General features: G+C 51.7%; 97 protein-coding genes, 3 tRNA genes and 1 other RNA gene (2 of these 101 cut by a window edge). 50 read left to right on the top strand and 51 right to left on the bottom strand.

The window, feature by feature from the left end:
* On the top strand, positions 1–1,026 hold the 3' portion of the coding sequence (locus tag KTH_RS29805) for a sigma-54-dependent transcriptional regulator (protein WP_497622515.1). The gene continues 372 nt to the left of window position 1, outside the view; only the last 1,026 of its 1,398 coding nucleotides appear in the window; its start codon lies off the left edge, out of view; it ends in the stop codon at positions 1,024–1,026.
* Positions 1,027–1,037: 11 nt separating this feature from the next.
* Here the strand turns inward: KTH_RS29805 and KTH_RS29800 are convergent, their stop codons facing one another.
* Positions 1,038–2,015, bottom strand: coding sequence for a GAF domain-containing protein (locus tag KTH_RS29800; RefSeq protein WP_497622513.1), 978 nt, complete (start codon positions 2,013–2,015; stop codon positions 1,038–1,040).
* A gap of 233 nt (positions 2,016–2,248) precedes the next feature.
* Between KTH_RS29800 and KTH_RS29795 the strand changes: the two genes are divergently transcribed.
* From KTH_RS29795 to KTH_RS29775, 5 genes are all read left to right on the top strand, one after another.
* Positions 2,249–2,620: a response regulator gene (locus KTH_RS29795; protein ID WP_497622511.1), complete on the top strand. Its 372-nt coding sequence runs from the start codon at positions 2,249–2,251 to the stop codon at positions 2,618–2,620.
* A 167-nt stretch (positions 2,621–2,787) separates the two neighbouring features.
* Positions 2,788–3,243 (top strand): hypothetical protein, encoded by a 456-nt coding sequence (locus KTH_RS29790; protein WP_497622510.1) that lies wholly within the window; start codon positions 2,788–2,790, stop codon positions 3,241–3,243.
* Positions 3,244–3,317: 74 nt separating this feature from the next.
* Positions 3,318–3,390: transfer RNA gene (locus tag KTH_RS29785), tRNA-Pro, on the top strand.
* Between the two features lie 4 nt (positions 3,391–3,394).
* A tRNA-Gly gene (locus tag KTH_RS29780) sits at positions 3,395–3,467 on the top strand.
* Positions 3,468–3,508: 41 nt separating this feature from the next.
* Positions 3,509–3,581 (top strand) — tRNA-Gly (locus KTH_RS29775).
* A gap of 294 nt (positions 3,582–3,875) precedes the next feature.
* Here KTH_RS29775 and ftsA read toward each other — a convergent pair.
* Positions 3,876–5,111, bottom strand: coding sequence for a cell division protein FtsA (gene ftsA, locus KTH_RS29770; RefSeq protein ID WP_111322248.1), 1,236 nt, complete (start codon positions 5,109–5,111; stop codon positions 3,876–3,878).
* Positions 5,112–6,502: 1,391 nt separating this feature from the next.
* On the opposite strand from ftsA, the gene KTH_RS29765 reads away from it, so the two are divergent.
* Positions 6,503–8,761, top strand: coding sequence for a sodium-translocating pyrophosphatase (locus KTH_RS29765; RefSeq protein ID WP_497622508.1), 2,259 nt, complete (start codon positions 6,503–6,505; stop codon positions 8,759–8,761).
* Between the two features lie 41 nt (positions 8,762–8,802).
* Here the strand turns inward: KTH_RS29765 and KTH_RS29760 are convergent, their stop codons facing one another.
* Positions 8,803–9,585 carry a TIGR01458 family HAD-type hydrolase gene (locus KTH_RS29760; RefSeq protein ID WP_497622506.1) on the bottom strand — a complete coding sequence of 261 codons (783 nt, stop codon included), beginning with the start codon at positions 9,583–9,585 and terminating at the stop codon, positions 8,803–8,805.
* Positions 9,586–9,755: 170 nt separating this feature from the next.
* Here KTH_RS29760 and uvrB point away from each other — a divergent pair, with 170 nt between their 5' ends.
* The 7 genes from uvrB (at position 9,756) to KTH_RS29725 (ending at position 18,132) form a co-directional block, all read left to right on the top strand.
* Positions 9,756–11,744, top strand: coding sequence for an excinuclease ABC subunit UvrB (uvrB, locus tag KTH_RS29755; protein ID WP_111322240.1), 1,989 nt, complete (start codon positions 9,756–9,758; stop codon positions 11,742–11,744).
* Positions 11,745–12,280: 536 nt separating this feature from the next.
* Positions 12,281–12,700 (top strand): S-adenosylmethionine decarboxylase family protein, encoded by a 420-nt coding sequence (locus KTH_RS29750; RefSeq protein WP_497622504.1) that lies wholly within the window; start codon positions 12,281–12,283, stop codon positions 12,698–12,700.
* A 184-nt stretch (positions 12,701–12,884) separates the two neighbouring features.
* Positions 12,885–13,760, top strand: coding sequence for an agmatinase (gene speB, locus KTH_RS29745; protein WP_111322236.1), 876 nt, complete (start codon positions 12,885–12,887; stop codon positions 13,758–13,760).
* Positions 13,761–14,135: 375 nt separating this feature from the next.
* Positions 14,136–15,014: a hypothetical protein gene (locus KTH_RS29740; RefSeq protein ID WP_137686230.1), complete on the top strand. Its 879-nt coding sequence runs from the start codon at positions 14,136–14,138 to the stop codon at positions 15,012–15,014.
* A 213-nt stretch (positions 15,015–15,227) separates the two neighbouring features.
* Positions 15,228–16,055 carry a hypothetical protein gene (locus KTH_RS29735; protein ID WP_111322232.1) on the top strand — a complete coding sequence of 276 codons (828 nt, stop codon included), beginning with the start codon at positions 15,228–15,230 and terminating at the stop codon, positions 16,053–16,055.
* Positions 16,056–16,358: 303 nt separating this feature from the next.
* Positions 16,359–17,351: a polyprenyl synthetase family protein gene (locus tag KTH_RS29730; RefSeq protein ID WP_170142566.1), complete on the top strand. Its 993-nt coding sequence runs from the start codon at positions 16,359–16,361 to the stop codon at positions 17,349–17,351.
* Positions 17,352–17,394: 43 nt separating this feature from the next.
* Positions 17,395–18,132: a ubiquinone/menaquinone biosynthesis methyltransferase gene (locus KTH_RS29725; RefSeq protein WP_246046366.1), complete on the top strand. Its 738-nt coding sequence runs from the start codon at positions 17,395–17,397 to the stop codon at positions 18,130–18,132.
* Between the two features lie 50 nt (positions 18,133–18,182).
* Here KTH_RS29725 and KTH_RS29720 read toward each other — a convergent pair whose 3' ends face one another.
* From KTH_RS29720 to KTH_RS29705, 4 genes are all read right to left on the bottom strand, one after another.
* Positions 18,183–19,619 carry a serine/threonine-protein kinase gene (locus tag KTH_RS29720; RefSeq protein ID WP_137686229.1) on the bottom strand — a complete coding sequence of 479 codons (1,437 nt, stop codon included), beginning with the start codon at positions 19,617–19,619 and terminating at the stop codon, positions 18,183–18,185.
* 255 nt (positions 19,620–19,874) lie between these two features.
* Complete coding sequence (locus KTH_RS29715; protein ID WP_111322226.1) at positions 19,875–20,261, bottom strand: hypothetical protein; 387 nt, start codon at positions 20,259–20,261, stop codon at positions 19,875–19,877.
* A 75-nt stretch (positions 20,262–20,336) separates the two neighbouring features.
* Entirely contained in the window at positions 20,337–20,801 is a 465-nt protein-coding gene (locus KTH_RS29710; RefSeq protein WP_170142565.1) for an NUDIX domain-containing protein, read from the bottom strand.
* A gap of 13 nt (positions 20,802–20,814) precedes the next feature.
* Positions 20,815–21,657, bottom strand: a complete 843-nt coding sequence (locus KTH_RS29705; RefSeq protein WP_111322223.1) for a P-loop NTPase — start codon at positions 21,655–21,657, stop codon at positions 20,815–20,817.
* 190 nt (positions 21,658–21,847) lie between these two features.
* Here KTH_RS29705 and KTH_RS29700 point away from each other — a divergent pair, with 190 nt between their 5' ends.
* The 3 genes from KTH_RS29700 to KTH_RS29690 all read left to right on the top strand — a co-directional run bounded on the left by KTH_RS29700 (position 21,848) and on the right by KTH_RS29690 (position 24,536).
* Positions 21,848–22,660 carry a Cof-type HAD-IIB family hydrolase gene (locus KTH_RS29700; RefSeq protein ID WP_170142564.1) on the top strand — a complete coding sequence of 271 codons (813 nt, stop codon included), beginning with the start codon at positions 21,848–21,850 and terminating at the stop codon, positions 22,658–22,660.
* A 113-nt stretch (positions 22,661–22,773) separates the two neighbouring features.
* On the top strand, positions 22,774–23,259 hold the full coding sequence (locus tag KTH_RS29695) for a redoxin domain-containing protein (protein ID WP_111322219.1): 486 nt from the start codon (positions 22,774–22,776) through the stop codon (positions 23,257–23,259).
* Positions 23,260–23,321: 62 nt separating this feature from the next.
* A complete protein-coding gene (locus tag KTH_RS29690) occupies positions 23,322–24,536 on the top strand; it encodes a trans-sulfuration enzyme family protein (protein WP_111322217.1) in 1,215 nt (404 codons plus the stop codon).
* Between the two features lie 52 nt (positions 24,537–24,588).
* On the opposite strand, the gene KTH_RS29685 is transcribed toward KTH_RS29690, so the two are convergent.
* Positions 24,589–25,590: a BON domain-containing protein gene (locus tag KTH_RS29685; RefSeq protein WP_111322215.1), complete on the bottom strand. Its 1,002-nt coding sequence runs from the start codon at positions 25,588–25,590 to the stop codon at positions 24,589–24,591.
* 272 nt (positions 25,591–25,862) lie between these two features.
* On the opposite strand from KTH_RS29685, the gene KTH_RS29680 reads away from it, so the two are divergent.
* Complete coding sequence (locus KTH_RS29680) at positions 25,863–26,489, top strand: hypothetical protein (RefSeq protein ID WP_111322213.1); 627 nt, start codon at positions 25,863–25,865, stop codon at positions 26,487–26,489.
* Positions 26,490–26,494: 5 nt separating this feature from the next.
* Here the strand turns inward: KTH_RS29680 and KTH_RS29675 are convergent, their stop codons facing one another.
* From KTH_RS29675 to KTH_RS29650, 6 genes are all read right to left on the bottom strand, one after another.
* Positions 26,495–27,076: a DUF4126 domain-containing protein gene (locus KTH_RS29675; protein WP_497622497.1), complete on the bottom strand. Its 582-nt coding sequence runs from the start codon at positions 27,074–27,076 to the stop codon at positions 26,495–26,497.
* A 122-nt stretch (positions 27,077–27,198) separates the two neighbouring features.
* Entirely contained in the window at positions 27,199–28,581 is a 1,383-nt protein-coding gene (locus KTH_RS29670; RefSeq protein ID WP_497622495.1) for a glycoside hydrolase family 1 protein, read from the bottom strand.
* 255 nt (positions 28,582–28,836) lie between these two features.
* A complete protein-coding gene (locus KTH_RS29665) occupies positions 28,837–31,248 on the bottom strand; it encodes an FAD-dependent oxidoreductase (RefSeq protein WP_111322207.1) in 2,412 nt (803 codons plus the stop codon).
* Between the two features lie 35 nt (positions 31,249–31,283).
* On the bottom strand, positions 31,284–32,612 hold the full coding sequence (locus KTH_RS29660) for a complex I 51 kDa subunit family protein (protein WP_497622493.1): 1,329 nt from the start codon (positions 32,610–32,612) through the stop codon (positions 31,284–31,286).
* Positions 32,605–33,345 carry a hypothetical protein gene (locus tag KTH_RS29655; RefSeq protein WP_111322203.1) on the bottom strand — a complete coding sequence of 247 codons (741 nt, stop codon included), beginning with the start codon at positions 33,343–33,345 and terminating at the stop codon, positions 32,605–32,607. Before KTH_RS29655 ends, KTH_RS29660 begins: the two co-directional genes overlap by 8 nt.
* A 3-nt stretch (positions 33,346–33,348) precedes the next feature.
* Positions 33,349–33,951 (bottom strand): NADH-quinone oxidoreductase subunit B, encoded by a 603-nt coding sequence (locus tag KTH_RS29650; RefSeq protein WP_111322201.1) that lies wholly within the window; start codon positions 33,949–33,951, stop codon positions 33,349–33,351.
* Between the two features lie 313 nt (positions 33,952–34,264).
* Between KTH_RS29650 and leuB the strand changes: the two genes are divergently transcribed.
* Positions 34,265–35,392 (top strand): 3-isopropylmalate dehydrogenase, encoded by a 1,128-nt coding sequence (gene leuB, locus KTH_RS29645; RefSeq protein ID WP_111322199.1) that lies wholly within the window; start codon positions 34,265–34,267, stop codon positions 35,390–35,392.
* Here the strand turns inward: leuB and KTH_RS29640 are convergent.
* The 10 genes from KTH_RS29640 to KTH_RS29595 form a co-directional block, all read right to left on the bottom strand.
* Positions 35,389–35,601, bottom strand: coding sequence for a hypothetical protein (locus KTH_RS29640; protein WP_111322197.1), 213 nt, complete (start codon positions 35,599–35,601; stop codon positions 35,389–35,391). The two genes, leuB and KTH_RS29640, sit on opposite strands and share 4 nt — an antisense overlap.
* 50 nt (positions 35,602–35,651) lie before the next feature.
* The gene (locus tag KTH_RS29635) at positions 35,652–40,058 is read right to left on the bottom strand and encodes a hybrid sensor histidine kinase/response regulator (protein WP_497622490.1); all 4,407 of its coding nucleotides are present in this window, start codon (positions 40,056–40,058) and stop codon (positions 35,652–35,654) included.
* Positions 40,059–40,283: 225 nt separating this feature from the next.
* On the bottom strand, positions 40,284–42,326 hold the full coding sequence (locus KTH_RS29630) for a methyl-accepting chemotaxis protein (protein WP_497622488.1): 2,043 nt from the start codon (positions 42,324–42,326) through the stop codon (positions 40,284–40,286).
* 41 nt (positions 42,327–42,367) lie between these two features.
* Positions 42,368–42,958 (bottom strand): chemotaxis protein CheW, encoded by a 591-nt coding sequence (locus KTH_RS29625; RefSeq protein WP_497622486.1) that lies wholly within the window; start codon positions 42,956–42,958, stop codon positions 42,368–42,370.
* A 92-nt stretch (positions 42,959–43,050) separates the two neighbouring features.
* On the bottom strand, positions 43,051–43,392 hold the full coding sequence (locus KTH_RS29620; protein WP_497622484.1) for a response regulator transcription factor: 342 nt from the start codon (positions 43,390–43,392) through the stop codon (positions 43,051–43,053).
* Between the two features lie 138 nt (positions 43,393–43,530).
* The gene (locus tag KTH_RS29615; RefSeq protein ID WP_111322187.1) at positions 43,531–43,965 is read right to left on the bottom strand and encodes a response regulator; all 435 of its coding nucleotides are present in this window, start codon (positions 43,963–43,965) and stop codon (positions 43,531–43,533) included.
* Position 43,966: 1 nt separating this feature from the next.
* Entirely contained in the window at positions 43,967–45,379 is a 1,413-nt protein-coding gene (locus KTH_RS29610) for a DUF4388 domain-containing protein (RefSeq protein WP_111322185.1), read from the bottom strand.
* 75 nt (positions 45,380–45,454) lie between these two features.
* Positions 45,455–46,294 (bottom strand): response regulator, encoded by an 840-nt coding sequence (locus tag KTH_RS29605; protein ID WP_497622481.1) that lies wholly within the window; start codon positions 46,292–46,294, stop codon positions 45,455–45,457.
* Between the two features lie 209 nt (positions 46,295–46,503).
* On the bottom strand, positions 46,504–47,235 hold the full coding sequence (locus KTH_RS29600) for a response regulator transcription factor (protein ID WP_111322181.1): 732 nt from the start codon (positions 47,233–47,235) through the stop codon (positions 46,504–46,506).
* 55 nt (positions 47,236–47,290) lie between these two features.
* A complete protein-coding gene (locus KTH_RS29595) occupies positions 47,291–49,972 on the bottom strand; it encodes a sensor histidine kinase (protein WP_497622479.1) in 2,682 nt (893 codons plus the stop codon).
* Between the two features lie 733 nt (positions 49,973–50,705).
* Between KTH_RS29595 and KTH_RS29590 the strand changes: the two genes are divergently transcribed.
* A complete protein-coding gene (locus KTH_RS29590) occupies positions 50,706–52,355 on the top strand; it encodes an alkaline phosphatase D family protein (RefSeq protein ID WP_111322177.1) in 1,650 nt (549 codons plus the stop codon).
* Here the strand turns inward: KTH_RS29590 and KTH_RS29585 are convergent.
* Positions 52,343–53,251, bottom strand: a complete 909-nt coding sequence (locus tag KTH_RS29585; RefSeq protein WP_170142559.1) for a LysR family transcriptional regulator — start codon at positions 53,249–53,251, stop codon at positions 52,343–52,345. The two genes, KTH_RS29590 and KTH_RS29585, sit on opposite strands and share 13 nt — an antisense overlap.
* A 226-nt stretch (positions 53,252–53,477) precedes the next feature.
* Between KTH_RS29585 and KTH_RS29580 the strand changes: the two genes are divergently transcribed.
* Positions 53,478–54,746 carry a YbfB/YjiJ family MFS transporter gene (locus KTH_RS29580; protein ID WP_111322174.1) on the top strand — a complete coding sequence of 423 codons (1,269 nt, stop codon included), beginning with the start codon at positions 53,478–53,480 and terminating at the stop codon, positions 54,744–54,746.
* Between the two features lie 395 nt (positions 54,747–55,141).
* On the opposite strand, the gene KTH_RS29575 is transcribed toward KTH_RS29580, so the two are convergent.
* The 3 genes from KTH_RS29575 to KTH_RS29565 all read right to left on the bottom strand — a co-directional run bounded on the left by KTH_RS29575 (position 55,142) and on the right by KTH_RS29565 (position 59,857).
* Positions 55,142–56,338, bottom strand: a complete 1,197-nt coding sequence (locus tag KTH_RS29575; protein WP_497622476.1) for an RNA-guided endonuclease InsQ/TnpB family protein — start codon at positions 56,336–56,338, stop codon at positions 55,142–55,144.
* A gap of 113 nt (positions 56,339–56,451) precedes the next feature.
* Entirely contained in the window at positions 56,452–57,585 is a 1,134-nt protein-coding gene (locus KTH_RS29570) for a lipocalin-like domain-containing protein (RefSeq protein ID WP_170142979.1), read from the bottom strand.
* A complete protein-coding gene (locus tag KTH_RS29565; RefSeq protein ID WP_497622474.1) occupies positions 57,578–59,857 on the bottom strand; it encodes an MMPL family transporter in 2,280 nt (759 codons plus the stop codon). Before KTH_RS29565 ends, KTH_RS29570 begins: the two co-directional genes overlap by 8 nt.
* A gap of 310 nt (positions 59,858–60,167) precedes the next feature.
* Here KTH_RS29565 and smpB point away from each other — a divergent pair, with 310 nt between their 5' ends.
* Entirely contained in the window at positions 60,168–60,665 is a 498-nt protein-coding gene (gene smpB / locus KTH_RS29560; protein ID WP_111326020.1) for an SsrA-binding protein SmpB, read from the top strand.
* A 35-nt stretch (positions 60,666–60,700) separates the two neighbouring features.
* Complete coding sequence (locus tag KTH_RS29555; protein ID WP_111326019.1) at positions 60,701–61,069, top strand: VOC family protein; 369 nt, start codon at positions 60,701–60,703, stop codon at positions 61,067–61,069.
* Positions 61,070–61,097: 28 nt separating this feature from the next.
* On the opposite strand, the gene KTH_RS29550 is transcribed toward KTH_RS29555, so the two are convergent.
* The 10 genes from KTH_RS29550 to KTH_RS29505 form a co-directional block, all read right to left on the bottom strand.
* Positions 61,098–61,259 carry a hypothetical protein gene (locus tag KTH_RS29550; protein ID WP_497622471.1) on the bottom strand — a complete coding sequence of 54 codons (162 nt, stop codon included), beginning with the start codon at positions 61,257–61,259 and terminating at the stop codon, positions 61,098–61,100.
* Positions 61,260–61,372: 113 nt separating this feature from the next.
* Complete coding sequence (locus KTH_RS29545; RefSeq protein ID WP_497622470.1) at positions 61,373–62,050, bottom strand: GNAT family N-acetyltransferase; 678 nt, start codon at positions 62,048–62,050, stop codon at positions 61,373–61,375.
* A gap of 374 nt (positions 62,051–62,424) precedes the next feature.
* Entirely contained in the window at positions 62,425–63,417 is a 993-nt protein-coding gene (locus tag KTH_RS29540; protein ID WP_497622468.1) for a GNAT family N-acetyltransferase, read from the bottom strand.
* Between the two features lie 53 nt (positions 63,418–63,470).
* Positions 63,471–64,295, bottom strand: a complete 825-nt coding sequence (locus tag KTH_RS29535) for an ABC transporter permease (protein WP_111326016.1) — start codon at positions 64,293–64,295, stop codon at positions 63,471–63,473.
* A gap of 15 nt (positions 64,296–64,310) precedes the next feature.
* Positions 64,311–65,270 (bottom strand): ABC transporter ATP-binding protein, encoded by a 960-nt coding sequence (locus KTH_RS29530; RefSeq protein ID WP_111326015.1) that lies wholly within the window; start codon positions 65,268–65,270, stop codon positions 64,311–64,313.
* Positions 65,271–65,496: 226 nt separating this feature from the next.
* Positions 65,497–65,700 (bottom strand): hypothetical protein, encoded by a 204-nt coding sequence (locus KTH_RS29525; RefSeq protein WP_111326014.1) that lies wholly within the window; start codon positions 65,698–65,700, stop codon positions 65,497–65,499.
* 232 nt (positions 65,701–65,932) lie between these two features.
* The gene (locus KTH_RS29520) at positions 65,933–66,307 is read right to left on the bottom strand and encodes a hypothetical protein (protein WP_111326013.1); all 375 of its coding nucleotides are present in this window, start codon (positions 66,305–66,307) and stop codon (positions 65,933–65,935) included.
* Between the two features lie 121 nt (positions 66,308–66,428).
* Entirely contained in the window at positions 66,429–68,885 is a 2,457-nt protein-coding gene (locus KTH_RS29515) for a transglutaminase TgpA family protein (protein WP_497622465.1), read from the bottom strand.
* Between the two features lie 6 nt (positions 68,886–68,891).
* Positions 68,892–70,103: a DUF58 domain-containing protein gene (locus tag KTH_RS29510; protein WP_497622463.1), complete on the bottom strand. Its 1,212-nt coding sequence runs from the start codon at positions 70,101–70,103 to the stop codon at positions 68,892–68,894.
* A gap of 4 nt (positions 70,104–70,107) precedes the next feature.
* The gene (locus tag KTH_RS29505) at positions 70,108–71,076 is read right to left on the bottom strand and encodes an AAA family ATPase (protein WP_497622461.1); all 969 of its coding nucleotides are present in this window, start codon (positions 71,074–71,076) and stop codon (positions 70,108–70,110) included.
* A gap of 341 nt (positions 71,077–71,417) precedes the next feature.
* Here KTH_RS29505 and KTH_RS29500 point away from each other — a divergent pair, with 341 nt between their 5' ends.
* The 7 genes from KTH_RS29500 to mfd all read left to right on the top strand — a co-directional run bounded on the left by KTH_RS29500 (position 71,418) and on the right by mfd (position 80,802).
* Entirely contained in the window at positions 71,418–71,729 is a 312-nt protein-coding gene (locus tag KTH_RS29500) for an acylphosphatase (protein WP_211326385.1), read from the top strand.
* A gap of 25 nt (positions 71,730–71,754) precedes the next feature.
* Positions 71,755–72,048: an Asp-tRNA(Asn)/Glu-tRNA(Gln) amidotransferase subunit GatC gene (gatC, locus tag KTH_RS29495; protein ID WP_111326009.1), complete on the top strand. Its 294-nt coding sequence runs from the start codon at positions 71,755–71,757 to the stop codon at positions 72,046–72,048.
* A 3-nt stretch (positions 72,049–72,051) separates the two neighbouring features.
* On the top strand, positions 72,052–73,512 hold the full coding sequence (gatA, locus tag KTH_RS29490) for an Asp-tRNA(Asn)/Glu-tRNA(Gln) amidotransferase subunit GatA (protein WP_111326008.1): 1,461 nt from the start codon (positions 72,052–72,054) through the stop codon (positions 73,510–73,512).
* Between the two features lie 431 nt (positions 73,513–73,943).
* Entirely contained in the window at positions 73,944–74,921 is a 978-nt protein-coding gene (locus KTH_RS29485; RefSeq protein WP_111326007.1) for a serine hydrolase, read from the top strand.
* A gap of 181 nt (positions 74,922–75,102) precedes the next feature.
* Positions 75,103–76,200, top strand: coding sequence for a metallophosphoesterase family protein (locus KTH_RS29480; protein WP_111326006.1), 1,098 nt, complete (start codon positions 75,103–75,105; stop codon positions 76,198–76,200).
* A gap of 9 nt (positions 76,201–76,209) precedes the next feature.
* Positions 76,210–76,884, top strand: coding sequence for an aminoacyl-tRNA hydrolase (gene pth, locus KTH_RS29475; protein WP_111326005.1), 675 nt, complete (start codon positions 76,210–76,212; stop codon positions 76,882–76,884).
* Positions 76,885–77,292: 408 nt separating this feature from the next.
* A complete protein-coding gene (mfd, locus tag KTH_RS29470) occupies positions 77,293–80,802 on the top strand; it encodes a transcription-repair coupling factor (RefSeq protein WP_111326004.1) in 3,510 nt (1,169 codons plus the stop codon).
* 32 nt (positions 80,803–80,834) lie between these two features.
* On the opposite strand, the gene KTH_RS29465 is transcribed toward mfd, so the two are convergent.
* The 4 genes from KTH_RS29465 to KTH_RS29450 all read right to left on the bottom strand — a co-directional run bounded on the left by KTH_RS29465 (position 80,835) and on the right by KTH_RS29450 (position 86,813).
* Positions 80,835–82,235 carry a hypothetical protein gene (locus tag KTH_RS29465; protein WP_211326383.1) on the bottom strand — a complete coding sequence of 467 codons (1,401 nt, stop codon included), beginning with the start codon at positions 82,233–82,235 and terminating at the stop codon, positions 80,835–80,837.
* A gap of 96 nt (positions 82,236–82,331) precedes the next feature.
* Positions 82,332–84,578, bottom strand: coding sequence for a DUF2079 domain-containing protein (locus KTH_RS29460; RefSeq protein ID WP_111326002.1), 2,247 nt, complete (start codon positions 84,576–84,578; stop codon positions 82,332–82,334).
* Positions 84,579–84,823: 245 nt separating this feature from the next.
* Entirely contained in the window at positions 84,824–85,834 is a 1,011-nt protein-coding gene (locus KTH_RS29455; RefSeq protein WP_111326001.1) for a glycosyltransferase family 2 protein, read from the bottom strand.
* A 196-nt stretch (positions 85,835–86,030) separates the two neighbouring features.
* Positions 86,031–86,813, bottom strand: a complete 783-nt coding sequence (locus KTH_RS29450; RefSeq protein WP_497622456.1) for a glycerophosphodiester phosphodiesterase — start codon at positions 86,811–86,813, stop codon at positions 86,031–86,033.
* A 266-nt stretch (positions 86,814–87,079) separates the two neighbouring features.
* On the opposite strand from KTH_RS29450, the gene KTH_RS29445 reads away from it, so the two are divergent.
* The 8 genes from KTH_RS29445 to aroF all read left to right on the top strand — a co-directional run bounded on the left by KTH_RS29445 (position 87,080) and on the right by aroF (position 93,865).
* A complete protein-coding gene (locus KTH_RS29445; RefSeq protein WP_497622454.1) occupies positions 87,080–87,475 on the top strand; it encodes a Fur family transcriptional regulator in 396 nt (131 codons plus the stop codon).
* 116 nt (positions 87,476–87,591) lie between these two features.
* Positions 87,592–88,173: a VIT1/CCC1 transporter family protein gene (locus KTH_RS29440; RefSeq protein ID WP_497622453.1), complete on the top strand. Its 582-nt coding sequence runs from the start codon at positions 87,592–87,594 to the stop codon at positions 88,171–88,173.
* A gap of 215 nt (positions 88,174–88,388) precedes the next feature.
* Entirely contained in the window at positions 88,389–88,769 is a 381-nt protein-coding gene (locus KTH_RS29435) for a thioesterase family protein (RefSeq protein WP_497622451.1), read from the top strand.
* Between the two features lie 104 nt (positions 88,770–88,873).
* Positions 88,874–89,243, top strand: a transfer-messenger RNA (tmRNA) gene (ssrA, locus tag KTH_RS29430).
* Positions 89,244–90,131: 888 nt separating this feature from the next.
* Complete coding sequence (gene nagE / locus KTH_RS29425; protein ID WP_497622449.1) at positions 90,132–91,679, top strand: N-acetylglucosamine-specific PTS transporter subunit IIBC; 1,548 nt, start codon at positions 90,132–90,134, stop codon at positions 91,677–91,679.
* Positions 91,680–91,728: 49 nt separating this feature from the next.
* Positions 91,729–92,181 carry a PTS sugar transporter subunit IIA gene (locus tag KTH_RS29420; protein ID WP_497622447.1) on the top strand — a complete coding sequence of 151 codons (453 nt, stop codon included), beginning with the start codon at positions 91,729–91,731 and terminating at the stop codon, positions 92,179–92,181.
* Positions 92,182–92,357: 176 nt separating this feature from the next.
* Complete coding sequence (locus KTH_RS29415; protein WP_111326644.1) at positions 92,358–92,618, top strand: HPr family phosphocarrier protein; 261 nt, start codon at positions 92,358–92,360, stop codon at positions 92,616–92,618.
* 161 nt (positions 92,619–92,779) lie between these two features.
* Positions 92,780–93,865 carry a 3-deoxy-7-phosphoheptulonate synthase gene (gene aroF / locus KTH_RS29410; RefSeq protein WP_497622445.1) on the top strand — a complete coding sequence of 362 codons (1,086 nt, stop codon included), beginning with the start codon at positions 92,780–92,782 and terminating at the stop codon, positions 93,863–93,865.
* Between the two features lie 45 nt (positions 93,866–93,910).
* On the opposite strand, the gene KTH_RS29405 is transcribed toward aroF, so the two are convergent.
* Complete coding sequence (locus KTH_RS29405; RefSeq protein WP_497622443.1) at positions 93,911–94,411, bottom strand: 6-pyruvoyl trahydropterin synthase family protein; 501 nt, start codon at positions 94,409–94,411, stop codon at positions 93,911–93,913.
* Positions 94,412–94,623: 212 nt separating this feature from the next.
* Here KTH_RS29405 and KTH_RS29400 point away from each other — a divergent pair, with 212 nt between their 5' ends.
* The 5 genes from KTH_RS29400 (at position 94,624) to typA (ending at position 100,514) form a co-directional block, all read left to right on the top strand.
* The gene (locus KTH_RS29400) at positions 94,624–94,944 is read left to right on the top strand and encodes an SCP2 sterol-binding domain-containing protein (protein WP_111326648.1); all 321 of its coding nucleotides are present in this window, start codon (positions 94,624–94,626) and stop codon (positions 94,942–94,944) included.
* A gap of 205 nt (positions 94,945–95,149) precedes the next feature.
* Entirely contained in the window at positions 95,150–95,599 is a 450-nt protein-coding gene (locus KTH_RS29395) for a hypothetical protein (RefSeq protein ID WP_111326650.1), read from the top strand.
* A 347-nt stretch (positions 95,600–95,946) separates the two neighbouring features.
* Complete coding sequence (locus KTH_RS29390) at positions 95,947–96,357, top strand: hypothetical protein (protein WP_497622441.1); 411 nt, start codon at positions 95,947–95,949, stop codon at positions 96,355–96,357.
* An 83-nt stretch (positions 96,358–96,440) separates the two neighbouring features.
* Positions 96,441–98,294, top strand: a complete 1,854-nt coding sequence (locus tag KTH_RS29385) for a glycoside hydrolase family 15 protein (protein WP_497622439.1) — start codon at positions 96,441–96,443, stop codon at positions 98,292–98,294.
* Positions 98,295–98,657: 363 nt separating this feature from the next.
* Positions 98,658–100,514 (top strand): translational GTPase TypA, encoded by a 1,857-nt coding sequence (typA, locus tag KTH_RS29380; RefSeq protein WP_497622437.1) that lies wholly within the window; start codon positions 98,658–98,660, stop codon positions 100,512–100,514.
* Positions 100,515–100,652: 138 nt separating this feature from the next.
* On the opposite strand, the gene KTH_RS29375 is transcribed toward typA, so the two are convergent.
* The 3 genes from KTH_RS29375 to KTH_RS29365 all read right to left on the bottom strand — a co-directional run bounded on the left by KTH_RS29375 (position 100,653) and on the right by KTH_RS29365 (position 103,018).
* Complete coding sequence (locus KTH_RS29375) at positions 100,653–101,009, bottom strand: anti-sigma factor family protein (protein ID WP_497622435.1); 357 nt, start codon at positions 101,007–101,009, stop codon at positions 100,653–100,655.
* 64 nt (positions 101,010–101,073) lie between these two features.
* Positions 101,074–101,853 (bottom strand): RNA polymerase sigma factor, encoded by a 780-nt coding sequence (locus KTH_RS29370; RefSeq protein ID WP_497622433.1) that lies wholly within the window; start codon positions 101,851–101,853, stop codon positions 101,074–101,076.
* Between the two features lie 151 nt (positions 101,854–102,004).
* Positions 102,005–103,018: a tyrosine-type recombinase/integrase gene (locus KTH_RS29365; protein WP_497622431.1), complete on the bottom strand. Its 1,014-nt coding sequence runs from the start codon at positions 103,016–103,018 to the stop codon at positions 102,005–102,007.
* Positions 103,019–103,335: 317 nt separating this feature from the next.
* Here KTH_RS29365 and KTH_RS29360 point away from each other — a divergent pair, with 317 nt between their 5' ends.
* The 6 genes from KTH_RS29360 (at position 103,336) to KTH_RS29335 (ending at position 110,012) form a co-directional block, all read left to right on the top strand.
* Positions 103,336–103,506 carry a hypothetical protein gene (locus tag KTH_RS29360; RefSeq protein WP_497622429.1) on the top strand — a complete coding sequence of 57 codons (171 nt, stop codon included), beginning with the start codon at positions 103,336–103,338 and terminating at the stop codon, positions 103,504–103,506.
* A 462-nt stretch (positions 103,507–103,968) separates the two neighbouring features.
* Positions 103,969–106,323, top strand: a complete 2,355-nt coding sequence (locus KTH_RS29355) for an MMPL family transporter (protein ID WP_497622427.1) — start codon at positions 103,969–103,971, stop codon at positions 106,321–106,323.
* Between the two features lie 110 nt (positions 106,324–106,433).
* Positions 106,434–106,709, top strand: coding sequence for a glutaredoxin family protein (locus tag KTH_RS29350; protein ID WP_497622425.1), 276 nt, complete (start codon positions 106,434–106,436; stop codon positions 106,707–106,709).
* Between the two features lie 42 nt (positions 106,710–106,751).
* On the top strand, positions 106,752–107,336 hold the full coding sequence (locus tag KTH_RS29345) for a DUF2085 domain-containing protein (protein WP_497622423.1): 585 nt from the start codon (positions 106,752–106,754) through the stop codon (positions 107,334–107,336).
* A 129-nt stretch (positions 107,337–107,465) separates the two neighbouring features.
* The gene (gene mtaB / locus KTH_RS29340; RefSeq protein WP_497622422.1) at positions 107,466–108,935 is read left to right on the top strand and encodes a tRNA (N(6)-L-threonylcarbamoyladenosine(37)-C(2))-methylthiotransferase MtaB; all 1,470 of its coding nucleotides are present in this window, start codon (positions 107,466–107,468) and stop codon (positions 108,933–108,935) included.
* Positions 108,936–108,944: 9 nt separating this feature from the next.
* On the top strand, positions 108,945–110,012 hold the full coding sequence (locus KTH_RS29335; protein ID WP_497622420.1) for a virginiamycin B lyase family protein: 1,068 nt from the start codon (positions 108,945–108,947) through the stop codon (positions 110,010–110,012).
* Between the two features lie 136 nt (positions 110,013–110,148).
* On the opposite strand, the gene KTH_RS29330 is transcribed toward KTH_RS29335, so the two are convergent.
* Together KTH_RS29330 and KTH_RS29325 are read right to left on the bottom strand one after the other, a co-directional pair.
* Entirely contained in the window at positions 110,149–110,496 is a 348-nt protein-coding gene (locus KTH_RS29330) for a hypothetical protein (protein ID WP_497622418.1), read from the bottom strand.
* Between the two features lie 636 nt (positions 110,497–111,132).
* Complete coding sequence (locus tag KTH_RS29325) at positions 111,133–111,558, bottom strand: hypothetical protein (protein WP_111325789.1); 426 nt, start codon at positions 111,556–111,558, stop codon at positions 111,133–111,135.
* Positions 111,559–111,730: 172 nt separating this feature from the next.
* Here KTH_RS29325 and KTH_RS29320 point away from each other — a divergent pair, with 172 nt between their 5' ends.
* Entirely contained in the window at positions 111,731–112,945 is a 1,215-nt protein-coding gene (locus tag KTH_RS29320; RefSeq protein WP_497622416.1) for a helix-turn-helix domain-containing protein, read from the top strand.
* Between the two features lie 297 nt (positions 112,946–113,242).
* Here the strand turns inward: KTH_RS29320 and KTH_RS29315 are convergent, their stop codons facing one another.
* The 3 genes from KTH_RS29315 to KTH_RS29305 all read right to left on the bottom strand — a co-directional run.
* Positions 113,243–113,374 carry a hypothetical protein gene (locus KTH_RS29315; RefSeq protein WP_281278976.1) on the bottom strand — a complete coding sequence of 44 codons (132 nt, stop codon included), beginning with the start codon at positions 113,372–113,374 and terminating at the stop codon, positions 113,243–113,245.
* Positions 113,375–113,543: 169 nt separating this feature from the next.
* Positions 113,544–114,341: a hypothetical protein gene (locus KTH_RS29310; protein ID WP_497622414.1), complete on the bottom strand. Its 798-nt coding sequence runs from the start codon at positions 114,339–114,341 to the stop codon at positions 113,544–113,546.
* 460 nt (positions 114,342–114,801) lie between these two features.
* A protein-coding gene (locus KTH_RS29305; RefSeq protein ID WP_497622412.1) for a hypothetical protein crosses the window boundary here: on the bottom strand, positions 114,802–115,343 show its 3' end. The gene runs 577 nt beyond the window's last position; 542 of the gene's 1,119 nt are visible here — the last part of the coding sequence; its start codon lies beyond the right edge, outside the window — the gene reads right to left on this strand; it ends in the stop codon at positions 114,802–114,804.

Here is a 115,343-nt window from a genome sequence, read left to right as displayed (position 1 = left end):
CGCGAATTACGCCAGCTCAGACAGGAAAGAAGCGACAACTACCACTTCAGTCATATCGTGGGGCAGAGTGAACGCATGCGAGCCGTCTTTGCGCTGGTAGACAAGGTCGCTCGCAGTGATGCCTCGGTCCTGATTATGGGAGAAAGTGGCACCGGGAAAGAGGTTGTCGCCCGCGCCATCCATGAGCAGAGTAGCCGTTCCTCTGGCCCATTTCATCCATTGAATTGTGCGGCAATCGCTCAAAATTTGCTGGAAAGTGAACTGTTCGGCTATGAACAATACGCGTTCACTGATGCCAAAAAGCAAAAGCGTGGCCTCCTTGAGCTTGCCGAAGGCGGAACGCTGTTCCTCGACGAAATTGGTGAGATGCCACTTGATATGCAGGCAAAACTGCTGCGTGTGCTGGAAACCCGGTCATTCTTTCGGCTTGGTGGGAACAAAGAGGTGAGGATCAACGTCCGCGTTCTGGCAGCTACCAATCGAGATCTCGAGCAGGCCATGAAAGAGGGGCTCTTTCGCTCTGATCTCTATTATCGGCTTGCTGTGCTGAAAATCATGCTTCCACCGTTGCGCGAGCGCCCGGGTGATATTCTGTTGCTGGCCGCCCGCTTTATCGAGGAGTTTAACCGCTCCCTCGGACGTAATGTGCATAAGATCTCGCCTGAAGCGCAACAACTGCTGCTACGCTATAGCTGGCCCGGGAATGTGCGCGAACTGAAAAATGTGATCGAGCGAGCCATGATTCTCAGTTCCAGTGATGAACTACTCCCCGCTCATCTGCCACAGGAGATTGTTGGCAATGAGAAGCAGCGCCCGGCTTCGTCCCTTGATCCCTGGGATCAATGGTTGAACTCTCATCCATTGGGCGCTGTCTCGCTGGAAAAGATCACGGAACAGATAGAGCAACACTTTATTCGTTGGGCGCTGGAAATGACCAAACATAATCGCACCCGAGCCGCAGAATTGCTAGGCTTTGCCAAAGTCGACCAGTTACGCTATCTGATGCGCAAGCATGGTATCGAATAAGAGAGAAGGTCCTATGGTAATGTCAGCAACTCATATTCAATCTCTTTCCAGGCCTCCATCTCTGCTTCTTCCGCGGTAATAGCCTGATGCTGTGCCGCGGCGCGCTGGTAGATCCGGGTGACACGCTGACGAAACGTACTGATCGGTCCTTCCTGTCTCGCCGGTTCGGGCATCACCTTCAGGGCAATTCGAGAAGGAGGATAAAAATCTTCCCTGCGCGTTAATGCCAGCGAGAGGAGGTCGCCAAAAGTAGCCAGCAAAGCCAGCCGTGTCTCATTGAAATGCTGCGCAACATGGCTTGAGGCCAGCAAACACCCGGCAATATTGCCCTCAAAACGCAGAGGATATGCAGCGGCACTGAACTCATACTTATCCCGGATAGCAGGGAAAAGCCTGTTGCTGACATGCAGGTCATTATCATAGCGGAGCTGCCCGGAATGAATGGCATACCCGGAGAGAGATTCATATCCCAGAAACAGCACCTCATGTTCAAGGTTTGTTTTCCAGGGATGGACACCTCGCCCGAGACACTGGCGCAGGCTCCACACATTGCCATCCTCACGCGGAGGCATACAGAGAATGAGCCTGACAGCCATACCAGCCTTCTGCGGGTCCAGTTGCTCAAGCGCCTGTTCAAGGATCAGCTCGGAAAGCCGCCAGAAAATCAGGCTTTCGGTTGTCATCGTACGTTCACGCAGGACGCGGGCAAAAAAAGCAGAAGGAATAGTGGAGGAAACACCTTCCATCAGCCAGTTCTGAAAATCGGGATATTGAGCTTGTAATGCGGAGAGGAGATCCTGACGGTAGCTAGAACCTGCCACCTGAGCCAGACGAGCCAGATGCTGTCTGTTGGGTTGGGATTCGCCGTTTGCCCAACGTGTCAGCGTCATCGGGGCGACATGCAACGCCTGAGCCAGTCGGCGGCGCTCTGCCGGAGATTTGATACCGCCCTGCAAAACCTTCATCCAGGGTTGAAGCGATGTACCCATATACGATACGCCTTTTTCATGAACTGTAGCAGTTTCAATTATTCAGATATAACTCTTTTGCCTATGATAACAGAGAAAGTATAAAGAGTCAACAGGAAAACGTTCTCTCTTCCTATATAAAATAAAGCAAGCATTGTAGGAAATAGTAATGAAAGTATACCAGTCGTTTCTGTTTGCTTCTATTGGAAAATACAAGCATAAGCGATATGCTGTGGTTGAAGAAAGGATGGAGAATGATGCGGCGAAAAATTCTGGTGGTCGATGACGATAACGAAGTGCGAGAAATTGCCTCTTTTGTCCTTACACTTCACGGCTTTGACGTCAGCACGGCAGCCAATGGAGCGCAATTACAGGAAAAGCTGGCAATCGAACGCCTCCCTGACCTCATCATCCTGGATATCACGATGCCCGGCGAGAACGGCTACCGTCTCTGCCAGGTATTACGACACTCAAAGCGGACCAAACATATACCCATTATGATCATTACAGCGCACGCAGAGAGCATCTACGCTCGGATCAGCAAGGATCTGGGAGCAGTGCAGCATGTGTCCAAACCATTTCATCCCCTGGAGCTTGTCAAGCGGGTACAATGTATCCTGGGTTGAGGCAGAGACTTAGAATCAGTCGTATACTTAAATAGAGGGAAACAGCCGGGTATCCCCGCTGCTTTATTCCCTGAGCCAATTGGAAACAAAAACACTTGTTTCTACGTTCAAAAGTTGGTATCATTACGAACAGAAGGGTCTATAGAGTTCAAGGAAGCAGAGCCGCTATGCCTAACAGATATGAACGCGAGATAGAGGAAATCCTGCGCAATCTGGAACACTCAGATGCAGAAACAGGAGCACAACGCACACCTGCCTACCGTTCGCGCAAACGGTTTGACTCCTATGCCTCAAAGCAATCTCGCCCGCACTTCAACCTGCGCTTATCCAAAACAGATTGGCTGCTCCTCATCGGCATCCTCTGTGCCCTGATTGGAGGAGGCTTCGCCTACGCTCGACCACACGACTACGCCGACCTTTATACCGGTATCTTTGCAACCATTGCCACACTCTGCATATTCCTGGTTGCATTCTCCCACTTTCTCTTTCGGCCTCACCGTCCCCGTTCGTATCGTTATGGAAACGTCACCATCACGCCGCTACGTCGTGGCCCGTTCGACCAGATCAGGACGCAGTGGAATCTGCTCATGCTCAAGTTGCGCTACAGACGAAAAAAGAAGTAGCAGTTCGTGCGAAATTCCCGGCCCCGGGGTACTTGACAAGTCGGCGGAAGCATGCTATATTTCTATCACGCTAACGGGGTGTAGCGCAGTTGGTAGCGCGCCTGCTTTGGGAGCAGGAGGTCCGCGGTTCGAGTCCGCGCATCCCGATATTGCGGGAGTAACTCAGTTGGTAGAGTGCCTGCCTTCCAAGCAGAATGTCGCGGGTTCGAGTCCCGTCTCCCGCTCTTCTCCCCCTACAGGGAAACCCTGAAAGCTCATGCCATCTGCGGGAGTAACTCAGTTGGTAGAGTGCCTGCCTTCCAAGCAGAATGTCGCGGGTTCGAGTCCCGTCTCCCGCTCTCTTCAGTCCCTTTGCTACGGCAAAGGGGCTTTTTTTTGCTCCACTACTACAACTCAGTAGCAGGGCATGCTCTGTACCCCTTCTTATCACAATACAGAGCATGCGTACACCCGGCCCATCCTTCAGCTAGCATGGTATATGCAGATAATATCCTTCATCCACCAGCGTTTTGCTCTCTTTCCAGACACATGATTGATCATACGCTTATCTATACATATCAATACATAGATTTAGAATGCTCAAAAACAGCATACTCTTATGACATACAACACGAAAACGTCGCTGTGCTAATCTATGATATAAGCGCTTTCACGAAACGCTCAAGTGGTGAGATAGCAATTGGCGCGGGATCTTCGGTGATGCGCTCTTCATAAGCCGGGGACGAAGCATATCGCATTCCCCAGAGCAACAGACCAGCAGCCGTTGCATATGCAGGCTGATTGACTGACTCATTAAAACTATAGAGATCGAATGGTGCACCGACCCGCGTGGGCAGATCCACATACTGGTTCATTGTCGTACGAATTCCCGGCAGGTTCGCGCTTCCTCCCGTCAACACAATGCCCGCGGGCAAGAGCCCTTCATATCCTGCCTTCCTGATTTCATTCAGCACCATACCACACAGCTCTTCAACCCGGGCTTCGATAATCTCTGAGAGGAGCTTGCGCGGCACCAGATCACTACAGCCGGTGATAAAAGGCATCAGATCAATCATATCATCATCCCGGATTGCCGCCGGATTGGAATGCCCATACAGAATTTTCAACTGCTCCGCAACAGAAATCGGAAGCCGCAGCCCGATCGCAATATCATTGGTGATCAGGTTGCCGCCAATAGGAAGCACAGCCGTATGGCAGACAGCGCCATCCGCAAAGATCGCCATATCTGTTGTTCCACCGCCGATATCAAGCACCACAATCCCCATCTCGGCTTCACCCTCATTTAACACTGCTTCGCTCGCCGCCAGTGAGCTCACCACCAGTTGCTCAACCTCGATCCCCGCATGCTGGACGCAGCGCGTCAGATTCAGCAAAGAAGAGACCGCTCCGGTCACGATATGGGTATCCACTTCCAGCCGAAAGCCGGACATACCGATCGGGTTCTGAATGCCATAGACGCCATCCACACTATACCCGCGTGGCACCACATGCACAACTTCGCGATTAGCAGGAAGCGCAACCGCCCGCGCAATTTCAAGGGCACGGTCCACATCATCCTCAGCAATATCGCGACCATAAGGAGAAATAGCTACACACCCGCTACTATTCAGAGAGGCAATATGCGTTCCAGATACTCCAATATACGCAGTGGAGATTCGTTTACCCGCTAACCGTTCGGCTCGCTCCAGTGCAGCAGCGATTGAGGATATAGCGTCCTCCATATGGATAATCATTCCCCGCTTCAAGCCGCGAGCCGGACAAGAGCTCGCACCAGTAATTATCAATTCCCCATCCTGGTCAATCTCACCAATTAAAACGCTGACCTTTGTTGTTCCCACATCAACACTAGCAATAACGCGCTCTTTCATTCCAGGTGCTCCTACAAATCACTACAAATCAGGTACCCTTGCAAACAAGCATCTATATACTTATACCGGTTCAGGAGGGAAGAAAGATACCAGATGATTGCGAAAAAGTGAAATTCACGCCATGCCCCAGAGAAAAAATGAGTGGCAAGTGCATCACAGGGAGGGCCTGCACCCATCCCCGCTCAACGCCATCCATGCGCCCGGTACCATTCATCCACCAGTATACTGAGAGGGAAGAAAAGCATCATGCTCCAAAAGTAGAATAACAACCTAGAGAACTCTCCCGCATAATTACGACGAAAGTAGGATATCAGGAAAACTGGAAAGATGACGCCACCTCAGCGACTCTTACCAGACATCAACTTCTTATTTTCCACTTTCTTTATGGAAAAGGCGCTTATCTTTACTCATTATTATCTTCTATAGGTCATCATGAGGGCAAGAGGGACAGGGAGAAAACGCGTATAGTTTGTATTGTCAGAAAAGTGCTTCCCGTCTCTATTACCCTGGGGGGACGACCAATGAGTGTTGTGCCTGTTCCCCATGCAGCGCTGCGTCTCTTCTGCTTTGTGCTCCGGTTTGACTATCGCTGAAACCAGGAGAAACAAAGGGGTTGAACGCGTACCGCAACCGGTAACACTGCCTTTTCCAGGAAAGGAAGAGAATACGAAGTGATGGACGCTTGCTCTTCAATCCGAGTTGCATGGAGAATTGTTCAGGACATTTAAGGCGAATCTGGAGCTGTTTTCACCTCTTCATTTACAGTATACACCAGTTTCTCAAAAATAGTAATCAACCCTGTCGTCTTATCTGGCTGACTCTCCCTTTCAGCATGAAAAACCTATCATCTCTCTATGAACGCTTGCATATACCAAATTTTGTCTATCCATTCTTCCAGACATTCCGACAGGGCAGGGAGTGCACACGGTGTCGCACGCCTTTGCAAGGCTCCTCTGAGAAATGGGTAGCACTCGTCCTTCTTGATGAAAGCAGAGCGGCTTTCACCAAAAAGGGAATATACCGTCATATTCCAGACCGAGAAGCGACATAAAAAAGCACAACCACTGGATAAAACCGACTACCTATTTCATTTTTCATTTATCGAATTCAGCAGAAAAAGAATTACTGAAAAGCATAAGAATCGGCACAGGGTGCGCTTTCATAGAAAGATGAAACGATTTCTATGGAGATTTATCGCAAATATTACAATCTTGACGAAAGACAATCCAGTATGATAAATAATAAAGACGTTCTACTAAAAGCTGTACCAGATCGCTGCTCGATAAGGTACCCATCTTCCAGACATGCTTAGCCACCTTTGAGAGACAGCCTCATCCTGACAAAGCGATGTTGGGAGATGCTTACTGTCTTATGGAGGAAGTTTTTTTACAATGGTTAACTTCATCTGGGTTCCCATTGTCGTGGGCCTACTCGCTGTGCTGTTTGCAGCATACCTTGTCTCCTATGTGCTTCGTAAAGATCGCGGCACACCTGAAATGCAAAAGATTGCAAACGCTATTTTCGCAGGTGCGACAGCCTATCTGAATCGCCAGTATCGTACAATCGCTCTTCTTTCCATTGTGGTTGGGCTGGTAGTTGCCGCAGCGCTTGCCTTTCTTGGACAGGGTTCTCAAGCAGACAAAATTGATCTTGCATGGCATACCGCAGTAGCGTTCCTGGTCGGAGCACTCTGCTCAGGCATCTCGGGATATATTGGAATGTATGTTGCGGTACAGTCAAACAGCCGTACAGCCAGCGCGGCCAGGCGCAGCCTCGGTGAAGCGCTGGTCGTTTCTTTACGCGGCGGCGCTGTTTCAGGCTTTCTGGTTGTGGCGCTTTCGCTCCTCGGGGTTTCCGCCCTCTTTCTCCTTTTTGGGGGATATGTTAATGCAGGACATACACCCTCCTTGCTTGTTGGCTTTGGTTTTGGTGCCAGTTTTGTCGCCCTCTTCGCCCAGCTTGGTGGCGGCATCTACACAAAAGCAGCCGACGTCGGCGCAGACCTTGTGGGAAAGGTTGAGGCCAATATCCCGGAAGATGATCCACGAAACCCCGCCGTTATTGCCGATCTGGTCGGCGATAACGTGGGAGACTGTGCCGGACGCGGTGCCGACCTCTTTGAGTCCACTGCCGCCGAGAATATTGGTACGATGATTCTCGGGGCAACGCTCTATCAGGCAACGGGAAACATCGGCTGGATGCTCTTTCCGCTCGTGGTTGGAGCTTTCGGGATTATCGCCTCTGCCATCGGCGTGCTGTATGTTCGCGCCTCAAATGTCATTGAGCCAGATAAGGCCGCGGGGCGCGACCCAAGCCAGATCGCAATGAATCAGCTCAATATTGGCTACTACATTACCTGTATCATCTCCGTGATAGGTATTTTCCTGGGAAGCTATCTGTTACTTGGCGGAAATGCGGTTCCAGCAAACTACTCTATCCCGGCCTGGGTCTGGTATGGGCTGGCGGGATGTGTTGGTATCTTACTGAGCGTTGCCTTTGTCTTTATCACCCAGTATTACACCGCCGGAACATGGCGACCGGTCCGCGAGATTGCTGAATCCTCGATCACCGGGCCAGCCACAACCATCATTTCCGGGATCACTATTGGCTTTGAATGTGTTGTCATGCCCGCCCTGGCAATTTCGGCGGCCCTCGGACTCTCCTACTTCTTCGGGAGTCAGGTCCAGTTGCCAGTTGAGCTGCAACGGCTGGGTGTCATCAATGTCAGCGGTATCTTCGGGACAGCGATCGCGACAGTGGGCATGCTGATGAGCTGTGCCTACGTGCTGACAATGGATACCTTTGGCCCCATCACTGATAACGCTGGCGGCATCACAGAGATGAGCGGGCAGCCCGAAGCCGTCCGCCAGATTACAGATGCGCTCGATAGCGTTGGCAACACCACCAAAGCACTGACAAAAGGCTATGGGCTCGGTTCCGCCGCGCTGGCTGCCTTCCTGCTGTTCAGTGCATACCTTGATGTCCTGTATGGCTTCAAGCATGATGCCACTGTCTATCGGGTTGATATCGCTAATATCGCTATCTTTATTGCGGCGCTTCTCGGCCTGACCCTGATTTTCTTCTTCTGCTCTCTGGCAATCAGAGCCGTGGGCACAGCATCCAAACGCATGATTGAAGAGGTACGCCGGCAGTTCCGCGAGATGCCAAATATTATGGCTGATGATCCAGCCGATCGCGTCGATCCAGACTATGCGCGCTGTGTGGATATCAGCACCAATGGGGCCCTGCGAGCAATGATTCTGCCGGGTGCGATTGCAGTGCTGACCCCGATTGCAGTTGGGATGATTCTTGGTCCACAGGCAGCAGCAGGCATGCTGATGGTCAGTACAATGGGCGGCATCGTCGTTGCTCTCTTCCTGAACAACGGTGGCGGTGCCTGGGATAACGCCAAGAAATATATTGAGTCGGGCTTCCTGCGTGCCAATGTGAAAGGGCAGGTCGTCAGTCGCACCGACCCTGAAGGCATTGTCCTCGGAAAGAACAGCGAGGCCCATAAAGCCAGTGTTATCGGAGACACCGTCGGCGATCCTTTCAAGGATACTGCCGGGCCCTCACTCCATGTGCTGATTAAGCTGCTCAGCACGATAACATTGGTCCTTGCACCACTTTTCTATCTCCTGCATGGATAGAAGAGAGAAGGGGCTACCGTGCAGTGCTGGTAGTCCCTTTTTTAGGGCTGTAAGAGCGCAGGCAAATCAGCAATTGAGGGCAAAATAGCATCCGGCTGAATATGCTCTGGCAACGCTGTCCCTGCTGAATATTTCCCCGTACAGACCAGTACACCACGAATCCCGGCCTTTTGCGCCCCCGCGACATCGTTGACGACATCATCACCCAGCATAAGCGCCTCCGAGGCCTCAACCCCGAGCGAATGCAAAGCCTGTTCAAAAAAGGCCCGATCTGGCTTGCCAAGCACAACCGCCTGCTTTCCGGTCGCCTGTTCCAACGCGTAAACAAAAGGGCCGCTATCAAGCTGTAGGCCCTCTGTCGTTCGCCAGTAGAGGTTCTTATGCATAGCCAGCAGGGGCGCACCCTTCATCAGCAAGCGAAATGCCTTGTTCATTGTCTCATACGAAAGCAGCTCTTCAGCACCACCGATTACCACAACCTCGGCATCCTCTTCTGTTAACGGGATACCGGCAAAATCGTCAGTAGTGTCGCCTTTCGAGATCACCCAACAGCGTTTGTCTGGATAGGTCGCGCGAATATAGCTGGCAGTCGCCACAGGAGCCGTGATGATCGCGTCTTCCTCCACTGGCAAACCGATTGCCTGTAAGCGCTCGGCCAGAGCGCTCCGCTTCATGGTAGTTGTATTGGTCACAAAGGCAACACGATAGCCATTGCCGGCAAGCCAGGTTAACGCTTCGGTAGCTCCCGCAACAGGCTGCATACCAACATGCAACACCCCATCGATATCAAGCAGCACGCCACGAATTGTATCTGTCCCTTTCATATACTTTCATCCTTCCAAAGAGAAAGAAACTCTTTTTTCGTCGAGAAGAGAGTATGGACGCTCTATGCATTCTATATCATGCATTCTCCCTCTCCGCAAGAGAGCAGAGAAGTGATATAATAGACGGGACTGGAAAAAATATTCTACACAAGGACCGGGGAAACACCTTTATGCCTGAATTTAAAGTTGAAGCACCTTTTCAGCCAACCGGCGATCAGCCAGAAGCCATTGCAAAGCTGGCAGAAGGGATCAAGAAGGGGTATAAATATCAGACGCTTCTGGGAGTCACCGGAAGTGGAAAAACCTACACAGTGGCCAAAGTGGTCGAGCAGGTACAAAAGCCTACACTGGTACTGGCTCCCAATAAGACGCTTGCCGCTCAACTGTATAGCGAATACAAAGAGTTCTTTCCGAATAATGCTGTAGAGTACTTTGTCTCCTACTATGACTACTATCAGCCAGAAGCCTATATCCCGCGTACAGATACCTATGTCGAAAAAGAAAGCATGCTCAATGAGGAGATCGAAAAATTGCGCCTGTCTGCAACGCGCAGCCTCTTTGAGCGTCGCGACGTGCTTATTGTAGCCTCGGTCTCCTGTATCTATGGTCTGGGTAGTCCTGAAGAATATAATCAGGTGGTTCTTACCCTGAAAGTCGGCGAAGAGCGCCGCCGAGATCGCATTCTACGCCATCTGACCTCGATCCAGTATGAGCGCAATGACGCAAACTTTACTCGTGGTCGGTTCCGGGTTCGTGGCGATGTGCTTGAGATCTTCCCGGCCTATGAAGACCTGGCCGTACGGATTGAGTTTTTCGGCGATGAGATCGAGCGCATGACTGAGATTGACCCGCTGACCGGCGAAGTTCTGGGTCAGCGCCAGCGACTCGATATCTACCCGGCAAAACACTGGGTTACCACCCAGGAACGCCTGAACAAAGCCATTGAGTCGATCCAGCAAGAGCAAGAGGAGCGCCTACAGCAGCTCGAAGCCGAAGGCAAGCTCCTTGAGGCCGCACGCCTGAAACAGCGCACCAACTTTGATATTGAGATGCTGCGTGAGACAGGAATCTGTTCCGGCATCGAGAACTATTCACGCCATCTGTCGGGACGTGCCCCCGGAGAACAGCCCTGGACACTGCTCGACTACATGCCGGAAGACTTTCTTCTTGTGGTCGATGAGTCGCATGTGGCCCTCCCGCAGGTTCGCGGCATGTATGCAGGTGACCGATCGCGTAAGCAGGTATTGGTTGATTATGGCTTCCGCCTGCCTTCGGCCCTGGATAACCGCCCACTGACGTTCTCAGAGTTTGAGCGTCAGATCAAGCAGGCACTCTTCGTATCGGCCACACCCGGCCCGTATGAATATGAGCATAGCACCGCCATTGTCGAGCAGCTTATCCGCCCAACCGGTCTGATCGATCCGGCTATCTCAGTGCGACCAACAAAGGGGCAGATCGATGATCTGATCGCGGAGATTCGTGCCCGCGTCGAAAAGGAACAACGTGTTCTGGTCACGACACTGACGAAGAAAATGGCCGAAGATCTTGCTGACTATATGCAGGAGTTGAATATCAAGGTCCATTACCTGCATTCCGAGATCGACACCATTGAGCGAGTTGAGATCTTACGAGACCTGCGTATGGGCGTCTACGATGTCGTGGTCGGTATCAACCTTCTGCGTGAGGGTCTGGACCTACCAGAAGTATCACTGGTCGCGATTCTGGATGCCGATAAAGAGGGCTTCCTGCGCTCTGAAGGCTCCCTGATCCAGACAATCGGACGCGCAGCCCGCCACGTTGAAGGAAGCGTGATTATGTATGCAGATACCATTACAGGCTCAATGCAACGCGCGATCGACGAGACCAATCGCCGCCGCCGTTTGCAAATCGCCTATAATGAGCAGCACCATATCACACCTCGCGGTATCAAGAAAGAAGTAAAGACCCTCTCGGAACGCCTGAAAGCGATGAGCGGAGCGGAGGAAGCTAATGAACAGGCTGCTGCTAAAGTGCTGAACGGTATCCCGAAAGATGAAGCGATCCGCTTGATTAAGGATCTGGAAGCGCAGATGCGCACCGCCGCCAAACAACTCGAATTTGAGAAAGCAGCCCAGTTGCGCGACCAGATTATTGAGGTCAGGCGCTCGATGATTGAATAATGACAACAGGGAGGAGGCCTCTGTTCCCTCCTCCTTCTGTCCCCTCACACTCGACACATACTTGAGCGTCAAGCGACAACATACCCTGCCATGCCTCAGATTGTGCTCGCTTGAGCCCGCCTTCAGCATATCTCGATACAACGATCCAATACCTCCCAATCCCGGAGTTATCTATTCCCGTTTCCGAACAGGAAGAAACGGCAGAAGAGGAAAAAGCGATGCTGTTCAGGCCCTTCTGCGGGCTATTACACCTAATGACAACCTTTTTTTCCTATTTAGTGAAACCATAAACTGAGTATTAGGTGGAGAGAAGGCCTGTTCTCTGGATGCAGTCGAACTGATTATTAGGTGGAAGAGATCTATTGCACCCGGTAAAAAAATTCACACTTTTCTTTTGCCAATTACTTGACAAACTACTATATAATATCAACCGTATGCTTTTTGCATGCGACAGATACCATGATTCAGGCACTTAGCCTATTCATTAACCCACGTAACGAAATCTTGTGGAGGAAGATGCGATGCTCGTACACCTGATGTTGGAACTCTACAACATCGACCGTGGTATCCTGGAGAATGAACCGCTGCTCCGCCGTGTTCTCACTGAGTACCCGGACCGTGTTGGAATGGAGAAGGTCAGCCCGGTCCACCTCTATGATATTGAAACTTCTAATCCATTGGATGCGGGGATGTCTGGTTTTGTCGTTATCGCGCAAAGCCATATCAGTCTGCATGCCTGGCCCGAATATGGCGAAGTAGATATCGATATATGCTCCTGCAAAGAATTCAGTCAGGAAGACGCTATAGCATATGCAAAAGAGATTTTCCAGACTGACGATGTAGAATCCCATTTCGTGGTCAGGGCAACGCGCTCACTCCGCCCTGATGAGCCAGATCCTGCCCGCCTCGAAGCAGCTCTCGCCGCTCGCCGGAAAAAGGCGACGGAGGTACGCTAAGGGCACAAAGGGAAAGGCAGATTTTCTATTTGCCATTCATTCTAGCTATACTGGAGGATGAGGAGTATTTATACAGGCATCGTATCTTCTCCCATCCTCCCTCTCTTGCTCCCCAATTCGATTATTTAGATAGCAACCAGGCATTTATCAACGCCTGCATAAATACAGTAAAGGGTCTTGAGGTATGGTCAATCCTCCTGGCATTCAATTCCTGGCACCTGATGCCCCCTATTGTGAGCCAGATAAAGCAAAGGTTATCATTATTCCTGCTCCCCTCGAATATAGCGTATGCTATATGAAGGGGACCGCCAGAGGGCCAGAAGCGATCCTTGAGGCTTCTGGCCAGATGGAACTGTATGACGAAGAGCTTGACTGTTGCCCAACAGACATAGGCGTGCACACTCGCGCCCCACTGGACTATAGCGGTATGGATCATGCAGCCGCACTCAAAGCCACCGGCGACGCAGTGCGCGAGGTATTGCAACGCGGACAATTCCCGTTCACGCTCGGCGGGGAGCACTCGCTTTCTGCCCCCGTCATTCAAGCAGTCCATGAACACTACCCGGATCTCACCGTAGTCCATATTGACGCACATGGAGACCTGCGCGACACCTACGAAGGTACCCCTCTCTCGCATGCCTGTATCGAGCGGCGCGTGGTTGATATGGGAATTCCCCTACTGGAGATCGGTATTCGCAGTTTCAGCCCGGAAGAAGTTGCGTTTATGAAAACCAGGCCGAACGTCTCCATCGTCTGGGCCTACGAAATCGCACGTGGCACGGCCCAAATTCCCTGGGAGCGTCTGGGCAAACATACCTATATCACGCTTGATCTTGACGCCTTTGACCCTGCCGCAATGCCAGCAGTAGGCACCCCGGAACCCGGAGGCCTCTCATGGTATCAGGTTCTCGATCTGGTGCGGGAAGTATGCCGCCGGTCCACCGTCGTTGGCATGGACGTTGTTGAGCTCTGTCCGATGCCCAATCAGGCTCATGCGGAGTTTCTGGCAGCCCGTCTGGTGCATAAGATGCTCGGGTACCGCTTTTTCGCCAAACAATAACTACTTTCTTTCCCTCTATCGAGACGGAGAGAGGCGTTTCCTCGTTGTAGAAAAAGGGGAGGAATGCGGGAAGAGATCTCACCTCCGATCTTCCCGCATTCTCAGCTTCACCTCACCGGCCCAGGAAGCTCCCGTCTTCAGGCGGGAGAGGAATGGGCCCACCTTTAGCGGGAGGCCATTGACCCTTTTGTATGCTTATTCCCATCGTTGCTATACTGACAAGGGAAGAGTTATACTCTCCTCTTTTTCAAAAAACCGTCTGGTGAATAATTGATGACACGCTTGATAAGACAATTAAAAAGACGCTATAGAGAAACGCAGAAACTCTCTCTTCTGACCTGTTTTTTGCTCTGCCTCCTTACAAGCTGTACCACAGTGCAAAACAATGTCGTGGGCAGCACCCAACCACAACAAAGCGCACCACGCCAGCAGATCATGCTGAACGCAGATGATCCCGCTCAGCCGATTATTCGCACGCTCTACGGCGGCGGCCTGCATGGGACACTTTCCTTCAGCCCACAGATCAGCATTTATAGCGATGGCACATACGTGCTTGGCGTCGAAAAAAAGGGACAGCTTGCCTCAGACAGCCTGCAAACGCTGCTGGATACACTTGCCAACACCTACAACCTGTTTGATTTCTCACGCAAGCAATTCTCTGATATTCAGGATCAAAACTCAACCTATCTACAACTGGCCTTCAATGGCAAGCAAACTCAATTGCAGTATGGGACTTTTGGACACTATCAGGCCAACGCGCAGGATCGTGATGAATACACCCGGCTCGGGAAAGCCCTGACTGCCATCTCGGAGGCGCTCACAGGCCCAACAGAGCCTTATCAAACCAATCACTACGCGCTACTGATCCGCCGCGCCTATGGCGCTGATCCTACGGCCTCTCATCCGGCATGGCCACTCACCGAGTATACTGCGGAACAAGCGGCATATTCCGAGTGCGGCAAAAATCCCGCAAATGAGAACACCCCCAATCTGGAAACAAGCTGCCTGAAATTTACCCTGCCGGCACATGGTCTGCTCCTGACTTCAGAACAGGTTCAGCAATTCAAAGAGGTGATGAAGGGGGCGCAACAGGATTTTGAGGAAAATGGGAACTATTACACCGTCACGTTACGGCCTTTGCTTCCCGATGAACAGGCCAATCATCGGCTTGCCATGTTTGGCAGTGCGCAGAGCGATTTTCGTGCTGTGCCTTTGCTTCAGCAGCCCAAACCAGAGCAAGAAAGTGGCTCCTGAACCGGTCTGGTCAGGGCCAACCGTTTCTATTCTCTTCTTTCAGGGGGATGTGGTATACTGAAGGAGACGTGCTATCTACACAACCGTTGTAGCCACCAACGCGCGTCTCTTATAGTGTGGAAGGATAATGGGAGGCAGCAGGAGGGGCTAGCCGAACTAACCACCCACTTTTAACAACATCCCCCAGCACAAAGTTAAAGCATGAAAGGATTTATGACCAGAGATTTCAGTAAATCAGGGCGAGAAGACAAACGCCCGCCACGCGATATGTCCACCAATCAGTATCGCAATGAGCAGCAAGCGCGTCCCACCCGTGTACGTCTCAGCCGTGAGGTTGTAGATCGGGGTTGGGCCCTGGGCGCTCAAAACAGACATGCTGATTATCAGCCGCGCAATAACGGCTCTATGTATCCTTACCAGAATGGTCGGACACAGTCAGCATCTTCCTCCAATAACGGGTATGGTAGCAGTAGGCGGGGGCAGCGACCACAACATAATCATGCGAATCCGGTATCTCCACACAACAACTACCAGAGTCCCTTTTCCTCAAACCCAAATAGCCGAGGACAGACACCTCGCGACTCCTATCAGAAACCGAGGAAAGGAGGGTATACCCCATATCACGAAAGGAGCAGTCAGCACCAGTCACATGAAACGCGGTACCAACCCCCTTACGGTGGGCAGTACCAGGACAGAAGACCCTCCAAAAATGCTGCGCGCTTCGAGGGAGATTATGAGTCCTTTACTCATACATTTGAAAATCCCGGGCATTCTTCCCAGCATAAACCCACACACCATAAGACACCAACGAACAAACCACCACGACAGGAACGGCATACAACACAGCTCAGTAGTGGTCGTGTTTTAAAGGGTTCGCGGCCCGCTCAACGCAAGCAGGCCCGTTTCTGGCAAGAAATCGAGCAGGATACAGCCGAGCTCTTACAGGGCGTTCGACACAATAAGCCAGAAAATTCCCCTTCTCATGAGCAGAAAAAACGGGCCGAAGGCCGCCAGCATGCTCAGGATGAGGAGAAACAGTAGCCGTTTCACAACGCGTTTCGCACGCTTTTAAAGTTCAGGTTTGTTCATATGGGTGTCCAGTCGTTCTCTGGGCACCCATCCTATTTCATGTGCAGGCACACCACGAAACATCGATACAAAGCCCAACTTGTGATACACTAATGACGGTTGCACATGGCCCTATTCTGTAATAGACAGCACACGCTATAATCTATACAGGATTATATTTTTTATCTGGATAAACAGGGAGCCTCGTACACGCGCTTTGTTCTGCTCCAGGCCAGGTGCACAATGCCAGAAGATAGACGAAATGGAGAATTCCTGATGAATACAACGGCGGCCACTTTGAGCCGACTCTTTTCCAGTATTCAGGCCGATTTAGACCTTGTAGATAAAACATTTCAAGAAAGGGCATCCTCCGGGCTGGACATTCTTAACTCAGCCTCAATGCATGCCCTGGGCTCCCCAGGAAAGCGGCTTCGCACCGCAATAACCCTCCTGGCAGGAAAACTCAAGAACTACAATATCGAAAAGCTCTTACCACTGAGTGTCGCGTATGAAATGCTGCATCTAGCGACACTGATCCATGATGATATTGTTGACGAAGCCAAAACCCGACGCGGACAGCCAACCGTCAATGCTGTCTGGGGAGATAAGATCGCTATACTGCTTGGAGACTACTACTTCGCCAAAACCGCAGGCCTGATCGCTGATATTGAGGATCACCGCATTGATCACCTCTTCTCAGATACGGTCGCAACTGTCTGTGAAGGAACCATTCTGGAAATGATGACCGCCGGGCAAATTGATCTCACGATTGAAACCTACTACGAGAAAATCAAGCATAAAACAGCCTGTCTGATGGCTGCCTGTAGTAAAGGTGGCGCAACCGTATGCGGCGCTTCGCCTGAAGAGATTGAGCAGCTCTACCTGTACGGCCTGCACCTGGGCGTCGCCTTCCAGATTATTGATGATATTCTGGACTATACGCAGGATCAATCAACCATCGGCAAACCAGCCGGAAATGATCTTCGCCAGGGGATGGTAACGCTTCCGCTTATTTACGCACTACAAGAAAACGCGTCCGCTGACCGACGCCAGCAGATACAGCACATTTTAGGCGGTCAGTCACAGGATGAAGACGAGATTCGCTCTGTCGTTGATTGGGTTGTTCAGAGTGACGCGATCAATCGATCTTTTGAAGCAGCAGAGGAGCACGGAGCAAAAGCGCGAGAAGCGCTCTACAGCTTCGCCCCCTCGTCTCACCGCGACATCCTGGATGAGCTGGTCGACTTTGTGATTGTCCGCAACCGCTGATACAACTCCGATAGGATACATGTCAATGAGCATCAAAACGTCTATGAATCTAGAGGAAAAGTTTCGCGAGACCGGGGGAAAGCGCCCTTATGTCCAGCGTCTCTTTGGCCGCATCGCAGGCGTCTATGATCTGATGAATCGGCTGATGAGTTTGGGATTGGATATCTACTGGCGCAAACGGGCGGCTCGCTATCTGGCTCTAGCTACCGGTGAAACGGGGCTGGATCTGGGAACCGGGACCGCTGATCTCGCTATCACTGTAGTTCGTCAGGCCAAACCTGGTACCCGCATGATTGGCATGGATATTGTGCCGGAAATGCTGGAACAGGGCCGTAAGAAAATTAAACGACTCGGACTTGAGGAAAGCATTGAGCTCCGTACCGGCGACGCAGAACATATCGATCTGCCCGACAATAGTGTTGATGGGTGCTGTCATGGCTTTATTGCCCGCAATCTGACCAACCTTCGCCAGGGCTTTAGCGAAATGTTGCGTGTTGTCCGCCCTGGTGGTCGGGTCGTCTGCCTGGAGATCACCCACCCGCCCGGCAAGATCTTCCGCACATTGTTCTATATCTATTTTTATAAGCTGGTCCCACTTCTTGGCCGTCTGGTTGGTAAAGCACCGGAAGAATACAACTACCTGCCTAATTCCCTGACGGTCTTCCCGGATGCTCCGCACCTCAAGGAGCTGATGGAAGAGGTTGGCTGGAGCGACGTTCGCTATTACTACCTGAACAACGGACTGGTCGCTATTCATGTGGGCACCAAGCCAGAACAATAGAGGCGCTTGTACTGTCGGTGTCAGGGGTACCGCAGTACAAGCCTCTTTCATTACAGCATCCCGCGACTGATCCCCACCAGCAACGCCAGACCAAGAAGGATCATCCCAAAACAGGCACTGGCCCAGAGCCATTCATACCCGGTGCGCAACGGTGGCAGCTCCTCCGGCTTCGGTAGCAACGCAACCTTCTCGCGCTCCTCACCATCGAAATCGATCGCAAACATTTCCGGGAGCATACGCGCCACTGTATCTTCAACAGATGGCTTCTCACGCTCCCGCAGCACAACAACTGTTTCCTCTTTAGGCTTAGTAAGCGAGGGAAGCAGCGCCTGTAGGGCCTGTTGAAGCTCCTCAACCTGCTGATAGCGTTGCGAGGCCCGCGCATGGAGCCCCTTCGCCAGAATCTCTTCAAATTCCTCCGAGAGTTGGGGATTCAAGCGCCGAATCTTTGGAACGATTGCGCTGGTAGCAACCCGGGCCGGAACACTTCCTGTTGCGGCAAAATAGGCGGTAGAGAGCAACGAATAAAGGTCGGCACGAATATCGATCAGACCATTGCCAAGTTCAGGCACGGTATACGGAGAGAGGCGCAGACGCTCAAGGCCCGCCAGATATTGCCAACCGCCCCCGGCCATCACAACAGAGAAGCCAATTAACGAGCTCTTGTGATCTGATCCGCTCAGCAGAATATGTTCTGGTCGAATCCAGCCATGCACAACTGGTGCAGGTTGTTGTGACAGGAAAGCAAGAATATCGAGGATCTGCAAACAGAGGTCCACCACTTCTGCCTCAGAGTGCGCACGTTTGCGTTGACGAATAGAGGAGAGCAGTGTCATGCCCTCGGTTGCCTCAAAAACAAACAGATTGCGTCGCCGCTCGCTAAAAGCATCCCACAGAGCTGGAATACGCGCATGCTGCCCGATCGACAGAAAGGTATTGGTCGCGTTGCGTAGAACCGTCGTCGCCGCTGTATCGTAGGCGGGCAGGCCCACATCACTGATAAAGACTTGCACCCCACCACGTTGCACATCCTGCGCCAGCCAGAACGCCTCATAGGCCCGCTTCTGCCAGACCTGCCTGCTAATCAACCGACGCAGGAGATAGCGACCATTACGTAACGAGCCACCTTCGGCAAGCTCTTCACCAATCAGGCCAAACTTCGGCGTTTGAGGAGAGAGCGCCATAGAAGCCGTTGCTTGTGCTGGCTCAAAGAGAGGCATTGCCTCAGTCGTTCGTTTACGCTCTTTTACAGGCTCCACAAGAGGAAGGGGAGCAGGAGTCTTTTCCTGCATGACCTCCGAAAAAGGATCCCTGCCAGTCACTTCGATTGGTGCGGGCGAATTCCGTTGTGAGCGTTCATCTAAGAGAGCCTTCTGTGGCTGAGAGAGCGCTTCTGATGATTCCGGTAATCGAACAAATAAGCCACAGCGCGTACAGGGTCGTCTGGTTACATCCCATTGCATACCACAGCGTGGACAAACCATCACATATTGCGACGTGCTCTTTCACCTCTTCGCAGGTCACGAAGAAGTCACGCCGCCCTCCTTTCTACTTCCTCCCCACCATTTCCGGGGCTGGGCATTGCCACGTTCTCTCATGAGCAAGGTCTGGCAACCTCACAGCTCGAAAGACCTGTATTATACAAGAAATAACAATTTAGCATAAGAAAGCATGCTATACCGCTTCAAGTATAAAGAACAGGGCACAAAATGTCAATGTGCATATCTATCCGTGCTTCCCCTTCACCGCTTCCGACCAATAGCAGAAAGCCCTCCGAAAAACCCTTCCAGCGTTTTCGCCAGGTCATACAACTGAGTTGCTTCCACCACAGAAATCTCATGCCCCGGATGCGCCACACGATACAGAAGCTGTACCACAGGCTGCTTATGCGGGGCCCTCTCCTCCGAAGCAGTTGAACCAAGCAAGGAAGCGCGCAAGGCATCCACGCTCGCATTCACCTGTTCCAGCTCAGTGATATCGATAAAGCTTGCAGGTTTAGATGTGCTTTTTTCGCGCTCTAATTCCCACTGACGCCGCGCCTTTTTGCCAGCAGCACAATAGCAAAACTCGGGCTTTGTCGAGTCTGAATTGAGGAGTCCCGTATCCTCACAAATAGGGCAGATCGACATACGAAATTATTCTCCTTCTCTGCTAGAATGAATAGCCAGATAGCATCCGCCCCACTACTATACCATAACAGACACTCAGGAGAGACGCACCTTGCCACAGCGATAGTCCTGTAACATCATTTCACAATCAAAAGCCATTGCACCGGAAACCTCTTCAGGAGAACGCCAACAGGGAAGACCCTCACCGGAACCATGCTCGGTCCCTCCTACAATAACGCCTTTATACGCAATAGAGACGGCGCGAAACCGGGGATCTCTTTTCAGCGCAGAATAGATACCAACCAGCCCGACGAGCTGCACCTCGTAGCCGGTCTCTTCTTTAGCCTCGCGGAGCACACATTGCTCGATTGTTTCGCCATAACGCACAATGCCGCCAGGAATGGTAAAGCCGAGTCCATCCGAACGATCTATCAGAAGGATCTTTCCATTCTGCTCAACAATGACACAGGCACTCAAAATAGGAGAGATCTGCCCGAGCGTGCAGAAGGCAATCAAACGAAAAATCAAACCTGCGAGCCAGCCTTTGACTTTTTCCTTCATTCCATCCTCATCGTTACTCGTTACTGCTATTACGCGTTTGCTGTCGTGCCAGTACCTCACGGGCAAGCGTGCAAAAAGCCTGCCCAAACGGCGTTTCTGCCATGCTGATGGCAACCGGAACCCCTTCATCACTCCATCGGGCAGCCATCGGGTCCAGAGGCAACGAGCCAAGAACCGGGACCTGGTCCAGTCTTGTGCGCACTTCCTTGCTATGCGGGTAGATCTCAATCCGCTCACCACAATGAGGACACAATAAGCCATCCATGTTCTGCACGACACCAAGCACCGGCACATCAGCGTTCTGAAACATCGCAAGCGCCTTCGCGGTATCAATTCGCGCAATATCCTGAGGCGTTGTGACCAGAATAGCCCCATCGAGCGCCATTTCCCGACAGAGCGTCTGCTGTGGCTCTCCGTTGCCCGGCGGAAGGTCAAGGATCACATAATCAAGCCTGCCCCAATCGACCGAGTACAGCAACTGGCGGATCAACAAGCCAAGCATATCGGACGAAGCCGCCACGGCCTGCTCTTCTCCGATGAAAAACCCGGCAGACATCACCCTGACTCCATATCGCGTCAATGGAGGAATCTTTTTTTCCGGAGCCAGATTTTTCGCCTCAGCCAGAGGCAACATCGCACGAAAGCCACTGCTTGCCGCTCGCTTGCGCACACCGAGCATCATCGGCACACTCGGTCCATAAACATCACAGTCCAGTAACCCGACACTTGCCCCCGCTCGGGCCAGCGCTACAGCCAGATTGACACTCACCGTTGATTTTCCGACACCTCCTTTGCCGCTCCCTACAACCAATAATGAGCCCACATCTGGTAAACGCTCCCTCTGATTTCCCAACATGACATTTCATCCTTTCAGTAGTAGCAAACACTGCTTTTTCTTCTACTCTTGCTGAAAGTATAAGCACTTACTACCCATTTGACAAGCAGAAACAGGCTTGTCTGTTTGCCAAAGTCAAGAACTGGCAGATATACTGAAGAGGTTTTATTGGCATGCGATAAGCACATCTGTTCATAATCAGGAGTATTCTGTGTATCGACTCTTAGCAATTGACCTTGATGGCACGCTTCTTACCCCCGAGCGCAAGATCACGCCGCGCACACGAGCCGCTATTCAGCAGGCCGTGGCATCTGGCATGGAACTTGTGATAACAACCGGGCAGTCCTATCCCGCGCTGCGATCCCTCTGCGCGGGGCTCCCATTAACAAAACCACAAGTAACCTGTAATGGAGCAGTAATCGTTGACCCGAAAGATGATACTATCCTTCACGAGACTCTGGTTCCCCTCTCTCTGGTGCATGATGCACTGGCGGCACTACGAGAAAAGCAGTTCTTCCGTGTCTATCATACCAATACCTACGTCTATGCAGAGCAGGGCACGCCGGGAGCCGAATTCTGGTATCTGCCGCCAGCGCCACCAACGGTGATAATTGAGGATGTCACCACCATTTATCCACAACCCTGCGTCAAACTGATGGGAGTGGGTGAACCGGCCAATGTGCTACGCTCGCTTCCCTATTTTGAAGAGCGCTTCGCAGGCCAGCTCTATGTGACTCGGGCCGCCAGCGATCTCCTGGAATTCCTGCATCCAGATGTCTCAAAAGGTAAAGCCCTAGCTCGCGTCGCCCGGATGCTCGACGTTGCGCCCGAAGAAATCGTCGCATTTGGCGATAATCATAATGATATTGAGATGCTACGCCTTGCCGGTCTGGGCATCGCAATGGGTAATGCCGCTGATGATGTCAAGGCACACGCCGATTATGTCACGCAAACCAACGCCGAGGAAGGGGTTGCTGTGGCTCTTGAAGAAAAAGTACTCCCACTCCTATCCTCTCAAGTGTAGAGATGTAGAAATACACTGTTTTGTAATACAATAAGGAAGAACACCTGACCGGGCGACAGAGAACCGCTTCCTCTGGAACGCTTCAGGGTAGCTTTTACATCAGGAGGTCCTTTATGCCACAAGCCCCAGCGCTGGAACAGGGACAGATTATCCCTATCTTTACGTTGCCAGGCACTGATGGGATGCCCCATAGCCCCTGGGATTATAAGCAGCATGAAAATTTGCTTCTGCTCATCTTGCAGAGCTCGAGGACACCGGAAGAGCAGACAGTGCTCCAGGCATATGCTCAGCACTATGCTGCTATACGTGAGGAACGCTGTGCTATTCTGAGCATTACAGCCGATCCTGTCATCACAAACCTGCATACACAGGAAACCTTGCATCTTCCATTCCCACTGCTTTCTGATCCACAGGGAACGGTCATAGAGCGCTACACTTCCTGGAAAAACGAGACCCATGAGCTGCGCCCCTGCCTTGTACTGGCAGATCGTTACAATGCCCTGGTAACACATACACCTGTGGAGACCGTGGCAGATCTCCCGCCAATCAGCGACTTGCTTGCAACGCTGCAATACATAAACTGTCTCTGTACACCTTAATTGTGGGGAGAAAGCGCCTGCTTTTCTCCCTCATTTTAGCTTATGGCGAGGTACTCACTTCTATGACGAACAAAAAAGACTGGGATCTCGAAACGCTCCTGATCCACAGCGGACGCACAACCCTGTCTGCTCTGCCAACAGGGACCCCAACCGTTCAGCCGATCCATGCCAGTACTACCTATCTGTATGACTCAGTCGAGGCTCTCGATAAGGCATTCGAGGGAACTACTCCCGAAGGTGAACCGGCCTTCGTTTACGCTCGTCACGGGAACCCCAGCACCAATACGTTTGAAGAGGCCATGACTACCGCTGAAGGGGGAGCAGGAGCCGTCTCTTTTGGCTCTGGAATGGCGGCCATTCACGCCGCAATCCTTGCGGCAGGAGTCGCACCGGGAGCTAAAATTCTCGCCTCAAAAGACCTCTATGGGGCGACAATAGGCCTCTTTCAAAAAGTGTTTGCCCCTCAGGGCGTCACCATTGTTCTGAAGGATCTCTGTACTCCCGACGTTGCCGAGGTGATCGAGGAAGAAGAGCCCGACATCATCTTCGTCGAAACCATTTCTAATCCCCTGGTCAAGCTGGTCGATCTGGATGCGATCAGCACCGCATCCAGAGCCATCGGAGCCGTGACCATCGTTGATAGCACCTTTACCACCCCCTATCTTGTCAGGCCTATTGAGCATGGTTTTGACCTGGTTGTCCATAGTACCACCAAGTATATAGGGGGACATGGTGATAGCACGGGTGGAATTGTGGTAAGCGCCACCAATGCCCTGCTCAGTCAGGTACGCAATTACGCAATCATATTGGGAGCCATTCTCAGCCCCTTTGAGACACACCTGATGACGCGAGGACTGCGAACTCTAGCCCTTCGTATGGAGCGTCAGAGCCAGAACGCTGCCCGCATCGCCGAATTCTTACAGCAACATCCAGCAGTGGCCCATGTCTATTATCCGGGTCTGTCAGAGCATCCACACCACGAACTGGCAAACCGCTTGCTTCGGCCTGGCCTCTATGGGGGCCTGCTTTCATTTGACCTGAAAGAGCAAACGCGTGAAGCAGCCTTCCGTTTTATGGACAGCCTGCAACTCTGCCTTCCTGCTACCACCCTGGGTGATGTGTTCACACTGGTGACATATCCGCCTATTTCATCGCATCGCACACAAACGAAGCGTGAGCTTCAAGAACTGGGTATTAGCGAGGGTTGCATTCGACTCTCCGCCGGAATCGAACACTGCGACGACATTCTACAGGATCTTGAACAGGCTCTCGGGTAATCAAAAAAAAGACACAAAAAAGCCCTCTTTCATCTGAGAGAGGGCTTTCGGATTATTTGGTGTGTCTGATATACTTGCCGGGAACAATCTCGGTTCCGTCGCTGCCCACCGAAGCGGTAAGCACATGCAGAGCGCTCGTTTTAGGATCAACGGATAGATCGTTCACCACATCCCGCACGCCAGAGAACGAGCGGGCAATAACCTCAGCCGTATTCTTCTGCTGCTCGTTGCGCACCGCACCACTCAAGCGCACCACACCCAGACGCGGGTACACCCCAATTGGCAGATCAGCCGTCCGCGGATCGTGCGCCAGTACGGCGGCCAGATCACTGGCAAGCTCATCATCAGCCACCAGGCGGTTCTTAATCTCCAGCAGACCTTCAACACCCAGCGCCTGATCTCTCACAATATCCCCCCGCAGCGAGCTGGAGATATTGCCATCCAGGTACAGGACACCATCAAGCACACGAACGTCCATGCCTTTGAAATCCACATGCAGAGGAGTTAAATCGAACAGGATCTGCTCTACTTCCTTCTGTAGTTCAGAGTCAGGGCGATAACGTGGCAGTGCCTTGAAGACCGACTCAGGAACTGCGGTGGCAATATGCTTGTTCTCAAGTTGCTTGATATACTCTTTGCGAATCATCAGGCTCTGGCCCTGGCGGATACCACGAGCGACGATATAGTTCACTTCACCGCTATCCGGCTCGACAGCAAGCAGAGACAGACTTCCTCTTTCGGATGTCCCCTCATTCTGTACGATACTGCCACTATCCATAACGACGCCAGTAGGCTCGTTTGTGGATGCCTGCGCGAATTCCTCGCTGCTCAACTTGAGGTCCACTCTTTCCCCCGAGGCACTTCTGATACCCTCAAAAGGAACATACATCGTTTTGCCGAAAAGAAAGCCTTTTTTCACACCGATAGCAGCGAGACGACGCGAGGAGGGATCAAGAATGACATGAGTCAGTGTTCCCGCCTCACCATCCGAGCAAAATACCTTACACCCAAACACAAACTTGAGCATCTCTGAGATAGACGTTGTTGCTTCCATATTATAAATCCAGCCTCTTTTATTCAAAGATGTCTGAATGTAGTTCGACTAAAATACTACAATCATTCCAAATTGACAGTGTAACACGTTCTATTTGCCGCGACAAGCTACCTGCCGGAGCCTACGGAAGGAGGTCACCTCCTCACTACTCTATACGGTAAAAGCGACAAAAAAGACCTGGCTTCCAGGAGGCTATGCACACCCTTTTTTCTATGGTAAGCTCTCCTTATAGAGATAGTAGCAAAGGTCGAGCATAAAAGGAAGGGTTCCTCATGTTTGAGCACCAGGACTCATTTGCAACCAATATGCAGCGAGCACAGCAAGCGTTTCGCAACTGTCTGCATGGGCACCTCTACGAAGGAGAAGAACTCCTTTCCCGCACACGCACCTCACTCAAGCGCCAGTGCGGCGATCTCCCACTTGTCCAAACAGAGACCGGCCCTTTCCAGACAGCCACGTTCGAGGCGGCACGGGCCTGGGGCTGGCTTGAATTTGTCACTGGCGTGTATCAATTAGGCCGAGAGCATCCCGGTACCGCCCTGATGTATCTCAAGCGTGCATGGCGCATCTGGCGGCCCTGGGAACGATTGGGGACAACAAGTGAGGAGCAGAACGAGGCAACAAGAGAGCGCTTGCGTGCAAGTCTCTGGTTAGGGGAAGCATGGGCCCGCACGATCAGCGACCGCGCCAGCCGAGCCGCGACCACCATTCTTCACACTACACTTCTCGCGGTTGACAGGCTCCAGGAACAGGCCCTTCTGGAAGAGACTATTCAGCAGCAACGCAGTCTTCCCCTCGCTTTACCGGGCTCACCAGCATGGAATCCGGGAAAGCAGAGCATGCCCTTTCTCTGTCTTCTGCTCGGCACTCAGGCACGCTCTGGCTTTTCTCCTGAATAACGTCGTCAGCTTCCAGCGACCGCCCGCTTCATGCGTCGATTGCGCCAGCGTTTGAGCAACCGCGGCACAGTCAGCAGGAAGAATAGGACAAACAATACAATAACGATCACCATGACAATCGGAGCAAGCAGCGATAACGCTGTTCCAATCAACATACCGATATCTTCAAGTACACTGATAATGGGATTCAAAAAGCCTACACTGGTCGCAGTTGAGGTCACGCGGACTGAGGCCTTCGTCACATGAGCCAGGCCCGCCAGACCGGCTCCAAGTACAACCGGAACCACCAGCCCCGCCCCACTGACCTGATGTTGACTGACCGCCGCTACCAGCGCCCCGGCTAGCGGGCGCAAGACCGTATGAATTACGTCCCAGACATGATCAACACCAGGAATCTTATCGGCAAAGAGATCGGCCAATGCTAGAATAGCCAGCACGATCATAAACCAATCGGATGTAACATACTCAAATGGGGGCTGGACGGTATAGAGATGTAACCAGCGAACTGCAATCGCAAAAGACAGAAGAGGAAGGTATGCATTTATACCGGATGATAATGCCAAACCATAGGATGTCCCTATATCCATGCTTATTCCTTTAGCGCTTCAAAAAGACAAAAGCTCGGAGAAGCTGAGCACGCAAACTCAGCCTTTTTAGAAAAACCCCTTTCTATTATAGAAGACGGATCTTTTCGTTAAGATCAAATGATCTAAACAGCCAGTTCGCTTTGTGTTTCCTTCTGCCGGCCGAAGATGGTTTCCAGCGCCTCTGGAGCGTAACGGGCCACGATCTCCTCTGTAATAGCATTGGCGCGGCAGATCTCCCCAAACATGCTGGCGCTGGGCCGTGGCGTTCGGACCTGCGTTTTCGGATCAACATCGATCAAGCCGAAACGTGCATACCAGCCATTGTTCCACTCAAAATTATCAGTCAATGACCAGTAAAAATAGCCACGAACCGGGATCCCTTCCTGAATCGCCCGCCATACCATTGCCAGATGTTCTAAGATCGCGCGAGGACGGCGATCATCTAATGCATCACAGAAACCATTCTCTGTAATGTAGAGCGGCTTATTGCCGCGGGTTCGCCGGTAGACACCCTGCAACACCCGGTACATTCCTTCGGGGTAAATCTCCCCAAAATCCTGATCCAGCCCCTTATCATTGCGAAGTGTATCGGGCTTAACAAAACGACGTCCAAAAAGCTCAAAGGGCACCGTCGGATCAAAGCGCACCAGTTCCCGCGTATAATAATTGATGCCATGATAATCACGAGCCCCAGGAGCTTTATAAACTGGCTCCAGTAGCAGTTTCAAAGGGAAGGGAAAGAAACCTGTTTCCGCCGCTCTGAGCGCAGCCCAATTGAAAAAGGTATCCTGAGCACCCGCAACTGCACGATCCAGCGGCCAGCGAGCATCAGCAGGATCAAAGAGACGATAATGCAGGCAATAGCCAATCATGGCCTGTGGCTGAAGCCGTCGAATCACATAGAACGCATCGACATGCGCCTGCATCAGATGATGGAGGACCTGAAACGTCCGCAGAATACTCCCTTCGCCGGGAGGAAAATTCTTCAGGAGATAGCCTTCTACCGCATAAACATTGGGCTCGTTAATCGTGATCCAGAAGGAACAGAGATCCTGAAGTGCGTCTACCACATGATGAACATAGCGCAGAAACAGGCGAATATTCTCTCTTCGAGCAAAACCACCACGTTCAACAAACCAGAGAGGCTCAGTAAAGTGGTGCAACGTGACCGCGGGAGTAATATTGCGCTGTCGCAAGTCCTGCAACATGGCCCGATAGCGATCAATAGCCGCACGGTCCCAACGGCCCTCAGATGGCTCCACGCGACTCCATTCAATACTCAGCCGCAGGGCATTATTCTCCATCTGTTCTGCCAGCTCAAAATCATGTTCGGCAGCCTCCCACCAGTTCGCCGCATCGCCACAATGCTCACCGCTCAAAATGCGTCCCTGCTCTTCCCAGCGGTACCATTGATTATTTATATTCCCGCCCTCGCATTGATAGGAAGAAGAGGCAGTTCCCCATAGGAACCCATCTGGAAATGGTAATCTCTGTGAGTTTCCCATAAACGCGGTCTCTCCTTTTCCGCTGACCCGGCCCTCTCCTGCGCGGGGAGAGAGGTCAAAGATACATCTATCAGCTATAACACCAGGATACCATTCGTTCTCTGCATTTGCTTTTCGTGTTCATCTCCCAATGCCGATGAAGAGAGAAAAACGGTATGTACAGTATACACTCCTGTTGCAGGAATACAAACAGGAAAAAGAAAAGGCCGAACCCAACAAAAGGGATTCGACCTTTCCTGCTCTACCGAAAACTGCTTATTCGCGGATGCTGCGAGCGGGCAGCGGCCGCACCAGCGGGCTCATGACGGGTAGGCTCTTCTTGCCGCGCGGCAGGCGCTGACGCACCAGATAGTTCGGCGCGTTCGCCAGATCTTCCTTCTCCAGCGTGACATCACTGCCGAAGCGGTTGAAGAACGAGAGCTCGAAGTTCGGCGTCTCGCCCAGCGCACCGTGCGGGCAGACCTCAACACAGTCGCCACAGAAGATACAGCGATCCAGCGCGAAGGAGTAGCGCGTCAGGTGGCGCTCGGCCATCATCAACGAACCGGTCGGACAGACCTGAACACAGGCACCACAGGACACACAATCAGTGTCGTGCAGGCTGACATTGAACGGTGTCGAGACGATCGTGTCAAAACCCTTACCGAACATGCCGTAGCAGTCCGGGCCAATCACATCGTGACAGACGCGCACACACTGTGTACAGTTAATACACTTGTTGGGATCGCGCAGGATGAAGCTGTGCGACAGATCGAAATCGTAATCGTGATAGTCGCTTGGCTCACCATCATGGAAGCGGTTATCAGCCAAACCATGCTCGATACTGTACTTCTGCAAGTCACATTGACCAGCAGAAGGACAGGCGCACTGCAAACAGCGAGCCGCTTCACGCTGTGCCTGCTCACGCAGGTAGCCCATCTCAATAATGCGGAAGTTGCGCTCACGGTCCTCGTACGGAAGCATTGGCATCTTCACCTTAGGCTCAACGGGCTTGTAAGGCACAATGTCGAAGAGATCAGGCTTGCGCTCTTCCAGTTCGAGACGGCGGGCCACCTCATCCATATCCTCACCCATCAGATAGGCATGGATAGCGCGAGCGCCAAGTTTACCCTGAGCCACACATTCGATAACCGTCTTCGCACCCATCTGACAGTCACCACCGGCGAAAACGCCTTCACGGTCAGTCATGAAGTTATGCGGGTTCGTTTGAATGGTGCTCCACTTGGTCCACTTCACACCAGACTTCTCATCAAGCACCGAGGTATCTGGCTTCTGACCGATAGCCGGGATAACAGCATCACATTCCAGAATGAACTCAGAACCGGGGATCGGCACCGGGCGGCGGCGACCACTTGCATCGGGCTCACCAAGCTTGTTACGCAGGAACTCGACCCCTTTCACCTTGCCATTTTCGGTGACAATACGGGTCTGGCTCACATAGAGCTGAAGATGTGTACCCTCGGCCTCACCGTCCTCAACCTCTTCCTCCGTCGCACCCATTTCGCTACGACCGCGGCGATACATCGTATGTACTTTCGCGCCCAGGCGTAGAGAGGTACGAGTACAGTCAAAGGCAGTAAAACCACCACCGATCACAACGACCTCATCGCCTTCGGTGACAGGAACGGACTTACCTTCAACCTTCTCACCGAGGAATGAGATTGCGTTAACGACGCCCTCTGCATCTTCACCCTCAACGCGCAGAGGGTTACTGGTCCAGGCACCAATAGCGAGGTAGACAGCATCAAAGCCCTGAGCAAAGAGATCATCAATGGTGAAGTCCTTGCCAAGCTCAATGTTGCACTGAAGATCAATGCCAAGCTGGTTCCAGAGCTGGTTCAGCTCGCGGTCCATCATATCCTTTTGCAGACGATACTCAGGAATACCATAGCGAAGCATACCACCAGGCTGAGGCTGCTTGTCAAAGACCTTGACATAGTGACCGCGCAGCGAGAGATAGAACGCACAAGCAGCACCAGCGGGGCCAGCGCCCACCACCGCGACCTTCTTGCCTGTCGCTGGGTCTTTCTCGTATGGCACGGGAGGATCAAGCAAGCAGGTTTCAGCCGCGTGGCCATGCATGCGACAGATCGCGATTTCTTCATCAACCAGCGCGCGACGGCACGCCTTCTGACAGGGTGCCGGGCAGACCAGACCCAGAATGTACGGGAAGGGCAGCACTTCTTTCACCAGACGTGCGGCCTCTTTCATCTCGCCCTTAGCGATCAGTTCCAGATAACCAGGGATATCGATGTGTGTCGGACAATCGACCTGACACGGCGGCTGACAGTAGGCATTGTGGTCGGAGAGCATCATTTCCAGGTTCGTGCGCCGAATATGGAAGAGCTCATCTGAATTGGTGGTAATCACCATGCCGGGCTCAGCCGGAGTGTTACAGGAAGGCAAAGGACGGTCATAGCCGTCAATATGTACCAGGCACATGCGACAGGCCGAGGTGGGTTCAAGCTTCTCGTCATTACAGAGATTCGGGATATCAGTGATCCCATTATCGATCGCCACACTCAGGATCGTCTGACCCTCGTACGCCTGCATCACGCGGCCATCAATGGTCACAGTGAAGCTAGGATGACCCATCTCATTGCGCACCATTGGCGGCTGTGCTTCCCTGGTAGATAGCGAAAAATTATCTCGGATTGATATAGCCATGAATAAGTTTCCTCTACCGAGTTGCTACTTGTTGACTAAGGCAAAACATGTTTCGTCACGAAACGATGAGAGCGCACAGGTACACAGGTTCCTGTCGGGCACTGTAATTCCTGAACGTGCAGAGTGAAATGCTCGGGCCAGTATTTCCTGGCCGTCTTCAACGAGTTCATCGACTGTACCCCAAAGCCACAGATAGAGGAGTTGGGGATATAAGAAGCGAATTCGTCCAGCACATCCAGATCACCATTGACGCCCAGGTCGCTGACGATACCTTCCAGGATACCGGTCACGCGCTTCACCCCGACGCGGCAGGGGACGCATTTACCGCAGGACTCCTTACTCAGGTACCGGCTGCGCTCCATTGCCCACGCCACCATACAGGTGTTCGAGGGGAGCAACTCAATGACACCAGATCCAACGATCGCACCGGTCTGCTCAATTGGATCGAAATCGAAAGGCGTATCCAGAAGCGAAAGCGGCAGAGCACCACCTTCAGCGCCACCGACGACCACAGCGCGAACCTCATCCTCGCCAACTGACACCCCGGCATGGTTCAAAATCTCACGCAGAGTGGTGCCAAATGGAACCTCAACGACTTTCGGTTCTGTGCTACCAACGCCATAGATAGAGAGAATCTTGGTGCCTCCGGTGACACCGGTACCAGCGCTGGCAAACGCAGCGGGACCATTACGCACAATCACAGGCACATTTGCTAATGTCTCAATGCTATTAATAGCGGTTGGCTTATCCCACAGACCATACTGAGCCGGGAACGGAGGGCGCTGCTCCGGCATACCACGGCGGCCCTTAATCACCGCGATTTGAACTGTCTCTTCACCGCCCATAAAGCCCATATCGTAGCCCATGACAGTGATAGTACAGCTAAAATCGGTTCCAAGAATATCACGGCCTACCAGATTAGCTTCAGTCGCTTCCTGTAACGCGGCCTGAAGCGCCTCAACACCCTCTTTGTAGAGGGAGCGTGTGACAAGGAACGCCTCTGACGCGCCAACAGCATACGCCGCGAGAACGATACCCTCAATTACCTGATGAGGGTTAAAGGCCAGAAGCGAACGGGCTGCATATGACTGGCTATCGGCATCATACGCATTACAAATAACATACTTCTGATTATCTTCAGTGCCTCGTACAATGCGCCACTTCTCGCCCGCAAGTCGCCCGGCACCACCCAGGCCACGCAATTTCGCATCAATGACCTGTTGAATAATCTGATCCGGTGTCAATTCGCGCACCGCTTTCTCTAAAGCGGAGTAGCCACCGGCTTTCCGATAAGCGGCAAGAGAACGAACATCAGGATCATCTTGCCGCCGCAAAACCATATATGACTTCTGAAAATCAGGCATTTGGCTGCCTCACATGATGAATATTTCCCCAGACGCCGCGCTTATCGGGAGCCAGACCGCGCTCAGGCTGGTCATCACGCCGGATACCCTTCACCGCGGGGGCTGGTTTAAACTTGGGACTCATTGTGGCAATGCCAAAAACGTCGCTCAAGTCTACGCCACGAGCCTGAACCACACGCTTCGCCGCTTGCAGGGGAAGGTAGCCATAGTGATCCATAATCGCATCAAGCAACGCGGGCAACGCGCTTGCCTCATATGACCAGCTCGCAAGCAGCTCATCGACCTTGCTCAAATCAATCTCAGGCTCCAGATGATCTTTTACTGGCATTGCAACGCAGGGAGCAACTGGCTTGTTGTAGTAACGCACTGCATATTCCGAGATACGCTGAGTGTAGAAGCCAGCTTTCGAGATACCAGATGCAGGCGGGATCTTGCGTGGAGTAAACTTCTCTGCGCCCTCACGGATATAAGACTTGAACCAGGGGCGCTGTCTCCAGCTATACATTGGTTCATATTCAATCGTGATAGCGCGAGGTGGGCACGCCTTCTCACAAAGAAGACATGCCTCGCATTTCAAATTGAACTCTGTTTTGAGGCCCTCTTGCGCAATCAACTGAATGAGTCCACGGCTGCGTGGAGGCAGTTTCGGTTTTTCGTAGGGGTAGAGACGAGTCACCTTCGGCCGAAACAGGTGGCTGAAGGTAAGATTCATACCTTCTAGAATACCGCGCATCGATTACACCTCAATTCCCTTCTCGCCACGTACCTTGAGACCCTGCTTGGCAATCTTCTCTCGCAGCTTGAGAATACCTTCAATCAGTGCCTCTGGACGAGGTGGACAGCCAGGAACATACACATCAACAGGGACAATAGTATCCACACCCTGAACTGTGTAATAGCTATCATAGAACTCACCACCGGAGTTCGCACACTGTCCCATACTAATCACCCACTTGGGTTCAGGAATCTGTTCCCAGAGCAGGCGTAAACGCGGTCCCATTTTCACAGAAACAGTGCCAGCTACAATCATCAGGTCGGCCTGTCGAGGACTGGAACGAAACACCTCTGACCCGAAGCGAGACAGGTCATAGTGCGACTGCGCCGAGGCCATCATCTCGATGGCACAGCATGCAAGTCCATAACTCATCGGCCAGACAGACTTCGAGCGTGCCCAGTTCTGTGCCCACTGTAACATATCGGCCAGACTGGTCAACTGGACTGGCAACTCCTGATCTCCAGGAATATATTCATAAGGGCCGGTCGCCATAGCAAGTGGCACCGGTTTGCGCCGCCCGGGGACGGAAGGCACATTCCCTTTTTCAGTGATATTGCTGCTCATCAGTAAGAACTCCTGTGCAAAGGTTTAGCAGCACCTATTGCTCGGTTGAGATAATGCAGGGTAATAAGAACATTGGGGGGTGATGTATATTCTGTACATTCCACCTGCCCTATTATAACACGTTACCGCCTGCTATGCCACACAGATAACGAGCGAGTTCACCTTCGCTGAGCCCCCCTCTATCCTATCACGAATAACCCCTTCTCACAGGATACCAGCACCTACCAAGCGGTTTATTTCCTCACTTGTGCCACTGCGGGCAATGGGTTAAGATAACGGCAAAGACTACTCTCAGTTTTGAAGGAGTTTCACCTTGGGTAATTACACAATCACCGTTCTGGCCGGCGATGGCATTGGTCCAGAAGTTACGGCACAGGCTGAAAAAGTGCTGGAAACCGTTGCCCAACTCTATGGACACACCTTTACGTTCCAACGTGGGCTGGTCGGGCTGACCGCAATAGAGGCAGAAGGCGCGGCTATTTCTGATGAGACGGTAGCGCTTTGTGAGCAGAGTGATGCTATTCTCTTTGGCGCAGTTGGTGGGGCAACGCCAGGAGCAAAGGTCAAACCAGAGCAGGCGCTATTCCGACTGCGTAAAGGCTTTCAGTTCTTTGCCAACCTGCGCCCGGTTCACACCTTCCAGGCCCTGCTCAACGCCTCCACAATCAAACCCGAAGTCTTGCAAGGGACCGATCTGATCGTTGTACGTGAGCTGACCGGCGGGCTGTATTACGGGCATCTTGAGCCCGCTGTGCCAGGAAAACCGAGCGAGATTCGCCAGACCGAGCGTGGAACTGAGGCTATTGATACCCTGCTCTACACTGAGGAAGAGATTGAGCGCATTGTGCGGGTCGCCTTTGAGATCGCCCGTGGACGCCGCAAGAAAGTGACCTCCGTCGATAAGGCCAACGTTCTGAGTTCGTCAGTGCTCTGGCGGCGGGTCGCCGAACGGGTCGCCGCTGAGTATCCTGATGTCACTTTTGAACACCTGCTGGTTGATGCCTGCGCCATGCATCTGCTTCGCCAACCGAGCAGCTTTGATGTCATCGTCACCGAAAACCTGTTCGGCGATATCCTGACAGATGAAGCCTCTATGCTGGCAGGCTCAATGGGTATGCTTCCCTCGGCAAGTCTGGGCACACGCCGCACTGCACACGGTACCTTTGGGCTGTACGAGCCCATTCACGGGTCTGCCCCCGATATCGCAGGCCAGGATAAGGCAAACCCTCTGGCTGCTATTCTCAGTGCTGCGATGCTCCTGCGCCACTCTCTGGGGTTGGAACACGAAGCCACAGTCATTGAAAAAGCAGTCGAGCGCTGCATTGATGAAGGCTATCGCACAGCGGACCTGCGCGAAAGTGGAAAAGAGGTTATTGGGACCAAAGAGATGGGTAATCGCGTAATCGAAACAGTCAAGCGCATTGCACAGGAAAAAGCCTAACCCATCATCGGCTTAGGACAAGGGCCCAGGAGACGAAACTTCTCCCGGGCCTTTTTTAACTGTTCTTCTAGCTCGGCAGAATCTGCCTGTTCCGATACAGCACCATCCTCCTGTGCGGGAGCCGCTTTCTTCGCCTCCAGCGCTGCTATTTCATCCAGAATCATCTGTCGTTCAACATACCAACGCGTAACAGCTCGTTCAACTCCCATCAGGATCAGCTCCTCACTGAGACACTCGCTGGCCCGCGGTACAGCTCCTCTTAGCGGGAAGAGGTACCATAGACCAGTGAAGACAGGGTATTCAACAAATCTTCATCCTGATATGGCTTGATTACATAGGCGCTTGCACCCAACTGCATCGCACGCTGCTGGTGTTTGGCAGCTGCGCGCGAGGTCAGAACAACCAGCGGCAGCGAGCGATACTGCTCCTGCGCACGTACCGTTGCAATCAACTCATATCCATCCATACGCGGCATCTCGATATCAAGTAGCACCGCGGCTGGTGTCTCATACGAGATCATTTCCAGCGCCTCGACTCCATCGCGGGCGGTTTGAACCTCCCAGCCGTTCTGCTTCAACATATTACTGACAACACGGCGCACACTGGGGCTATCATCAACAACGAGAATATGTCGACCGCGGTCGGCTGCCGCAGGAGACGTCGGTGACGGTCGCATTGCAGCCGTCGTTGGGCGTCCTGCAGTATCGACATATTGCCGCATGGCGCCCTGCTGATTGCCCGTGATATTCGCGACCAACTTGGTACGTTCTCGGGTGGAGAGCAGGTCGTTTAGCTCAAGGACCAGCACCACCTGACCATTACCAAGCACGGTTGCACCGGCCACACCATGCACATTGCGCAGATGCGGGCCAAGACTCTTCATCACGATGTCGTAGCGCCCCTTGATCTCATCGACCACAAGTGCTACATGGTGTCCACCGGCGTGAACAATCAGCAACTGCGATTTCTCGTCAAGCTGGCCAATTGGCAGCCCCAGATACTGGGCAAGCATACGAAGTGGATAGTGCTGATCCTGAATCAGGACCGCCGGCTGTTGATCGACCACAGTACGCTTGAAGCTATCCAGACGTCCAATCGCTTCCACCACCAGCGTCGGGATGGCAAACTGCTGTGTCCCGATGCGCACCATCATCGCGTTCTGGATGGCAAGGCTGGTCGGGAACTTCATTGTGAAAGCAGTTCCCTGACCCGGCGTTGTCTCAACCTCAAGCGTTCCACGCAAGCGCGAAACGGCATCGCGAACAACGTCCAGACCAACACCGCGCCCACTCACTTCACTCAATACTTCAGCAGTAGAAAAGCCAGGCTGGAAGATCAGGCTTACCACATCGCTCTCACTCAAAACCTGTTCCGGGCGGATCAGGCCGCGCTCAATCGCGATCTGCCGTACCCGTTCGGGGTCAATACCGTTTCCATCGTCACGGATCGTAATCACAACCTGATTACCTTCGTAACCGGCAGAGAGCTTAATCTGCCCCTTAGGAGACTTGCCTTTTAAGGCACGAATGTCGGGAGCTTCAAGACCATGGTTCACCGCATTCCGCATCAAATGCTCCAGAGGGCCAACAATCTCCTCAAACACCGTACGATCAACCTCAGTCTCGTTGCCTTCCAGATCGAAATCAAAATCTTTTCCCTGCTTCAGTGCGACCACACGCGCGGCGCGGTACAAACGCGGGGTCATGGTGGAGAGAGGGACGAGACGCACCTTCATCAGGCGATCCTGGAACGTCGTGCTCAGGCGATTCTCTCGCGCGAACACGTTTTCACATTCACGGATAATCGCCTCCATTTCGGCACTCAGCGTCGCCATATCCGAGATACTCTCACTGAGACCACGGGTAAGTTGGTGGAATTCGGTATAGCGGTCAAGTTCCAGCTCATCGAAGTCTGCCAGGTGAGCTGGTTCTTGCTGCTCAGTCTTCTCATTCGTTAAGATCAGGCTCTGCTCACCATTATTCGAGACGACCTTCACAGAACGACCACTGGGCAACATAACCGCTTCAAAGCTAGTTCCCAGGCGCTGACCGATATCATTCAAGCGGTTACTGCTGACGCTGGCATCCGCAACCAGACGAGCCAGACGCTGGATACGCTCTTCAAGAACACTACGGTTTACCAGGAGATCACCGAAGAGGTTTACCAGTTCGTCCAGCTTTTGCAGGCGGACACGCACATTCAGATCCCGACTCGCAACCTGTCCTTCAGCTTTCGCTCCCCCTTCAACCACGCTGGACACGTGCGGCGCGTTCGGGTGCGCGTTCGGATGCTCGTCTTCCTCATCGATATCCATATCCGGGGCGGGACCAATGGCAGCCACACTATGCTCGCCGAGAAGCTGTGTATAGCGCGCGCGCATCTTCTGTACCAGCCCTTCAGGGTTACTGGCGCCCTCACCACGGCCATTAATCAGCATATCCAGCGCCTCAGTGGTATCCAGGATAATTCCCAGAACCTGCGGCGTAATGGGTGTGGTCCGCTCCATAATGCTATCAAGGAGGTCTTCCGAGATATGGCTGAGATCCGCGATCGGGCGGAAGCCCATCATACCAGCCGCACCTTTCAGCGTATGCGTTGCACGGCGAATCGCCTGAATCAACTCCAGATTCCCGGGGTCTTTTTCCAGAGCAGCAGTCCGAGCACTAATCGTCTGCAAATGCTCCTCTGCTTCCATTCGGAAAATCTCGGCAGCTTCTTCACCAAAGTCGCCCCCCATCGGATTCTGCTTTGCGGGCTCAGGTGGCTGTACTTTGGGGGCCTGGAGATTAGTTGGCACCTGCTGAGTTGAAGTGTTGCCAACGCCAAAGTTCAACGCAATAGCCCCTGCATCATTTTTCGTCAACGATTGGGGCATATCGGAGATGCTCCCCGAATGGGAGATCTGGTTCAAGAATTCCTGACGAACCTGAATCTCGATCTCACTGCGCAGTCGACGCTCCAGTTCACGCAACGCCTCCTGATCCATGGATCCGGCAAACGCGCGAGCTTTCGCGGTCTCCTTCGTCTCAACCTCGCGCAGCGTCTCCTCACGAACGCGGCGTGCAACCTCTTCGATCTGCGATTGTGCCTGCGCCTGCACAGCTTCGATCTCCCGGCGCATCTCCTCTCGAAGCTGAGCCTCAACCTCGGCCCGAATAGCAGCAGGATCGCCCTGACGCTCAAAGGTTACCCGTTGACGCAACTGCGCTTGATCCTGCGAGACCTGCATCTCCCATGGGCTCCATCCTGTCTCTGATAGCGAGGCAGACGGTTGAGCCGGAACCTGCATCTGAAGGATCTCAGCCTCACAGGTTGCAAGCGACTCCTGGACCTGCTGGATAGTCTCTAGCAATTGAGAGTCCGACCCCTCAATACGGGCCGCTATCTGTTTGAGTACCTCAAGCACCTTTTTCAGCTTGCTGTTGGATACCCACATGACCGAAAGTGGAAGATACCGCCGCACTTTCTCAGGGCTGTTCCGTAGATTCAATCCCATCGCGCGCCCGGCCCAATCTTCCATGCGTTCTAACGCATCCTTCGAGCCATCCAGGAAACTCCGGAACTCAGTTCGCTGATCCTCAACCACCGAGATCGCAGAACGAACCTGCGATACCAGATCCTTGAGCGTGACAAGCTGATTCTCCAGGGTCTGGATATCATTGCGCACGGTATGATATGCCTGCGGTAACTGAGGCTCCTGTGGTACAGGAAGTGGCGGCTGCGGGCTCGGCTGAGGAGTGGCAGCCAGAGAAGAAAAAATATCATATCCCTGCTGCTGTCCCGATGCATTATGCTGCGTCTGCGGCTCGTGAAACCCGGAAGAAGTCAGCAAAGAGAAAGCATCCTGAGAAGCAGGTTTCTGAGCTTCAGGGACCTCACCAATGGAGGAGGAAGATATCAAAGCTTCAAGAGCACTGGAAGAAGGCAGTTGAGACGACGAGGACTCATTCCAGTCGTTCGATTGTGGCACCGGCTCAGGCTCTTCACCAGGTGGAACAAGATCTTCAGGCCAGGCGATATCCTCTCCGGCAGACAGCGAAGGAGTGCGGAAGGCCTCTACCATTTCATCCAGGGAAGGCATTGAAGGGGTAGAAGACAGGGCAGGAGAGAACGCATTCTGAGTTTGAGTAAACGCAGAGAAATCAAAGTTCTGAGCAGGAAGAGACGAATAAGGAGCCATCCCTTCTGTTCCAAAGGGAGCAGGAGAGGCAGGAACATCCATCGTCTGAGCCTGTGATGTCGCCTGAGGGGGATTGCCTCCCTCAGCCGCATCCATCATAGCTCGATACTGCGCGTAATCCTCATCATCTTCAGCAACAATCGCCTCTTCGTTCACACCGCTACGGATGCCTTCAACGAGTCGGTATAAACGACCCAACGAGCGACGCAAAAGACCCAAAGTAGGCTCATCTAAAGATGCTAAACCATCCAGAGCATCGCCCAAAATGTCTTCCATGCCATGAGCCACATGAGCCAGACCAGGGAAATCCATCATGGAAGCGGAACCGCCAATCGTATGAGTACGACGGTACGTTTCCTCAAGAGCATCCATGTCGCCGGGTGACTGTGCCAGACGCTCAAGGTTTGCCTCGATTTCCGGCAAATAACTATTCACCTCTTCGATAAACGAATCGAGGATTGATAGTTTATCAAACGTATTCGACATGTTGCGCAAACCCACTTAACTAACATTTGTGTTCTGAGCAAGTAGCGGCTTCCTTCATCCTTCAATAACGCCCATGACCTTACCCTTGAAAAAGGTTCAAGCTGTACCCCATTTACATGTTTGCTAAATGGGGTACAGTATACCAGAGTGAGAACAAGCATTATGTCAGGAACGTTTCGGCACTAGCTTGCTACTTTATCCGAAACAACCCATCCCATAAAAAGCTTAGAAGGGTTTTTGATCCTGGTTAAAAGAGAACTGGTCTGGATTCTGCTGCGGTCCTCCCTGCTGCCGCTGACGTGAGGCAGGATTACCAGCCTGTCCCGGTTGTGCAGTCGGCAAGAGGCCAGAGTTTGAAAAGGCATTTGGCGTGCTGCCAGGATTCGGAAAAGCGAACTGATTCTGATTCCCGATACCCGACATGGACCCCTGGAAATTCCCGAAGCCCTGCTGCTGACCATCAAAGCCATTCAAGTCGGCAAAATCCTGCTGCCCGAAAGGCTGACTTGAGAAGCCAGAATTGGACGGCGAGAACTGATTTGGCATCCCCGGGAGACCAGAGAACGATTGAGGACCACCAAAGCCCGCCTGATTCCCAAACTCGGGCTGGCTATCGAAACCGAACTGTCCAGAACGCGACCCGAGCGCCAGCAGAGACTCATTGTCTTCAGGCTCAGGCAGCGGCGGGAAGTTACCCGAGAAGCCCTGTTGCCATTCCCCACCATCCGGGCTGGAGATAAAGGGCGCCGAACCAAACTGACCGTTGTTCTCATCGGACAGCTCACTCACAGAGGTCATGTTCGGGAACGAGCCAGAGATATCATTGGTGACCCGTTCGGGCAGGCGGAAGGTAGACACCGAGGCGCGCAACTGTTCGGCCAGCTCGGCCAGATAGCTTACACTGACAGCGGCTTCCTGCGTGCTGGCGTCGGTCTGGCGAGTAATCTCCGAGATACGAGCCATTGCCACAGCCACAGCCTCAGAAACGCTTGCCTGCTCATTTGCGGAGCGAGCAATGCTTTCGATCATCTGAGCCTGTCGTTCCACATCAGCGTAGATAGAGTTCAATGCATTTTGTACATTATCGGCAAGCTGTGATCCTTTTACCACCTCTTGCGTGCTATCTTCCATTGCCACAACAGCTTCATACGTATCACCCTGAATACTCTTCACCAGATTGGTGATACGCTTCGTTGACTCGGTCGAGCGTTCAGCCAGCAGACGGATTTCATCGGCAACGACTGCAAAACCGCGACCGTGCTCACCAGCCATAGCAGACTGAATCGCAGCGTTCAAAGCCAGCAAGTTCGTCTGGTCAGCGATGTCAGCAATAATACGAACGATTTCACCGATTTCGTTTGAACGCTCACCCAGGCGCTTAATCTTTTTCGCAGTCTCCTGCACGTTCTCACGAATCAGTTTCATACCTTCAAGCGTCTGGCCCACGGCTTGCTGACCGGCAGCGGCATTTTTCAACGCTTGCTGTGCCACATCAGCACTCATCTGAGCGTTACGCGCAACGTTCTGGATGAAGTTCGCCAGAGCTTCAACGGATTCGGTCGTCTGCGAGATCTGTTGCACCTGAGCTTCAGAGGCCTGGGTCTGCTCCTGAGAGCGATCAAGAATGCGCCGGGTGGCGTTTGTCACCTGAACAGCGGTTGACTGCACGCGACCCACGACCTTTGCCAGCTCCTCAATCATGTAGTTAAAGGAGTCAGCAAGAACGCCCAGGGTGTCAGGTGTCACCTCAGCCTGCACCCGTAGGTCACCATCACCCACCGCACTGACTTCTTGCAACAGTTTTTCAATTTGCGCTTGCAGAGCAGCCGCATCACCGCCGCCACCGAGAGTATTATTCGCATTATTTCCTTGATTTTCCAGCAGCGAATTGAGCGAAAGCGCAAGTACAGCAAAATCGTCGTCGCCATCAACCGATGCGCGCACATTGCGATCGCCAGCCGCGTAGTCGCGACAGACCTCAATGAGGCTCTGCACTCGGCCCAGGACTTTCGTTCTCACCATCATATTGGTGATGAGGACGCCGCCAGCCGCCACTGCCGCGACCACGACCAGGATAATAATAAAGGTCGTAGCCTGCGCGAGCAGTGCCGGGAAGAGTGTAAGCGCGAGAAGCGCAACAATGGCAAGGGCAACGATTGGGATAAGGGCAGAACACACCAAACCCACCTGCATAATCGCATCAATGGTCATTCCACCTTTATTGCGATCAGGATTCATCCGCCAGACCTCCTGTTGAACTGAATTCATTGTCAAGCTGGACACCCATAAGTTTATTCTTCTACATAGTTTTAACTAATGGCCTGATAGCGCTGCATTTTTTCGGAGAAAAGAAGTCGTGCCACATCTAATAAAATCAGCATACGATTAGAGAGCAACGCACACCCAGCAGCAAAGGGGACAGCCCAGTGAGGGATAGTAGCCTGACGTACATTTCCAGCAGTGATTGCAGCGGCAGGAACTGGTAACATCTCGCTGACAGCATCTACCACGAAGCAAATGACCATCTCATTACACTGCAATGATAACAGGCGAGTGCGAGGGGTATAAGCCACCTGTTCCAGCCCAAGAAACATACGTAGATCAACCACCGACACGATAGCTCCACGCAAGTTCATAACACCACGAACCCAGGGAACCACATTAGGAACAGGAGTCAGATCACCAAGACGCTCAACTCCCTGCACGTGCTCCGCTTTGACAGCATACTCGCGCTCTGCCAGCGTAAACACCAGATACTGCTCACCGACAACAGCCGGTTCAGCGCCTTCAGCCACATCTTGCTTTCCCTGCAAGTGGGAGAGAGAGGACAAGCGAGCCTGGAGTTGCTGGAAGGCAGCGAGTCTATCACGTTGCAACATCTTCAGATCATCACTGGACACAAAAACACTCCAAAGGGCAAAAGGCGCGTAGACACCTTCAAGCCATATAAAAAAATAAGTACCGCTTTCTTTCAAGCGGCGAGGCTGGTAGGTTATACCAGCCGTCGCACGCTAGCAACAAGCTCCTCATCGTTAAAAGGCTTCGTAATATACATATCGGCACCCTGGCGCAATCCCCAGGCTTTATCCAGGGGAGTATTTTTACTGCTGATTAGGATTATCGGAATATGCCGACTCGCCTCATAACTTTTAAGCTTGCGACACAACTGAAAACCATTTTGTTTTGGTAACACTACATCCAGGACAATACACTGTGGACGTTCTTTAAAAACTTTTTCCACCGCTTCATCTCCGTCTACCGCAGTGACCACCTCAAAGCCACTGTTTCGTAGAGGAGTCGCTATCATTGTCAGTTCTGTCCAACTATCATCCACAACGAGTACTTTTTGCCCAGGCATCCAATTATAACCTTTCCTATACAAGATTTACCAGTGAATTGGGAAATAAAGGCTATTGCACGGAATGCACCTTACTGGTCATCATTCACCGATAAAGTGTACAAGAACGGCACACTAGCCCCGACGGTAGCGCACACGCTGGCGAACTGGTTGCTGCACAGGCATGCGCTCTTGCCAGTTCGCAAGATGCTTTTTCACCGTCTGTACTAATTCCGCAGAATCAAAGGGTTTTGTCAGATATTCCGTAGAACCTGCCAGACGGCCACGCATCTTGTCAAACAAACCGTCCTTCCCACTGAGCATAATAATTGGAATTTGGCGAAACTGCAAGCTTTTTCGTATTATCTGGCAAATATTGTACCCATCCATGCGTGGAAGCTGGATATCCAGCAGAATCAAAGCAGGCATCTCATCGGCTACTGAAGTCAAAGCGCTCAGCCCGTCACTTGCGGTAATGACACGGATGTTCTCTTTTTGCAATGTCATCTGTACAATCTTGCGAACGGTGGGACTATCGTCTACCACCAGTACTGTTGGTTCAGCGGCCATTTTAGATTGTCCTCCTTTGTGTCTCAGGCGACCAGTAATCTCCATCATTCTCTGAGGTTGACCATCCCTGCATCAGATTTAATGATGGTGTATTCGCCCGGCTATCGCGTCCTCGTGCCTTCTGTGTTTTCCGATGAGCACGATAGATCTGATACTGCTGTACCTCATGGTCAATCTCTGATAAAAAGACCTTCCAGGCAACGTTGATCTGGCGGCCAGTATGGGAGTTTCCTACCTCATCCTGGAGCATTTCAGAGAACACAATGCGTAAAAACGCTGCAAGTCCTAACACCGCTTCCCAATAAAACTCTTCTAGCTGTTCGCCTTTGACCACTTTATTAAGAGTGAGTATATCATTACAATCAAGCTGTCCATTGACAAAGCTTGCTGTCTCTAAAATAGCATATTGCTTCTGAGCCAGGTTCTGCAAATGAGGATAGAAGCGCTGCTCAATATATCTGACCACCTCGGCGGAAGGGACATGACCACGACCGCGCAAAGCCCGTGCATAATGCCCATGATGGCCCAACAGCCCATTGATGCATTCAGCAATAGTCGCGATCAAACCCAGCAGGAGTTGATCAGCATTAGAGGCGTTGCGATGGCGCGCCAGCATATACTGACTTTTAATGATGATATTTGAAAGATCTTGTTGAAGCTCAGCCTCTAACGCGGTATCCACCACCTCGATCAGTCTGAGTTCAATTAAACGAACCATGATGCGGGCAACACGGGCCTCAGGCATCAAGAGCGCGAGCGAGACAGCCTGCAAGGGGAACTCCCCATTAGAGAGGCATAGCACATCAATACTTTCCTGACCCAGTCCCAGACTACGCACGTCATTACGCACCTGCGGCTTCCAACGAGCCACGGTGGTACGGGTGAAACCGGTAATGCTTCCCCCTTCCGCCATGATCTCCGCCCATTCGTCTGCCTGACGCAGAGCCTCCAGAAGCACTGAGTCCACGTCAAGCGGTTGCATTCCGGTATCGGCAGGAATAATCTGCAAATAAAAGACAAAACGCCCATTCACCCAACGAAGCGCATGGCTGATCGCCTGGGTGACAAAAAATTCCAGGCGTTGCTGCATTTCCGCCGGACTCATCCACCCTCGCTCTACCAGTAAAGCCAGGGTATGCTGTATATTGCCGCGTGCAGCATCTCGCACCATCTGCGCTTGCGCAGGAGTCAACCTGTTCATCAGGCAGAGCATGCCCAACAGATCGGGCTGAGGAATACCCTCTTCATGCAAGCCAACAATCTTGCCTTTACGCAGCCCGATTGAGAGCGTCTCTGGTCCTGAGGAGACAAATAATTTTCCGGTTTTCTCGCTCAGGGCTAGCATTTTCAAAATGGACTGAAGGCCTAATGTTTGCAGGTCTCCATCCATTATGCGGTCTTGCTGCGGTTCCATTCTATCCCTAGATCCTTAAAAGTGAAGACTAACTTACACATCTCAGAAATTTGCGTATTGCCTGCCTCTTCCCCTCTATGAACTGGCACCTGAACTCTGCATGCATGCCTGTTCAACCATTGTCAGTAATTCTCCCATCCGAAAGGGCTTCTGCACATACACAACTCCTTTCGTCGGCAAATATCCACTCTCAGCAGGCCGTACTTTCTGCGTCAATGCAGTCATCACGATAAACGAAGGCATCATTTGTACTGTTCCGGCAGCTAAACAGCGCATTATCTGATATCCATTCATCCAGGGCATAATCACATCTGTAATAATACAGTGTGGTTGCCAGTCAAGACATACTTCTAATGCCTCCAGACCCTCGTGAGCCACTACGACATTGTAGCCCAATTTCTCTTCAAGACTCTGCCGAATTGTCTTTGCAACAAAAGCATCATCATCTACAACCAGCACCCGAATCTCATTGGTGCGGCTCCGCACTCCCATCTGTTCACTCTCTGTGGGCGCGATCAGCCGCCCCAATACCTGTACATAGCGTTGCAACTGTTTCATCTCGAACGGTTTCTGTAAGAATGCAATCGCCCCCAGTTCTTCCAGCATAACGCGCGACACTGAACCACTTCCCAGGGCGATAAGTAAGGGCAGTTTTCCCCATACAGGCGCTATTCTGGTCCCACTTCCCACACCTCCCACTTTCTGCTCAGCTTTCCCCTCTTCCTGCTTTGAACCGGAAGAGCGAGAGACCATATCCAAATCATACAACAAGATGTCACTCTCTGTATGTATGTTTGTCTCCATGTTCCAGATGTGTTCGGGAGAAACAATAACTGCTTCATATCCCCAACGCACAATATTGGAGACGAGTATCCGATAAAAGCTACTCTCGTTGCCGGTAATACATACGCGCATTGATTTCTTCTGCACCATTCGGATTACCTCTATAACATCCCCCAGATAACACCTCTTTTCAGCTCCGGGCTGCCTCCGCTCGCGAGGGAGTGCCGCACATCCATACCTTTCTGTCCATGCAGTCCCCTCAGGGGATTCTCTGCCCTTCAGTGTATAGAACATTCTCCGAGTTTGCAATGAAAATATTCCCTTTTGACATAAAAATTCTATTAAATATTTTCTCTCTTCATAGGAGAACGGAATACATATCCTACGCCAGGTTCAGTTATAATATAGCGTGGCCGCGACGGCTCCTCTTCTACTTTCAGCCGCAACTGCCGAACATAGACACGTAAATAGTCCGCTTCATCGCCATACTCTGGCCCCCAGACCGAGCGCAACAACTGTCGATGGGTCAGAACTCTCCCTGAATGCTGCATCAGGTAGCGCAATAACTCGAACTCAGTCGGCGTTAAACGTACATCCTGCCCACCCACCCGCACCTGACGCCGCACCACATCCATATAAATATATTTGTCTTCACTGACCAGCAGTTCTGGTTCTTCTTCCTCTTCGGTCTCTGTGGTCTGGGCCCGGCGTAAACAGGCTCGCACCCGCGCCATCAGTTCGTTATTGCCAAATGGCTTGGTCAGATAATCATCCGCTCCCAGATCCAGCGCCCTTACCTTCTCCTTCTCATCGATCAGCGCCGACACAACGATAATCGGGGTTTTCCCCTGCTTGCGCACTGCGACGCACACATCCAGCCCGCTGACCGGGCCCGGCATACAGAGATCCAGCAGGATGAGATCCGGCTGATGAAGGCGTACTATCTCTAATGCTTGCTCTCCATTGTAGGCTGCAAGTACCTCATAGCCACTTGCATGCAACGACTTCCGTAGAATACGCTGGATTGGCAATTCATCATCAACAATGAGTATACGTTTCCCCTTCGGCCTCATTAGCTCCTTCCCCTTACATAATCAAGGTGTTGCGGTATCAGCATTCTCTGCCTGTCTACCTTTTCTCAACAGGTGTATCTCCCTTTTCAAGGAGAGGAAGAGTAAAGACAAAACAGGCTCCCTTGCCCCCTTTGCCATCCTCATCAACCCTGTTTGGCTCAACCCAGATATGACCGCCATGAGCTTCTACTATACCTTTGCAGATAGCTAAACTGAGCCCATTACCATAGGAGCGAGAGCTATAAAATGAAGTAAAGATACGCTCACGTTCATAGCCATGCGCAGGGATCTCGCTTCCAAGATCAACCACGCGTACCTCTAATTCATTTTCCCTGACCGCCATACTGACCGTGATTTCCTCATCCTCGGGTATATGTCGCGCCGCATTCTCAATCAGATTATAGAAAACACGCTCAAGTTGTACATGATCTACATATATCAGTGGCACCGATGGGACAATTTCTTCCTTTACATTCCTCTCCCCCAGAATACGCCCTAATTTACTTAACGCACCATGTAGCACTTCAGCAACATCACACCATTCTCTCGCCAGTACAAGCGCTCCCATCTCGATACGAGACAATTCTACCAGCGCGTTAACCAGTGCCGTCAGGTGGTCTGTCTCCGTCTCGATATCCTCAAGGATCATGCGCTTGTCTTCTTCATCCCATTCCACCCCCTCCTGCAAGAGCCCGGAGACCGCCGCCTTGATCGTGGTCAGTGGCGTGCGCAGATCGTGCGAGACCGAGGTCAGCAGGGCTGAACGATGCTTTTCTTCCCGCACTTCTTCGGTAATATCGTGTACCTGTAGGACATGCGCAACCAGTAAGCCATCATGGTTTGGCAGCGGGTGCCGCGTAAAGCGATAATAGCGATCACCCGGAAAGATTTCGGAAAGAGGAGTTCTATGACATCCTTCTCCAATCTGCTCCTTTTCCGAGACCGGTGCAGGCGCCAGAATACAACGGATCTCCTGCCGGCTGTTGCCTTCCTGCCCGAAGTCATGCAAGTAGCGCAAAACTTCCGCACGATTTCGCATGCGAGGAATAAGTTTTACAAAGACGCTTTCAAGCGAGGCTGCCTCTTGCTCACGCGAGAGAATCGTTGATGAGTTATATAAACGTGACATCCCCTCAATTCGAGTCTCACAGAGCGCCTCAGCTTCCGGGTTCATGTAGGTACAGCGTCCCTCAAGATCGATCACCAGCCAGGCATCATTAATGCCATTTGACTTGATCATCAATGGGGTCAGTTCACCCACCATGCCGGTCCCTACCAGTGCTGCTTCAGCCGCCCTGGTCAACAGAGCAACTGTGTTCGGCAAGTCGTCCCTGGGTTCGGGTTCCTCACCATCCGCCAGTGGCTGTAGTTCGAGGTCTTCTGGCAGCACCTCAACGGGCACGCTCTCCAGCTTTGCCTCTTCATCAATCCTACGATCCGCCAGTTCTGCGAACATGGCAGCCTCAAGCGTCTGTTCCCTGAGCGTCAATAGATGGTCGCTGACGAACCGCAACAGACTACTGAAATTAATACCGAACGTACGCTTTGTCTCTTCGTGGATCTGTTCCAGTAATCTGAGTTCTTCTCGCAGCACTTCCTCGTCATCTTGAGCAACCAGGCGCTGCTGCTGGGCACGCTCCAGCTTCTCTATTGCTCGCTGGAAACGACTGCGTCGGTGAGCAGAATCCAGCAAGAGACCGTTATGAATGGCAAAGGAAGCCTGCCCGGCAAAAAGCGCAAGGATATCGGCTTTCAGCGGCGTAAAGCCCCCCGTCTCAGGCGAACAGAGCAGAAGAGCGCCAAACACCATATTCCCGGTGTGCAGCGGATAGCTCAAAACCGAGTGAATACCGAGGCGACTGGCAAAAAAACGACTGGCTGGAAACTCCTCATCTACCGCGATGTCGTTTGAGACAACCGAGTTTCCCGCGTGAATGGTGCGACTGATAATGCAGCCATCACGCACTGGCAACGTTTCCTGAAAGACCTGTTCCAGTTCCTCAGCATCTCCCTGAAACCCAGCATGTGCTGCAAAGCTCAAACAGTTTCGCCGCCGATCCACAATCACAATGGCAGAAGCCACATTCAGAGCATGCGCAATACCCCTGACGATACGATGTAAAATAGTCGGGATATCCAGCTTCGATGTCAGGGCATTGGTGACAGCCTTTAGCGCCTCGCGCTGGCGGTTCTGAAGCTCGGCACTTCCTCCTAGCTGAGCACTCTCAATCGCTGCCGCTAGAACCCGAGCCACTGCATTCACCAGACGCTGCAAGGTCTGATCCGCGTAAACCCCGGAATCAACGCTTCCAAGCTCTAATGTACCAAGCACTCGATCCTCGACTACCAGCGGTGCGATCAAGGTCGAGTGAAGCTGAGGGTACGAGCTCAAGGCATCCCCACACACTGCGGGCGCCCCATCCAGCTCCTCCGGGTAGTCATTGACCAGGAGAATAGGCGCCTTCAGCATTCGCTCAACCATCGAACCGGATAGAGGATGCTGGCGGTGCTCCGTTACCCATTTTCCTTTTTCACGACGACAAATCACTGCTCGAATCGCTTTGCGATCATGACGTAGCAAGACGACACCGAACACGTCAAAGGGTAATGTTGGCTCTAATTCAGCAACCAACAGGCTATAATCCGACTTTGCACCGCGTACGGTGTTCATGATTCGCGCAACACGCTCAACGATAGCAGATTCATCTACTGGCGATGCGTCTGTTTTTGCTTCCATTGCTTCCATGCCAGTCCTACCCGATACATATGTCTAAACGCCCTCAACTCAGCCTCCCTTGATTGTGACTGTCCAGAAAATCATCAGTCACTCTCTGCACAAAAGCAGAAAAAGAATTGGCACCGAGCAGGACTGAAGATATACATATTTCTACAGTAAAAGCTGAAAAGCATTCTCCTGTTCTTTTTTCTGCATTCAGGAGAACAATTTTCTCTGTCTGATGTTTCTTATCTCATAACACGCACAACAAGCAAGTTACATGTACGCGACATGTACGATACGAATTACAACATACATCTCGCACATCGCAACAAAGTATACCATACAGATGCATGCCGTCGTCAATAACTCAGCCATCAATAGGGAGAGAGAGAAAGATCTCCCATCAGTGTAACACATCTTTCACACCTTTCGCCCTGTCTTTCCACCTCAAAAACACTGAATCTTTTTTCATACAGACAAAAGGATTTGAGCACTGGGATGATTTTTCTTTCACTTTTCTCCTTATCTCATACTACATGGTATCTTTTGTTACAATTTTTCAATTCTCTTTATCACTATACCTTCTTTCTTCTCTTTTTCGCATTTCAGATGGTACTCAAGAAGAATCTCTATGACATTTTGGCCTCCTACAGCGTACATGTTAGAGCACAGATATGCCTTGCTCTATTTGCACCATCAAGGCAGAACAACGTAATATAAAGGCACATCTCCAACGGTTGAAAGGATTTAAATGAGCACCATGCCACACCTGAGTATTGGCCCGATTCTACGCGCTATTGACTCCTCTCACGCTCTCCTCTGGGCAGAACTTTCAGAGCCCTGTATTGTTACCGTCATTGCCCAAAAAGAAGGAGCCTCGGCGCTTGAACGTGTCACCGCGTATGCGCATACCATTCGCGTCGGGAATCACTACTTTGCTGCGGTTCTGCTACAGGGGTTGGAACCGGCAAGCTGGTATAGATATACCATGCTCACCTCAACAGAAGCGGACGGAACCTTAATCCCTCTCCCAACCGAGCAACTTCACTACCTCCGCACCTTGCCCGCTTCGACATCTGCCCATCAGCTCCGCTTTGTGTACGGCTCCTGTCGGCAGTTCCATCCACAACATACTGATCCTTTGAGCCTGTTCGGAAATTGGCTCCAGGCCCATGCCACCGACAAAGAGCAGCATTGGCCACATCTCCTGCTCCTGATTGGCGACCAGATTTATGCAGATAGGCCTTCCGCTTCCTTTATTGAACGCTATCCTCAATTTCGCGAGGGAGCTCATACATTCGACGATTTCGCGTTCCTCTATCACTATGCCTGGACCGCGAACGAGGGTATCCGGCAGGTTCTGGCAACCCTGCCAACCTATATGATGTTCGACGATCACGAGATCACCAATAACTGGAATACCTCGCCCACCTGGCGGCAGGAAGCGCTGCAACAAGGTCTGGAACAGACAATTATCGATGGGATGGTAGCCTACTGGGTTTACCAGGGTTGGGGAAATATCCTGCCTCATCTCTATCCACAGCACCCGCTCCTGCGTATTATGCAGGAAGCTGAGCAGAGCGGCACAGATTGTCTGGAAACTTTACGCAATGTTATGCGAGCAGCGATTTATAAAAACTATGAGCTGCCCTGGCACTACACTATTCCAACCTCTCCCACCATTTTCGTCACCAATACCCGGGCTGATCGCACCTCGGTCCTCCAGCCAGAGAGCGACGCACGTTTCGCCCCACTTCAGATTATGGGTCCACAGCAGATGGCAGATCTGGAACAATGGCTGCAAGCTCAGACTCAGACGCCCGCGCTCATAGTTTCCTCGGTTCCGTTGCTTCTGCCACCACTGATCGGCTGGTTTGAATATATGGCGGGCGTACGCGGCTCATCAAACAACTGGTTTAAAAAACAACTTGCACGCTTTGGCCTGTTTCTGGCGAGAAAAGGCGACTTCGATCACTGGCCACTCTACCATGTCACCTGGAACGCGCTACGTCAGCAGCTTGCTCGGAGACAACTGGATACGCTCTGTTTCTCGGGTGATGTCCACTTTTCCTATGCAGCGACAGCACAGGAAAGCAGCGGAGCGCGGCTGCATCAGCTCGTCTGCACGCCAATCCATAACAGTCTTGCCCGCAAGCATCGGCTCATGATTGAAACCCAGTCCTATGTGACCAGAGCCAGCTATGGGCACCTGCGTACACGCATACTCCCGCTTCAGGCCCTTGCTCCCTCGGTCCAACTAAAGCGTCACCTTCTCTATCAGGATACGCTGGCACTTGTTCAGCTCCAGACGGCTCCAGATGGCCGCTATACCCTGACGCAGGAGTATCTCAGCGAGGTCAACGGACACCTTCAGCCAGTAGCCGGTATTCAATTGCCCTGAAGCCGCAGTTTTGAGTCAAGTACCATTTCCACAAATCGACGGGCAACCGCGGGCAATGGCCCCACGCGCCGATAGGTGATGGCAAAGAGAAACTCTTCTACAACATCAACTATCGGCAAAATGGCCAGCCCGTCATCACGCTGCTCAACTGGCACAAAGGCCGCTGTCACCAGCGAGATACCCACTCCATGTCGCACAAGCTGCTTTAACCCTTCAACGGCATCGATCTCGATAATAGGCTGAACCGCAATGCCACGCTGAAGCAGCACACGATCAATAATCCGACGCAGGCGAAAAGTTGAGCGTAACAGCAAGAGCGGCTCAGAGACAATACGCTCTATGGTGATCTCCTCCGCAGGAACACGAGTCAGGGGATGCTGCGCCGGAACAAGCAGTTGCAGCGGCTCCCGAAAGAGCTCCTGCACAACCAGCAGTTCAGGCCGCACCAATGGATCAAAGAGAAAGCCAACGTCGATCTCCCCCTGCTCTACCAACGTGAGGATCTCGTCAGTCAAGGCCACGCGTACGTCAAGATAAATATGCGGGTACTGCTGATGAAAATGAGTCGCCAGCGAATACAGCAACGTCGAAAGCAGCGGCTCGATACATGCGATGCGCAGTGTGCCGCTGAACTCTCCCTGAAGCCGCGCCATTGAAAGCTGGCCCTGTTGAAGCTGTTCGAGCGCCTGCCGTGCATACGCCGCAAACTCATGCCCTGCTGGCGTTAGAAAAATGCGCTTGTTCTTGCGCTCAAAGAGCTCAACCCCGAGTTCCTGTTCCAGCGCTGCGATCTGGCGGCTTAACGCAGATTGAGCGACATAACATAATTCCGCTGCCTTGCGAAAATTCTGGGTCTCTACCGCCGCCAGAAAGTAGGTCAGTTGTCGAATCTCCATGCCATCCCCCACTTGATGCCGCCACGGCATCAATCTTTTCTCAAAGAAGTGTTAGACATATCAACATCTATCTATTATACTTCAGAATGAAGAGAACAACGATCTGATTGCAACAAAGCCGCTGCCTTCAGCATACTTCCCTATATCTTTCTTACACATCTCTTTTTTGTACTGTCTGAAAAACGACATCAATTCTCTGCTGAATACGCGGGAGTACCTATTCTCTATGCTGACAAAAGAACGAACAACTGATTTTCTCGCACATGCAGCCGTAACAATAGAAAGAAATGAAGTCCAGACAGGTTTACGTCCACTTGCCTGGTGGTCTGCTCTGGCTTTCTCCTGTATTATTGGCTTTGCGCGCTTCTCCTATGGCCTGCTTATTCCGACCATTCAGGACTCGCTGCATGGCTCCTATAGCATGCTTGGCCTGATCGGGACAGCGAACTTCGCGGGTTATCTGCTTGGAACACTGGGCCTTCCCTTCCTGCTCATGATGTTCCGTGACCGCATCAAAATGAACTGCATCAGCCTGTTTCTGATGAATGCCACCATTCTGGCGTCTGCCTCCAGCACCGACTTTCTTCAGCTCGGGATCTGGCGCTTTCTGGTCGGCTTCTTCTCAGCGGTCGCGAACCCGCTCACCCTTTCACTGCTGCTTGAGCGGACCCCGCCGGCAAAACAGAGCGATGCTACCGGCTTTATCTGGATCGGAAGCACTTTCGGTATTGTCATCACAGGCCTGATCGCACCGCCCGTCCTGCAACTTGGAAGCGGTTTCTCCTGGCGACTAATGTGGGCCATCATGGGGCTGCTCGGGCTGATCTGCACCTACGGTCTCTATCGCTCGCTACAAGCAAACCGACATCGGCAGCTTGAGGCCTCATCCTCGGCACAGGCGCATATATCGCCGCTCGTCTTGCTGCTTGAAGTTCTCTCTCCACGAAAGCTGCTTTTTCTGATGCTGTCGATGTTCAGCTATGGTTGTGGCTATATCATCTTCACGACCTACTTCATCTCGCTGGTCGTTCAGCAGGGCCTGCCTTCTATTCTGACGGGGATTGTCTGGGGAGCAATGGGCATTTTCGGCATTCTCGGAGGCCTGGTCTGGATCAAATCGCTGCAACGCTGGCCGAACGGTTTTCTGATGGGCATATCAATGCTGATCGGCACGGTGGGCACGCTGATTTCGGCAGCTTCGCACGTCTTCGCTATCGGGATTGGTGCCGCATTAGCGGGGGCAGCACTCTTTATCGGGCCTCCATTGATTTCAACTGTCGTTCAGCGCAATGCGGTTGATCCCGACCATTTCACCGGTAGCCTCAGCTTTATGCTGGCTATCTTTGGTATCGGTCAGCTTATCGGTCCTACGCTTGGCGGTGCTATTGTCGACACCTACGGATTGAGAGCAGGTATCGTGGTTGGTGCTCTGATCCTCGGCTGTGGCGCGCTGAGCTCTTTCCTTCACGGTGTCATCGAACATCGACGCAGATAACCACTCATTTTGCCTGCCTTCACGGCATGGGGAAAGGGGAGAACAACAATGTGCCGGTTGTTTCTCCCCTCCCTTTTTTGTGCGCTACTCTTTGTTGACACTCCCCAGACCCTCGCCGGGGAATGCTTCTTTCAGCCAGCATTCTTGCAAACCACCGCAGCACGACGACCCGCTATCCCAGAAGCGTTTGACGAGGGGAGCTCACCGGTGCCCATCTGCCTGGGGGTACCTCTGTATGAAAAGAAACAGAGCACAGGTAAGCTCCATCATCAAGCAATGCTCACATTCTCTGCTCAGAAAGCGCAGATACACCTTTCATCCACATGGCTCAAGCCAGTGCTTTCCGGTGTGTTTTTATTGACACTCCCCAGACCTGAAGGCCGGGGATTCTTCCTTCATCCAGCCTGCTTGCGCGGCGCCGCAGTGCGACGACGCGTAGCGGCAGGCTGTCCAGAAGCGTTCGACGAGACACCCTCGTCGGTTCCCGTCTGCCCGACGGTACCCTGTAGCGCTTTGTGCAAGATATTTAAGGCGGCATTGTGATCGCGGTCGAGGAGCAGCCCACAGCCAGGACACAGATGCGTACGCACACTCAAGCTCTTCTTGACCCGCTGTCCACAACGAGAACAGTCCTGGGTTGTAAAGGCCGGTTCCACCCCGATCACCGGAACACGATGCAGCGTGCCATCGTATCTCACCCACCAGAGGAAGCGACCCCACGCCGCATCAGAGATGCTCTTGGCCAGATGACGGTTCTTGACGAGATGGCGGATCTGCAAGGCTTCATAGGCAATCACGTCGTGAGACGAGACAAGCGCGTTCGCCTGCTTCCTGGCGACATCCTCGCGCTGCCGCTGTACCTTGAGAGACGCTTTGCTGAGGGCTTGACGGGCTTTGCGCCGATTGCGGCTGCGTTTCTGCGTCTTCGAGAGTCGACGATGCAGCCGCTTGAGCCGTCGTTCCGCTTTGCGGAGATACCGGGGAGGAGCCACGGTATTCCCTTCGGAGTCAGTGAAGAAGGCACGCAGCCCCAGATCAATGCCCACCTGCTTGCCAGAGGGCTGATGCTCGACCCGGCGGGTAGCTGCCACCGCAAATTGACAATAGTAGCCATCAGCCCGCCGGAGCAGTCGTACCCGCTTGATCTGTGAGAGGGGAAAGGCCATGATATCGCGCGAGCCGATGAGGCGCAGCCGGCCAATGCCACAGCCATCTGTGAACCGAATGTGCACCCCATCAGGATCCAGCTTCCAGCCCGTCTGCTTGTCCTCGACACTGCGACAATCATGCTGGAACTGAGGAGAGCCCTTCTTTCCTGGTTTCTTCTTCTTACAATGCTCATAGAAGCGGGAGATGGCAGCCCACGCCCGATCAGCGGCAGCTTGCCGGGCCTGCGAGTTGAGGGAGAGCGCAAAGGGAATTTGTTTGGCGAGCACAGCGCAATACTGCTGCAGGTCATTCCTGGAGACGCCGCGTGCATCCATCCAGAGGCGCAGGCACGTGTTGCGAATGAACTGGGTCGTGCGGATGGCTTCCTCGATGGCGGCGAATTGCGCCTTCGACCCATCGAGCTTGTATTCGGAGATCAGCATCCCTTGCTCCTTGTTCGTCCTCACTATCTTCGTGTATTCTCGCACAACGATTGTCTTCTGTCAAGCGAAGGGGAACGTTCTGCCTCTGATGGCTTCCTGCGCCATCCATCCCCTTAGCTGAAGCCAGGGGCCTTCTGCCGCTTTTTGGTAAAGCCTGTCAGTTCCACATAGCCATCACCAGTCACTGGCTTGCCATGCTTCTGCCCCTCAACCGTCACCGCTCCTTCCCAGTAGACGTTACCGGTCGTTTGCTTCACAACCAGCTCTTGATCTTTCAGCACGGGCTTGATAAGCAGTGTTATTGGGATGCGCTTATCAGTGATCTCTATTTTCCAGCCAGAGGGATAGACAAAGCCTGTATGCGGGCTCTTCCACTGCTCAAGAATAGTGGTGTGCAGCGCCGAGGCTGGAAGCACAATATCCTTGCCTGAGGCATCGACATAACCAACATAAGTGGCTAACACCTTACCGCTGGCATCACGAATATAATAGACCATGATCTCGCTATTATCATGCAGTTGCAGGCTAAACCACTCCCAGCCGCCGCTGGCAAGCGTCAGGAAATCACCCCACTGATGATCCATCCAGGCCTGACCCTGCTCAATTTGAAGCATCTGCCCGTGATCGACAATAGAGCCACTGACATTCATCTTTGTCCGTGAATAATAATAGGAGAAGCCCGCCAGACCATAGGGAATCAAGCCGTCACCGTTATGCAGAGCCGCTGGCTTCCGGGCGGCAAGTTGAAGCGTGATCGCGTAGTTCTGCATGCTGGCAGCCAGATGATCCTGTCCGTTATAGCCCTGCATCGTCCAGTCACCAATATGGAGATCAAACCCTTTCACGTCATTTCGGGCTATGGTTGGCGACATGATACGCCGCTGATCGTACTGAAACGTGCCCTTTGACTTATCCGTGATCGCAAAATGCGAGGCGTAGAAAGGCGGCAGATCGGCACGCAAAACCTGGAAAATGACGAACTCAAAGCCGTAGTGCCGTAGTTTACCTGTAGCCTCCTTTGCTGTCAGGTGCCCCGTATAATACCACCACTCTGTCAGGTTATTGTGACGACCATCATCTTGCGGCAGCCGCGCAGGAGGTAACGGCGTCGGTGAGGGGGTAGGCTTTACCGGCGGCAATTGCTGCGTTGTCGAGACCATCCCCGGAAAACCACAGGAAGAAAGCAGTATCCCCAGTACAGCGACCAGGATTAACCAATATGGGTGCTGTTTCCTCGCTCTATTCATTGCTTCCTCCAACCGTACTTGTTGTTCCTGTTCTGCTCTCGCCATGTGGCACGGGGGGATGATGCCTGTTCCTGCTAAAAGGATTCCACCAGTTCCAGTCTCCGAGCAGCCGCATGGTAGATGGAACCAGCAACCCGCGCACAAGCGTGGCATCGAGAATTACCGCCAGCGTCATGCCAATGCCAAGCGCCTTCACCAGAATCATATCAGCGGTGGCGAAACAGGCACTGACCACAATCACAATCACAGCGGCGCTGGTGATAATCCGCCCGCTTCGCTCCAATCCGACCGCCACAGAAGCGGTATTGTCTCCGGTGCGCCAGTATTCCTCCTGAATACGCGAGAGCAGGAACACTTCATAGTCCATCGAGAGACCAAAGAGCGCACAGAACAGCAGTATCGGACTGGATGCTTCCACAAAGCCAAGCGGCGCAAAGCCTAAGACCTGATGTAAAAAACCCTCCTGAAAAATGACCACCAGCGCCCCATAACTTGCCAGAATCGAGAGTGTATTCATCAAAATGGCTTTCAATGGCAGCACAATTGAGCGGAACAGGAGAAACAGTACCACAAAGGTAATCCCAAAGACCAGAAGTACGGCTATCGGGAAATCGGAGTAGAGCGAGTCCACATAATCAACGTTGGCCGCCGAACCTCCATCGACAAGCACCTTGATCCCGTCCCCCGGTGGTGTATTCCGAATCGTCAGTGCAAGCTCCTGCGAACGGGGGTCGCTCATCTCATACTTGCTGACCACCGAGATCATCAATGTGTCACCCGACACCGTCGAGTGGAAGAGCGCCCCGATATAGGGATCAGCAATCAGTTCAGGATGCGTATAAAGCAGCTCATACTGATCCAGCGTAAAACGTGGATCAGCGCTAACAATGCTATCCACACGCTTCACACGCGGATCCGCCTCTATCCGCTGCACATAGGCATAGAGCTTACGAATGTTTTCCGGTGTCGTCGCGTTGCCCTGCGTCTGCACAGCCAGGATGATCGGCGTTGTCTCGCGCATATCAAAACGCTTTGCCAGCAGGTCATATGCCTGACGAGACGGCACCTGAGCGGGCAAAATCGAGGCATCGGGAGCCGAAAAACGCACCCAGAGGAATGGAACTCCTAACCCGATCAGCACCAGCAGTACGGGCAAAAAGACGCGCACAGGATAGCGCATCACAAAGTGCGAGAGGCGATACCAGAACCCCTCATGCAGCACTTCCGTTTCTCGCCTGTGCAGGAAAGGGATCCTCACCGGAAGCGCATTGATACGCGGCCCCACAATGGCAAGCATCGCCGGTAAAAGCGTGACAGCGGCCAGTACCGCCAGAATCACAACCAGCATACCACCCATCCCAACTGAGCGCAGCATATTAATACGGAAGAAGACCAGGCCTAACAGCCCAATAGATACCGTCAAGCCTGAGAAGGCCACCGCTCGACCAGCCGTCGCCACGGTGATTTCGACCGCCTCCGCGACGCTACGCCCCTGCGTCAGCTCTTCGCGGAAACGACTGACGATAAACAGTGAATAATCGACGCCAAGCCCTAACCCGAACAGCGTGGTGATATTCAACACAAAGATAGACAGATCTGTCACCTGCCCTGCACCATATACCAGCGCCAGCGCGATCACCACCGCACAGCCGCCAACAATGGCCGGCAAGACAGCCGCCACCACCGAATGAAAGACCAGCAGCAAGGCCACAATCGCGAAAGGAAAGGCCAGCAGTTCGGCCCGCCGCAGATCGTTCTCGCTGACAAGCTGAATATCCTCGTAAAAGACAGGAGAGCCACCAATATGATATTCAAGATCAGGAACCGCCTGCACCCGGCGGGCCAGTTCTGGTAACAGCTTCGGCGCTTCATCACCGCTGGCGTTCAGTTGCACCGTCACATAGGCGGCATGGCGATCTTTTGATACCTGCCTCGGATTCTCAACAAAGGTAGCGATTCCGGCAACTTCACTCCAGTTGCGCAACCGGCTCAATGACTGCTCAACCTCCGCGGGAAAGCGGGGATCATCAACAGAAAGATCCTTCTGTTTACTCTCATAAATAATCTGTACAGCGGTATCCTTTAACTTTAATTTATCGATCAGCAGATTAATCGCCTGCTGTGATTCAGCATCCGGGCTGGTAAAACCTCCCGAATGCAGCACCTGGCTGGCAAAAGGGGCAAAAGGAAGCGCCGCAAGCACTGCGACGCCCCAGAGGGCCACAATCAGCCAGCGATATCGAATGGAGATCCTACCTAGAAGTGCAAACATAGCCACCCCATCTCGCAGGCTCTCCGATTATGCTTCACGTCCATATGTCCTCTTTCTTTTCTCCATACAAACGGCGTTCTAGAGCCATAAAACAGAACCAATCCAGTTGTTTCTTATCAACAAAAATAATATAATACCCTCATTCCCAATCGTAGGTCTTTCGTTGCTTCCGGGTCAAGGGAAGCAACAGGTATCGCTCCTGTGTAGAAAGACCTCCTGCGGTGGCGTCTCCTGCATCTGGGCCAGTCGCAGTGTCCCTGCTGCATGGCATCCTCAACCTGTAGCATTTATTCACCAGGAGTTTTTTTATATGGCAAAAGCAAGTACGAAGAAAAAGGCTCAGGAAACAAAAGAGCAAGCCAGTAACAAAGTTATCGCGGTCAATCGGCAGGCATATCATGATTATACCGTTGAGCGCACCGTGGAGGCAGGAATTGTGCTGGCCGGAACCGAAATCAAGTCGATTCGCGATGGCAAGGTACAATTGCGCGGTTCCTACGCGATTATCCGCAATGGAGAGGTCTGGCTGGAAAATGCGCATATCTCGCCTTATGAGCATGGCAACATTTTCAATCATGACCCCCTGCGGCGGCGAAAACTGCTTCTCCACAAACGCGAGATCAACCAGCTCGTCGGGCGCGTACAGACAAAGGGACTGACGTTGATCCCGCTCAAGCTCTACCTCAAGGGCGGACGTGCCAAAATTGAGCTCGGGCTATGTCGCGGTAAGAAAATCTATGATAAGCGTCAGGCCATTACCGAGCGTGACGTCAAGCGAGACATCGAACGCATCGTTAAAGGGCGCTAGGAGCCCATCAAGTAAAAGAAAAGGAAGAGACTGACGTGACTATTCAGGGAGTACACCACGTTCAAATTACGATCCCACGGGGAGCTGAAGAGCAGGGACGCTGGTTTTACTGTACCGTTTTGGGATTGCCGGAGATTGAAAAGCCCGCTTCGCTCAAGGGGCGAGGCGGCTTCTGGCTTCAGGTGGGAGATAGACAGGTGCATGTTGGCACAGAAGATGGTTTCGACCGCACAACCACAAAATCACATATTGCCTATCAGGTGACAGATCTGGCGGGCTGGCGCCAAAAGCTGGAAGCAAACGGTATTCAAATTCTGGATTCGGTCGCTATTCCCGGCTTCGATCGCTTTGAGTTTCGCGATCCTTTCGGCAACCGTGTTGAGTTTATTCAACCTCTCTCATAATCCCCGCCCGAGGCCAGGAGAGGGCTGGCTACCTCCCATGCGCCCTGGCCTTACGGTAGTTATACCATGTATAGCAGGCAAGGATTCCTCCTACCAGGATCAGCGCGATACCAATGCACAACAGGACAATGAGAAATATGCGCATTCCATCGCTTGCTGCTCCCTGGGCCATTGCTGTCGCGAAAAGCATTCCTTCTCACCTCCTTCCTGACAGCATACTTATCCCTTCAAAGAGACAGAAAGAGGAGTACGGCAACAAATAACGCCTGCACCCCTCCCCGACACCTCACAGCATGTGTTTCCCTATGCTGAGACGTAGTGGTGCTCTTCCTTCACCACTTTCTCGGCCTTCACAGCCGCTCGCAAGACTTTCTCATATGTGCAATACTGGCGAGCCGCATAGGGCTTATTCCCGGGAGTAGCTGCCGCTTTCTCGGGGTCAACAACGAGCTCCACTGCCAGTGTTTCACCTTCCTTGCCATTGTTCAGTTCTTGCAAGAACGACGTGTTCATGTTGATATGGACCCGCCAGAAAGGTCGCTCACAGTGATACCCCTCGCGCTCTAGCAGTCGTTTCGCTGTCCTATGGGTGCCATCAACGATGTACTGCAATGAGACCTGAATATGAGCAGGGATGCCCCACATTAACTGGCGGGCCCGCTCCTCGTTCAACCAGAGTAACAATGTGCCAACCCCTCGGCCTCTATAGGCAGGATGTACATACACCGAAGCCCGGAGCCTTCCGTTCTCCATGCGCCATACATCCGAATATCCTGCAATATGTCCCTTGTTCGTTGTAATGAGCCAGGCATCTGCATTCAGGTTAAAGTGTGCAGCCTGCCAGCGCTCGCGTAAACTCTCTTCTGTCTTCTCAACAAAACCCTTATCAGCTTTCTCGCACTCATGCATTAGCTCTATTACCGCCTCCAGATCTTCGCTGACCGGGCGCTTCGCTGCTAAATTGTGCAGACGTACTCGCATTGCTGGTTCTCCATTTCGCTTATGAGCCCAGTGGGGACAGTCACTGCACTCAAAACCTCTTCGTAGAGCCGGAGACAGGTGGATTTTACAGCACGCCTTCACCCACCTGGCGCTTGCGCACTGCATACCACCTCTGCCCATTCCTTCCGCTTCTCCGCTCGGTCCATAGCTTCTATCCTCAATGACATTATTCTTGCTCTCCTCTACCACAAAGGAGAGGTGGCATATTTCTCCAATTCACAAGCGCCACTCCTTTCTCTATCTATTTAAGCGATTGGCAGAGGTGAACAGCCACATACAAACTCATCCTCTATGACCTTCTCACTATTTCAATAACCTGGCATTTCAGTTGCACACGAAAGAGCATAACTCTTTCAGTTTTCATCTTCCAATCGCTGAACTGTCAGATCGATCCCGTCGCGCAGAAGCATCTCCATCATCACGTACTCTTTGACTTTGCGCATGCCAGCCCGCTCATACAGGCGTGTGGCACCGGTCAGGCTCCTCGCATCTACATTCAGATAAACGTCCGAAATCCCCCGCTGATAAAACTCGCCAAAGGCCTGGTGCAACAAGGCCAGACCAATACTCTTGCGCCTCCACGGGCGACGTACTCCTAACACATTCACCCATCCGCCCTGATCGTAGGGTGTCTCATCACTACAGAGCGCCAGTCCGGCAATCTCATCACCATCCATTGCCAGGAACCAGAGCGAGGGATCCATATTCTTCCGTTGAAAGGTATGTTGCACCCACTCTTCAAAAGTAGTAGGAGTATGGCCCCAATGATCCTTGAAAGCCTCTTCTTTGGCTTCAAAGATCGCACGTTCCATACCAGGCGTCAGCGTTCGTACGGTAATTCCGTCAGCCCATTGCGGCGCGGAAGGCTGCTCTTTCAACTGAATGCCCATCTGCCAGAAATAGCGGCCCGGCGCATAACCATGCTGCTCAAGGAGCTCCCACCTTGCGCTATCTTCGCGATCAAACCAGGCATGCAAGGCCACCTTTGCCCCTTCAGGAGCCAGAGGAACCAGCTCGCCCGCTCGCTTCTCACACAGATGTAAGAGATAGGTTTCAAGCCCGGTCTCTACCAGCTCGGGAGCCACAAACACCTCGAACTCAAGCACCCCATACTTTCTGTCGTAAAGCAAGGCTACCCCCGCCAGTGTGTCGTTCTCTGTCTTGACCAGCCAGCTATTCTGCTCAAGGCTGGCCTCATGTCGTCTCCACCAGGCTTCAATCTCATCTTGAATGGTATCCGTCTCTCCCAGACGAGCCAGTTCGGAGCGCTGTATTAGCTTCGTGACAGCCGCTGCGTCGGCCAGCGTGACCGGGCGAATCGTCCAGTGCGCGGGAAGGTTTTCCATTACTCTCTATTTCCTGTTCCAGGGGGAAGAAGCGCTTCTTCCCCCAATCTATCTTAGCCATTTCGTTTCAGTTTTCCGGTCCGCTTGGCGTAACGCTCGGCGATACCAAAGATGTAAATCCCCACAGGAATCGTCACAATACCAGCAATAATCAGAGGCCAGGTGTTTGCCCACATGACCGGCGACCAGATAGACGCGCCATTGATTAACGCCTCTTTCAGTCCCTGGATCACATAGGTCGCAGGCGAAACATACGCCATATACTGCATCCAGACCGGTAGCACATCAATTGGATAGTACACACCCGACACCAACAACAGGACAGCCCGCACGATAAAAGACATCTGTGTCCCGCGTTCCGTAAAGAGCAGCGGCAGAATCGACGCGCCAATCCCCATCCCGATAAACGAGATGCTCCCTAACAACATAATGAAGATGGCAGAGAGGTAATTTGCATGACTCAAATCCAGACTGAAGAATGCACAGACCACCAACAACTGCACCGCAGTAAAGAGCAGACCATGCGCTACCGCATACCAGCAGCTCCCAACCAGGTGGGTAAAGCGCGAAATAGGAGCCATGAACGTGTGCTCAATCGTTCCCTCCCAGCGCTCAATGGTAATCATATCTGTGACCCCTTCAAAGGTCACGCTCAGGTATGTCCAGACCGAGGAACCGATCAGAAAAGTCAGGATCAGATGATTGACCATCTGCGGCGCGAACTGCTTCGCACTCAAACCAATAAATGTCACCGAAAGCGAGTTGACAATATTGAAGATCACCCAGACGACTTCCCAGGCCAGATACCTCTTCGTAAGATTCCAGTTTCGTTCAAAAAAGGCATAGGTTGCACGACCAGCATGCATCAGAGCGGCCATTCTTTCCCCCTCGTTTTACTCTTCGTCTTCTTCTTCACGCTGCGCCTCAAGCGCTTCAAAGGCTTTCTCCCAACTGCCATAGCGCGCAATATCTTCCTCGGTGATCAGGTGTGAGGCCGTGTAGTGCATAAAGACCTCGTTCATGCTCACCGGCTTCTCGCGATTCATCAGTCTCGCAACATGTTGCTTCAACTCAGCGGTTGTTCCCAGTGCCATAATCTTCCCCTGATCAATGATGGCGACCCGGTCACAGAGCGCGTCGGCCTCATCCATATCATGGGTTGTAATCAGAATGGTCGCGTCATGCTGCTCACGGAGCTCATACACAAATTTCTGCACATCGAGCTTTGAGCGCGGGTCCAGGCCGGTCGTGGGCTCATCCAGCAGCAACACCACAGGCGAGGTAAGGAAAGCACGTGCGATTGCTACTTTCTGCTGCATTCCTCGCGACATATTCTCTAAGGGCGCATGAATACGATCAGGCTTGATGCCGAGTCGGGCCAGGATCGCTTTAATATTGGCACGAGCCTCTGCCCCCGACATGTTATACAGGCGCGCCGCATACAGCAGGTTCTCCATTGGAGAGAGCCGCTTAAAGAACGAGGCCTCCACACTGACGCGATTAATCAAACGCTGGACCATGCGCTCATCTTTGATGACGTCATAGCCAAAGATGGAAATGTGCCCTTCATCCGGGATCAGCAGCGTAGAGAGCATGCGAATCAAGGTCGATTTCCCCGAACCGTTCGCCCCCAGAATACCGACAATCTCTCCTCGTTTCACGTTCAAACTGACGTGGTCTACAGCCCAGATAGTACGCTCATCACGCTTCTTATCCGCACGGAACCACTCCCAGAAGGGGCGAGATTTCTTAAAGACCTTTGACACATTCTCAATGACAACCGCATCTTTGGTCGTATCCAGCTTGATATCTTTCACCAGACCGGTATAGACAGGTACTTCATGAACAGCCATACTGACTCCTTCCCTGATAGCTTGCAACACTCAATCGCTTCCTCTTACCACGCTCATAGAGACGAACATACATACACACATACACGCAAACAGACGACCGTTATACAGGCTTCCCTCCTTACTTTCCCTGGCATCCCGCCAGCGTCTCGCCCCCACATACAATAAAAAAACCGTGGGACTGATTCTCGTTCAATCAGTAGCCCACGGCTTGAGGGTTGCACGTTCTTTAAACATCTACACCTCGTGCTGGAGGATCTCCCCTCAAATTGGGCATACTGACGCTATGGGCCCCGAAATCGCGCTGACGGCTCATGCCAATAGGTGCGAATCCATCGATCTGATTCACCTGGAAAGCAGAGAAAGGCACCGCAAGGCATAGCATACCCGCAGCAGGTTTAAAGGCATGATGGGATAAAATCTGCATAATCATGCTTGCGTGCTCCTTTCCAGTAACATCGGTACGTTTCACTTTCCAGTTTCTTTATTGCTCAAACGCTGTATTTTCGGGGGTCTTTTACGGGGATTGCAACACAGCAATCCCCACGTTCTAAGTATACGGACGGCACGGGGCTCTGTCAAGGGTTTTCATATACCGATTGCACCCTTCTTCAGAGCCCTCTTAGCGGCTTTCTGCCCGTAGAAAAGAAGATCCTGAACAGGCACTATGCATTTGTCAGAGAAGCCAGGAACTGTTTGAGCTTGCCCTGCTGAATCATCTCAATACAGCGGCGATGATTTTGCACCGCCTCTTCTTGCGTCTCACTGTGCAGCTCAGCAACCTGCAACCGATACATAGTCAGATAGCCGCCTTGCTGCGGATAAATAGCGGTGACAAAGCCGCGACCGAGTCCCCGGTCATCAAACGTTGCCACAACATAGTGACTGAATTTTGACTCTCCCGGAGCCTTTACCGAATGTCGAGCCAGATCAAGCTTCTGCATCTGGACGGGTGTCGCGCCCGGAACCGTTAATCCCCACTCAGGCTTTGATGTTTCCAGCAGCGCCTGCTCATTATCCAGAGCTTCTTGAACGGTCATAAGTACCTCCCGCATAGTCTACCACAAACAGAGATTGCAGCCTGAAAACTCATCTATACAGGCTGCAATCTATAGTGTACGCAAAACCTATTCATTTGGTCAAGGATTTACATCGATTGTCTTATAGATCGTCTTCAAACTCTCTGTTTTTGCGCCTTCGTTGTCGTAACGACCGCATCGCACCACTGAGAGCCCGGGGGATGCTTCTGACAACCGAGGGATGTTTCAGCACATAGAAGAAAAGCTGCGGCTGAAGTCTGCGCCAGAGACCCGGCAACTCATGCACTTCTCCGCTGCGTCTGGGATGTTCTGCACTCTGTGGATCGGCCCACTGTTCGCGCACATAGATGTCTCCAAGCCGTTGCAGTGTTGTTGCATGCGCAGGCGTGGCCCGGGAAATCTCTTCCATTCGTTCAAGCGGCGTCTGCGAGGGCGCTAGCTTGATACCTGCCCAGTCTGCCAGCAAACAGATACGCCCATACACCTGAGTCGCAAAGCTATAGTTACGGAACAACCGCCGCCACCAGATGGCAAAGAAGATGCCGCCAAACAGCAGCGCCAGAACCAGACTGCCAATGATAAAGCTAAATGAGCGCCCGATATTCACCTGCTGGTCGTTTGCGTAGTTACCGCCGCCAGCATCCTCTTCGAGCTGATGCAGCTTATCATTCATATTATGATTCTGCGTTGAGGGATCATTATTTCCCTGTTGCCCCGGGAGAGGCAGGCCAACACTCCCGCTACTTGTGGTCTCTGGACGATAGAAGGTGCCAAATCCAGAGGATGGTTCAAAATTAATCCAACCGTAGCCCGCAAAGTAGACCTGTGACCATGCATGCGCATCTTTACCCTTGACCACACGCTCCCCGGCACCGGCATCATAATCGCCGTTTGTATATCCAGCTACAACACGTGCAGGAATACCAACCGAACGCAACATCAACGTCATTGCCGAGGCGAAGTAGTTACAGTAGCCCTCCTTCTTGCTGTGGAAGAGGAACCAGGAAGTAGGATCTCCGGTCGAGGGCGGCTGTACATCCAGATTATACCGATAATTCTGACGCAGGTAGGACTCTATAGCCTCAACCTTATCATACATAGACTGCTTTCCGGCAGTGATGCTGAGTGCCAGCTTCTTGATCTCCGGGTCAAACTCTTTGGGAAGCTGCGTATAGGTCTCGACAATTTGCGGCGCGTAGACATTAACCGCATCTTCTTCACGCTGCGCACTGGACGGTGCATCAGCAGGTAAGGGTACCTTACGTAAGGTTACCTTATCTACATTCGAGATCGCCGATTCAACAGTATAGGTTGTCCCCGTCGTTAGATACCCGTTCTGACCGAGCCAGGCCACAATTTCCCCTGGTGCACGGCGACTAATCAGCACGGTCGCCCCACGATCAACCTTGACAATCTCAGAGGCCCCAAACAGGTAGGGATATTGCTGACTTGGCGGATTCACCACTCTGATTGTCTGCTTGATCGTTTTGGTGCCGGCAGCGTTCCCCGGCTGAAGCGTGTTCGCCTTGATGTTCTGAGAGCCGGTTTGCGTGCTCATCCAGGAACGCCCGGTATAGTAGTCGTAGCTTACTGACGCAAGGTACTGGCCCGCATCATCACTCTTAAAGCGAAACACGACTTCATCATTCAGGTTCGGATTGCCTCCCAACGCGAGAGTATCTCTAAAGTTCCCCCGATTGGAAGCGTTGGCGCCGCCATTCGTCGAGATGATGCGATTGACAGTGTTCTGAAACTGTACCCAGGGACTTTCGCTATCATTCCAGATTTGAGACAGCAGCGGATCTGCATAGCTGGCAGGCAAGATCCAGGAACCGATCAAAATGACGACCGAGATCAGCGAGCCAAACTGCATGATATCCCAGCTCAGATCGTCGGCATGACGTAACCCAAGACGATTCCAGCGCTGCATTGACTCATACAAATTGAAGCGCAACAACAACAGCAAGGCAGCCAGCAGAAAGACAACCAGGAAGATAATCACCCCGGTAGGCGCATTGTTCAGGTTAATCAAGAGCACAGTGGCATTCGCAACAATCATCAGCCAGGGGCTTCGCGTGCGATAAACAAGCCATGCACTGATATAGGCCAGGAGGTAACCAAGCAGCAGGATGAAGAAAAAGTAGATCGAGTTATCATCCCCAAAGCCACCACGCAACACAGCTTGCGTCCACCACGTCCAGAGGCCATTCTGTGCGAAGGCGACAAAGTCTCCCTGATAGTAGCTTGCTGCCGTCTGCCAGTAGGCGAGCAGAAGCCCGAAGAGGAAAGAGCACAGATACGACAGAAAACGCGGGAACTGTTTCTGTTTGGCAGTAAAAACGCCCAGAATCAGACCGAAGAACGCAGTAAGCGTGAGTACCTGTAGATGATCGACCCAGTTGACCACCTGAATGCACCAGATGGTACTGAAGACGACAGCAGCGACCAGAATAAGGGAGAACCAGCCTTCATCAAGGCTAAAATGCAGCTCAAACTGCCTGCGTCGATAGGGCTTCTCATTTTTTTTGGGCTGCCGCGTAATTGTCTTTAACAACTTATCGACCGCTGCATCTTGCATGTCTCTTTACCTCCGTAGGGCATAGCGTGTGGTGGGTCCGCCTTCCAGCACCTGCGCAAGGGCATCATGGCTTTTCACACGCAACACAGGAACCCCGGCTCCTTCCAGAAGAGCCAGGCTATCTTCATCCTCAGGACTCTCATCAAATGATGCAGCATTTAAACCAACGACTGCGACCTGTACCCCTCTTCGCTGCAACTGCTGTACACCAATATGCCAATCTCGCGAATTGGACGGAGTAATCACAATTGCAGCAGTGTTTCGCCCAAGATGGAACGAATCCACTGCAAGCATTTCGCGCAATTCGGGCCCCCTTCCAGCCCGTACCACAGCCAGTAATTCAAGCACTCGCTCGATCTGACGATCACCGCGATCGAGCGGCAGATTTTCACGGTGCTCACCATTAACGATCAAGCCAACCGAAAGATCCTGGCGCAACAAATACACAGCAATGCTTGCGGCCAGCGTCACCCCGTATTCTTCGGTGGAATGTTCGCCCTCCCCTGCCTGCACAGCCTCATTCAGATCAAGAAAGATCCAGACATCGACCGCAGGATCAAGGTCGAACTCCTTGACCATAAGTTTATTATAGTGAGCACTTGAGCGCCAGTGAATGCGGCTCAAAGAATCGCCACTGACATATTCACGAATCGTGGTTGCATTTGTTGTCGTCTGTAGCGCCTTGCGAGAGCTCTTCCCTCTTCCGGGTAAGCCACCTGAAAAGAGAGCAAAGGAAGTGATCGGCAATACCTGAGGAAGCACCAGCAGTTCAGCAGAGGACGCAAGCGAGATACGTCGTCGAAACAGGCCGAAGGGATCTCCACTGGTCGCTGAAACAGGCCCGAGTTGAAAGCGTCCCCGCTGGCGACAAATAGTCCTCGCACGCCACATGGCGCGTTTTCTTCCCCCTATACTGGCGACATAACCGGCACGGTGTCCGGGCAAGGTCGAACCATCGACAATCTGGACCCAGAGCTTCGGCATAATGCTGAGATTATCCAGCATCAGACGCTCATCAAATGGTTCTCCTACCTGAATGCGGCCTCCTCCACCAGAGCGACGAAAGACCAGTTTGCGCAAGCTGTATCGCGCCCATACCCAGGAGAGCAGAAAGAGCGCAAGCAGCACATAGAGCAACACATAGAAGACCTTCCAGCCGCTACTAATCGCAAGAAAAGCCAGGATCAGGATAAGAAGAATGGCCTGCCAGGGACGCATAAGCCTAGCGCCCCTTTCCGCCGCTCACCCAGGCATTGGGGACGGGTACACTCTGCAAAATCTCATCAAGAATCGCTGTTGATGAAATCGAGCGCACACGTGCGGCAGGCGTCACAATGATACGATGGGCCAGAGTCGGTTTGACCAGTGCTTTCACATCATCGGGAATCACATAGCTCCTGCCGCGAATCGCTGCCAGAGCCTGAGCTGCGCGAAAGAGCGCCAGTGAACCGCGCGGGCTGGCTCCCAGATAGATATTCTGATGATTACGAGTCGCGTTTGCTATTGCCACAATGTACTCACGAATAGAGGGATCCACGTGAATCGTACGTACCTGTTCTTGAATCTGAAGCAATTCTTCAGCCGTCATAATCTGTGCAATATCATCCAGCGGGTGATGATGCTGCTGACTATCGAGAATATTGACTTCATCGGTCGGTTGAGGATATCCCAGTTTAATATTCATCATAAAGCGGTCAAGCTGTGCTTCTGGCAGAGGAAAAGTGCCTTCATATTCAATCGGGTTTTGCGTTGCCATCACCATAAATGGTTGTGGCAGTTGATAGGTCACACCATCAACCGTGATCTGATTCTCTTCCATCGCCTCCAACAACGCCGACTGGGTCTTCGGTGTCGCGCGGTTGACCTCATCGGCCAGCACAATTTGCGCCATAATCGGTCCCGGGCGAAATTCAAAATTGCCATTCTTTTGATTATAAATCGAGACCCCGGTGACATCACTGGGCAAGAGATCCGGAGTAAACTGAATTCGTTTAAAGGAACAGCCAATTGAACGGGCAATTGCTTTTGTCAAGACAGTTTTCCCAACGCCGGGAACATCTTCAATCAAAATATGACCGTGACAGATAACAGCGATCAAGCTGAACGCTACTGATTCTGCCTTACCTACAATAACACGTTCCACATTGCCAATAACACGCTGAACAGCGGTCGCTAAATCCTGAACTTGCATGTTTATCTCCCAGGTAGACTTGATCTTCTTGTAGCTTCCTTACTCACCTTCAGGGAATGGCCGCGATATTCTTTATACGACGAATGTAACTTATCTTATCACAGTCCCTATGAAGAGAACTCTCTATTCGCGATGTGTCGGGGAAAAAACAGAATGAAACAGACTACAAGAACTGCCACGGTGTTTCTGTATGCTTATTCTAACACATTTATCGCATCATGTCCCATGATATGCGCCTTGCCATCAAGAAGGCGCGCGGTCCCATCCCTTCCGGCCCACGGAGCGCATCACCACCATGAGCAAATTTGCTCCGGGGCTATTCTATAAAGCAAGAGTATGCTATGATGGAAGCCATGAACCAGAGCGATACTTCTAAGAAAAGAGAAGAATTGTTTGCGATAGTTCGTGGACTGGTACAGGGAGTAGGCTTTCGCTATTTTGTCGTTCAAAAAGCCACTTCACTTGGTCTGCGCGGCTATACGCGTAATCTCGATAATGGTGATGTAGAAGTGCTAGCTCAAGGTCCCCGCCCGGCTCTTGAAACGCTCCTCTCGCATCTGCGGCGTGGTCCTGCTGCATCCTCAGTCTCTGAGGTACAGGAGGCCTGGCGAGAACCGACCGAGCATTTCAGCGGCTTTAACATTCGTTGGTAGAAGAGATTTCCAAAGAGGATGAGAGATGATCGACCGCGAGACGGTATTAAACGTTGCAAAACTTGCCAAGCTTTCTTTCGGTGAGGAAGAAATAGAGCTCTTTCAAAGCCAGCTCTCCAATATTCTTGAGCATATCCAGGTCTTACAAGAAGCAGATGTGAGCGGCGTTTCTCCTACCGCTCATGCCTCACGCCTTACCAATGTTACACGCCCGGATAATCCTCGCCCTTCGTATCCACCCGAAGTCATGCTCGCCAATGCTCCCGAGCAAGAGGATAACTGCTTAAAAGTGAATGTGGTGCTGGAGGGAGAACACTAAACTATGACCGATCTATATACATTGTCAATTCATGAAGCAGCTCGGCTCCTACGCGAACGCAAGATCTCTTCGGTCGAGCTGACGAAAGCCCATCTTGACCGAATTCGGGCCGTTGAGCCACAGGTAAAGGCCTACACCCTGGTAACCGATGATCTCGCTCTCAAACAGGCTGAAGAGGCAGACCGCCGGATTGCCAGCGGCGAAGACCTCTCTCCGCTAACCGGTATTCCCATTGCGATCAAGGACGTTATCTGTACAAAAGATATTCCTACAACCTGCGGCTCCCGCATGCTGGAAAACTTCAAGCCTCCCTACAATGCAACCGTCATGGAGAAACTGAACAAGGCAGGCGCGGTGATGCTCGGTAAGACCAATATGGACGAGTTCGCGATGGGTTCTTCTACCGAGCATTCGGCCTTCTTCCCGACACACAACCCCTGGGATCTGGAACGCGCCCCCGGCGGAAGTAGTGGCGGTTCAGCCGCCGCTGTCGCCGCAGGCATGGCAATGGGAGCCTATGGCACCGATACTGGTGGCTCCATTCGTCAGCCCGGTTCTCTCTGTAATGTGGTCGGCCTCAAGCCAACCTACGGGCGCGTCTCACGCTTTGGTCTGGTTGCCTTTGCCTCCTCGCTCGACCAGATCGGCCCATTCACTCGTAATGCACAGGATGCAGCTTTGATGCTTCAGGCGGTGGCCGGTTACGACGCACAGGACGCGACCAGTTCGCCCCAACCAGTCACCGACTACACGAAGGAACTGACCGGCAATATCAAAGGGCTACGCATTGGTGTTCCTCGCGAATACTGGGTCGAGGGCATTCAGCCCGGCGTTGAAAAGGTTGTCCGCGAGGGCATTGAGCGGCTACGTGAGCTTGGAGCTGAACTGGTTGATGTATCGCTTCCACACACAAAATATGGCCTGGCTGCTTACTATATTGTCGCTCCGGCAGAGGCCAGCGCCAACCTCGCGCGTTATGATGGCGTGAAATATGGCTACTCCTATCGTGAGACCTCCGATATGTGGGAAGCGATGGAGAAAACTCGACAATACGGCTTCGGAGCTGAGGTAAAACGCCGCATTATGCTTGGCACCTATGCCCTCTCCGCTGGCTACTATGATGCCTATTATAAGCGGGCGGAGCAGGTTCGCACCCTGATCAAGCAGGACTTTGTGAATGTCTTTAAAAAGGTAGACGCGTTAGTCAGTCCGACCTGCCCGACGGTAGCCTTCAAACTTGGTGAGATCACCGATCCCTATCAGATGTACCTTCAGGACATGTTCACCATCCCGGCGAACCTGGCGGGTATCTGTGGCGTGTCGATTCCTGCGGGCTTCAGTGAAGGGCTCCCGGTTGGCTTGCAGCTCCTCGGCAACGACTTCGCTGAAGGCACGATTCTGCGCATTGCGGATGCTTTCCAGCGCGTGACCGACTTCCACGACCAGTGGCCTGATCTGCAATAAAACTGACTCTGTTGGAGAGGAGGGTATGCAATCTCCTCTCCTTTCTTTTAAAAGAAGCTACTTCTCTCTATTGATACCATAACGTACAATTATGGCAGTGCAGCACGTGAAAGCTGTCACCTTCGTGTTGTCCTGTTCAGAATCGTGAGCGCTCAGAGCGACTTCCGAGAAGCATTGCATTCTGTTCTTTGGCTAAGGCCCATCATTTTGCTATCCACTCCAGTAGAACTGTATACTTAAGTGTCCTCCTTCTGTCCAGCTCAAGAAAGGCAGCGGAGAGAAAAGAGGCAATAGCTGATCACTACGAAAGCGCTTAAACGGTTATAAAGCGAGTAATCTTCGGTTTGAGCGCTCAATAATACCTGTCAAATATTATCAAGTTAATCTATATAATAGAGCAAAAAAAATAGGAGTAAAAGGTGTTGCGTCCAATGAAACGCAAGCAGAATCGACTTTATACGACACTGGTCATAACGCTTATTGTTTGCTGTGCTCTCCTTGTCGCGCTTATTGGCTACACAGTCTATCTCTTCCTGCCCTCTTCTCAAATGGAAGCACAAACGCCCCTGCCAATTACTCCGACGTCATCGTCGCCGCCAAAGCCCGTGCTGACAGTGAAAACGGCTCCTCCAAAGCAGGACGACACTGTTTCCACCTATCTGGTTGATATGGATACAGGAAATGTGCTGGAAAACCATAACGGCACCAAACCAATGCCAATGGCAAGCACGACCAAGATCATGACAGCCCTGATCGCACTTCAAACCGGGGACCTCAATCAACTGATTCCAGTGCATCAGGATGCGTACGATCATGTCATCGAAATGGGCAGCAGTTCTGCACAGCTTCAGGTTGGCGATACACTTACGCTGAAGGATATGCTCTACGGTCTGATGCTACCTTCGGGAGGTGATGCGGCTATTGCCATTGCAGACGCGCTGACCGATGGACACCCGCAGATTTTCGTTGAGCGTATGAACCAGTTCGCCCGCCGCTTGCATATGTTCCATACCAACTACGAAAACGTTGACGGTCTGACTACGTCGAGAACACACTACTCGTCTGGCGCAGATATTATCACCCTGACAGAGTACGCAATGAAAAACCCGGTTTTCCGGGAAATCGTGCAGACGCCGAAGTATACCGTCCCGGCAACCGAGCATAATCACGCCTATGCCTGGGTCAACACCAATAAATTACTGACCTCCTATACCGGCATGACCGGCGTCAAAACCGGACACACCGATGTTGCGGGCTGGTGTCTGGTTTTCTCCGCCAAACGCAACGGACACACGCTTATGGGCGTCATTCTCAACAGTCCGACCGAAGAGGGACGAGACGCCTCCGTCCGGGAACTGCTGGACTGGGCCTTCTCTCAGCCATCATTGCCGCCATCACAGGCCGCATAGCAAACATCTGAGGAGCATACCAGACGCTATGCTCCTCCCTCTGCTCCCGCTGCACACCTCTTTCTACACCATGCATCCATAGCTCTATATTTGCAAGCTAACCACTGGAAAGGTTGCAGCAAACATGATAGAATAGTTTCACTCACTCCTATGTTATATAGTTTGAAAAAGAGTTTACTGAATGCGTTACGCTATTTTTTCCGACATACACGCAAATTTGGAAGCATTAGAAGCTGTACTGGCAAAAATCGACGAGCTTGCACAGGAAGAGCCAATTGACCAGATCTGGTTTCTTGGTGATCTGGTCGGATATGGGCCCAATCCTAATGAATGCATTGCGAAACTGCGCGAACGCACCGATGTGATTATTGCTGGAAACCATGACTGGGCAGCGATCAATAAAATAGATCTGAATGACTTCAGCGAGGCAGCCCGCATTTCAGCCGAGTGGACAGCAGAACAACTCACCGAAGAGCATAAGCAGTTTCTTGCAAACCTTCCAGAAAAGCTTGTCATTGGAGCCTGTACGCTCGTACATGGAAGTCCTTACGGTCCTCTCTGGGAGTATTTGACCAGCACGCTGGCCGCCGAAGAGAGCTTCAAGCATTTCCATACGCGCTTCTGCTTCGTCGGGCATACCCATGTCCCCATTATTTTTCAACAGCCCTTTGATGTCGCCGAAACGCCGACCATCCCCCTTGATGACGACGCACAGTATGACTCTTCTGTCCAGACCTCTCAGGCCAGCGAACGCGAGGACGAGGAAGACACAGTTGAAATGGTCGCCGTTATGCCTGCTCAACGAAGCGAACAGAATACTGAAGCGGCCAGTTCAACAGATGAGGCACCATCGACCGAAGAAACGGCAGCTTCAGCGGTTTCTCAATCGGATGCTGAGCAACCGGACGAGGAAACCGGAACTGACATCCTGACGCCCGAAGAGGTGATACTGAGCGCAGAAGAGGCTTTTGATCGCGAGGTTGAGGAATTGGAGTTTCTCCTGCAATTCACACGCAACATGCTCAAGCGTGTCACCAATGAGATGCTCATTCCTCCCGAGGGAGATTGGGCCCCGCCGAAGGCATATCGCGCCATCATCAATCCCGGTGGCGTCGGCCAGCCACGCGATGGCGACCCACGAGCTGCCTTTATGATCTATGACACGGAGCAGGGGTTCACCTTCTACCGTGTCCCTTACAAAATCGAGAAAACGCAGGAGAAGATCATCAAGGCTGGTTTGCCCCCCTATCTGGCAACCCGCCTGGCATATGGTCGTTAAGTGAGTCCCATGAAGTTAATTGTAGGTCTGGGTAATCCAGGCGATCAGTATACTCGTACCCGTCACAATGTTGGTTTCCGTGTTGTGGATATCCTTGCCTCACAGCATCAACTCCGTTGGGAGCGTAAAGGCAAGGCTATGATCGCGCAAACAACGCTCGCTACTGAAAAAGTAGTGCTGGTGAAACCGATCACCTTCATGAACAACAGTGGTGAAGCCGTAGCCGATCTGGTTCGCTGGTATAAACTTCAGCCCCAGGATGTGCTTGTCATCTATGATGAGCTTGACCTTCCACCCGGACGCATTCGTTTAAAGACCGGTGGCAGTTCCGCAGGGCACAACGGCATCAAGAGCATTATTCGTTACCTCCATACCGATCAGTTCCCACGTGTTCGTGTGGGCATCGGGCATCCGGCGAATACCCATATGCGAGGGGTTGATTATGTGCTCGGGATTCCGACCCGTGATGAACTGACACAGCTCTCAGAGGCTGAAGACAGGGCCGCGGAGCTGATCCCATTTATTCTTGAAAAAGGGGTCGAGGCCGCTATGAATACGGTCAATGCCGATCCGGAAGCCCTGCGTAAAGCAGAAGAGCGCCGCCGTCTTCAACAGGAACGGCGTCAGCGCCAGCTTCGCGAGCAGCAATCCCCGGCGGAAGAAGAAATGACACCCGGGCAATAAGGAGCAGGGCCTATAGCATGATTATAGGCGAGTAGAAACACGGCTCTCCATACCGCTTGCGCTTCAGGCGTGCATGGAGAGCACTTTCAAGCATAAATTTCGATTTCAACATCTCACCTTATACCGCTTGTAACACTGCCGATAATAAAAAGAGATGCCTCTTGTTTTTCCAGGAAAAAAGCTTCTACCCTGCTGAAACAGCTTTTCAAGCCTGTATCACCGGGCTTTCGGGCGGTTATTTCCGCATTTGAGCACTGAAGTTCTCTCACATGGGGCATTGCATGGAGAGAGTAAGTAGGGTATCATTAAGCTTGGCAATTACCAAAAACAGCTTCGACAAGGCTAGAACCACCCCCTACACAATTCTGTTGTAGGGGTTACTTAGCATGGTGCTTTTTGGAGGAAGACGTGACATTACAGGGTTTACTCTCATTGCTCGCTCAGCGCCCGGAATTTCGTCGCTTACTGGATATGTTGCGCAAACGCGAGGGCATACCACTCCTCACAGGCATTACAGAGGCTGCACGCCCCTATGTGATGGCAACGCTCTCTCAGGCACTTAAACAGCCACTTCTGATCGTTGCGCAGGATGAAAATCAGGCAAATCAGCTTGCGGACGCACTCAAGGCCTTTATGAGCAATCCCGGCGATGTCTTTTTTTTGCCGGATCGCGACGCTCTTCCCTATGAGCGACTGATTGGGGATACCCAGACAACACAACAACGTATGCAGGCCCTTATCGCAATGGTAGAGCGTGAGCGTACTTCTATTGTGGTCTGTTCTGCCCGGTCCCTGTCACAACTTGTCATTCCTCCTCAAGAACTTGCTGCGTCCCTGCTCTCGCTGGAACCCGGCCAGGAAGTTGACCTGACCAGTATGCTGGATCATCTCTACAATCTGGGCTATGAGCCTGTAGCAGAGGTAGAGACCCCGGGCCAGTTCAGCCACCGAGGCGGCATTATTGACCTCTTCCCTCCAACAATGTCACGCCCGGTCCGTATTGAGTTCTTTGGAGATGAAATCGAGTCGCTCCGCACGTTCGATCAAGCCACGCAACGCTCACTGAACCCGGTCTACAAGTGCATTATTGGTCCGGCGCGTGAAGCTTTACCTGTTCGCGGCCCCGAAGCCGTCAAAGAGCTGCAACAACTGGACAGCAAGATTCTGCATCGCGACGCAGAAGCACGCTGGAACCATGATCTAGAGGAGCTCAGCAAGAAGCGTTCCTTTGAGGATATCGCCTTCTATCTCCCTTATCTGCATCAACCGGCCTCGCTGCTGGACTACCTGCCCCAGAACGGCCTGCTCATTATCGATAATCCAGGGCTTATTCAAAACCGCATCCTGGATCTTGAGGCACAGGCGAAGGAGCTCAAGGAGAATCTGGAACGTGAGCGCGAGAACCCGGCCCATCTTCGCACGGCATTTCTGAACTGGAGCGAGATAGAGCTGAAGATGCAGCAGTATCGGCAGGTGCGCTTCGCCGATGTGCTCTCGACCGCCGAAAGCGAGTTTGAGGTGCATCAACAGGGCGGCACCGAACATCTGATGCCACCTTTTAGCAGCGCCAGTTCCTATGGTGGTCGCCTGCGCGCTTTTGTGCTTGATTGTCACAAAGCGCTTGAGAACCGTGACCGCATTATTATTGTCACGACACAGGCCCGCCGCATGGCCGAGGTGCTGGGGGATGATAGTGTACTGCCAGACGCCGCGATTCATGTCAGCCCGGGAAGCAATATCAATCAGGTCCCAGAGGCTGGCACCCTTACCCTGATTCAGGGTCAGCTTGCGGAGGGCTGGCAATGTCGCTCACTTGCTCTCTACATCTATACCGATACAGAGATCTTCGGCTGGTCAAAACGACGGAGCCAGCCACGTCGCAAGCCAATCACGCCCGCTACCTTCCTCGCAGAGGTCAACCCGGGAGATTATGTTGTTCATCAGGAACATGGGATAGGCCGCTTTGAGGGTCTGGTCAAGATGAACCTGACCGGAGTAGAGCGCGAGTATCTCCTGATTCAATATGCCGGGACTGATAAACTCTACATTCCGACAGACCAGCTTGACCGCGTGACTCGCTATATCGGCATGGGTGATTCTGTACCGGCGTTGAGTAAGCTTGGCACTTCAGAATGGACCCGCGCCAAGTCCCGCGTGAAAGAGAACGTCCAGGATATTGCGCGCGACCTGCTGAAGCTCTATAGTGCACGTGAGGCCGCTCCGGGGCACGCCTTCCCGCCCGATTCAGAGCAGCCCTGGCTCCAGGAACTTGAAGACGCCTTCCCCTATGAAGAGACGCCCGACCAGGCTCGCGCCATTGCCGAGGTCAAGGCAGATATGGAACAGCCCAAGCCAATGGATCGACTGGTCTGCGGTGACGTCGGGTACGGCAAAACGGAGGTCGCCCTTCGCGCCGCCTTCAAGGCCGTACTGGACCAGCGGCAGGTAGCGGTTCTGGTGCCAACAACTGTGCTTGCACTTCAGCACTACAACACATTCAAAGAGCGTCTGAAAGCCTATCCAGTGCGCGTTGAGCTGCTCAGCCGCTTCCGCTCTGAAAAAGAACAGAAGCAGGTACTTGAAGATCTGGCCCTGGGAAAAGTCGATGTGGTGATTGGAACTCACCGTCTGCTACAGAAAGATGTGGTCTTCTTCCATCTTGGCTTGCTCATCATCGACGAGGAACAGCGCTTCGGTGTGGTCCATAAAGAGCGCTTGAAGCAATTGCGAAACGAGATCGACGTGCTCACGATGACTGCAACTCCGATCCCGCGCACGTTGCACATGTCGCTGGTGAACCTGCGCGATATGAGCATTATCGAGACGCCCCCACAGGAGCGGCTCCCGATTCGGACCACGATCCGTGAGTACGATGAAGCATTGATTCGTGAGGCAATTCTGCGTGAGCTTGATCGTGGTGGACAGGTCTTCTTTGTCCATAACCGGGTACAGGGCATTCAGACTATTGCGCAGAAGCTACAAAAGATTGTACCGGAAGCCCGTATTATTGTGGGGCACGGACAGATGAACGAGGAACAACTGGAAAAGGTCATGCTCAGCTTCACCAATGGTGAGTATGACGTGTTGATCTCGACGACCATTATTGAAAACGGTCTCGATATTCCGAATGCCAATACGATCATCGTCAACAATGCTGCGTTCTTTGGTCTGTCGCAGCTCTATCAGCTTCGTGGACGCGTTGGCCGTGGCACCCATCAGGCATATGCCTACTTCCTGTACAATAAGGACTCACGCCTGACACCTATTCAAGAGAAGCGCTTGCGGGCTATCTATGAGGCGACAGAGCTTGGTGCAGGCTTCCGCATCGCGATGAAAGATCTGGAAATTCGCGGCGCAGGCAATCTGCTCGGGGCCGAACAATCAGGCTTTATGAACGCCGTTGGCTTTGACCTCTACTGTAAGTTACTGGCAGAGGCCATTCAGGAACTACAAGGGAAGCCGGTCGAGACGGTCTCGTTCAACACTACCGTTGATCTGCCGCTTGACGCTTACCTGCCCGATAGCTTTATTAATGATCGCACTCTCAAGGTGAACTTCTATCAGCGTCTGGCAAGCCTGACCCAGGAAGAGCAAGTAGAGGCGATGGAAGCCGAGATGCTTGACCGCTTCGGGCCACTTCCTAAAGAGGTACAGAACCTCCTTGCGCTGGTGCGGCTCAAAGTGGAGGCGGCAAAACTTGGCTTTGAGTCGATTACCGTCAAGGACAACGCGTTTGTACTGACAGTGAAACGCTCGGTCATTCCAAATCGCATCGCGCTCTATCGGCGCTTCCGCAATAGCGCACAAGTACAACAAAGCGTGATCCGCATTCCGCGCCACCTGTTCAACTCAAACTGGCTGGCACAGCTTCGTGAACTGCTGCCAGAAATAACAGCGACGGTCTCTCCTACAGCATAAGGAGAGACCGTCACACAGCTTCCAGTCGGAGACTACCGCCGTGTATGCATCAGATGGAACATCAGTGCCTGCTTGTAGTCCATCATGCTAACCTGTCCACTCTTGATCACCTGATTAGAGAGATTCAGCAGGGTCGAGACGACCTGTAGCCGGGTCTCATCAATATGGCCCTGTTGCCGCAGCATCTCCAACAGTTGTGATGGACTCTGCCCACCAATATCAAGCCCGGCCTTGACCGATTCAATACGCAACCAGAGAATCAACTGATGACGCATCTGCTCAAATATAGCAATATCATCATCTCCCACCGCAATTGTGGGCGCGGCTTCCTCCCGAGGAGCAACCCCATTGGAGGGTGGCTGTGGAGCAGCAGGAGCCGGTGTGGGCTGTGAGACAGGGCGTGGAGGCTGTGCGGGAGCCACAGGCGGAACAGCATCTTTCTCAACCGGAGGCGATACCTGATACTGGATCCCATAATGCTCTTCAACCTCGGGAACCTGCTGAAACAGGCCTTCCTCCGGTTTGATAGGAGCCATTGCCCTTGTATCCATCGTCTCTATAGCCGCAACAATCTCTTCCAGTTTTGGCTCTTCGGCTGCTGGCGCGGGACGCTGTGGAACCGAAGGGTAGGACGGTGAAGACGGCGCTTTGGCAGCCGGTCGCCCATTGCTCCCGGGTAAGGTCCCGGTTGTCGAGCGCGGTTTGGTCTGTGGCGGCGTCAACTCTGCCGGTCTGGTAGAGGAGATATCTGCCGCACGCGCCGGGCTCTCCTGAGGAACACCAGGCCTTTGCGGGCGAGAAGGCAACATACGCCTACCATTATTGCCCTGCTGCTGTTGTTGTGAACGGTCTAATGATGTCGATGACTGGGATGCCGGTTTGATCTCGCCACGAAGCTCCTGCAGCTGCTGTTGCAAAGCCATAGTCGAGGCAGCGATCTGCTCCCAGGTAGGCTCCTGCTTCCCGCTGATATTCAAGGCTGACCATGAGACAACGGGACGCGGACTACCGAAAGGATGATTCCCCGTTTTCTGACCTGCCAGATGACTCCGCAGGTTCTGTACGACCGAAGATGCGCAGGAACTGATTAAGGAGCGCACGTCCCCCATACGTTTGCGTCCCTGATCACCAAAGAAGGCCCTGTTGCGCTGCACAAATTGAATGAAGAGCCGTTCTATCTGGGTCTGAAGATCGCTTGAGGTCAGATCGACGCGACTCCAGGCCGTAAAGTCCACTGCGCTCAAGTACATCCAGACTTCCTGGCGTTTGGCACGGTCAACCGGTCGCATACATAGAGATTGAGTACGATGGTCAAAAAACCGTGGATAACAGAAATTGGCGATTAACGTTTCTGCCAGTTCCGCCTTCAACCGCGCAACTTCAGCCGGGGGGAGCTGACCGAGATATATTCCCATCGCTACATCCTCTTTCATCGCTTTTTCGCGTTGCTCAGGGCCCCTTGCTTCAAAGAGGCCCCTTTATCATCGTATCGTGCCAGCCGCAGTGGTAGCTGTACGACTCTTCTCATGCTATCTCCGAAAGTCCAACGTCATCAGTTGTACTTCGCGTGTCTCCTGCTTCACTACAACTGCATTCGGCGTTTTTCCTGCGTTTACCAACAACCGCGTTGGTACATCCTTTATTTTACTAGAAGACTGGTCTAAAGGTAAAAGGGACACAGACAATTGTGCTAGCCCATTTGGAATTTGTGGACCATCCTGCAACCGGAATGTATCTGTATGCCAGACAACGATGTGCTCATTCTTCCCTCGCTGCTGACACAGATACATAATACCGCCATCGATACCCGCAATATACTCTTTTCCATCTGCGGCCTTGATCGTATAGGCCGCAGCCAGCGGCTTTGTGATTGGTTGATCGACGCGCCAATAGGTCGTCAAGCTCACATATGTATCCACCGGGTTATAGTGACCCGGCTGCGGTCTCTTACTCTTGTCCTGAAGCGAAAGAGAATATCCTGTCAGCGTGATTGATCCTCCAAGCCCACTAAACGTGACATTCATCGGATTGGGCACATCCTGTGGGTTCGTATAGAGATCAGAACAGACATTCTCAGGCAACAATGGCAAACGCGCCGTCGGATCATTTGCCAGCCCCGTTTCTTTCGGAGGCCCCATCACTTCAGGTGCAGGAAGCCCACGCTGCAAGAGCAGGAAGCCATTTTCTGATTGTTTAATGCCAAACTCGCCACTGACCAGCAGCTTCTGCACAGCTTGAATAAATTCACCTCGCGTCAGGAAGGGATACTGATCACCTCGCAAATCCAGCAAAACATAATCCGCCTTCTCGGTCGCATACGGGAACATATAGATTCTCTCCCGATGACTCAAACGAGGAACCATTTTTGTCTGTGCAGATACTGATACATCGGGCGGTATCATTTGAATAAACTTCTGGGCAAGCGCCATTCGCTCATTTCCTTTGGGCCAGACAAAGTCATTTGAGAAAGGCAACTGACCATGAAAAGTCAGATCAAAGCGCAATGAGCTTAACAACATCGCACAGAGCAGTGCCGTCAGGATGCCTGTACTGAAAAAACGGCTCATGGTCTGCATTGACCAGAAGCGAGGTCCACCCGAAGTCTGTGGTCTGCTGCGTATCCAGTTACTATAACGAGACAGACCCTGTCTTGTCACCCACAATATCAGCACCAGGCCCTCAATACTGGCAAAGATCAGCACGGGGATAATCTCCGCATTGTACTGGAACAGGCCGCTATGCATGGAGGGATTGGACGATAGCAGGTTGATCGCCAGCGCTGGCGCTGCCAGAACGAGCACCCACGGAGCCAACAACGGCAGAAAGGCAGCAGAAAGGAACAACAGGCGCAAATACATCAGCCGTGAATGCTCAAAGAAGGCATTCTGAATAAACCACTTCGGCTGAGTGACAATGTTACGCACAATCTCTACCGGCCCATTGCCCAGCCACGCGTAGCGACCAATCAGCAATGGCTTACTCGACGGGCTGAATGCAGGGATAATGACCTTGAAACCAATGACAAACCACGCAGCAGCAATCACCGTCATCGTTAGGCCGCTTTTCCAGCGTCGCTGAAATATTGCCGTCCAGAGACCAAGCAGCGCCACCAGCAAGGGAACTTCCTCTTTACAGCCCATAGAAAGCAGCGCAAAAAGGAACATCAGCGCCGTACGCCGGGTATACATGAAATACAGCGTAAACATCAACAGCGATGCTGTGAGGGTAACCGCATGAAAATCAAAGGTAATTGCCTGCTGCAAAGAGGGATACAACAAATAGAGCCAGGCAATCGCAACAGCAGCGATATCATTCCGCAATCGCAAACGAGCCAGCCAGAACGCGGGATACGCACCCAGTGCGACAACGACTGTCTGAAAGATAATCAGCGTTCTGGGGTCAGGCCAGAGAAAATAGAGCAGCGATATCGGGTACAGAATCGGCTCAAAATGAATCGCAAACCGGTTAATCCCGTCAGGAGTATAACAGTTGGTATCACCAACAATATTACAGATCGTCTGATGCAACTGCCCGTGATTGACCAGGTTCCAGATAGCCTGATCCATAATGCCCATATCTTCGGCATTGGTCAGAAGGTTATTATGCCGGGCTAGCATGTAGACAATAAAATAGCCTGAAAAAAGGAGAACGGCAAGCGTCACCAGGCCCAATGCAACCCAATAGAGCCGCGTACGTGGAAATGGCTCAGGTGGAGGATACAGATAGAGTCGATTACGTATACTGGAGAGCCGTTTCCGCCAGATGGTGCTTTTCACGGCTCCTCCCTCTTTCTACCCGGGTGCATAGAAATAGCATTCCAGCCTTTCTTCTCTTTCTCTTGTCATGAACATCACAAATAGGTGGCTCTTCTCGCATCGTGCATACCGTTCGAGAACAAAAAAGAAGGGCTGGGGATCACCTGAAAAGCGCTTCCTGTTTTCAGGCACTCCCCTCCGGAGAATATTGTATGCACCATACAGAAGCCCTACCAGGCGCTCGTAAGCGCTCTCTACAGGCTGCCTCAGTCAAGCTCTTCTTTGATACTGTATTCTTCCCCTGGCTGGAATGCATAGTGCCTGATCATTTCACTCTGCAAGCCTGTCAAAATAAACTGGACACCGAAAATCATCAACAGAATACCAACAAACAGCAATGGCTGATCGTGAATTGGCTGGCTGAAGAAAAGCTTTCGTATAACAACGAACAGGTCAATCAGAATGCCAATAAAGAGCGTAAAGAAGCCCAACGGACCAAAGAGGCGCAACGGTGTCCGCAAGAATGACGTCAGGAAGAGCACATTCAGCAGATCGATTAGACCACGAGCAAAACGGCGAGCACCGAACTTTGAGACACCATACTTGCGCGGATGGTGCTTCACTTTGATCTCAGCGACTTTAAAGCCACGCCAATGCGCCATAACCGGCACAAAACGGTGAAATTCGCCATACAGCTTCAAATGTGGATCATCGATCAGTTCACGACGATACGCCTTAAAGCCATTATTGATATCATGCAGATGCACACCGGTCATAGTGCTGACCATCCAGTTGAAGATACGTGAAGGGAAGGTCTTCGATATTGGGTCCAGACGAGGAAACTTCCAGCCCGTGACCAGATCATAGCCCTCTTCGATCTTCTCCAGATAACGAGGGATCTCTTCTGGATCATCCTGCAAGTCACCATCCATCGTAAAGACGACTTTGCCCCGGCTACGGCTAAAGCCGGCAACCAGCGCAGGCGTCTTGCCGAAGTTCCGGCGGAAGCGAATAACACGCACGATCCCGGGATTTTCATCGCGCAGCTTCTTCAGCTCATCAAAAGTGCCGTCGGTGCTGCCGTCGTCCACAAAGATAACCTCATAGCTGCTTCCAAGTTGATGAAATTGAGCTGATAATTTCTCAAATAGAGGGCGCACATTGCGCAACTCATTCATTACAGGCACAACAACAGTTATAGCAATATCTTGCTCAGATGAAGAGAGTGGAAGTGCCTCTGTTTTTGTTGTTTTTGCAGGTGCTTCAGTTTGTTGCATAATTTATATTCTCCACATATGGCCGAGAAAAATGAACAGACTTCACTCTATCATTTCTAACCGGGACCCATTATAACATAGGGGTATAATAAGCCCTCAACGATATGGTACCTTTACCTTTTTACGCGTAGGAAACAGGCCAGCAGAGACAGGAAGATCCACACATAGCTGATCTTCCCTGTCGCCAGATGTCCCTCTACATTTCAGCAGTATGTTGCAGACAAAGGGCAACCAGATCAGGACGATCAGTTGTGATAGAATCAACACCTGCCTCAATACAAGAACGAATCTCATCCTCGGTGTTTGCATCCCAGATTCCCAGTTTAACACCCTGAGCATGAAGAACCGGCACTATTTCTGGCTTCAATTGCTTGTACTCCATATCAAGCCAGCCACACTTCAAAGTCTCCACTTTCGCCAGCAAGGCGGTCAGGTCCTGTTCGGTTGCAAGCTTCCAGGTGTTGTCGGATGTGAGCATACCGGTCGCAATCGCAGGCTCAAGGCGCTTGATTTCGGCCAACATCTGCCAATCAAAAGAGATAATCAGCGTCTCCTTAAGCATATCGGTGGTATAGAGATCAGCAAGGACCAGTTCCATAATATGAGGATACCGCCCCAATATACCATCTCGTTTACTTGTTTTCAGCTCAACATAGATTTCCGCACGCCCCTTTATCACATCGAGAACCTCGCGTAGGGTCGGCATCTGCTCGGCTGTTGGCCAGCCTGGAAAATGAGCAGCAACATTCAGAGATCGCAGAAAAGCAAAATCCAGATCAAGGATGTTGCCAGTTGCATCAGTTAAACGATCCACTGTATTATCATGAAAGATCACAAGCTGACCATCTCGACTGACCTGAACATCTACTTCAACGGCATCAGCCGCGAACGTCAGGGCCTTGCGAAACGCCGCTAAAGTATTTTCAGGAGCCAGATCAGCCCCTCCACGATGAGCGACACATTGAACACGTGAAGCCATAAAGCTTTTCTCACCTTTCTGTCAGTGTATCAAGATTAGCGAACCTCACTCACCTCCCTTTAGTGATAGATTATAGCCTGTTTTCAGGCGAAGACTGCTCTATCCCCCGATTTTACCAGGACGCATATGTCCCGCAGTACCAGCACAGAAACATGATCAGCGCCCACTGTTAACTTGACTTCTTCCCAGAAAAAGCATATTATGAGGGAGAGATAAAAATGATAATAATTCTCATTATTAGGGTTCCCTAATACGGAGTGATATAGATGCGAGAGAAATTGAACACAAACGCGCAGGCTGTCCTGGAAGCCGTTCGGGCAGCGGAACATCCCACAGCGCTGGACGTCTATGAAACGGTGAAGCAGACACGTCCGAAAATCGGGCTTGCTAGTGTGTACCGCATCCTGCATCATCTGGCGGAGCGCGGTTACATTAAAGAATTGGGACGCAATGACGATGGCTGTCGCTATGATGCTCGAACATCACGACACGATCATGCAATTTGCACGAAATGTGGAGCGCTCATTGATATACCCATTGATGTAACGCTTCCCGAAGAAGCCCTGCAAGCAGCGGCGAAAGCGGCCGGGTTACAGCTTACGTCGCACGAAGTCAGGCTGTATGGTATTTGTCCGAACTGCGAGCGCACCTCAAAGTCCTGATTGTGTCAGCAGATAGTTGATAGCGCGACCCTGCTCATTGCCCGGGACGCTCTCATTCTATATATAGTGTTTTTATCCAAATGGCGTGTTCATTTAGCGAGAAGGAGTACGGTCACATGACACAAGACGGGAATACAAATACTCTTCCGTCCACAGCAGAGCAACAGCAACCACAGAGCGTAAAAGAAGAGATTGCTGAAATTTTCCATGCGATCATCAGGAATGACGACTCATCACATCGTTTTTTGCTCCGTGTAGTCCAGCCTGGACTGGCGGGGCTTATGGATGGTTCCGTATCGACACTGGCCCCGATCTTTGCGACCGCGTTCGCAACCCATAAACCCTTTACTGCCTTCCTTGTTGGCATGGCTGCTGCGACGGGTGCAGGTATCAGCATGGCTTTTTCTGAGGCACTGTCGGATGACGGGGTGTTAACAGGTAGAGGTAGTCCGGTTGTCAGAGGTGCGATTACAGGCCTGATGACATTCTTTGGCGGAGCACTGCATACGCTTCCATTCCTGATCACGAACCTGCACCTTGCACTGATTACAGCCTACATCGTTGTGGCATTCGAGCTGTTTCTGATCGCCGCAATCCGCCATCGCTACTTCAAAACCAAGTGGGCCCTATCGATCGTGCAAGTTGTTGGTGGCGGTATTCTGGTCTTTCTGGCAGCGCTCATTTTCGGCAATGCCTGAACAAACATCAGAGATGAGTGTGAGAACTGCATTGTTTCTCCCCTCATCTCACGGGAATACATATGCGCTTTCCAATGTTATAAAGAGCAGTATCACTAGAAATGACAAAGAAACAGAATCCATATAGTCAGAACAGTGCCAGATACCTCCGGGAATAGATAGAAACATCCTCTTGTTTTAAAAGAAGAGAGAGTGATAAGCAGAAAGGATGCTCAATGACAGTAGTTCCTGGATTGAGGGGCGAGGCAACAACAACGGTGGTGTATGAGAACACCGCAGAGGCTGTAGGAGCTGGAGGAGTGGCTGTCTTTGCGACGCCGATGATGATCGCTCTGATGGAAAATGCGTCATGGAGAGCAGTCGCAGAGGCACTCGACGAAGGCTATGTCACAGTGGGAACGCTGGTTCAGGTACGACATCTCGCCTCAACTCCGATCGGACAACAGGTTCGAGCAGTTGCTACACTCAGTGAAATTGATGGCAGGAGATTGGTATTTCGGGTGGAAGCCTACGACGAACAGCAAAAAATCGGCGAAGGCATCCATGAGCGCTTCATTGTCAATCTGGAACGATTTATGAAGAAAAACGCCGAGTAAAGATGCATTCAAAAGCGCTCACCCCTTGCTATTTGTCAAGTTATATGGTATACTTTATTTACCTGTGAGAAAGTATGCTTCTTTCTCGGGTATTGCTTCAATCTGGGGATGTCGGGTTTCGACAGACGAACAGGTTGAAGGATTGCAGGCCGAGGTGCCGGTACGCACTCTCGTTAAACAACCGGCAAAAAAATAGTTGCCAAACAAGCAACACCTTCTTACGCTCTAGCTGCCTAAACACCAGCAAGCGTCGTCTGCCTGACTTTTTCCTGTGGGGTCAGTGTCAGGCGTCACAAACGCAGGGTGCGATAACAGCGATCGCCTTCTAGCTGTTATCAAAGACCAAGAAGGCCAGCGTAGAGAGATCCCGTCGGTGGGAGTTCTCTGCGTAATGAAAAACGCCGACTAAGCCTGTAGTACATTCTTTGATAGGTTCGTTTGGACGGGGAGTTCAACTCTCCCCCATCTCCACCAAGAAAGAAGGCTGGAAGCAACGCAACAAGGCGGCTTTCAGTCTTTCTTTATACATTTTACACTCAGATTCTTTTTCCTTTCACGGAACGCATTGACAGCCCCAGGTCGCCAATACACCTCCCAGCCTCAACAACATATACCCTTCTCTGGAAACACAATTGCCTCACAAAAAGAACTCATGACACAAGCTGACACCACAGCTTTGTTGAACAAAACCCCAATAGTGAGAGCATCTGGAAGACACACACTAACATTGCCTGATGCAGAGAGTCACAGTGCCATCACAAACACCCTAAACAGGGAGAAACGCTAGATTCCAATACCAAAAAGACAAGAATTGGCTTGTACAGCCATTCCAGAGGTTCTCCGTAAAGCACCATTGCTGGGTTAACTCTGCTCTGACCTCGTTCAATTCGCTATTTTGTCGTGGTCTTCATTTTTCCTACCCAAATTCAATGATTTTTGGCTAGACTCATGTTATACTTGTAGCAAGAATAGATCCCATGCCGCTTCCCCTTATCAGGTCAATATGCAGAAGGGAGGTTTTTTATACACACTGGAATATATATCTAGTGGTCTAGACATATTGACATTTCCCCTAAATGGGGCTATATTCTTTGGTACAACACAACAAATAAACACCGGAGCACTCCATACCCCTTATCTATTGCAGGCAGAAGCATTGCTCGATTTGCAAGCAAGAAAGGAGAAAGACTGTACTTCGGCTTCCTGGCATGGTAGCCAAAACTGAGAATGGGAAGAATGAACTTCCCCTATACTCTACTTTTCTGGAGCAGCGCTCTCCATTTTCTGCCTACCATACTCGATAAAGAGTTATGTACTGATTTTATTTGGTTTCTTTTCACGTTATTTAGAGGAGAAAACGTAATGAGCTCAGCTATACCTGCACGCTCAAACGCCAGCGTTGGCGAACGTTTACTGGGTGGTTTACAGAGCATTGGCCGCTCTCTAATGCTCCCCATTGCAGTTGTTCCAGCGGCAGCCCTTCTCCTTCGTCTGGGAGATACCGATCTTCTGAATTGGCCCTGGATGAAGGCGGCTGGTAACGCTATCACCAGCAACCTTGCGGTGATCTTTGCCGTCGGTATCGCGATTGGTCTGACCGGTGGTGAGGGTGCAGCAGCATTGGCAGGTCTCGTCGGTTTCCTGGTCTTTACAGCTACTTTTGGCGCACTCATTCCGCAGGTCACCTATGTTGCACTGGTCAATGGACAGCCCGATATGGCGACAAAGTTGGTCCAGCCAACCGGCAGCATCAACATGGGAGTGCTTTCAGGCATTATCGTCGGACTCGTAGCAGCAGCACTCTATATTCGTTTCCATGATATTCGTTTGCCAGATTATCTTGCGTTCTTCGGCGGAAAGCGCTTCGTTCCAATTATCACAGCGGTCGTCACCTTGATTCTGGGAGCCCTCTGTGCATTGATCTGGCCATTCGTTCAGGGTTGGATTGACGCCCTGGGTCATGGAATCGTCAGTCTTGGCGCACTGGGAACAGGCCTGTATGGTTTCTTCAACCGCCTGCTCATTCCTCTTGGCCTTCACCATGTAATTAATACGTATGTCTGGTTCCAGCTAGGTAACTTCCAGGGACCTGATGGCATTGTCCACGGCGATATCAACCGCTACCTTGCAGGCGATCCAACAGCCGGAACCTTCACCGCAGGCTTCTTTGTTGTGATGATGTTCGGCCTGCCCGCCGCCTGTTTCGCGATGATTCGTCAGGCTCGCTTCCCGAAAGTGGCCTCTGGTCTGCTGCTCTCGGCAGCATTTGCCTCGTTCCTGACCGGCGTTACCGAGCCAATTGAGTTCGCATTCATGTTCGTCGCTCCGCTGCTCTATCTGGTCCATGCTCTGTTGACCGGAACAGCGCTGGCAGTGTGTACGCTGCTCAATGTGAAGATTGGCTTTGGCTTCTCGGCAGGTTTGATCGACTACGTCTTGAACTTCACGAAGTCGAATACAACCAATGCGTGGATGATTATTGTCCTTGGTCTGATCTACGCAGTCATCTACTATGTCGTCTTCACCGTCTGTATTAAGGCCTTCAATCTGGCAACACCGGGCCGTGGTGATGCCTCTTCCGGTATGAGCGCAGACTGGGTACTCCCTGAGAGCCAGCGCGGACCAAAACCCGGTACAGAGGTTGAGGAGCCTGTTGCAAGCGAGCAGGAAGATCAGGACGACATTAAAGCACGAGAAGTGCTTGCTGCGCTTGGCGGAAAGTCCAACGTGCAAAGCGTGGAGGGCTGTATCACTCGCCTGAGACTCTTCGTCAACTCATCTGAAGTGATCAATGACGAGCGTCTCAAACAACTTGGCGCTTCCGGCGTTGTAAAACGTGGTAAAGTTGTTCAGGTTGTTCTGGGCACACAGTCCGACCGCATTGCGAGTCGCATTAAGAAGCTCTTGTAAGCCCTTTCAAAAGGGCACACCATAAAACTCTTTATCAGGTAGGAAAATAATGGCAGAAATACGTGTTCTTGCACCGATAGATGGTACAGTTGTTGAACTGGAAAATGTTCCTGACGAAGTTTTCGCCCAGAAAATGGCGGGTGATGGCGTTGCCATTGACCCAAGCGGGAACACAGCAGTCGCTCCGGTTTCAGGCACACTCGTTAAGCTCTTCGACACAGGCCATGCGTTCGGTATGGCTACTGGCGAAGGAGCAGAACTTATCGTGCACATCGGCATCGATACTGTTGAGCTTGAAGGCGAGGGCTTCTCGAAGATCGCGACAGAAGGGCAACAGGTTCAGGCTGGTACTCCTGTAGTGACCTTCGATCGTGCAACCATTGAGCGCAATGGGAAAGCTGCTGTCTGTCCGATCGTTTCTTCCGGTGTGGGAAAGGTTATCTATCGTGCCAGCGGAACGGTACGCGCAGGAAAAGACGTCCTCTTTATCCTGGAAGTCTAAATGCTAAAATAACCAGCTCCGGGTGCTTTTCAAACTGCCCAATCTGGCGTATGCTCTACTATACAGAGTTTGCGTCCAGATTGGGCAGATATTCATACAGAGTCTACCTTTCCCAATATCTGGAATACCAATCACATTCACATTCACTTTTTACGCTAAAGGAGTCATTTCTATCCATGATTGAACGTACGGTTACTATTGCCAGTAAATCAGGTCTGCATGCGCGCCCCGCTTCTGTCTTTGTTCAGAATGCGAAAGAATTTAAAAGCCAGATTACGCTCTCAAAAAATGAGAAGACCGTCAATGCGAAATCTATCCTCTCTGTCCTCACCCTTGGTGCCAAACAGGGCGATCAGATTGTATTGAAGGTCGATGGTGATGATGCAGAAGATGCAGCCAACAAACTGGCCTCCCTGCTGGAAAGCGATCTCGGCTAAGCCACATCCCCCACATAATGAGAAAGGCCGCTCTCTACTGCGGCCTCTCATTTTTTCTCCATCTCTTTTCCTCTGCCCATGCACCTGCGTTATGATAAGAGTAGAGTTTGATAGTGCGCTCTCCCTTCAGGAACGGACAACGGAGAGCCGAGGAGAAACAGATGATTGTTATGATGCATACAGGCTGCAAGCCCCAACAGATACAACAGGTGCTTTCTCTGCTCGAAGACCGTGACCTGATCGGACGCGTTACACAAAACGGTGAGACAACCGTCATTGGTGTCCTGCGCTTCACCGGGGAAAACCAACCACCCGCCAGTATTGATCACGCGGTGCCCGCTCTGGCAGAGCTTGCAGAGACTCTGGAGCTTCTTCCTGGCGTTCAGCGCGTCGAGCGCGTCACCACCCCCTATAAGCTCGCCAGCCGAGCCTTTCATCCCGCCAACACCTGCATCCACATCGCCGCACCCTGTACAGCACAAGGAGTGCTTTCTTTTGGAGGGCAGGAAGTTATTATGATGGCGGGCCCCTGTACCGTCGAAAATGAGAAACAACTGATGCGAACTGCTGAGGCGGTTCGCAAAGCAGGCGCGGTCGTACTGCGTGGTGGCGCATTTAAGCCTTCCACCTCACCATATGGTTTCCGGGGTTTGGGAGAAAAGGGGTTGCAACTACTTGCCCGGGCGCGAGAGGCTTTCGGTATGCCCGTTATCACCGAAGTGATGACCCCGACTGATGTGCCTCTGGTTTCCGCCTATGCCGATATTCTCCAGATCGGAACACGGAATATGCAGAATTATATGTTGCTTGACGAGGTCGGTCGAACACAAAAGCCGGTCTTATTGAAACGAGGCATGTCAGCTACTATTGAGGAATGGCTGCTCGCAGCCGAATACATTCTTGCTCAGGGGAATCCGCATGTTATCCTGTGTGAGCGCGGGATTCGCACCTTTGAGCGAGCCACGCGCAATACAATGGATATCAGCGCGATTCCCCTTGTCAAAAAGCTCTCTCATCTCCCTGTTATCGCAGATCCCAGTCAGGGAACCGGCATGCGCGAACTGGTCACGCCGCTCGCGCTCGCCGCCGTGGCAGCAGGAGCCGATGGCTTGTTAGTCGAAGTACACCCCCATCCAGAAGAGGCGCTGAAGGACGGAGCCCAATCGCTGACCATTCCTCAGTTTGAAGCCCTTACGCCGCAGACACAAGCTATTGCCGCCGCAGTTGGGCGTTCGCTGGCAGTGTGAGGTATTCAACCAAATAGCAGGTGAGAGCAGCTAAGCTTTCGCCTGCTATTCCTGTAGGGTCAGGGAGTAGTATGCCATCTGGGTAGGCGCTTCTTCCACCCCGACTGTAATCGATGTGAGGTTCGAGATATCAAATGACGCCAGTTGTTTGCAAAGCTCGTTACAGATATATTCGGCCAGACGCTCGGCTGTCGAATTATCTATCGGAAGCTCCGCCACATCTTCCTTCGGGAAAAGATAGCGCTTCTCTTGATAGACGATTTCCCAGTTCTCCTCAGTCTGCTTGAGTTGTAAATGAGGGTTCTGCAACGGCAACAGGAAGCGATGATCCAGACTTCTGCAAATGTCTTTGGTCAGTCGCTTCAAAACGGTAAAATCGAATACCAGTCGATCTTGATTCAGGGTCCCTTCGGCTTCCACCCGTACACCATAATTATGCCCATGTAGCCGCTCACACTTTCCACCATATGTAATAAAGTGTGCGGAACTGAACTTCAGATACCCCCCCTCTATTTTGACTTTGCGCTGTATCCGCTCACCAGCCATTATCTCTGTCTCCCGTTCTTTACTGTAAGGTTCATCGAAAGTGTTAGATTGTGTCTTCAGCATACCATTCATCCCCATCGTTCTACAAGCACTGGCAGCAAGGCCACATCTTTCTTGCTAGCTGGCTAACTGGACAGCAAATCGTTTTGAAGCATATACTATACTAATGCCAGCAGGTCGTCACCTACATTTCGTAGAAGGAGAATAGAGAAATGACAGTAGAGGACACCTTCAAGTACATGCAGTCGCACTTCAACGCGGCAGCGGCAGCCGGTTTTAACAAAACCTATCAAGTTCACGTCACTGGTGAGCAGGGCGGCACATATGCACTCAAAATTGAAAACCAGACCTGCCAGCTTATTAAGGGCGGAGTAGAGAAACCAGATGTTACATTTACTATCAGCTCTGATGACTGGCTGGCTATTGCGCAAGGGAAGTTGAATCCAATGCAAGCCTTTATGTCTGGTAAAGTCAAGGTTGCAGGCGATATGATGCTGGCAATGCGACTTCAGAATCTCTTCAATATCGGCTAACATCTTTTTTCGATACGATTGGACGAGCGATCATGGTTAGCCATGATCGCTTCTTTCATAAGAGCTGCATTATCCCCCTTTTCATGCATTTTTATGAACCTTGAACTCCATTTATGGCCTATGTTATACTCGTTGTGACTAACTCTATACTCTCTAATATTGATCTATCCCGACGGCCTGACGCCGTAGAAAGGAAACATACATTATGGCCTTGCGCAGTAAAGACCTCCACCAGAATTTACATCATCTCCATGGCATGCTCACCACCCATGAAGCCGCAAAAGCACTTGATCTGAGTTACTGGCACTTTATGCACCTCGTCGAGTCAGGAAGAATCCCGGGGACCCGGATTGTCGATCGATGGCTTTTCTCACCAGAAGATCTAGCGTATTATAAGCGTACCAAGTATGGAGCCCTGGAAGACCTTGCACGAACAGCACTGAATCATTCGGATATTGATCTGACAGAAAAACAAGCAACTATTTGTCGGTATCTCCTCGATAATCAACGACCCTCCGAAATCGCCCGCAAACTTCAGCAATCACGCCAGGCAGTCCACTCCCAGATAGCCCTGATCCGCGAAAAAGTGACCCGCACCCTTACCCCTCCTGAGCGCACCACCGACACCCTTGTGCCTGTTCCTCCTCAACAGTGAACATTCCTCTCGTCTCAGTAGCCAACCCGATCCTATGGTGCCTGCAATGCGATAACACATCATATTACACTGCTTGAATAGATAGCATATACATAGCAAGAGCAACATACCGCCCTCCTTGCCCTTTATCATGCCTCAAAACCTCCAGGAGAGCGCTGATCAGCATGTCCTTTTCACAGTTGCTCTTGCTTCCTTTTTCAATTTCTTTCACCACAGTCAAACGTCAACCAAATAGGCTCATCAGCCGTACAAAAAGAAGAGGCATATACAGCCAGAGAATCCGTTTACACTGAACATTGATCTTCCTTCACAAAAAAAATCCTGAACGAAATGTGGTAATGCAACACATGAACATGCACTCAAGCAAGGAACTGGCGACCATCATCGATACTGGCTCAACCAATACACCCGGTTTCACGTTCACCATTTATACCGATGGCAGCGGCTCCATCCGCTATGAGCAACGCCCAGGCAGAAACTGGTTTCGGACCTCCACCGATAGAGACTTTGCTGCAGGCGAACTGGATAATTCCAGCCTGGCGGAGCTGCTTCAACAGATAGATGATGTCAGCACAATCCCCGATCATGCCTGTCCGAAATCGGCCTCGTTCGGCACCGTTCGTCGGATCCTCTATCAGGGCAAACAAAGTGGCGATCTGACCTGTATCAGCAGTCAGGACCTTCCTGTCTTCTATGCACTCAAACAATGCGTCAACACACTTCTGACACAAACCAAAGAAACGCCTTCTTCGTCGTAAGCATTCATAGCACCAAACCTTCTATCACTTCCTGTGGTTGATATTTCTGTACCTAAACATAAGAAACAAAAGAGAGATGTTCTATGGCATTATCCGAACAATCGCGCTACCTTCCAATCGAAGATTATGCAGTTATTGGCGATCTACATACCGTTGCGCTGGTAGGCAAAAACGGCTCCATTGACTGGTGCTGTTTACCTCGCTTCGACTCTCCAAGCGTCTTTGCAGCGCTGCTTGATGCCGACAAAGGGGGCTTCTTCCGCATCTCACCATTGGAGAGCACCCATATCGGGCGGAAACAGCTCTATCTTCCCGAAACCAACATCCTGATTACACGTTTCCTGACCAATGATGGTGTCGCTGAGATTACCGACTTTATGCCGATAAAGTCCGACAGTCATGCCAAACGGCAACATTTTATTGTCCGTTCGGTCGCGGTTGTGCGTGGCTCAATGCCCTTTGAAATGATCTGTCGTCCGGCATTTAACTATGCACGCGATCCCCACACGATCCGTATGGATGATGACGGAGCCATTTTTCACAGCACAAATTTTTGTCTGGCCCTCTTTTCCTCGGTTCCGGTTCAGGAAGATGGAAAGGGAGGAATTCGCGCAGAATTTGTGCTCCATGAGGGGCAATCAGCCCGCTTTATTCTGGAAGGCGCCAAACATAACGATATCGAGGTGCGCGATCACTCACAGGCCCATTACCGCGATGATTTCCACCGGACTATGACCTACTGGCAACGCTGGATCTCTCAGTGTCAGTATCAGGGGCGCTGGCGCGAGCAGGTGCAGCGTTCGGCTCTGGCCTTGAAGTTGCTGACATATGAGCCAACAGGAGCGATTATCGCGGCCCCAACCACCAGCCTTCCCGAAACGCCTGGTGGTTCTCGCAACTGGGACTACCGGTATACCTGGCTCCGTGATGCCTCCTTTACCCTGTACAGTCTGCTGACACTCGGATTTACGCAAGAGGCTGAAGCCTTTATGGGATGGCTGGATGCCCGCTGCCACGAGCTGAAGGAAGGGCAACCGCTGCAACCTATGTATACTATTACCGGTGAGCACGATATCACCGAGGAAACGCTAGACCATCTGGAAGGCTATCGCGGTAGCAAACCCGTTCGCATCGGCAATGCAGCCTACAAGCAGCAACAGCTCGATGTCTACGGGGAGTTGCTGGATGCAATCTACATCTATAACCGCTATACCCCGATTACGTACGATCTGTGGGAAAATATTCGCGAACTGCTGGATTGGTTGAGCAAGCATTGGCAAGAACCAGATGAGGGGATCTGGGAGGTTCGCGGAGGGCGCAAGCCGTTCCTGCACTCGCGCTTGATGAGCTGGGTCGCGTTTGATCGCGCACGACGCATCGCGTTTCAACGTGGACTTCCCGCCCCTATCACAGAATGGATGCAGACCAGCGCGACGATCTACGAAGAGATCATGAAAAAAGGCTGGAATGCCAAGAAACGCAGCTTTGTCCAGTACTACGGTTCCAATGAGGTCGACGCCAGTTCGCTACTGATGACACTTATGCGCTTCACCGGTCCCCGTGATCCCAGAATGATGGATACCATTCAGCGCATTCAGAAGGAGTTGAGCCGCGATTCCCTGGTTTATCGCTATCTACCGCATAAAGCAGCAGATGACGGGTTGGGCACACAGGAAGGCTGCTTCAGCCCCTGTAGTTTCTGGATGGCGGAGACACTGGCCCGGGCCGGGCGCGTAGCAGATGCCAGACTTATGTTAGAGAAAATGCTGACGTATAGTAATCATGTGGGGCTCTTCTCAGAGGAAATAGGATATACGGGGGAGGCACTGGGCAATTATCCGCAGGCCTTTACGCACCTGGCTCTGATTACGGCCTGCTATAATATCGACAAAATGCTGAACCAGGAACGGCCTTCAGCAGCCTGGCAATTGGAATAAGCCCGGCATAGTGGCGTGTTTCTCTTAAAGAGAGCAGAATGAGGATAGCACGCCACCTCTTCCGTCAAACCAAATAACTGGTATAATATACAGACAAAACAATTGAATCGCATCTTGCAGAAACACTGGCCGCATCGATACAACGAAGAATGAGCGAGCCAGATTTTCTGTGTGCCATTTGTGGCTCTATGCAATGGGGCACTGCCTATCTTATAATCCTATCCGTTCTTCATTTGCTGTAAGATGCACAACTACATGCTTGTTGCCCGGCCAGACCGGCAAAAGCAGAAAAGAGGATGGGCAGAACAGCCCTTTTTTCATGTTTTTGCTGCTGTCATTTTGACACATAAGGACTCATTACAAATGACTCAAACCGAAATGGATTTGCAAAAAGAAGCTCAGCATATCACGCGGTCAGATTTACGCAATGTGGCTATTATCGCTCACGTCGATCACGGCAAAACAACACTTGTCGATGGCCTCTTAAAACAAAGTCATATCTTTCGCGAAAATCAGCAAGTTGGCGAACTTATTATGGACTCCAACGATCAGGAGCGCGAGCGCGGTATCACGATTCTTGCGAAGAATACTGCTGTCGAATATAAGGGAATCAAAATCAATATTATTGATACCCCGGGACACGCCGACTTCGGTGGCGAGGTAGAACGCGTTCTCAATATGGCCGATGGCTGTCTGCTGCTCGTTGACGCCTCTGAAGGACCGATGCCCCAAACACGCTTTGTGTTGCAAAAGGCACTTGAGCTCGACCTTCAACCAATTGTGGTCATTAACAAAATCGATCGTAAAGATGCACGCATCGACCAGGTGCTTGAGTGGACACAGGATCTCTTCCTGGAACTGGCAACCTCCGACAAACACCTTGATTTCCCGGTCCTTTATGCAATAGGACGCGAGGGCGTAGCCATGTATCACCCCGACGACGAGCGTGTTAACCTGGAACCTCTGTTTGAGACGATTGTCAACAAGATTCCCGCGCCCAAAGTCCAGACCGATGCCCCGCTTCAGATGCTGGTGGCCGCGCTTGATTATGATGACTATAAAGGCAAGTATGCAATCGGGCGTATCGTTCGAGGCAAGATCAAAGCCAATTCATCCGTTGCTCGTATCAATCGCGATGGTGTCGTCTCCACACAGAAGGTCAATCAGATCTTTGTGTATAAAGGACTGCAACGGCAGGAGGTCAGCGAGGCACAGGCAGGCGATATCGTCGCTCTTACCGGTATCGCTGATGCAAATATCGGTGAAACGATTGCACATATTGATCACCCGGAAGCGTTACCCGCCATTGCAATCAGTGAGCCAACGCTGAAAATGACCTTTGCCGTGAATACCAGCCCCTTTGCGGGCCGCGAGGGCAAGTTCCAGACCTCCCGGCAGCTTCGCGCACGCCTCTATCGCGAACTGGAAACCAATGTCAGCCTGCGCGTTGAGGATGGCAATTCACCCGATGAGTTCATTGTGTCGGGACGTGGAGAACTACACCTCTCGGTTCTCATTGAGACCCTGCGCCGCGAAGGATATGAGTTCCAGGTTTCACGCCCGGAAGTCATCACCCGAGAGGACGAGAAAGGGCACCTGCTCGAACCGTTCGAGATGCTCGTAATTGATACACGCGACGAATACATCGGCGTTCTGACCGAGGCACTGGCGCCACGAAAGGCACAGCTTTCCAATATGGTCAGCGACGGTCTCGGCAATGTGCGCCTGGAATATAAGATCCCGACCCGCGGCCTGATTGGTTTCCGCAATACCTTCCTGACGCTGACAAAGGGAAACGGCGCGATGAGCAGCCTACTCCTGGATTTTGAGCCCTGGATTGGCAAAATCGGTACGACTCGCATGGGCGTTCTGATTGCCTCAGAGACGGGCACAGCGATGACCTATGGCCTGAACAATGCACAGCAGCGAGGAGATACCTTCATTGAGCCGGGAACTCCCGTCTATGAAGGCATGATCGTCGGGCTGAACAGCCGTCCCGCCGATCTGGTCGTCAATGTGTGCAAAGAGAAGAAGCAGACAAACGTCCGCTCCTCCACGGCAGAAATTCAGGTCCGCCTGACTCCGCCTATTCTGATGAGTCTGGAGCAATCGCTTGACTTCATCAACAATGATGAGCTTGTTGAAGTCACGCCACAAACAATCCGGCTGCGCAAACGCTATCTGACACAACAGGAACGCTCTAAGCGCGAACGAGAATAAGAGAGCAATAGAAGAAAGAGCAGCCACCCGATGCAGGATGGCTGCTCTTCTTTGTTCCCATATTGGGTTGTTCAGGTTAGCAATCCCTTCACCACTTGAGTAAACGTGTTGTAGATATGCATCTCTCTGCTGGCAGGTTTACCGATCTGGCGCCTCGTCACGCTCTTCCAGTTCCGCCAGCAACACGAGCCCTTCATAGATCTCCTGACAACGATCACACGCCGCAAGATGTCGCTCTATTTCAAGCATTTCATTCTCTGATAATGCTTCGGAAACCTCCTTAAAATGCAATGCATCATAATAGGCAGGTAGTGAAGAGGAACACCGTTCACAGGTTATACTCTGCTTCTCCTCAAGCGCCCCGAACAAGCCCTCTGCGTTTCGGGAACAGATCGGACATGTCTCGATATGCGCAAAGAGTTTTGTCAGTGCCTCAGGACCCTGTAACCACTCACTACCATGTGCAAACAAACCACGCAATTCTTTACATTTCATAAACGGTCTTCTTTTCTTATTCTCTTCACCCGGGCATTCACATTTTTCTATAGTCCATAATACATTATTCTCTCAGACTTCGCAACACCTCCATAATATCTGGTCTATTTCTCAGCGCTTTTATGGCTCTATGACGCCATAGGTACACATCTTGCAGGCTTGCCTGTAAGATTGCTGCTAGTTCCTGATCACTCCAACCACCAATGTAGGAATAGAGCAGAATGAGACGATAGCGCTGGTTGCGCAACGAGACAATAGCCCGAATCAAAAGCTCATAGAGTTCATTGCGTACGGCCTGTTGTTCTGGATCAACAATACAGGTATCAGAAGAGTTGGCTTCTGGGATAAGGAGGTCTTTCTGTTGCTCTTTTATCTGTTGAAGTAAATAGGCTCGCGCCTGACGCAAGAGAATAACCTGTGTCCACTTGAGGAATGTCGTCGGATCGGTCGGACCTCCATCCGCCAGCGTTTCGCGGTAGAGGATCTCCATAACCTGATGTAGAACGTCTTCCTGCGAGCCGGCCAATTTCTCCAACTCTTGAGCATATCGGGTATAGTGTAACGCCTGCAAGAGATAGCGCCTCACATTTGCGAAAGCCAGATTGCAAAGCTGCTGATCTGTCGAGCGACAGGCATGATACAGAATACGGCTACATACACGTTGAGCTATACGCATCAGATCCTTGTGTGTTGCCTGAGCCAGGTCCCACCCCACATGCTTATACTCTTCAAGCATTTTTATCACCACTTCATCAACCGTTGTAAGCTCTTGAGTATAACGCGTTATTGCCTTTATTGCTACAGCCTTACATCTCTCCCTGATGTTCTCGCTTATCTCATCCATATCAACGCTCTTTCACTTTTATACGCCAATTTCTCCCTTTATAAGATTTTCTCCCTCTATCAAAAAGACGCATTTCTCTCATATCTTTCAAACTTCTGGTATAAAAGAGCCTTACAAGCCAGCGTAACAACAAGCAAAAAAAGAGTGAAGCCTAATAAAGCTTCACTCCCTCGTTGGCGATAGCGCTTGCTTCGGCGTACCGCAACGGCATATGCGCAGATTTCCATCCACCGGCCACTTGAAGCGCCTTGATATCGGTCCCATTGCGCATCGCAACCGTCGCCCAGTAGTGACGGCAATCATGCGGCGAGAGATTCTCAAGCTGTATCATCCGTCCCAGTTGACCAACGCGTTTATTGATTGCCCGGGTCGACATCGCACGGCCTTTGTAGCCGGCAAACAGATAGGGCCCTTGCACCTGTGGTAAATAGCGCATCAACGCCACCAGACTATCAGGCGTCAGACGATGGGTCTGCACCATGTCAACTTTCTCCCGATAGAAGGTGATCGTCCCCTGGGTGAGATTGATATGTTCGACACGCAGGCCCGCAAGCTCACCACAACGGAGCCCATGATCCAGCAGCAGGCACATCATTGCCGCATCGCGCCGTCCCAGTTCTGTATCAGGCTGACGTTTTAACAGGGTCGCGTGGCCGATATTGAGACTGGTTGCCTGTTGCTTTTTCTCCCCTACCCGCGTGATAGGGCGACGTCTATCAATATGCACCCCCTCCTTGTGAGAGTACCCTTTCACCAGTTTGATAGAAGCGTATTCCTGCTGGCTCAACTTTCCAGCTTTCACCGCCAGGTTACAGTAGGCCTTGATCGTCGCCAGACGCACATTAATGCTTCCAATAGAGTAGCCACGCCTTGTCTGCCACTCAACAAACGCCTCTACCAGTCCATGCGTCACACCACTCCAGAGCGACCAGTCTCCACTATCGAGGAAATGCGAAATAGGTTGCTCATATTGAACCGATTCCAGAAAGCGAAAAAAGAGCTTCAAATCTGCCTTCTGTCTCCGCAGCGTATTTTCCGCTTTAGTAGAACTATAGCGGATATGCGCGGTTTCGCCCGCAATTCGGTTGGCAAAATCACCCACCGACTCAGGAGCCCCAAACGGAAGGATCTCGACACTTTGGGCTCGGATTGGCAGCTCATCCATTGTAAATGTTCCCTCATTTCAGCAAAGTTCCGATTACTTGGTGAAATCGGAAATTTCTCTCCACAATTATATCAGAGAACGAAAGGCCTTACAAGCAACAAAAACCGATTAGGAGAAAAAGGCACTTCCCTCCATGTCGCCGCCTCAGGCATAAGGCACGAAAGCGGCTCTTCTTCCATAGAAGAGGAACAGCCACTTTAGCGATTCTTCAATCATCTCTTTATTTCTTTTCTTTTGTCTCTCCAAAAACTGCAAGATTTTCCCTCGCTCCTAACACCTTTCTCATAAAACAGTATGCAAAAGGAGCTATGACCACTATGAATACACTCAAACGTCTTTTTCTCTCTCTGATATTGACCGTCACCATCCTGCTCGGTAGTTATATAGGACCGCTTTCACAGGTGCTGCAACCCGCTCATGTGCCCGCGAAACCAACCATCCATATGCAGAACAACTGTCCACCACCGCCGATTGATTGCACAATTTAATAAGTACAACAGTATGTCCAGAGGAAGGGACTTCCTCCTGTCCCTTCCTTTTTCGCTCAAAAACCAATTTTCAAAAAATATGAGGTTAACCTCGAAATTCATGAAACCCTGAGAGCAGAAAAAGGATCTAAGCTTTTAGATCCCAAAAAGAAAGCGCTTTACCTCGGGCATGTCTTCGGCTTGCTTTTTATGCAGCGCACGCACCGCCTGCCTGCTATAATAAAGCGCGATATGCCTTCACTCTGGCGCAATCAGGCAACGAGAGCAAGCGAGCGTTGAGGCTGGTTCTCCCCCCGGGTTGGACAGGACGTGGGAAGAGAAGACATGGCAGAAGCATTATAAGGGATGAGGACCGAGAAGCCTGGCCCATTTTTCCGCTGTTCTCCCAGCCAAACCTGATTACTGGCATGCGAAAACAATTCTCTACATACTGTAGTAAGCACAAGGGAAGTTTGCATACACATGAGATCGACACATACCGAGACTGTAGAAGAGAAACAACAATTGCAAACACCTCCAGCCCGTGAGGCACACGGCATCTATCGCATTGGCCTTGCCTATGGTCACTTTATCTATCGCGTTCGCTGGTTTGTCCTTGCCCTCTGGGTTCTCATCATCGCGGTCAGTGCCTTTTTCGCGATAAAAACGCCCTCACTCTTCAGTGGTGGCGGCATTGAACTCAAAGGCAGTGAATCCGTCCATGTAAAACAGCTTCTAAAAGACAAACTAGATGCCCCCGCATCACAGGCTGTTGTTGTCTTCCAATCGGAGAACACAAAAGTCTCCGACGCCGACTATCAAAAAGAGATTTCCGACCTCAAAGACAAACTCAAAGATTTCCCACATCTGAAAAATATTACGACTGGCAGCATTGGCAAAGATGAGAAAACAACCTTTCTCGTACTGAATTTCGATGCTGATGCCAATGATATGCAGGATCAGGTTCCAGCCCTCCGCGACAAGCTTCCAACCGGAGATAAGGCCAGTCCGGCGCACGTCTATCTAACATCCGAGCTTCCGCTGACAGAGGAACTGCTGCATCGCACACAGGAAGACGTTGAGCGGGCCGACCTGTTCGCCCTACCTGTTGCGCTCGTGATCCTGATTGTCGTCTTCGGTACTCTTTCAGCCGCCGCGATGCCACTGCTGCTGGCAATTCTTGCTGTGGTAATGGCCCTGGCAATTGTCTATCCAATCGCGCTCAATATGGAGGTCAGCAACTATGTATTGAGCGTTATATCTATCATTGGTTTAGGCGCATCTATCGACTATAGCTTGTTTATTATTCGGCGCTTCCGTGAAGAACTGGCTCAGGGCTATCCGGTTCGGGAAGCGATCGCATGGACAATTGCGACTGCCGGTGAAGCGATTCTCTTCAGTGGCCTGCTGGTAATCATCGGCTTTGTCGGGCTATTGCTGATCGGCCTGGGCATTATCACATCCATTGGTATTGGCGGAGCAGCGGTCATCGTTGCAGCGGTCCTGGCAGCCCTGACCTTTCTGCCTGCACTACTCAGCATTGTGGGTCATCGCGTGAACTCAATTCGCATCCCATTCCTCTGGAAGCTCACCATGCCCACATCTGGGGACGGCTACAACAAGCCTGGCGGCTTCTGGCATCGCCTCGCGCTTGGTGTGATGAAACGGCCATTCCTCACCATTCTGATTGTCTGTGTGATTCTGGTTGGTCTGGGCTGGCCCGTGCTTTCCATGCGCATTGGCACCAGCAGCGAGACCATGCTACCCAAAACGGCCCCCTCTCGCCAGGGACTTGAGGTTCTCAAACAGCAGTTCCCAGACCAGTTTGAGAATCAGCAGATCCAGATTGTCGCACAGACAAAAGATAAGAGCGACGTACTGACGAAGGATCAGTTGAATCACATCGCCGATTTGAGCGACTGGCTGAAGAAACAGCCTCACGTCAAGGACGTTTCCAGCATTATGAATCCTCCTTCGGCTCCGGGCAGTCCCGCACTGACGAAGGACCAGCTCATTATGCTCTACACGACCGGCGCATATAAACAGAATCCGGCACTGGTCCAGTTTGTCGAGTCCACCACAAAAGATGATCTTACCCAGATTACCGTGAGCTCCGACACGAAAACCAATACCCCTGAAGCGAACGACCAGATCACCCATCTGCGCAATGAAGGGGACAAAGCGGTTGAGAACATCACCGTGCATGTCGGTGGTATGCAGGCGATCTATATGGACTTTGATAATTTCCTCTATGGAAATTTTCCGAAAGCCATCATCTTTATCGTCTCTGCGACCTTCATTCTGCTGATGTTGATGTTCCGCTCACTGCTTCTGCCACTCAAAGCGGTTATCATGAACGCGCTATCGATCAGTGCGACTTATGGCGTTCTGGTCTTCATTTTCCAATGGGGGAACTTCAGTAACATTCTGGGCTTTACCAGCAATGGCTTTGTAGATAACATTGTGCCGATTCTGCTCTTCTGTATCCTGTTTGGCCTCTCGATGGACTATGAAGTGTTCCTCTTGAGCCGGGTGCGTGAAGAGTGGCTTCACACCTCGAATAATACGCTTGCGGTTGCCCGTGGTCTCGAAATGACCGGCAGCGTGATTACAAACGCCGCCCTGCTCTTTCTGGTTGTGACCGTCTCGTTCATCTTCACGTCTCTGACGGTCACGAAAGAACTGGGCGTTGGCATGACGATTGCCATTCTCGTCGATGCGACGATTGTGCGTTCGTTGCTTGTCCCGGCAACTATGCGTCTGCTCGGTCGCTGGAACTGGTGGCTACCGGGTCGTCCGCTACCGAAAGAAAAACCGATTGAGGATCACCTATCATAAGTGAGTGCCAGAAATCGCAAGCGGGAGGGCTGAGGTCCTCCCGCTTTCCTTTGTCTTCCGGGGAAAAGCGTCGTATGATATTACTATCACTATCTTTTGGAGGAAACTTTTTGAGCACGCGACCACAACACCCATTACAGGTTGTTCTCTATACAAAAGCGGGCTGTCACCTCTGCGATGAGGCTCGCGACATACTGGACAGGATTGCGGAAGAAACCGAGTTCGATCTAACCGAAACCGATATCCGCAAAGATCTTGAGCTCTTTGAGCGCTACCGATACCGTATCCCCGTCATTACGATCAATGAAACTGTGGTAGCTGAAGGGCGTATAGAATATAGTGAACTGGCCTCTGTATTCGCAGCACTACAAGAGGATCGATTGTAACACAGCAAAGAGGCGCAACAGCTCAGGAAGGATGAACATGCTATGGCATCACCAGCCTCACCAATCAAACAATCTCAACCAAGACGGGGCCTGCTTGCCTGGCCAGAACATATTCTCAATCTGTTGATGGACCACTGGGCCCTTATCATTACACAGGTCTTCGGGCTCCTGGTTCTGGCAGCTTTTCTTGTGCCAATTCTGGCGTTTCTGGGTTTGAATAACCTCTCAAAACCGCTGTTCTATTCCATGCATCTCGTCTGCGGGCAGATACCATCACACTCATTTTATCTCTTCGGGCATCAACTTGGTTTGTGTCAGCGTAACTTTTCGATCTACACATCTATGTTTCTGGGGAGCCTGATTTTCGTCCTGACGAAGAAGCGTATCCCCGGCCTACCCTGGTGGCTCTGGGTGCTTATGTGTGTTCCGATGGCCCTTGACGGCTTCACACAGATGTTCGGCTGGCGCGAGAGCAATATGTTTCTTCGCCTGTTGACTGGCTCGCTGTTTGGTCTGGGCTGTGTCTGGTTCGCGCTCCCGTTGATGCATAAAAATCTGATGGAGACCGAACCTGTTCCCACAGCTCCACAGCAACCACAAGTGCCACAGCCAGCGGCTCGGCCATAAGCAGCTACTACACAATGCAACCAGAATGCGCTATAATTGGTGCGTTCAAAATTGAGTGCGCGCCACTCACTCCATTGTTGCCACACAGCATCTACAAACTAGTACAGAAAGCGACAAGTAAAGGGAACCATGTCAAACAGCTCACCACGAGGAAACACATTTGCAGTTACCACTCTGGGCTGCAAGGTCAATCAGGCCGACAGCGAGGCCATCGGCGAGCAGATGTCCGCCGCTGGCTTTGAGCAGCGCGACTTTAACGAGGTTGCAGACATCTACATTGTCAATACCTGTACTGTCACACATCTAGGCGACCGAAGCTCACGGCAATTAATCGCTCAGGCTCATCGTCGCCACCCGGATGCGCTCCTCGTGGTCACTGGCTGCTATGCTGAATTGAACCCCAAAGCGGTCGCTGCGTTGCCCGGTGTCGATCTAGTTGTAGGCAACACGGCAAAAGATACACTGGTTGATACGATCAAGCAGCGTTTATTCACCACTGAGCCCGACACAGCAGAGACATCGAATAATGAGCCCGCTCCCCGAGGGCGTAGTCTGCCGGTCCTCCCGCTGGATACACAGCATATCGGCAGTGATACTGAGCTGACGTTCCTCCCGGCAGAGCCGGAGCCGCAGCCAGAGAATCCCTCAGGCCTCGCACCTTTCTATCACACCCCTGAGGCCCCGGTCGAGCCCGCTCACAACCGGATCTTCTCACGTACCCGCGTGCAGATGAAGGTGCAGGATGGCTGTGACAACCGCTGTACCTACTGTATTGTGCCCTATGTACGTGGCAAGTCACGCAGCCGCAGCATCGAATCGGTTGTGGAGCATGTGCGCCGGAAGGTCCGTGCAGGCTATCAGGAAATTGTGCTGACCGGGATTCATCTTGGCGACTATCATCCCGATCCGGAAGAGAAACAGGATCTCGGCGACCTGATCTCAGCCCTGCTGAAGGAAACGGAGATCCCGCGCATCAGGGTTTCCTCTTTGGAGCCGGAAGATTTCCGTCTTGAATGGCTGGAACTCTGGGAGAATCCTCGCATGTGCCGACACTTCCATCTCCCGATGCAGAGTGGTTCCGATGCGATCCTACGCCGTATGGCCCGCCGCTACAACTCAGAGCGCTATCGCACTATTGTTACTACCGCCAAGCGACTGATCCCCGGCGTTGCCATCAGCACCGATATCATTACTGGCTTCCCGGGAGAAACAGACGAGGACTTCGAGCTGACCTACCAGATGGCAAAAGAGCTTGAATTCGCGAAAACCCATGTCTTCCGCTTCTCCCCACGCCAGGGAACAGCAGCCGCTCGAATGAAGGGTCACATCAAAGAGAATATCAAGAAAGAGCGCAGCGCCCGCCTGCTTGAACTGAACGAAGAGCATAGCCGCCTCTTCCGTGAACGCTTCCTGGGCGAGACTGTTGATGTGTTGATTGAACAGTACAAGCACGGCTGCTGGGAAGGACTGACCGATAACTATATTCGTGTCGAGCTCCACGACCTGCCAGAGACTACAGACGATTGGCAGCATAAGCTTGTCAAGGCGCGCCTGTTGCATCTCGTCGACGATGGTGTCTACGGGCAGTATGTAGAATAACGTGCGGCTGTGAAGCAACTGGTCTCTTTGCTGATCTCTCTTCTGCTAATCGCGGTGACGCTTGTGGGCTGCTCTGGCTCACCTCTTTCTGCGAACCCGGCGGCAGAGGGCATTCAACTGACTACCATCACAAGCGGTCGCTTCCATGAGTACCCGCTTCCCCAGACAGGCAATGGGTTGATGCGACCGGTTATTGACCAAAACGGAGATATCTGGTTTGGAGAGATGGAATATAACCATCTCTCCGTCTTTTCTCCGCACAATGCCCTGCTGCAACAAATTCCCATCCCCGAGGGAGCAAACGGGATCATGGGTCTGACCGTCGCGCCTGATAACACGATCTGGTTCGCGGAGCAGTATGGAAACTTTATCGGCCATTACACGCCAACTACCAGAGAGTTTCAGCGCTATCCGCTCACACTACTTGAGCATAATAAGCAGCAGCTCCCCTCAGCGCCCAATAATCTAGCAGTCGATCAGCAAGGAAATATTTGGTTTACCGAATTGAATGCAGACATGATCGGTGTATTGAATCCTCGCACGGGCGCAATCAAGCAATACGCCCTGACGGAGCATAAAACGGTACAGCAATATGCTCCCTATAGCCTGACCATCGATAAGCAGGGAGTAGTCTGGTTTACCTTATCAAATAAGCCCTTACTCGGGCGGCTCGACCCCCCCACAGGTAAGGTTACTCTGATCGAGATCCCGGAGAAACAGAATCGATTAATGGAAATCACCCACGATGCAGAGGGAGCCATCTGGGCAACCGGCTTTGAACAGGGACTTGTTCTGAAGTATAAGCCCACAACCCAACAGTTCGCCGTCTACCGTGCCGCACACGAGCCAAAGCGAGCAAATGGAGTCTATGGTATTCTCAGTCAGCAAAACGGAGATATCTGGGTTGTCTCTACCTCTGAAAATGCCATTGCGCAACTGAAACATGGTGAGCAGCAATTTCGCTATTATCGCATTCCCACTGCAAGTAGTATGCCGCTCGGGCTTGTCGAGGGTCCTGACGGAACATTCTGGTTTACCGAGACCGGTGGCAACAGAATTGCCTCATTCAAACCTTGAAAAATGATAAGGAGTTTTAGCGAGGAGTCACAGAGAGTACCGAAAGAGAATATAAGAAGTACCCCGGGGTCAAACAGGGTACTTCCGATTGTGTGTGGCCCCTAATCAGCCACGCGTAGGTGAAAGAGCAAATGGATCAAGACGACTGAGAGGCTGGATGAGCCAGATGGTAGAAATAAGCTGGAACTTCGCGATACAATGCATACCACCTTTCAGTGTATTCTGAGTAGAGAACCGGCACATGAGCCCGCTCAAGAAAAGCAACCAACCTATTGAACAGTCCCCTCGCATTCTCTACAGCATCGGAGGAAGCGCATTCATCCTCACACACACTGTAACACTGATTGATTGCATCAATGGTTTTGTCTACCAGTGCTCGTTCAACTGTTGGGAGCATAGGTAAATCAATATCATTGAACGTATAATCCACACCGGTCACAGCCCTGATATGCTCTAGCAGCAATTCGGCCTGCTCTTCTGTCAATGGTACTCCTGCACAAGCTAAAGTGAGTAGTTCATTGACCCTTGTATCAGGACTTTCCCAGTTACGAGCCCTGTAAGTAACTCTCAGAGCGCCTACAGAGGGTTTGCTACTCATAACAACGTCCTTTCCGGCAACGACAGACAAACCACAACGATAAGTTACTACGCAATCCCAAAACAGAGCACCTAAACAAGCATCTACAACCCAGGACCACTCGAAGCCATTTTTGCCCTATCCTGGTCAACGATACGCTCCGCAATACGGCAGAACACCCAGAGGCTACCTAGCCGTCTCTCCTCAGTAGATGTATGTTCCCATGCAGGTTTAGAGTTCAGTAGATGATATTGCCTCTGTGCTTCAACAAGCAATGAGGCAAGAGTGATAGCACTCATCTCCACGCTGTATTGCACATTATCTACTGGTATCCCTCTAACATGATTTGCGCTTATGATTTGCTCTACAATAGAGCTGTATTTTATAAGCCCCATGAGAACAATTCTCTCTGCATTAGTCACACGCGAAGGATGTTTGGCCATAATCTCGGCTGTCCTCTGCCGGGCCATATCGTATAGCATGTTTATCTCGGCCCCGCTCAAGCAGAGTGTATACATCTTCTCTTCAGCAAATGGAAATCTACTATGCATTTTGCCACTCCCCAATATAACACGGTAGTGGGTTATACTTTTCCACAGGATATGAGACAGCAACATATTGTCTCCCATCTGGCAAGCCATAATCTCGCATGATCACAAACCATTTATCAGGGAGTTGCACCAGATACTCGGCATAGTAAGACATCCGAGGTAGAATCTCGGCCCGGTTAGTACCAGGTGGGAACACAAGCATCCATGAGCCTTGATGCTCCGAAACAAGAATTCCGTGCTCTCTCCAACCTGCAAAGAGCTTTTCCCGGTCTTGCTCTCTTTGAATTGTAGGTGTCACCACTGTAAACATCGGAGTCACCCCGCCATTCATTCCAGCAATCGCCCCATATTGTGCGGCCAGATCACGCGATATAGCTTGATCCCAGATCCTCGCCTTGCAGCTTTTTAACCACTTCACGGGTTAGCTGCAACATGGGCATGCCTTTTTCTTTCTACTCGTACAATCATACATGTACCTTTGCTAGGTATAAAATGGCATTTTCAAGACAAATCAAGACACTTGCTTGTAAACCATATGTTTTGTGTTATAATCAGCTTATGAAGTAGAGAAGTAGGCGTGGAGTGTTGTTATGGAACCAAACCACAAATTAAAGTACGAGAGAGAAAAACGAGGCTGGAGTCAGGCCTACGTTGCAAGAAAGATTGGCACATCTGCCGATCTCATCTCAAAATGGGAGCGAGGATTGCGGGGAGTTGGAATGCAGCATCGACAAGCTCTCTGCGATTTATTCAACCGCAATGCCGAAGAGTTGGGCTTCATACAACCTATCACTTCACTGATAAAGGAGTTGGGTAATGAAGCTTCACTAGATAAGGACGATCCCATGAACAAAGGCCGCAGGCAGCTATTACAACAAGCTCTGACACTTCTTTGTAGCGGAGGATTAGCTACTCCAAATCATATCTCCATACCGACTGATCTGTATATCACGTTATCGGATACTGCGTTACGTGAATGCTGGCACCAAATTAACAACAATACTTCGCAGGCATCAGAAATACTATCAGTTATCGCTCCAATGCTTATCAATATGGCGCTGGAACCTTCCCCATACCAGCAGCAGCTTGCCTCGATTGCTACTAAAACGTTATTATTGCGCGTTATTGCAGCGACCCATAAAGCCAACTATATTGCACGCGAACTATTTAATCACGAGGCAATACAGTGCAGCCGTCTATCCAACGACTACCTTCTGCAAGCAGCAGCTTTAACGTATATGGGCTGGACATATTTAGTATGTCCGCCGGTTCGTCCAGAAAAAGCTATCGAGGCGGCTAAGGAAGCTTTAACCGCCAATAGAAGCGAGAAGACAAACATAGCAAGCAATTGTCACGCGATAATGGCTGAGGCATACTCTTATCTGGGAGCAGATTACAAGCAAACAGCTTTACGTCACATGGGGCTCGCCCAGGAGTCATATGCAAACACAACAGTCGTTCTCGATTACGCGGACTGTACACCTTATACACTTCATCACAATGCTGCAATGGCTTATTTGCATTTGGGAGATCCAAAGACCGCAATCCAGCAGCTTGATAAAAGCCTTCTCCAGAACGCGACTCCACGAGGGCAATGCGGATCACTGCTCTATATAGCAGATGCAGCTTGTAAGATAAACGATTATGATCTATTCAAAACTCGTTTTATTCAAGGAATTGAACTCGTAGAAACTATTCACAGTGATCATCGCAAAGCCCTGGCAAAACAAATTGCAAACAGAGCGCCTAAAGATTGGCTTCGAGATGATGAACTACAAAAAGCCATCACAAAATTACATGTCTGAATCGGATCGGGGCCGCCAGGTATTATCAGACTCGCCTCGTGGCATCCGTACGCCTACAACGACGGAGCTGGCAAATATTGCAATGTTTAGCAGGTCAGGGCTAAGGACTTCTATTACCAGCTCCACATCTTCCTGCATGCCATTTCCATCGTTGTATATGACCAGCACACCATCACCAACCTCTACAGGCCGCTCACACGTTTAATATTCCTTACCAAAGATCATGAGGAGATACGGGATAAACCTCCCCCGCATCTCCTCCCTTGTCCATAATCTGACGGCAACTGTTTTATTAGATCAATCTTGCATTGTGCCGTCAAAGTGGGCAGAAATATTCGTACCCGCAGCATGCTCGCTTTCCGCCGCGATAGTATACCGGGAGATCAGTCCGGCTGAGGCACGCTTAAGCAGCCGTTGCAACAAACCCATCCTCTCCCACCTGAAGACGGGAGTATCGTGGCCCGCTTCAGTGAAAATGGTACAAATCCTCAATGGTAATTGATCGCTTCATGCCGTTATATTGCCTTTCTACAGATAAAATATCCTACAAAGAGCAGAAAAGAGCAGCAGAGCGCATTCCGGACCTATGGATGTGGGTTTAGTGCCGTTTGCGACTATGCTTCTCCCGGTCAAGCGCAAAATCCAGTGTCTCATGCAAACGTTCAAAGTCGTCCACATCAAGCTGCAACTCGACTGCTGGTAGATCGTCAGGACGAGCGCGCCCTTCCTCAAATAACTGTAACACCATCACCAGTTCAACTTCAATATCGACAATACCGCCCTCAGAACCCAGTTCCAGATCTTCCTCATCCTCTGCCTCGGTATCTGGCCGGGGGATAAACTCGATATTTGTGCGGGCACATTTAAAGCGACTGGTCAGCTTGAGAGCATCAGTCGAAAGCTCTTCAGCCAGTTCCCGAATCACCTCCATCATCTGTGTAAAGGCATCTTGCAACTGTTCCAGCGCGTCATCTTCTTCATCTATATCCTGGGTCAGTTCGCCACTGGTCGTCGTGCCACTCGTCCCGGCTTCAGGTAACCGTTGACGAGCAAGCTCATTCAACTGCTTGAGCGCCTGAGCAAAGGCAGGGGAAAAAGAGGTCGCTTCCTTCTCGCTATTCTTCACATCCTCTTCGCTACGCGCTTCCTCCTGGCTGGCACCTTCTGCTTTCTCAGAAACATCGTTGCCCTCTTCACTCAATCCCACCGCAGCCTCAACCATCAGAATTTGCTGGTGCAACTGCTCTGCCACTTCACGATTAAAATAGGCAAAGATTCTCGCCTGTCTGGAAGCTGCCAGTAACTCAAACTGAGGCCATTCCCGGTACCGTTCTCGTCCGCGCAAATAGCGTACCTCTACCAACCCCAGGGTATCCAACCGCAACGAAATATCCATAAGTCCTCCTCAATTAGCAGAACGAACCGGCTGCTTGATACGATTGCCCTTACACTATTCCCGGCTTTCGCCAGTCAGCCTTCTGCTAGCAGTATTTGATAGTCAAAGTGTATTCCTTTTCCTTCACTTTTCGCAATATGTTTTTGCCAGCATCATATCACTGTGGAAAATCAGGGAAAAAAGATATCCAGAGTAGGCTCAGCCCCAATTGCCCGAATTACATTGTGGCATAGAGCTCTCTTCGCCATAGCAGGTCGTGGTCAGGATAAGCTCATAAGCATGCAAAAGTGATCTCAGCCAGCAAAATCAAATACATTTAGATATACTTTCCCATCATATCACAACAGGCACTTCTTCATACAACCTTTATTATACATCCCTCTCTGCCAAGACCCAACCCCTTTTGAGAGGCGAGACGATCCAGCCCCGAACCGTCCCGCACTCTCTAACAGCATTCCCCTCACGCAAACAAGGCCTGCACCTCATGCAACGCCTGTTCCAGAGAAGCCAGAACATCCTGTTCACGATAAACGCTCTGCTCATCAATAGTCAGTGGTCTCCCAAAGCGAAAAAGCCCTTCTTGTTCAACATGGATTACAGCCGGGAGAACCTTCGGAGCGGGAAGGCTGCTTCGCCCTAGCGGATAGGGCAGATGAAAAGCGAACCGTGCCTCCGGCACCGCTTCAATCATGATCTCAAGTAGATAGAGCGAATAATAATCCTTGACGCGCTCAATCTGACACGCCGGACAGGTTTCAATTCGTGCTTGATTGAAGCGGAAAAAATCGTAAACGCTCTCGTACTCCTCCTCACATTTCTCTTCGTAATGCTTCTGGCAGAGCCAGAAGTGTTCACGATCAGGAGAAGGGGGCCGATAGAATGACAACAAAGCATAGGGAGTCCGCCACAGCGCCAGCATTGCCTGCTGCTTCAATGCATACCAGCGATCACGCAGCTCTGCGTATCGTTGGGCATGCTTCCGTCCCCGCAGATGCTTCACAT

The sequence above is a fragment of the Thermosporothrix sp. COM3 genome (assembly GCF_059696735.1).
Note: the sequence above shows the minus strand (reverse complement) of the source record. Positions and strands in the feature narration are given on the sequence as shown.

Excerpts from the sequence above, each read along its gene's own strand:
- KTH_RS29800 (WP_497622513.1), bottom strand. The coding sequence starts at position 2,015 with ATGGGTACATCGCTTCAACCCTGGATGAAGGTTTTGCAGGGCGGTATC.
- KTH_RS29795 (WP_497622511.1), top strand. The coding sequence starts at position 2,249 with ATGATGCGGCGAAAAATTCTGGTGGTCGATGACGATAACGAAGTGCGA.
- KTH_RS29790 (WP_497622510.1), top strand. The coding sequence starts at position 2,788 with ATGCCTAACAGATATGAACGCGAGATAGAGGAAATCCTGCGCAATCTG.
- ftsA (WP_111322248.1), bottom strand. The coding sequence starts at position 5,111 with ATGAAAGAGCGCGTTATTGCTAGTGTTGATGTGGGAACAACAAAGGTC.
- KTH_RS29765 (WP_497622508.1), top strand. The coding sequence starts at position 6,503 with ATGGTTAACTTCATCTGGGTTCCCATTGTCGTGGGCCTACTCGCTGTG.
- KTH_RS29760 (WP_497622506.1), bottom strand. The coding sequence starts at position 9,585 with ATGAAAGGGACAGATACAATTCGTGGCGTGCTGCTTGATATCGATGGG.
- uvrB (WP_111322240.1), top strand. The coding sequence starts at position 9,756 with ATGCCTGAATTTAAAGTTGAAGCACCTTTTCAGCCAACCGGCGATCAG.
- KTH_RS29750 (WP_497622504.1), top strand. The coding sequence starts at position 12,281 with ATGTTGGAACTCTACAACATCGACCGTGGTATCCTGGAGAATGAACCG.
- speB (WP_111322236.1), top strand. The coding sequence starts at position 12,885 with ATGGTCAATCCTCCTGGCATTCAATTCCTGGCACCTGATGCCCCCTAT.
- KTH_RS29735 (WP_111322232.1), top strand. The coding sequence starts at position 15,228 with ATGACCAGAGATTTCAGTAAATCAGGGCGAGAAGACAAACGCCCGCCA.
- KTH_RS29730 (WP_170142566.1), top strand. The coding sequence starts at position 16,359 with ATGAATACAACGGCGGCCACTTTGAGCCGACTCTTTTCCAGTATTCAG.
- KTH_RS29725 (WP_246046366.1), top strand. The coding sequence starts at position 17,395 with ATGAATCTAGAGGAAAAGTTTCGCGAGACCGGGGGAAAGCGCCCTTAT.
- KTH_RS29715 (WP_111322226.1), bottom strand. The coding sequence starts at position 20,261 with ATGTCGATCTGCCCTATTTGTGAGGATACGGGACTCCTCAATTCAGAC.
- KTH_RS29710 (WP_170142565.1), bottom strand. The coding sequence starts at position 20,801 with ATGAAGGAAAAAGTCAAAGGCTGGCTCGCAGGTTTGATTTTTCGTTTG.
- KTH_RS29705 (WP_111322223.1), bottom strand. The coding sequence starts at position 21,657 with ATGTTGGGAAATCAGAGGGAGCGTTTACCAGATGTGGGCTCATTATTG.
- KTH_RS29695 (WP_111322219.1), top strand. The coding sequence starts at position 22,774 with ATGCCACAAGCCCCAGCGCTGGAACAGGGACAGATTATCCCTATCTTT.
- KTH_RS29690 (WP_111322217.1), top strand. The coding sequence starts at position 23,322 with ATGACGAACAAAAAAGACTGGGATCTCGAAACGCTCCTGATCCACAGC.
- KTH_RS29685 (WP_111322215.1), bottom strand. The coding sequence starts at position 25,590 with ATGGAAGCAACAACGTCTATCTCAGAGATGCTCAAGTTTGTGTTTGGG.
- KTH_RS29680 (WP_111322213.1), top strand. The coding sequence starts at position 25,863 with ATGTTTGAGCACCAGGACTCATTTGCAACCAATATGCAGCGAGCACAG.
- KTH_RS29675 (WP_497622497.1), bottom strand. The coding sequence starts at position 27,076 with ATGGATATAGGGACATCCTATGGTTTGGCATTATCATCCGGTATAAAT.
- KTH_RS29670 (WP_497622495.1), bottom strand. The coding sequence starts at position 28,581 with ATGGGAAACTCACAGAGATTACCATTTCCAGATGGGTTCCTATGGGGA.
- KTH_RS29665 (WP_111322207.1), bottom strand. The coding sequence starts at position 31,248 with ATGGCTATATCAATCCGAGATAATTTTTCGCTATCTACCAGGGAAGCA.
- KTH_RS29660 (WP_497622493.1), bottom strand. The coding sequence starts at position 32,612 with ATGCCTGATTTTCAGAAGTCATATATGGTTTTGCGGCGGCAAGATGAT.
- KTH_RS29655 (WP_111322203.1), bottom strand. The coding sequence starts at position 33,345 with ATGCGCGGTATTCTAGAAGGTATGAATCTTACCTTCAGCCACCTGTTT.
- KTH_RS29650 (WP_111322201.1), bottom strand. The coding sequence starts at position 33,951 with ATGAGCAGCAATATCACTGAAAAAGGGAATGTGCCTTCCGTCCCCGGG.
- KTH_RS29640 (WP_111322197.1), bottom strand. The coding sequence starts at position 35,601 with ATGGGAGTTGAACGAGCTGTTACGCGTTGGTATGTTGAACGACAGATG.
- KTH_RS29635 (WP_497622490.1), bottom strand. The coding sequence starts at position 40,058 with ATGTCGAATACGTTTGATAAACTATCAATCCTCGATTCGTTTATCGAA.
- KTH_RS29630 (WP_497622488.1), bottom strand. The coding sequence starts at position 42,326 with ATGAATTCAGTTCAACAGGAGGTCTGGCGGATGAATCCTGATCGCAAT.
- KTH_RS29615 (WP_111322187.1), bottom strand. The coding sequence starts at position 43,965 with ATGGCCGCTGAACCAACAGTACTGGTGGTAGACGATAGTCCCACCGTT.
- KTH_RS29610 (WP_111322185.1), bottom strand. The coding sequence starts at position 45,379 with ATGGAACCGCAGCAAGACCGCATAATGGATGGAGACCTGCAAACATTA.
- KTH_RS29605 (WP_497622481.1), bottom strand. The coding sequence starts at position 46,294 with ATGCGCGTATGTATTACCGGCAACGAGAGTAGCTTTTATCGGATACTC.
- KTH_RS29600 (WP_111322181.1), bottom strand. The coding sequence starts at position 47,235 with ATGAGGCCGAAGGGGAAACGTATACTCATTGTTGATGATGAATTGCCA.
- KTH_RS29595 (WP_497622479.1), bottom strand. The coding sequence starts at position 49,972 with ATGGAAGCAAAAACAGACGCATCGCCAGTAGATGAATCTGCTATCGTT.
- KTH_RS29590 (WP_111322177.1), top strand. The coding sequence starts at position 50,706 with ATGAGCACCATGCCACACCTGAGTATTGGCCCGATTCTACGCGCTATT.
- KTH_RS29585 (WP_170142559.1), bottom strand. The coding sequence starts at position 53,251 with ATGGAGATTCGACAACTGACCTACTTTCTGGCGGCGGTAGAGACCCAG.
- KTH_RS29580 (WP_111322174.1), top strand. The coding sequence starts at position 53,478 with ATGCTGACAAAAGAACGAACAACTGATTTTCTCGCACATGCAGCCGTA.
- KTH_RS29575 (WP_497622476.1), bottom strand. The coding sequence starts at position 56,338 with ATGCTGATCTCCGAATACAAGCTCGATGGGTCGAAGGCGCAATTCGCC.
- KTH_RS29570 (WP_170142979.1), bottom strand. The coding sequence starts at position 57,585 with ATGAATAGAGCGAGGAAACAGCACCCATATTGGTTAATCCTGGTCGCT.
- KTH_RS29565 (WP_497622474.1), bottom strand. The coding sequence starts at position 59,857 with ATGTTTGCACTTCTAGGTAGGATCTCCATTCGATATCGCTGGCTGATT.
- smpB (WP_111326020.1), top strand. The coding sequence starts at position 60,168 with ATGGCAAAAGCAAGTACGAAGAAAAAGGCTCAGGAAACAAAAGAGCAA.
- KTH_RS29550 (WP_497622471.1), bottom strand. The coding sequence starts at position 61,259 with ATGCTTTTCGCGACAGCAATGGCCCAGGGAGCAGCAAGCGATGGAATG.
- KTH_RS29545 (WP_497622470.1), bottom strand. The coding sequence starts at position 62,050 with ATGCGAGTACGTCTGCACAATTTAGCAGCGAAGCGCCCGGTCAGCGAA.
- KTH_RS29540 (WP_497622468.1), bottom strand. The coding sequence starts at position 63,417 with ATGGAAAACCTTCCCGCGCACTGGACGATTCGCCCGGTCACGCTGGCC.
- KTH_RS29535 (WP_111326016.1), bottom strand. The coding sequence starts at position 64,295 with ATGGCCGCTCTGATGCATGCTGGTCGTGCAACCTATGCCTTTTTTGAA.
- KTH_RS29530 (WP_111326015.1), bottom strand. The coding sequence starts at position 65,270 with ATGGCTGTTCATGAAGTACCTGTCTATACCGGTCTGGTGAAAGATATC.
- KTH_RS29525 (WP_111326014.1), bottom strand. The coding sequence starts at position 65,700 with ATGATTATGCAGATTTTATCCCATCATGCCTTTAAACCTGCTGCGGGT.
- KTH_RS29520 (WP_111326013.1), bottom strand. The coding sequence starts at position 66,307 with ATGACCGTTCAAGAAGCTCTGGATAATGAGCAGGCGCTGCTGGAAACA.
- KTH_RS29515 (WP_497622465.1), bottom strand. The coding sequence starts at position 68,885 with ATGCAAGATGCAGCGGTCGATAAGTTGTTAAAGACAATTACGCGGCAG.
- KTH_RS29510 (WP_497622463.1), bottom strand. The coding sequence starts at position 70,103 with ATGCGTCCCTGGCAGGCCATTCTTCTTATCCTGATCCTGGCTTTTCTT.
- KTH_RS29505 (WP_497622461.1), bottom strand. The coding sequence starts at position 71,076 with ATGCAAGTTCAGGATTTAGCGACCGCTGTTCAGCGTGTTATTGGCAAT.
- KTH_RS29500 (WP_211326385.1), top strand. The coding sequence starts at position 71,418 with ATGATGGAAGCCATGAACCAGAGCGATACTTCTAAGAAAAGAGAAGAA.
- gatC (WP_111326009.1), top strand. The coding sequence starts at position 71,755 with ATGATCGACCGCGAGACGGTATTAAACGTTGCAAAACTTGCCAAGCTT.
- gatA (WP_111326008.1), top strand. The coding sequence starts at position 72,052 with ATGACCGATCTATATACATTGTCAATTCATGAAGCAGCTCGGCTCCTA.
- KTH_RS29485 (WP_111326007.1), top strand. The coding sequence starts at position 73,944 with ATGAAACGCAAGCAGAATCGACTTTATACGACACTGGTCATAACGCTT.
- KTH_RS29480 (WP_111326006.1), top strand. The coding sequence starts at position 75,103 with ATGCGTTACGCTATTTTTTCCGACATACACGCAAATTTGGAAGCATTA.
- pth (WP_111326005.1), top strand. The coding sequence starts at position 76,210 with ATGAAGTTAATTGTAGGTCTGGGTAATCCAGGCGATCAGTATACTCGT.
- KTH_RS29465 (WP_211326383.1), bottom strand. The coding sequence starts at position 82,235 with ATGAAAGAGGATGTAGCGATGGGAATATATCTCGGTCAGCTCCCCCCG.
- KTH_RS29455 (WP_111326001.1), bottom strand. The coding sequence starts at position 85,834 with ATGCAACAAACTGAAGCACCTGCAAAAACAACAAAAACAGAGGCACTT.
- KTH_RS29450 (WP_497622456.1), bottom strand. The coding sequence starts at position 86,813 with ATGGCTTCACGTGTTCAATGTGTCGCTCATCGTGGAGGGGCTGATCTG.
- KTH_RS29445 (WP_497622454.1), top strand. The coding sequence starts at position 87,080 with ATGCGAGAGAAATTGAACACAAACGCGCAGGCTGTCCTGGAAGCCGTT.
- KTH_RS29440 (WP_497622453.1), top strand. The coding sequence starts at position 87,592 with ATGACACAAGACGGGAATACAAATACTCTTCCGTCCACAGCAGAGCAA.
- KTH_RS29435 (WP_497622451.1), top strand. The coding sequence starts at position 88,389 with ATGACAGTAGTTCCTGGATTGAGGGGCGAGGCAACAACAACGGTGGTG.
- nagE (WP_497622449.1), top strand. The coding sequence starts at position 90,132 with ATGAGCTCAGCTATACCTGCACGCTCAAACGCCAGCGTTGGCGAACGT.
- KTH_RS29420 (WP_497622447.1), top strand. The coding sequence starts at position 91,729 with ATGGCAGAAATACGTGTTCTTGCACCGATAGATGGTACAGTTGTTGAA.
- KTH_RS29415 (WP_111326644.1), top strand. The coding sequence starts at position 92,358 with ATGATTGAACGTACGGTTACTATTGCCAGTAAATCAGGTCTGCATGCG.
- aroF (WP_497622445.1), top strand. The coding sequence starts at position 92,780 with ATGATTGTTATGATGCATACAGGCTGCAAGCCCCAACAGATACAACAG.
- KTH_RS29405 (WP_497622443.1), bottom strand. The coding sequence starts at position 94,411 with ATGGCTGGTGAGCGGATACAGCGCAAAGTCAAAATAGAGGGGGGGTAT.
- KTH_RS29400 (WP_111326648.1), top strand. The coding sequence starts at position 94,624 with ATGACAGTAGAGGACACCTTCAAGTACATGCAGTCGCACTTCAACGCG.
- KTH_RS29395 (WP_111326650.1), top strand. The coding sequence starts at position 95,150 with ATGGCCTTGCGCAGTAAAGACCTCCACCAGAATTTACATCATCTCCAT.
- KTH_RS29390 (WP_497622441.1), top strand. The coding sequence starts at position 95,947 with ATGAACATGCACTCAAGCAAGGAACTGGCGACCATCATCGATACTGGC.
- KTH_RS29385 (WP_497622439.1), top strand. The coding sequence starts at position 96,441 with ATGGCATTATCCGAACAATCGCGCTACCTTCCAATCGAAGATTATGCA.
- typA (WP_497622437.1), top strand. The coding sequence starts at position 98,658 with ATGACTCAAACCGAAATGGATTTGCAAAAAGAAGCTCAGCATATCACG.
- KTH_RS29375 (WP_497622435.1), bottom strand. The coding sequence starts at position 101,009 with ATGAAATGTAAAGAATTGCGTGGTTTGTTTGCACATGGTAGTGAGTGG.
- KTH_RS29370 (WP_497622433.1), bottom strand. The coding sequence starts at position 101,853 with ATGGATGAGATAAGCGAGAACATCAGGGAGAGATGTAAGGCTGTAGCA.
- KTH_RS29365 (WP_497622431.1), bottom strand. The coding sequence starts at position 103,018 with ATGGATGAGCTGCCAATCCGAGCCCAAAGTGTCGAGATCCTTCCGTTT.
- KTH_RS29360 (WP_497622429.1), top strand. The coding sequence starts at position 103,336 with ATGAATACACTCAAACGTCTTTTTCTCTCTCTGATATTGACCGTCACC.
- KTH_RS29355 (WP_497622427.1), top strand. The coding sequence starts at position 103,969 with ATGAGATCGACACATACCGAGACTGTAGAAGAGAAACAACAATTGCAA.
- KTH_RS29345 (WP_497622423.1), top strand. The coding sequence starts at position 106,752 with ATGGCATCACCAGCCTCACCAATCAAACAATCTCAACCAAGACGGGGC.
- mtaB (WP_497622422.1), top strand. The coding sequence starts at position 107,466 with ATGTCAAACAGCTCACCACGAGGAAACACATTTGCAGTTACCACTCTG.
- KTH_RS29320 (WP_497622416.1), top strand. The coding sequence starts at position 111,731 with ATGGAACCAAACCACAAATTAAAGTACGAGAGAGAAAAACGAGGCTGG.
- KTH_RS29315 (WP_281278976.1), bottom strand. The coding sequence starts at position 113,374 with ATGGGTTTGTTGCAACGGCTGCTTAAGCGTGCCTCAGCCGGACTGATC.
- KTH_RS29310 (WP_497622414.1), bottom strand. The coding sequence starts at position 114,341 with ATGGATATTTCGTTGCGGTTGGATACCCTGGGGTTGGTAGAGGTACGC.